This is a genomic window from Actinoallomurus soli (genome assembly GCF_024055715.1).
Classification (GTDB): domain Bacteria; phylum Actinomycetota; class Actinomycetes; order Streptosporangiales; family Streptosporangiaceae; genus Actinoallomurus; species Actinoallomurus soli.
The window spans coordinates 1-104,912 of sequence record NZ_JAMXMV010000023.1 but is presented as its reverse complement, the minus strand read 5'-3'; the positions used below and the strand labels follow the sequence as shown (position 1 = coordinate 104,912).

The 104,912-nt window shown below is 69.5% G+C and carries 84 protein-coding genes, 4 tRNA genes and 2 pseudogenes; 48 read left to right on the top strand and 42 right to left on the bottom strand.

The features are described from left to right. Positions 1 to 70: 70 nt before the first annotated feature. Positions 71 to 745, bottom strand: coding sequence for a DUF2231 domain-containing protein (locus NDW01_RS36085; protein ID WP_252828842.1), 675 nt, complete (start codon positions 743 to 745; stop codon positions 71 to 73). Positions 746 to 949: 204 nt separating this feature from the next. Between NDW01_RS36085 and NDW01_RS36080 the strand changes: the two genes are divergently transcribed. The 4 genes from NDW01_RS36080 to NDW01_RS36065 all read left to right on the top strand — a co-directional run bounded on the left by NDW01_RS36080 (position 950) and on the right by NDW01_RS36065 (position 5,226). Beyond that, on the top strand, positions 950 to 1,630 hold the full coding sequence (locus NDW01_RS36080) for a phosphatase PAP2 family protein (protein WP_252828841.1): 681 nt from the start codon (positions 950 to 952) through the stop codon (positions 1,628 to 1,630). A 10-nt stretch (positions 1,631 to 1,640) separates the two neighbouring features. Then, positions 1,641 to 2,423, top strand: a complete 783-nt coding sequence (locus tag NDW01_RS36075; protein ID WP_252828840.1) for a phosphatase PAP2 family protein — start codon at positions 1,641 to 1,643, stop codon at positions 2,421 to 2,423. A gap of 269 nt (positions 2,424 to 2,692) precedes the next feature. After that, on the top strand, positions 2,693 to 3,667 hold the full coding sequence (locus NDW01_RS36070; RefSeq protein ID WP_252828839.1) for an RCC1 domain-containing protein: 975 nt from the start codon (positions 2,693 to 2,695) through the stop codon (positions 3,665 to 3,667). A 155-nt stretch (positions 3,668 to 3,822) separates the two neighbouring features. Then, positions 3,823 to 5,226 (top strand): peptidase M16 family protein, encoded by a 1,404-nt coding sequence (locus NDW01_RS36065; protein ID WP_252828838.1) that lies wholly within the window; start codon positions 3,823 to 3,825, stop codon positions 5,224 to 5,226. Between the two features lie 59 nt (positions 5,227 to 5,285). Here the strand turns inward: NDW01_RS36065 and NDW01_RS36060 are convergent, their stop codons facing one another. After that, positions 5,286 to 6,176, bottom strand: coding sequence for an alpha/beta fold hydrolase (locus tag NDW01_RS36060; protein ID WP_252828837.1), 891 nt, complete (start codon positions 6,174 to 6,176; stop codon positions 5,286 to 5,288). A gap of 247 nt (positions 6,177 to 6,423) precedes the next feature. On the opposite strand from NDW01_RS36060, the gene NDW01_RS36055 reads away from it, so the two are divergent. Genes NDW01_RS36055 through NDW01_RS36045 form a run of 3 tightly spaced genes read left to right on the top strand, consistent with a single transcriptional unit; the run spans position 6,424 to position 9,064 of the window. Further along, entirely contained in the window at positions 6,424 to 7,257 is an 834-nt protein-coding gene (locus tag NDW01_RS36055) for a CPBP family intramembrane glutamic endopeptidase (RefSeq protein ID WP_252828836.1), read from the top strand. Continuing rightward, positions 7,254 to 8,408 carry a sensor histidine kinase gene (locus NDW01_RS36050; RefSeq protein ID WP_252828835.1) on the top strand — a complete coding sequence of 385 codons (1,155 nt, stop codon included), beginning with the start codon at positions 7,254 to 7,256 and terminating at the stop codon, positions 8,406 to 8,408. The genes NDW01_RS36055 and NDW01_RS36050 overlap by 4 nt, the downstream gene beginning before the upstream one ends. Then, on the top strand, positions 8,405 to 9,064 hold the full coding sequence (locus tag NDW01_RS36045) for a response regulator (RefSeq protein WP_252828834.1): 660 nt from the start codon (positions 8,405 to 8,407) through the stop codon (positions 9,062 to 9,064). The genes NDW01_RS36050 and NDW01_RS36045 overlap by 4 nt, the downstream gene beginning before the upstream one ends. A gap of 86 nt (positions 9,065 to 9,150) precedes the next feature. Here the strand turns inward: NDW01_RS36045 and NDW01_RS36040 are convergent, their stop codons facing one another. The 4 genes from NDW01_RS36040 to NDW01_RS36025 form a co-directional block, all read right to left on the bottom strand. Further along, positions 9,151 to 11,916, bottom strand: a complete 2,766-nt coding sequence (locus NDW01_RS36040; RefSeq protein WP_252828833.1) for an alpha-amylase family glycosyl hydrolase — start codon at positions 11,914 to 11,916, stop codon at positions 9,151 to 9,153. Between the two features lie 393 nt (positions 11,917 to 12,309). Next, positions 12,310 to 13,074 (bottom strand): maleylpyruvate isomerase family mycothiol-dependent enzyme, encoded by a 765-nt coding sequence (locus tag NDW01_RS36035; RefSeq protein WP_252828832.1) that lies wholly within the window; start codon positions 13,072 to 13,074, stop codon positions 12,310 to 12,312. Positions 13,075 to 13,142: 68 nt separating this feature from the next. Further along, complete coding sequence (locus NDW01_RS36030) at positions 13,143 to 13,961, bottom strand: hypothetical protein (protein ID WP_252828831.1); 819 nt, start codon at positions 13,959 to 13,961, stop codon at positions 13,143 to 13,145. A 232-nt stretch (positions 13,962 to 14,193) separates the two neighbouring features. Beyond that, positions 14,194 to 15,069: an alpha/beta hydrolase family esterase gene (locus tag NDW01_RS36025; protein WP_252828830.1), complete on the bottom strand. Its 876-nt coding sequence runs from the start codon at positions 15,067 to 15,069 to the stop codon at positions 14,194 to 14,196. Positions 15,070 to 15,385: 316 nt separating this feature from the next. Between NDW01_RS36025 and NDW01_RS36020 the strand changes: the two genes are divergently transcribed. Further along, complete coding sequence (locus NDW01_RS36020; protein ID WP_252828829.1) at positions 15,386 to 15,760, top strand: SSI family serine proteinase inhibitor; 375 nt, start codon at positions 15,386 to 15,388, stop codon at positions 15,758 to 15,760. A gap of 94 nt (positions 15,761 to 15,854) precedes the next feature. Here the strand turns inward: NDW01_RS36020 and NDW01_RS36015 are convergent, their stop codons facing one another. Next, positions 15,855 to 16,451 (bottom strand): FHA domain-containing protein, encoded by a 597-nt coding sequence (locus NDW01_RS36015; RefSeq protein WP_252828828.1) that lies wholly within the window; start codon positions 16,449 to 16,451, stop codon positions 15,855 to 15,857. 722 nt (positions 16,452 to 17,173) lie between these two features. Here NDW01_RS36015 and NDW01_RS36010 point away from each other — a divergent pair. Beyond that, on the top strand, positions 17,174 to 18,718 hold the full coding sequence (locus NDW01_RS36010) for an MFS transporter (protein ID WP_308211853.1): 1,545 nt from the start codon (positions 17,174 to 17,176) through the stop codon (positions 18,716 to 18,718). Here the strand turns inward: NDW01_RS36010 and NDW01_RS36005 are convergent. From NDW01_RS36005 to NDW01_RS35995, 3 genes are all read right to left on the bottom strand, one after another. After that, a complete protein-coding gene (locus NDW01_RS36005; protein WP_252828826.1) occupies positions 18,667 to 19,260 on the bottom strand; it encodes a hypothetical protein in 594 nt (197 codons plus the stop codon). The genes NDW01_RS36010 and NDW01_RS36005 overlap by 52 nt on opposite strands. 45 nt (positions 19,261 to 19,305) lie before the next feature. Beyond that, positions 19,306 to 21,336, bottom strand: coding sequence for a tetratricopeptide repeat protein (locus NDW01_RS36000; RefSeq protein ID WP_252828825.1), 2,031 nt, complete (start codon positions 21,334 to 21,336; stop codon positions 19,306 to 19,308). An 80-nt stretch (positions 21,337 to 21,416) separates the two neighbouring features. Next, entirely contained in the window at positions 21,417 to 21,587 is a 171-nt protein-coding gene (locus NDW01_RS35995; RefSeq protein WP_252828824.1) for a hypothetical protein, read from the bottom strand. 265 nt (positions 21,588 to 21,852) lie between these two features. Here NDW01_RS35995 and fxsT point away from each other — a divergent pair, with 265 nt between their 5' ends. Beyond that, on the top strand, positions 21,853 to 24,423 hold the full coding sequence (fxsT, locus tag NDW01_RS35990) for an FxSxx-COOH system tetratricopeptide repeat protein (RefSeq protein ID WP_252828823.1): 2,571 nt from the start codon (positions 21,853 to 21,855) through the stop codon (positions 24,421 to 24,423). A 26-nt stretch (positions 24,424 to 24,449) separates the two neighbouring features. Here the strand turns inward: fxsT and NDW01_RS35985 are convergent, their stop codons facing one another. From NDW01_RS35985 to NDW01_RS35975, 3 genes are all read right to left on the bottom strand, one after another. Next, positions 24,450 to 25,793: an HEXXH motif domain-containing protein gene (locus NDW01_RS35985; RefSeq protein WP_252828822.1), complete on the bottom strand. Its 1,344-nt coding sequence runs from the start codon at positions 25,791 to 25,793 to the stop codon at positions 24,450 to 24,452. Then, entirely contained in the window at positions 25,780 to 27,066 is a 1,287-nt protein-coding gene (locus NDW01_RS35980) for an FxsB family cyclophane-forming radical SAM/SPASM peptide maturase (protein WP_406567794.1), read from the bottom strand. The genes NDW01_RS35985 and NDW01_RS35980 overlap by 14 nt, the downstream gene beginning before the upstream one ends. Before the next feature lie 249 nt (positions 27,067 to 27,315). After that, positions 27,316 to 27,600 carry a hypothetical protein gene (locus NDW01_RS35975; RefSeq protein WP_252828821.1) on the bottom strand — a complete coding sequence of 95 codons (285 nt, stop codon included), beginning with the start codon at positions 27,598 to 27,600 and terminating at the stop codon, positions 27,316 to 27,318. 169 nt (positions 27,601 to 27,769) lie between these two features. On the opposite strand from NDW01_RS35975, the gene NDW01_RS35970 reads away from it, so the two are divergent. After that, complete coding sequence (locus NDW01_RS35970) at positions 27,770 to 28,417, top strand: class I SAM-dependent methyltransferase (RefSeq protein WP_252828820.1); 648 nt, start codon at positions 27,770 to 27,772, stop codon at positions 28,415 to 28,417. A 41-nt stretch (positions 28,418 to 28,458) separates the two neighbouring features. Here NDW01_RS35970 and NDW01_RS44555 read toward each other — a convergent pair whose 3' ends face one another. Together NDW01_RS44555 and NDW01_RS35965 are read right to left on the bottom strand one after the other, a co-directional pair. After that, on the bottom strand, positions 28,459 to 28,566 hold the full coding sequence (locus tag NDW01_RS44555; RefSeq protein ID WP_406567793.1) for a DUF397 domain-containing protein: 108 nt from the start codon (positions 28,564 to 28,566) through the stop codon (positions 28,459 to 28,461). A 5-nt stretch (positions 28,567 to 28,571) separates the two neighbouring features. Continuing rightward, positions 28,572 to 29,468 carry a helix-turn-helix domain-containing protein gene (locus NDW01_RS35965; protein ID WP_252828819.1) on the bottom strand — a complete coding sequence of 299 codons (897 nt, stop codon included), beginning with the start codon at positions 29,466 to 29,468 and terminating at the stop codon, positions 28,572 to 28,574. 551 nt (positions 29,469 to 30,019) lie between these two features. Here NDW01_RS35965 and NDW01_RS35960 point away from each other — a divergent pair. Further along, positions 30,020 to 31,378, top strand: a complete 1,359-nt coding sequence (locus NDW01_RS35960; protein WP_252828818.1) for a serine hydrolase domain-containing protein — start codon at positions 30,020 to 30,022, stop codon at positions 31,376 to 31,378. Positions 31,379 to 31,424: 46 nt separating this feature from the next. Here the strand turns inward: NDW01_RS35960 and NDW01_RS35955 are convergent, their stop codons facing one another. The 4 genes from NDW01_RS35955 to NDW01_RS35940 form a co-directional block, all read right to left on the bottom strand. Continuing rightward, the gene (locus NDW01_RS35955; RefSeq protein ID WP_252828817.1) at positions 31,425 to 32,033 is read right to left on the bottom strand and encodes a hypothetical protein; all 609 of its coding nucleotides are present in this window, start codon (positions 32,031 to 32,033) and stop codon (positions 31,425 to 31,427) included. A 105-nt stretch (positions 32,034 to 32,138) separates the two neighbouring features. Then, the gene (locus tag NDW01_RS35950; RefSeq protein ID WP_252828816.1) at positions 32,139 to 32,804 is read right to left on the bottom strand and encodes a response regulator; all 666 of its coding nucleotides are present in this window, start codon (positions 32,802 to 32,804) and stop codon (positions 32,139 to 32,141) included. After that, a complete protein-coding gene (locus tag NDW01_RS35945; RefSeq protein WP_252828815.1) occupies positions 32,801 to 34,000 on the bottom strand; it encodes a sensor histidine kinase in 1,200 nt (399 codons plus the stop codon). The genes NDW01_RS35950 and NDW01_RS35945 overlap by 4 nt, the downstream gene beginning before the upstream one ends. Positions 34,001 to 34,031: 31 nt before the next feature. Further along, entirely contained in the window at positions 34,032 to 34,805 is a 774-nt protein-coding gene (locus tag NDW01_RS35940) for a hypothetical protein (protein ID WP_252828814.1), read from the bottom strand. A 150-nt stretch (positions 34,806 to 34,955) separates the two neighbouring features. Here NDW01_RS35940 and NDW01_RS35935 point away from each other — a divergent pair, with 150 nt between their 5' ends. After that, positions 34,956 to 35,912 (top strand): DUF1152 domain-containing protein, encoded by a 957-nt coding sequence (locus tag NDW01_RS35935; RefSeq protein ID WP_252828813.1) that lies wholly within the window; start codon positions 34,956 to 34,958, stop codon positions 35,910 to 35,912. A 34-nt stretch (positions 35,913 to 35,946) separates the two neighbouring features. Here the strand turns inward: NDW01_RS35935 and NDW01_RS35930 are convergent, their stop codons facing one another. After that, on the bottom strand, positions 35,947 to 36,876 hold the full coding sequence (locus tag NDW01_RS35930; protein ID WP_252828812.1) for an aldo/keto reductase: 930 nt from the start codon (positions 36,874 to 36,876) through the stop codon (positions 35,947 to 35,949). A 184-nt stretch (positions 36,877 to 37,060) separates the two neighbouring features. Between NDW01_RS35930 and NDW01_RS35925 the strand changes: the two genes are divergently transcribed. From NDW01_RS35925 to NDW01_RS35915, 3 genes are all read left to right on the top strand, one after another. Next, on the top strand, positions 37,061 to 37,648 hold the full coding sequence (locus NDW01_RS35925; protein WP_252828811.1) for a TetR family transcriptional regulator: 588 nt from the start codon (positions 37,061 to 37,063) through the stop codon (positions 37,646 to 37,648). A 335-nt stretch (positions 37,649 to 37,983) separates the two neighbouring features. Beyond that, positions 37,984 to 40,356, top strand: a complete 2,373-nt coding sequence (locus tag NDW01_RS35920; RefSeq protein WP_252828810.1) for a WD40/YVTN/BNR-like repeat-containing protein — start codon at positions 37,984 to 37,986, stop codon at positions 40,354 to 40,356. A gap of 187 nt (positions 40,357 to 40,543) precedes the next feature. After that, complete coding sequence (locus tag NDW01_RS35915) at positions 40,544 to 41,749, top strand: cytochrome P450 (RefSeq protein WP_252828809.1); 1,206 nt, start codon at positions 40,544 to 40,546, stop codon at positions 41,747 to 41,749. Between the two features lie 11 nt (positions 41,750 to 41,760). Here the strand turns inward: NDW01_RS35915 and NDW01_RS35910 are convergent, their stop codons facing one another. Next, positions 41,761 to 42,423, bottom strand: a complete 663-nt coding sequence (locus NDW01_RS35910; RefSeq protein ID WP_252828808.1) for a TetR/AcrR family transcriptional regulator — start codon at positions 42,421 to 42,423, stop codon at positions 41,761 to 41,763. A gap of 152 nt (positions 42,424 to 42,575) precedes the next feature. Here NDW01_RS35910 and NDW01_RS35905 point away from each other — a divergent pair, with 152 nt between their 5' ends. The 6 genes from NDW01_RS35905 (at position 42,576) to NDW01_RS44085 (ending at position 47,919) form a co-directional block, all read left to right on the top strand. Then, complete coding sequence (locus NDW01_RS35905) at positions 42,576 to 43,436, top strand: aldo/keto reductase (protein ID WP_252828807.1); 861 nt, start codon at positions 42,576 to 42,578, stop codon at positions 43,434 to 43,436. A gap of 226 nt (positions 43,437 to 43,662) precedes the next feature. Beyond that, the gene (locus tag NDW01_RS35900) at positions 43,663 to 44,673 is read left to right on the top strand and encodes a pentapeptide repeat-containing protein (RefSeq protein WP_252828806.1); all 1,011 of its coding nucleotides are present in this window, start codon (positions 43,663 to 43,665) and stop codon (positions 44,671 to 44,673) included. A gap of 441 nt (positions 44,674 to 45,114) precedes the next feature. Beyond that, positions 45,115 to 45,456: a hypothetical protein gene (locus NDW01_RS35895; protein ID WP_252828805.1), complete on the top strand. Its 342-nt coding sequence runs from the start codon at positions 45,115 to 45,117 to the stop codon at positions 45,454 to 45,456. Positions 45,457 to 45,672: 216 nt separating this feature from the next. Beyond that, positions 45,673 to 46,410, top strand: a complete 738-nt coding sequence (locus NDW01_RS35890) for an SDR family oxidoreductase (protein ID WP_252828804.1) — start codon at positions 45,673 to 45,675, stop codon at positions 46,408 to 46,410. 120 nt (positions 46,411 to 46,530) lie between these two features. Then, positions 46,531 to 47,253 (top strand): serine/threonine-protein kinase, encoded by a 723-nt coding sequence (locus NDW01_RS35885; RefSeq protein WP_252828803.1) that lies wholly within the window; start codon positions 46,531 to 46,533, stop codon positions 47,251 to 47,253. Positions 47,254 to 47,385: 132 nt separating this feature from the next. Further along, complete coding sequence (locus tag NDW01_RS44085; protein WP_252828802.1) at positions 47,386 to 47,919, top strand: WD40 repeat domain-containing protein; 534 nt, start codon at positions 47,386 to 47,388, stop codon at positions 47,917 to 47,919. A 42-nt stretch (positions 47,920 to 47,961) separates the two neighbouring features. Here NDW01_RS44085 and NDW01_RS35875 read toward each other — a convergent pair whose 3' ends face one another. The 4 genes from NDW01_RS35875 to NDW01_RS35860 all read right to left on the bottom strand — a co-directional run bounded on the left by NDW01_RS35875 (position 47,962) and on the right by NDW01_RS35860 (position 51,429). Next, complete coding sequence (locus tag NDW01_RS35875; protein ID WP_252828801.1) at positions 47,962 to 48,552, bottom strand: TetR/AcrR family transcriptional regulator; 591 nt, start codon at positions 48,550 to 48,552, stop codon at positions 47,962 to 47,964. 113 nt (positions 48,553 to 48,665) lie between these two features. Continuing rightward, positions 48,666 to 49,628, bottom strand: a complete 963-nt coding sequence (locus NDW01_RS35870; protein ID WP_252828800.1) for an SDR family NAD(P)-dependent oxidoreductase — start codon at positions 49,626 to 49,628, stop codon at positions 48,666 to 48,668. Between the two features lie 531 nt (positions 49,629 to 50,159). Continuing rightward, complete coding sequence (locus NDW01_RS35865; protein ID WP_252828799.1) at positions 50,160 to 50,915, bottom strand: MBL fold metallo-hydrolase; 756 nt, start codon at positions 50,913 to 50,915, stop codon at positions 50,160 to 50,162. 79 nt (positions 50,916 to 50,994) lie between these two features. Next, the gene (locus NDW01_RS35860) at positions 50,995 to 51,429 is read right to left on the bottom strand and encodes a nuclear transport factor 2 family protein (RefSeq protein WP_252828798.1); all 435 of its coding nucleotides are present in this window, start codon (positions 51,427 to 51,429) and stop codon (positions 50,995 to 50,997) included. Positions 51,430 to 51,516: 87 nt separating this feature from the next. On the opposite strand from NDW01_RS35860, the gene NDW01_RS35855 reads away from it, so the two are divergent. Further along, entirely contained in the window at positions 51,517 to 52,128 is a 612-nt protein-coding gene (locus NDW01_RS35855; protein ID WP_252828797.1) for a TetR/AcrR family transcriptional regulator, read from the top strand. Positions 52,129 to 53,113: 985 nt separating this feature from the next. Here NDW01_RS35855 and NDW01_RS43285 read toward each other — a convergent pair. The 3 genes from NDW01_RS43285 to NDW01_RS35845 all read right to left on the bottom strand — a co-directional run bounded on the left by NDW01_RS43285 (position 53,114) and on the right by NDW01_RS35845 (position 54,860). Continuing rightward, positions 53,114 to 53,245: a hypothetical protein gene (locus tag NDW01_RS43285; protein ID WP_256513940.1), complete on the bottom strand. Its 132-nt coding sequence runs from the start codon at positions 53,243 to 53,245 to the stop codon at positions 53,114 to 53,116. A gap of 197 nt (positions 53,246 to 53,442) precedes the next feature. Beyond that, entirely contained in the window at positions 53,443 to 54,000 is a 558-nt protein-coding gene (locus tag NDW01_RS35850) for a hypothetical protein (protein WP_252828796.1), read from the bottom strand. Between the two features lie 275 nt (positions 54,001 to 54,275). Further along, positions 54,276 to 54,860 carry a hypothetical protein gene (locus NDW01_RS35845; RefSeq protein ID WP_252828795.1) on the bottom strand — a complete coding sequence of 195 codons (585 nt, stop codon included), beginning with the start codon at positions 54,858 to 54,860 and terminating at the stop codon, positions 54,276 to 54,278. 261 nt (positions 54,861 to 55,121) lie between these two features. Here NDW01_RS35845 and NDW01_RS35840 point away from each other — a divergent pair, with 261 nt between their 5' ends. The 8 genes from NDW01_RS35840 to NDW01_RS35805 all read left to right on the top strand — a co-directional run bounded on the left by NDW01_RS35840 (position 55,122) and on the right by NDW01_RS35805 (position 63,799). Beyond that, complete coding sequence (locus NDW01_RS35840; RefSeq protein WP_308211854.1) at positions 55,122 to 55,673, top strand: site-specific integrase; 552 nt, start codon at positions 55,122 to 55,124, stop codon at positions 55,671 to 55,673. Positions 55,674 to 56,185: 512 nt separating this feature from the next. Beyond that, complete coding sequence (gene cseB / locus NDW01_RS35835; protein ID WP_256513939.1) at positions 56,186 to 56,905, top strand: two-component system response regulator CseB; 720 nt, start codon at positions 56,186 to 56,188, stop codon at positions 56,903 to 56,905. Positions 56,906 to 56,987: 82 nt separating this feature from the next. Continuing rightward, positions 56,988 to 58,172: a sensor histidine kinase gene (locus NDW01_RS35830; RefSeq protein WP_252828794.1), complete on the top strand. Its 1,185-nt coding sequence runs from the start codon at positions 56,988 to 56,990 to the stop codon at positions 58,170 to 58,172. 176 nt (positions 58,173 to 58,348) lie between these two features. After that, positions 58,349 to 58,861 (top strand): hypothetical protein, encoded by a 513-nt coding sequence (locus NDW01_RS35825; RefSeq protein WP_252828793.1) that lies wholly within the window; start codon positions 58,349 to 58,351, stop codon positions 58,859 to 58,861. Between the two features lie 29 nt (positions 58,862 to 58,890). Continuing rightward, the gene (locus tag NDW01_RS35820; protein WP_252828792.1) at positions 58,891 to 59,955 is read left to right on the top strand and encodes an efflux RND transporter periplasmic adaptor subunit; all 1,065 of its coding nucleotides are present in this window, start codon (positions 58,891 to 58,893) and stop codon (positions 59,953 to 59,955) included. Next, positions 59,952 to 60,641 carry an ABC transporter ATP-binding protein gene (locus NDW01_RS35815; protein WP_252828791.1) on the top strand — a complete coding sequence of 230 codons (690 nt, stop codon included), beginning with the start codon at positions 59,952 to 59,954 and terminating at the stop codon, positions 60,639 to 60,641. Before NDW01_RS35820 ends, NDW01_RS35815 begins: the two co-directional genes overlap by 4 nt. Further along, complete coding sequence (locus NDW01_RS35810; RefSeq protein ID WP_252828790.1) at positions 60,638 to 61,843, top strand: ABC transporter permease; 1,206 nt, start codon at positions 60,638 to 60,640, stop codon at positions 61,841 to 61,843. The genes NDW01_RS35815 and NDW01_RS35810 overlap by 4 nt, the downstream gene beginning before the upstream one ends. A gap of 315 nt (positions 61,844 to 62,158) precedes the next feature. Next, positions 62,159 to 63,799 (top strand): trypsin-like serine protease, encoded by a 1,641-nt coding sequence (locus tag NDW01_RS35805; RefSeq protein WP_252828789.1) that lies wholly within the window; start codon positions 62,159 to 62,161, stop codon positions 63,797 to 63,799. 288 nt (positions 63,800 to 64,087) lie between these two features. On the opposite strand, the gene NDW01_RS35800 is transcribed toward NDW01_RS35805, so the two are convergent. From NDW01_RS35800 to NDW01_RS35785, 4 genes are all read right to left on the bottom strand, one after another. Further along, positions 64,088 to 64,164 (bottom strand) — tRNA-Phe (locus NDW01_RS35800). Positions 64,165 to 64,188: 24 nt separating this feature from the next. Then, a tRNA-Asp gene (locus NDW01_RS35795) sits at positions 64,189 to 64,263 on the bottom strand. A gap of 38 nt (positions 64,264 to 64,301) precedes the next feature. After that, positions 64,302 to 64,374: transfer RNA gene (locus NDW01_RS35790), tRNA-Glu, on the bottom strand. A gap of 96 nt (positions 64,375 to 64,470) precedes the next feature. After that, positions 64,471 to 66,033 carry a metallophosphoesterase family protein gene (locus NDW01_RS35785; protein WP_252828788.1) on the bottom strand — a complete coding sequence of 521 codons (1,563 nt, stop codon included), beginning with the start codon at positions 66,031 to 66,033 and terminating at the stop codon, positions 64,471 to 64,473. Positions 66,034 to 66,062: 29 nt separating this feature from the next. Here NDW01_RS35785 and NDW01_RS35780 point away from each other — a divergent pair, with 29 nt between their 5' ends. Both NDW01_RS35780 and NDW01_RS35775 read left to right on the top strand, forming a co-directional pair. Then, complete coding sequence (locus tag NDW01_RS35780) at positions 66,063 to 66,404, top strand: metallopeptidase family protein (protein ID WP_252828787.1); 342 nt, start codon at positions 66,063 to 66,065, stop codon at positions 66,402 to 66,404. A gap of 115 nt (positions 66,405 to 66,519) precedes the next feature. Then, positions 66,520 to 67,785: an MFS transporter gene (locus tag NDW01_RS35775; protein ID WP_252828786.1), complete on the top strand. Its 1,266-nt coding sequence runs from the start codon at positions 66,520 to 66,522 to the stop codon at positions 67,783 to 67,785. Positions 67,786 to 67,793: 8 nt separating this feature from the next. On the opposite strand, the gene NDW01_RS35770 is transcribed toward NDW01_RS35775, so the two are convergent. Then, a complete protein-coding gene (locus NDW01_RS35770; RefSeq protein ID WP_252828785.1) occupies positions 67,794 to 68,072 on the bottom strand; it encodes a PspC domain-containing protein in 279 nt (92 codons plus the stop codon). Positions 68,073 to 68,232: 160 nt separating this feature from the next. Between NDW01_RS35770 and NDW01_RS35765 the strand changes: the two genes are divergently transcribed. The 3 genes and pseudogenes from NDW01_RS35765 to NDW01_RS35755 form a co-directional block, all read left to right on the top strand. Continuing rightward, positions 68,233 to 69,384 (top strand): acyl-CoA dehydrogenase family protein, encoded by a 1,152-nt coding sequence (locus tag NDW01_RS35765; RefSeq protein WP_252828784.1) that lies wholly within the window; start codon positions 68,233 to 68,235, stop codon positions 69,382 to 69,384. 672 nt (positions 69,385 to 70,056) lie between these two features. Then, a tRNA-Lys gene (locus NDW01_RS35760) sits at positions 70,057 to 70,132 on the top strand. Positions 70,133 to 70,337: 205 nt separating this feature from the next. Next, positions 70,338 to 70,966 (top strand): annotated as a pseudogene (locus NDW01_RS35755) (ISL3 family transposase); the annotation flags it as partial. Positions 70,967 to 71,045: 79 nt separating this feature from the next. On the opposite strand, the gene NDW01_RS35750 reads toward NDW01_RS35755, so the two are convergent. The 4 genes from NDW01_RS35750 to NDW01_RS35735 form a co-directional block, all read right to left on the bottom strand. Continuing rightward, positions 71,046 to 75,104, bottom strand: a complete 4,059-nt coding sequence (locus NDW01_RS35750) for an Eco57I restriction-modification methylase domain-containing protein (RefSeq protein WP_252828783.1) — start codon at positions 75,102 to 75,104, stop codon at positions 71,046 to 71,048. Continuing rightward, positions 75,104 to 78,010, bottom strand: coding sequence for a DEAD/DEAH box helicase (locus tag NDW01_RS35745; RefSeq protein ID WP_252828782.1), 2,907 nt, complete (start codon positions 78,008 to 78,010; stop codon positions 75,104 to 75,106). The genes NDW01_RS35750 and NDW01_RS35745 overlap by 1 nt, the downstream gene beginning before the upstream one ends. Positions 78,011 to 78,052: 42 nt before the next feature. Beyond that, a complete protein-coding gene (locus NDW01_RS44080; protein ID WP_252828781.1) occupies positions 78,053 to 84,274 on the bottom strand; it encodes a protein kinase domain-containing protein in 6,222 nt (2,073 codons plus the stop codon). A gap of 138 nt (positions 84,275 to 84,412) precedes the next feature. Then, a complete protein-coding gene (locus NDW01_RS35735; RefSeq protein ID WP_252828780.1) occupies positions 84,413 to 86,509 on the bottom strand; it encodes an N-6 DNA methylase in 2,097 nt (698 codons plus the stop codon). A 130-nt stretch (positions 86,510 to 86,639) separates the two neighbouring features. On the opposite strand from NDW01_RS35735, the gene NDW01_RS35730 reads away from it, so the two are divergent. From NDW01_RS35730 to NDW01_RS35705, 6 genes are all read left to right on the top strand, one after another. After that, complete coding sequence (locus NDW01_RS35730; protein ID WP_252828779.1) at positions 86,640 to 87,569, top strand: exonuclease domain-containing protein; 930 nt, start codon at positions 86,640 to 86,642, stop codon at positions 87,567 to 87,569. A 41-nt stretch (positions 87,570 to 87,610) separates the two neighbouring features. Next, the gene (locus tag NDW01_RS35725; RefSeq protein ID WP_252828778.1) at positions 87,611 to 88,087 is read left to right on the top strand and encodes a DUF4352 domain-containing protein; all 477 of its coding nucleotides are present in this window, start codon (positions 87,611 to 87,613) and stop codon (positions 88,085 to 88,087) included. A gap of 511 nt (positions 88,088 to 88,598) precedes the next feature. Continuing rightward, a complete protein-coding gene (locus tag NDW01_RS35720) occupies positions 88,599 to 89,912 on the top strand; it encodes a DUF4365 domain-containing protein (protein WP_256513937.1) in 1,314 nt (437 codons plus the stop codon). Positions 89,913 to 89,920: 8 nt separating this feature from the next. Further along, the gene (locus NDW01_RS35715) at positions 89,921 to 91,357 is read left to right on the top strand and encodes an argonaute/piwi family protein (RefSeq protein WP_252828776.1); all 1,437 of its coding nucleotides are present in this window, start codon (positions 89,921 to 89,923) and stop codon (positions 91,355 to 91,357) included. A gap of 178 nt (positions 91,358 to 91,535) precedes the next feature. Next, positions 91,536 to 91,775: a hypothetical protein gene (locus NDW01_RS35710; protein ID WP_252828775.1), complete on the top strand. Its 240-nt coding sequence runs from the start codon at positions 91,536 to 91,538 to the stop codon at positions 91,773 to 91,775. Positions 91,776 to 92,139: 364 nt separating this feature from the next. After that, complete coding sequence (locus tag NDW01_RS35705) at positions 92,140 to 92,367, top strand: hypothetical protein (protein ID WP_252828774.1); 228 nt, start codon at positions 92,140 to 92,142, stop codon at positions 92,365 to 92,367. A 164-nt stretch (positions 92,368 to 92,531) separates the two neighbouring features. Here NDW01_RS35705 and NDW01_RS35700 read toward each other — a convergent pair whose 3' ends face one another. The 3 genes from NDW01_RS35700 to NDW01_RS35690 form a co-directional block, all read right to left on the bottom strand. After that, positions 92,532 to 92,681 (bottom strand): helix-turn-helix domain-containing protein, encoded by a 150-nt coding sequence (locus tag NDW01_RS35700; protein WP_252828773.1) that lies wholly within the window; start codon positions 92,679 to 92,681, stop codon positions 92,532 to 92,534. Positions 92,682 to 92,876: 195 nt separating this feature from the next. Next, entirely contained in the window at positions 92,877 to 93,833 is a 957-nt protein-coding gene (locus tag NDW01_RS35695) for a phosphotransferase family protein (protein WP_252828772.1), read from the bottom strand. Between the two features lie 26 nt (positions 93,834 to 93,859). Next, positions 93,860 to 95,173, bottom strand: a complete 1,314-nt coding sequence (locus NDW01_RS35690; protein ID WP_252828771.1) for a hypothetical protein — start codon at positions 95,171 to 95,173, stop codon at positions 93,860 to 93,862. Between the two features lie 108 nt (positions 95,174 to 95,281). Between NDW01_RS35690 and NDW01_RS35685 the strand changes: the two genes are divergently transcribed. The 4 genes from NDW01_RS35685 (at position 95,282) to NDW01_RS35670 (ending at position 100,059) form a co-directional block, all read left to right on the top strand. Continuing rightward, entirely contained in the window at positions 95,282 to 97,138 is a 1,857-nt protein-coding gene (locus tag NDW01_RS35685; protein ID WP_252828770.1) for a hypothetical protein, read from the top strand. Next, entirely contained in the window at positions 97,131 to 97,808 is a 678-nt protein-coding gene (locus NDW01_RS35680; protein ID WP_252828769.1) for an SDR family NAD(P)-dependent oxidoreductase, read from the top strand. The genes NDW01_RS35685 and NDW01_RS35680 overlap by 8 nt, the downstream gene beginning before the upstream one ends. Continuing rightward, on the top strand, positions 97,801 to 99,045 hold the full coding sequence (locus NDW01_RS35675; RefSeq protein WP_252828768.1) for an AMP-binding protein: 1,245 nt from the start codon (positions 97,801 to 97,803) through the stop codon (positions 99,043 to 99,045). Before NDW01_RS35680 ends, NDW01_RS35675 begins: the two co-directional genes overlap by 8 nt. 537 nt (positions 99,046 to 99,582) lie before the next feature. Then, a complete protein-coding gene (locus tag NDW01_RS35670; RefSeq protein WP_252828767.1) occupies positions 99,583 to 100,059 on the top strand; it encodes an NUDIX domain-containing protein in 477 nt (158 codons plus the stop codon). Positions 100,060 to 100,118: 59 nt separating this feature from the next. Here the strand turns inward: NDW01_RS35670 and fxlM are convergent, their stop codons facing one another. Then, on the bottom strand, positions 100,119 to 101,375 hold the full coding sequence (fxlM, locus tag NDW01_RS35665) for a methyltransferase, FxLD system (RefSeq protein ID WP_308211852.1): 1,257 nt from the start codon (positions 101,373 to 101,375) through the stop codon (positions 100,119 to 100,121). Between the two features lie 319 nt (positions 101,376 to 101,694). Between fxlM and NDW01_RS35660 the strand changes: the two genes are divergently transcribed. Both NDW01_RS35660 and NDW01_RS35655 read left to right on the top strand, forming a co-directional pair. After that, the gene (locus tag NDW01_RS35660) at positions 101,695 to 103,083 is read left to right on the top strand and encodes an MFS transporter (protein WP_252828765.1); all 1,389 of its coding nucleotides are present in this window, start codon (positions 101,695 to 101,697) and stop codon (positions 103,081 to 103,083) included. Between the two features lie 4 nt (positions 103,084 to 103,087). Further along, positions 103,088 to 104,386 (top strand): MFS transporter, encoded by a 1,299-nt coding sequence (locus tag NDW01_RS35655; protein ID WP_252828764.1) that lies wholly within the window; start codon positions 103,088 to 103,090, stop codon positions 104,384 to 104,386. A 338-nt stretch (positions 104,387 to 104,724) separates the two neighbouring features. Here the strand turns inward: NDW01_RS35655 and NDW01_RS35650 are convergent. Then, positions 104,725 to 104,912: pseudogene (locus tag NDW01_RS35650) on the bottom strand (IS256 family transposase); the annotation flags it as partial.

The window sequence follows — 104,912 nt, the reverse complement described above, 5'->3', positions numbered from 1 at the left end:
GGGGCCCGGCCCCCCACGTCTCTCGCGCGAACGGCGCCGGCGCGGGCCGGAGCGGTCCGCGCCCGTGCGCTCAGTCGCCTCCGTGCCAGGTCATCTCGGCGCCGAGGTGGCCGGTCCGTACGACCCAGATCGCCGAGACGACGGCGGCCACGACGGCGAGGGCGGCCACCACGGTGCCGAGCGCCGGGCCGGCGAGGAAGCCCTCCGTCGTGTACGCGCGGTACCGCGCGAGGATGACGAGGACGACCAGGAGGAGCACGAGGGCGACGACGAGCAGGCGCAGCTGCCCGCCCAGCTCGGCGTGCCGTTCGAGCAGGTTCCCCTCCCCGCCGCCGCCCCGGCGCGGACGACCTCCGCCGGGGCCGTCCGGGCCGCCGGCGCGGCCGATCGCCTTCATCCGCTGCACACGCTCGTCGCGCAGCTTCTCGCCGGCGCCGGCGGTGAGGATGGTCGCCGCCATCGTCACGATGCCGAAGACGTCCGCCGCCAGGCCGTACCGCACCCGCCAGACGGGGCGTACCGCCAGGGCGATGACGACGCCCGCCAGGATGGGGACGAGCACCACCGGGACGTGCAGGAACAGCGCGTGGGCGGGCAGGCCGAAGAGCTTGGACAGCTCGAACGGGGCCACCGCGGCGGCGACCACGAAGGTCGCCGCCAGGAGGAGGATCGAGGGGTCCGAGGGGAAGAACCGCCGTGCGGGCGGCTTTGCCGGGGTGTCGGATTCGGTCAGGGCCGTAGTCATGGACCCAGAAGCTATGAGAGGCGGCCCCGCGATGGCTGAGAGAAGGCTATGAATCCCCTCTGAACGCGCACCGGTCGCGCTCGATCACTCACCCCATGTGTCGCGTCTGCGGCGCAGCGTGGCGATCATGGCGCTACCGTGTCCTGGTCGTGAAATCGCGGTGAACGCCGCGGGGTGCTGGAAGGGCGGGACGTGGCGGGTCGGATGAAGTTCATCGGAGGGGTGCTCCTGCTGGTCGTCCTGGCGGTGCTGGGCCTGGCCGCCAAGACCACCGCGCTGACCGACGCGGACCTCCGCCTCGACGAGCATCTCGTCGCCCTGCGGACCCCGGTCCTGACCGACGTCGCCAAGGCCGCGACGCTGGTCGCGCAGGCCGCGGTCGGCGCCGTGATCGCGGTCGTCGTTCCGGTGATCCTGTGGCTCCTGCGGCGCCGCCGTGACGCGCTGCTGACCGCCTGCCTGATGATCGGCGCGCTCGCGATCGCGTACGTGGTGAAGACCCTGGTCGCCGAGCACCGGCCGCCGCGGCGGCTGTGGGTGATCCCGCCGGACAACGCGATGAGCTTCCCGAGCGGGCACGCCACCGTCGCCGCCGGGGTCGCCCTCATCCTCGGCCTGCTCGTACGCGGACGCCTGCGGCCGCTCGCGACCACCGTCGGAGTGCTGTTCGCGGGCGTCGTGGCGTTCGCCCGCATGTACCTCGGCGTGCACTACCTGCTCGACGTGGTGGGCGGCTGCCTCGCCGCGGTGAGCGCCGCGCTCCTGGTCTCGGGGTTCCTCGACCTGCCGCGCATCCGCAGCGGGTTGGAGGACGTGGGCACTCCCGCCGCCGGCCGGCACCATGCCGGTCGCTCGCCTCGCGTGCCCACCGACCGACCTGGGTAAGGGGTCCGGCATGTGGCTACAAAGGGTGCGGAGGTGGACGTACCGTCGGTTCAGCCCGGATGGGCGTCTCGGCCTGAGACTGACGCTGGCCTGTGCCGCCGTCCTCCTCGTCGCCGTGCCGTTCGTCGTCCTGCTGGCGCTGGTCAACGCGCACTGGGCGCCGTTGCGGCATCTCGACGACACCGCGACGCTCCACACCCACGGCTTCGTCCTTCGGCACCGGGCGCTCGTCGGCCCGCTGCGGGCGACCGCGTACGTCTTCCACCCGTGGGTGTTCCGGATCGTCCTCCTCGCGCTGGCGGCCTGGCTCCTCTACCGGGGCGCGCGGCGGCTCGCCGCCTGGGCGACCACGAACGTGCTGGTGGCCGGGGTGGTGAGCGGGACGCTCAAGGCCGCGGTCGGCCGGACCCGCCCGGTGCTGCCCAGCCCGATCGCGCACGCGGGCGGCGGGTCGTTCCCCTCGGGACACGCGCTGATGACGGTCGTGGGCACCGCAACGCTCGTGCTGGTGTTCCTTCCGCTCCTGCGGCGTGCGTGGCGCGCGGTGGCCTGGGTCGCGGCCGCCGTGCTCAGCGTGGCGTCCGGGCTGTTCCGCGTGCTGCTGGGCGTGCACTACCTCAGCGACGTCCTCGGCGGGTGGATCCTCGGCGTCGCCATCGTCCTGGCCACCACCGCGGCGTTCGAGACCTGGCGGCGCGGCGAGGGCCGGCGCCCGGCGGACCCGATCCGCGAGGGCGCCGAGCCCGAGGCGGAACCGCGGATCACCGGCGACGACCACGCCACCCCCGCCTGACCGCGCCGCGCATCGCGTGCTCACGCCGCTTCTCGCGTGACCTCGGCGCCCCCGCGCTTCTCGCCCGACCTCGGCGTGCTCGCCGCTTGTTTTTCCGGCTGCTGACGGTGCCGTGACCATGATCGGCCGCCTCACCCGGCGGACGCGCGACAGCATGGGAGGCCGACACGTCGGTCCCGCACGCCGTCCGTACGGCTCAGGTCCCGGGAGGTCGGCCGCCCATGTGGCCGAGAACGCGAACTCATCGTCGGCGGCGCGCGGTCGCGTCGGTGACCACCGTGGCCATGCTGGCGTGGGCCGCGCCGGGGGCGGCGCTCGCCGCGTCGCCGCCGCGAGTACGGCCGATGCCGGTTCCGCCGGTCCGGCTGCACGGCATCATCGCGATCTCCGCCGGCGGTGACTTCGCATTGGCGCTGCGTACGGACGGCACGGTCGTCGGCTGGGGTGCCGACCAGTTCGGCCAGTCGAGCTCCCCACGCCGGCTGAAGGGGATCACCGCGATCTCGGCGGGCAGTGACTTCGGCATCGCGCTGCGCACCGACGGCACGGTCGTGGGCTGGGGGAACAACGAGTTCGGCAAGGCGACCCCGCCGCGCTGGCTGACCGGCGTCCGGGCGATCTCCGCCGGCTCCACCTGGGCCCTGGCGGTGCGCTGGGACGGCTCGGTCGTCGGCTGGGGCGCCGATGACTTCCGCGAGGCCGAGCTGACCCGTCGGCTCTCCGGAATCATCCTGGCATCGGCCAGCGACAGCTTCGGCATCGCGCTGCGCTCCGATGGAACGGTGGTGGGCTGGGGCAACGACGAGTTCCGCAAGGCCAGCCCCCCGCGCTGGCTGTCCGGGGTACGGGACCTGTCCACGGGCGGCGTCTTCTCCCTGGCACTCCGGTGGGACGGCAGGCTCTTCGCCTGGGGCGCGGACACGTTCCGCGTGGTCAGCATCGCCAACCGGATCTCCGCGCTGCGGCAGGTCTCCGGTGGCGGTGACTTCGTCGTCGCGCTTCGATGGGACGGCACCGTGCTCGCCTGGGGGCGGGACGAGTTCGGCCAGTCGAGCCCGCCTCCCTGGCTGCGCGGCATCATCCAGATCTCCGCGGGCAACGACTTCGCGTTGGCACTGCGGACTGACGGTGTCGTCATCGAGTGGGGCAACATCGGCGGACCGCCCGCGGCCGGCACGGCGGGCGCGGGCGGTGGGACGGCGGGTGGTGCGGGCGGTGGTGCAGGAGGAGGAGGCGGCGGCTGATGACGGGCGTTGACCATGATCGCGTCGGGCCCTAGCCTTTTCGCGCTATCCAGGAGGGCGCGGTGGGCTGGGACCGGACTGAAGTCGACGGAATACCCGCTTTTTGGACGGCCGGCGATGGCGACCTCACGGCCCACCTCATCTTCCGGGTCGGAATGGCCGACGAACAGCTGGCCGTTCGGGGCATCACCCATCTGATCGAGCATCTCGCGCTGTTCGCGGTCAACGACCGGCCCCATTCCACCAACGGCCAGGTGGACGCGGCCACCACGACGTTCGTCACGAGAGGCGATCCCCAGGAGGTCGCCGAGTTCCTCGCCGGAGTGTGCCGGGCCCTGGGCTCGCTGCCCTTCGACCGGCTGCCGATCGAGAACCACGTCCTCCGCGCCGAGGCGAGCAGCAGAGCCCCCGTCCTGGTCGAACCGCTCCTCGTCTGGCGGTACGGCGCGGCGACCTACGGCGCGCCCGCCTACGAGGAGTTCGGCGTGGGCGGGCACACACCGGACCAGATCGCCGCGTGGGCGCGGCGGTGGTTCACCCGTGACAACGCGGTGCTGGTGTTCACCGGCGGCCCCCCACCGGAATCCCTGCGTCTGGACCTGCCCGCCGGCGAGCGGATTCCGCCGCCGCCCCCGTCATCCGCGCTGCCCACCACGCCCGCGTACTTCTGCGAACCCGAGCAGAAATTCGTCGCGGCCCACGCCGTGGTGGGCCGGTCGGTGGCGGCTCAGGCGTACGCGATGCTGCTCGGCCGGCGACTGCAGAAAAAACTGCGCCGGGAACTCGGAATCAGCTACAGCCCGGACGCGTCGTACGACGTGCGCGACGCGGACGTCGCCCATGTCATGGCGTTCGCCGACGGCCTGCCGGAGAAGCACGCCGAATTGGTGTCCGCCTTCGTCTTCCATTTCCGGCTCACCGCGGAGGAGGCCGCGTCCGGCGAGGAGATCACGGACATCGTGCACCGGCTCCGTACGGCCTATCGCGACTCACCGTCGGGCGGGGCCTACGGCAACGCGTTGCGCGAACTGTTCGGGCTGGAGCCGATCAGCGAGGCCGACCATGAGGCGAACTTGGACGCCGTCGACCCCGAGGCCGTCCTGAAGGTGGGCGCCGAGGCGTTCCAGTCGGCTCTGCTGATGGCGCCGGGCCGGGAGCTTCCGGGAGCCAGGTTCCATCCGGCGCCGTGGGGATCGGACGACGTGGTCGACGGGCGGGTCCTCCGCAGCGCCGACGCGCCGGTCGACACCGAGCGCCTCATCGTCGGCCCGGATGGGGTCAGCCGGGTGCAGGGCTCGCGTCGCGTCACGGTCCGGTTCTCCGAGTGCGAGGCGATGCTCGCCTGGCCGGACGGCGGGCGGCGGCTGATCGGCCGCGACGGCTTCTCCCTGACGGTCGAGCCGACGCTCTGGGCGGGCGGGTCCTCCCTTGCCGCCCTCCTCGACGACGCGGTCCCGGCCGAGCGGATCGTGCCGCGCCCGCAGCGGTCCCCCGACCGCATCCCCAGGCCCACGACGACCCGTTACCAGCGGGTCCGCGCCCGTCTCCTGCGTCCCTGACCGACCGGCGACGGTCCCCTTCCCGCGCCGGGGAAGGGGCCGTGACCCGTCGCGGTCGCTCAGCGCGCGGCCTGGGCGGCGACGCGCTGGATGGCCTGGACGGCGACCTCGGGCTGGTCGAGGTAGATGTAGTGCTCGCTCTTGGTCGCGATGCTGAACTTGCTGCGGGGGGAGAGCGCGAGCCACTTGTGCTCGCCCGCCGTCCAGTCCTGCTCCATGCGCGGGCCGTACTGCGGGAAGGCCGCGAGGTAGGGCTTGCCGTGCTTGATCACCTGGACGGGGATGTTCCCGGCGGAGCGGACCTTGGTGTCGGTGATGACGATCTTCTCGGGGTTCTCGCCCCGGTCCCCCGCGAGGGTCTGCTCGCGCAGCTGGGCCGCCTGGCCCGTGGCGTTCGCGGGAATGTCCCTGGTGATGTCGGCGACCGAGGTCGGGGTGGTGGCGTCCATCAGGACCACGCCCTTGACCCTGTCGCGGTGGTCGGGGGCGTACCTGCCGACGATCATTCCGCCGAGTGAGTGCCCGGCCAGCACGACCGGACGGTGACCGGCGACGTGGTCCAGCACGCCGGTGAGGATCTTTCCGGTGCTGGTGAAGCTCTGCGGGCCGTCCGGCTTGTCGCTGGCGCCTTCGCCGAGGCGGTCGTAGGAGCACACCCGGTCGTCCTTGCTGAGCGTCTTCTGCAGGGCGGCCATCTTGTCCAGCCCGTCGCCGAGTCCGGGCAGCAGGACGATGACCGGCTTGTGCTTGGACAGGGCGCCCGAGCAGGACACGTTCACCGCCTTGCCGTCCACTTGAATCTTCTTCGTCCCGGTGAACGGGTCCTCGGTCCGGTGCGCGGCGAGGGGGCTGCCGGCGGCGGTCGCGTCGGCCTTGCAGCCGGTGAGCCCGATGCCGACGGCGGTGCAGGCCAGGGCGATGACGGCGGAAGTCTTGATCGTGCGCTTCATGGGGTCCTCCGGTGAGCGATTCCGATGCCCGGCGGCCGAAATGTGGTGCCGGGGCGATGTCGAGAACGCTACGGAGCCGGCCACATCGAAGGCGTCACCGTACGGCGGACATTCGCGCGGCCCTTTTGTCCCCCGTACGAGCCACAACGAGTGTCCACGGCGCGGTGACGATTTAGGACCGCTCGAATTCGTAGCGTTCTCGGCGTCACCGCGGCGCTCCGGTCGCGGGTCTCGTACAGGAGTCGTCATGCGTCTGTTGAAGCAGCTCGTGGCCGTCGCGGTGGTCGCCCTCGTCGGCAGTCAGGCCGTGGCCGCGGTCCAGGGGAACGCGTTCCTCACCCTGATCCTCGGTCTCGCGTCGGCCGTGGTCTCGGTGCTGGTGTACGCCTGGGTGGTGCGGTGGTCCGAGCGCCGGGAGCCGGTCGAAGTGGCCAGGACCGGTGCCGTCGCCGCCTTCGGCCGTGGAACGCTCATCGGCGTCGCGATGTTCACGGCCGTCATCCTGAACCTCGTCTTCCTGGGCGACTACCGGACCGACGGCGGGGGCTCGGTGACGGGGGCGCTGGGACTGATCGGCTTCATGGCCGCCGCCGCCGTGACGGAGGAGCTGCTGTTCCGCGGCGTCCTGTTCCGGATCATCGAGGGATGGATCGGCACCTGGATGGCGCTGACGCTGACCGCCCTGCTGTTCGGCATGTCGCACCTGCTCAACAAGGACGCCACCCTGTGGGGCGCGATCGCCATCGCCATCGAGGCCGGCGGCATGCTCGCCGCCGCCTACGCCGCCACCCGCAGCCTGTGGGTGACGATCGGTGTGCACTTCGGCTGGAACTTCGCCGAGTCCGGCATCTTCGGCACCGAGGTCTCCGGCAACGGCGACACGAAGGGGCTGCTGCACGGTGTCACGTCGGGCTCGTCCCTGCTCAGCGGCGGCAAGTTCGGCCCGGAGGCGAGCGTGTACTCGATCGTGTTCGGCGCGCTGCTGACCATCGTCTTCATGTGGCTGGCTCACCGGCGCGGCAACCTGGTCCCTTTCCGGCGCCGTGCCCGGGTCGCCGCGACCGCTACGCTCGCCCAGTGATCGATCTCCGGCGGCTCCCGGACCTGTGGCGGCGGTGTGACGTCACGGTCCGGGATTCCCCGCTCGCGCTGCTGCAGATCCTCCTGACGTATCTGCCGACGTTCCACAATCACGGAACGCAGCTCGGCGGACTGCCGGCCCGTCCCTTCGACGCTCTGACCATCGTCGCGGTCGCCCTCGAGACCCTCCCGCTCGCCGTGCGCCGGCGGTGGCCGGCCGCCTGCCTCATCCTGGTGTCGCTCGGCTTCGTCCTCGACCAGCTCCGCGCCTACCAGACGGTCGCGGCCGCCGGACTGGCGCTCGCGCTGCTGAGCGCGGGCGCCCACCTGGAGCGTCACCGGCGCGTCACCGTGGTCGTCCTCTCCGTGGCGTACGTGCCGCTGGCGGTCGCCCTCGACCGGCTCGGCGGCACCGACGGGCCGAGCGAGTACGTGACGTTCTACCTGGCACTGGTCATCGTCTGGGGCATCGGGTCCTGGCTGCGCGCCACCCGCGCCGCCGAGGCCGAACGCCGCCGCCACGTCGCCGAGGCCACCCGCGCCGCCGAACGCACCCGGATCGCCCGTGAGCTCCACGACGTCGTCACGCACCACGTGACGGCGATGGTCGTCCAGGCCGAGGCGGCGCGCTACCTGACCGCCGCCCCCGATCGGCTCGACGCGACCCTGAGCGCCGTCACCGACACCGGCCGGCGGGCCATCACCGACCTGCGGCACCTGCTCGACCTGCTCAACCCCGACCACGACACCGACGTGAGGACGCCGTCGGCCGGAGACCTCACGACGCTCGTGGAGCAGACGCGCACCGCCGGGCAGCCGGTGGAGTTCACTCAGGAGGGCGAGCCGTCGGAGCCGGCCGGCAGCGCCGAGTTCGTGGCCTACCGGGTCGTGCAGGAGGCACTGACGAACGCCCTCAAGTACGCCCACGGCAGCCGCACCGAGGTCCGCGTGCGCTATGGCGGAAGGGATATCACCGTGGAGGTCTGCACCGACGGTTCCGGCTCGCGGGCCGGCTCTCCCGGCGGGAGCGGCCGGGGCCTGGCCGGGCTCCGCGAACGGGTCGAGGCCCTGGACGGCGAGTTCGACGCGGAGCCGCGGGCGGCCGGCGGCTTCGTCGTGCGGGCGCGCATCCCCGCGGGGAGCCCGTCGTGAGCGCGCCGGTCCGGGTCCTGGTCTGCGACGACCAGGCGCTGATCCGCACGGGATTCTCGACGATCATCGACGCGCAGCCCGACCTCGAGGTGGTGGGCGAGTGCGGGGACGGGCGCGCCGCGGTCGACCTCGCCCGGCGGCTGAACCCGGACATGGTCGTGATGGACGTACGGATGCCGGTGCTCGACGGCATCGAGGCGACCCGCCTGCTCGCCGGGCCCGGCGTGGAGGATCCCATCAAGGTGCTCGTGGTGACGACGTTCAACCTGGACGAGTACGTGTACGAGGCGCTGCGCGCGGGGGCGAGCGGGTTCCTGCTCAAGGACGCCCCGCCGGCGCAGCTGCTGAACGGCATCCGCACCGTCGCGACCGGCGCCGCGTTGCTGGCGCCGGAGGTGACGCGGCAGCTCGTCGGCAGGTACGCCGCGCGGATCCGCCCCTCCGGGGACGGATCGAGCGACGTTCCGCTGACCCCACGGGAACTGGAGGTCCTGCGCCTCATCGCGAACGGCCTGTCCAACAGTGAGATCGCCGCGACCCTGGTGATCAGCCAGGAGACCGTCAAGACGTACGTCTCGCGCATCCTCACCAAGCTCGACCTGCGGGACCGCGTGCAGGCGGTCGTCTACGCCTACCGCAGGGGCCTGGTGACCTGACGCCCCGGCGGATGCGACGGGTGACGACGCCGGCGGATGCGACGGGTGGCGGCCCCCGCCCGTCGTACGGGCGGGGGCCGCCACGGTTAGGAGACCTTCTCCACCGACGGGACGTGGGTCACCTGGTTCCAGGTGAACCGGTACTTCGTGCCGTCCGCCGGGACGCTGAGCTTGAGGTTCTCCCCGCCCGAGGCGCCGCCCGCGCCGTAGTTCTCGGTCCACGAGTCGTTGATCGCGATCTTCCACTCGTAGTCGCCGGCCGGCAGCGTGAAGGTGCCGTGCCACTGGCCGTCGGCCGTGTCGAACGCAAGCCGGGTGGCCGCGCAGGCCGGGTCCCAGTCGCCGCCGCAGCCCGCCTCGCTCTGCAGCGACCCGACGAGCGTCACGTGGTCACGGGCCGGCTTGGGCGCGGCGGTGGTCACGGTGACCGGCGCACCGGTCACCGGCCGCGAGCCGCGCTCGAGGAGGGTGGCGCGATAGCGGACCTGCGTGCCCAGCGGGAGCTTCGACACGTCGTCCGTGACGGTGTACGCCGGGGAGGAGGTGTCCGTGCCCAGGTCCTCCCAGGCCCCGCCGCCCACGCTGCGCTCGAACCGCACCGACTCCGTCGCCCGCTCGGGGCCGACGTCCGCCTGGACGGTGACCGGGTCGATGTTCGTCACGGTCCCGCCGTCCTTCGGGGCGGTCACGGTGACCGCCGGCGCCGGCACGGCCGTCGACCGCTCCCGGCTCCAGCGGGTGTGGCCGGCGTTGTCGAGCACCACCGCGCGGTAGCGCAGCGGGGTGCCGGTCCGGTAGCCGCTCGTGTCGTGGAACACCTGGTACGGGGCGGAGTCGTCGGTGCCGATCGACTGCCACGGGCCGTCGCCGACCTTGACCTGGAACGTGACCTCGTTGAAGGAGGACCCGGCGACGGCCGCGGCGACGTGCATGCGCCCGTGAGACGCCTCCGCCGGCGCGGGCGGGGCGAGCGTGACGGCGGGCGCGGCCTTGGACACGGGGACGCGGCCGTCGGCGAGGTAGACCACCGCGGACAGGGCCGGCACGGTCACCTGCAGCGTCCGGTCGGCCTTGCTGCGCAGCGTCGCCGCGCCGGTGCCGTACACCTTCGTGAACCCGCTGTTCGCCAGGTACGTGGGGACGGCGGCCGACTGCGGCGTGGTGGCGTTGTTCAGCGCGACGACGTACTCCCGCTGCTGCGTCCGGTCCATCCGGGAGAACGCGAAGACGCCCGGCCCGTCCGAGGCGTACCGCACCTGCTCGGCCCCGTTCCGCAGGGCGGGGTGCCGCTTGGTGACCGCCGCGAGGTCGCTGATCGTCCGGTAGAGCGGGTGGTCGGGGTTGAAGTTGTCGACCGCGTGCGTCGAGGTCGTCCCCAGCAGGTCGTCCTGGAGGTACTCCGGCACCTTGCTGGCGAACATCGTCTGCCGGGCGAGCTGGTCCCCGCCCTTGCCCGTGAAGCCCTGCTCGTCGCCGTAGTAGACGACCGGGTTGCCGCGCGAGAAGTACATCAGCTCGTGCGCGAGGCGGTCCCTGGCCAGGAGCTCGGCGTCGCTCGCGCCCGGGTTGTCGCTGGTCAGGAAGTAGCCGATGCGCCCCATGTCGTGGTTGCCGAGGAAGGTCGGCAGCTCGTACACGTTGGAGTCCGCGTCGGTGTACCAGTCGTCGCTGGCAAAGAACCGCGCCAGCGCGGCGTTGCCCTGGCCACGGGACGCGAAGCTGCGGGCGGCGTCCTGGAACGGGAAGTCCAGCACCGCCTGCATCCTGTCGTGCGTCGTGTAGTGCGAGGTGAGGCTCTTGGCCGCGTCGTCGCTGCCGTCGAGCGCCACCTCGCCGAACATGAAGAAGTCCGGCTTGCCGTGCTCCCGCGCGTACTTCACGATGCCCGGCCCGAACGTCTGCCAGAACTCGTCATTGACGTGCTTCATCGTGTCGATGCGGAAGCCGTCGATGCCGAAGTCCCTGATCCACGTCTCGTAGATGTCCATGAACCCGCGGACGACGCGCGGGTTCTCGGTCATCAGGTCGTCGAGCCCGTAGAAGTCGCCGTACTGCGCGTCCTCGCCGGTGAAGGTGGTGTTCCCGCGGTTGTGGTACAGCGTGACGTCGTTGAGCCAGTCCGGCACCTTGAGGTGCTTCTCGCTGGCGTCGAGCACCGGGGTGTACGGGAAGGAGGTGTTCGGGTCGAGCTTCGGGAAGGTCGAGGTGCCCGCGTAGTCCCGGTCGTCGAACGGCTTCCCGTCGGCGGTGCGGTACGGCTTGGCGTCCTTGGACACGTACGCCGTGCGCCCGCCCTCCTTGTAGCCGATGACGTCGGCGGTGTGGTTGGTGATGATGTCGAAGTAGACCTTCATGCCCCGCTGGTGCGCGGCCTTGACCAGCGCGGCCAGGTCGGCGTTCGTGCCGAGGTGCGGGTCGATCTGCGTGAAGTCGGTGATCCAGTAGCCGTGGTACCCGGCGGAGGGACCGTCCTCCAGCTGCACCGCCTTGTTCTTGAAGCTCGGGGTCAGCCAGATCGCGTTGGTCCCGAGCCCCTGGATGTAGTCGAGCTTCGAGGTGATGCCCTTGAGGTCACCGCCGTTGTAGAAGCCCTTGTTCGTGGGGTCGAATCCGCTGACCAGGGGGTCGTTGCCCAGGCCGCCGGTGTCGTTGGCCGGGTCGCCGTTCTTGAAGCGGTCGGCCATCACGAAGTAGAAGTTCTCGTTCGTCACCGGACCGCGGAGCGAGTGCAGCGCGCCGCCCCGGGGACCGGGGGAAACGGGTGCGGCGTTCGCGGGCAGGGCCGTGGACCACGCCGCCACACCGAGTGTGGCCGCGGCGGCGGCGAGGGCGGTTCGTACCGAGTTGCGCATCGTTGCGGGCTCCTGGCTCGGGGGTGCCAAGACCGTAAATCACCGGAACGTCCGGAGGAAAGATCTCACCTGCAGACCAGTCAGCCGCATCTCGCGCTGCCGGACACGCTGAATTCACCCGGGGCTGGAGCTCCGCCGTCCACGAGGCCGAGACGGCCGCTCAGGCGCAGGGCAGAGCGCTCACCCCCGAGGAACGAGCCCTGGCCGGCGACACCGGTGGCAGGCAGGCGGTGTACGGGGCCTTCCAGAACCGCCAGGTGAGGACCTCGGGCCCCGGGTCGCCGCCTTATCCGCAGTTCGTCGGCGAAACGTGGGACACCTATCGGCAGTCGCTGAGGGAGTACGGGTTTCTCTGACACCCTCCGGGCCCGGGGCGGCGTTGCGGGGGCCCGCTCACTGCGTCGCCGTGACGATGCAGCGCCGCAGCTCCTCCACCGCCTCCGGGGCGCCCTCGACCGTCACGCCGCTCGGCTCGCCGGTGGACTCGCGGTTCCAGAGCCGGCGCAGCACGGCCGTCGGCGGACCGCTCACCGTCACGTCGGCCGCCTCATCGCCCTCGCCGTCCTCGACGGTGAACAGCCCCGGCCCCGTCCGTACGCGCCAGGCCGCGCCGTCGGTCCGCACCGTGTACGTCCGGCCCGGCGATCCGGCCAGAATGTCCGTGAAGTAGTCGCTCCACTCGGCGACGCTGTACGCCACGAACACCTTGAGCAGCTCGTCGATGCCGTCGACGGCGAGGTCCGCCGGGACCGGTGCCACCGGCTGCCCGGCCGCGAGCTCGGCGTCGATGCGGTGGACGACCGTCTCCTGCGCCATCCGCCGGGCCCAGAACCCGACGGTCTGGTCCGGGCCGTACCAGGTGCCGGTCGGATCCTCCGGCCGGCGCGCGGCGAACTCCGCACGCAGGTCGGCGTACGTGCGGTCGAGCAGCGCGAGCGGCTCCTCGTCCGCGGAATCCTTCGGCGGCCACTCGTCGGGCTCACCGCCCAGGCGCATGCCGAGGGTCTTGTGCAGGTAGACCTGGCCGACGTGGCGGGCGAGGTCGGCGTTGGTCCAGCCGGGGCAGGTCGGAACCGCCGCCGTCCGGTCGGCCGAGACGACGGCCCGCAGGCGGTCGAAGTCCGACGCGAGACAGGCCAGGAATCGGGAGTTCTCCATGCCGCACAGTCGACCATGTCGGTACGACATCCAGGCCGGTCTTCGGGAGCCGGAGGCGTCGTGGCGGTTCACTCCGGGCGCGGCGTCGCCGTCTGCCGCGCGATGAGGAGCAGGAGCCGGATCACCGCGAGCGCCACCACGGGCAACGCGACGAGGGGCAGCCGCGTCACCAGCGTGAGCCGGGTTCCGCTGAGGTGGCCCAGGGTGCCCAGGGCGTCCCCGGACGCCCGGTCGGTCAGCAGGACCGCCACCGCGGCCACCGAACCGGCGGCACACCCGCCGAACCCGACCCGCGCGTCACGGCTGACGAACCCGCTCAGCACCGCCGCGGCGGCGACGGCCAGCAACGCCATTTCGACGGCCCAGTGCAGCAGCCGGGGCTGCATGACCATCGAACCGGCCGGTGGCGGGTCACCCGGCGAGACGCGCCACGCGTACTCGAACCCGGGCGGATGCGTTCGGCCGCCGATCGACGTACGGACCAGGGGCGGCCGGAGCCGCAACGTGTAACCGGGATATCCGGCGGCCTTCAGCACCGGGCCGACGCTCCCACCGGCGATGTCGAAAACGGGGCGCGGACCGGGCCGGTACGCCCGCACGACCTCCGTACGGGCGAACGTGAAGGCCGAGCCCCGTTCGACGGTCGTCGGCCCGAGGACCTGCCCCCGGAACAGCGCCGCGGCCACCCGCCGGCCCAGGTCCCGCAGCTCGCGGTCCGAGCGCACGCCACCGCCGACCCAGAGATCGGCCCGGCCACTGCCGTCCGCCCGCAGGACGACGGTGACGTGGGCTCCCGGTGCCGGACGCGGCCCCCCGGCTCCGCAACCGACGACGACGAGGAACAGGACCAAGACCGTCCCCGACGCGGCCCACCGTTTCCATCCCATGGCGCCCTCCGCGGCCCGCCCACGGTCCTCAGCATGGCCCGTCCGGGTAGCGGCGAGATCTCGATCCGGCCGCAGCCCGGCAGGACCGCGCCGGTGCCGGTCGGCGGTGGGAGCGGTTCGTGGTGGTGCCGGTCGGTGGTGGGAGCAGTCGGCGGTGGTGCCGGTCGGTGGTGGTGCCGGTTGGTGGTGGGAGCGGTCGGTGGTGGTCTCGGCGGGCGGTGGGAGCGGGCGTTCAGAGCCGCCGGAGGTCCGGGGAGACGAGCAGGGGCCGGGCGAAGCGGCAGATCTCCTCGGCCGCGTCGAACTCCAAGGTGGCCGGCTCGTCCCACTCGGGCGGGGTGGGCGTACCCGGCCAGGTGTGACCGCCGCCGAAGACCGTCCAGGCGACCACCCGTGTTCCGCCGACGCCGCCGTGGACCGTCGTGCGGCTCGACGACTCGGTGGTGTGCGTCTCGCCCGGTCCGGACGGGCACCGGTCGATCGTCCGCCAGTGCTCGGCCGTCTCCCGCAGCGACAGCGTGCGGCCGCGCAGCTCGCCGTTCGGCCCGCGGCGCCGCGAGTGCCCCCCGTCGATCGGGACGATCCGGTCGGCCGTGCCGTGGATCAGCATGGCCGAGACGGCGTGCGTCGGCCGCACGTCCAGTAGGGCGGCGGGCAGCCCGCCCGCGACCGTCGCCAGCACCGCCACCTGGGCGCTCGCCGCCAACGCCAGCCGGTGCCCCATGAACGCGCCGTTGGACATCCCCGCCACCACGACCCGATCGGGAGAGGTGCCGTGGCGTTCGGCCGACCGTTCGATGACCGCGCGGAGGAAGGCGACGTCGTCCACTCCCGCCTGGTCGGCGGCGGTGACGCCCCGGCCGTCCGCCCAGCACCCCCCGATCCCGTCCGGGTAGGCGACCGCCAGGCCCCACTCATCCGCCTGTTCGTCGAACGTGGTCCACTCGCGCATGACGGGACCCCCGGGGTCCGGGCCGTTGCCATGGAGCACGAGTACGAGGGGCGGCTCCCGGCCGTCCACCGTCGCCCGGGGCAATCGGATCGTGAAGTTGCGGTCCCTCCCGCCGATTCTCAGCTCGTCGACGATTTCAGCGTCATCGCCCGCCATGCACGTACTCCCTCGGATCGCGTGGGCCTGCGCGGCCGGACCGCATGGTCCTCCGCGATTCTGCCGGAGGCGGCTCAGCCGAGCGCGGCCGCAGCCGTCTCGCTCCCATCCGACGCGTGCGCTCCCCGGCGGAGGGGCCGATACGCGGAGCAGGCATCGCCCTTTCATGGATTTCAGGGGATTCTTCGAGGTCCGCCCATATGGCCGCCTTCGGTCCATGAAAATCGCGATGAGAGTGGTCGAGGGAAGTAGCGTGAATGAGCACTCGACAGGTCGATCGCGGTGAAAGGAGAAGACCGTGGGGTCTTTTCGGTTGATGACTGCGACGGCGGTGGCCGCAGGCTCGGTCGCGGTCTCGGTGACGGCCGCCCCGACCGCCTCCGCCGCGGCGGACGCGCTCACCCTGAGCCTCTCGTCCCCGTTGATCGGCACCAGGACCGTGACGCTCACCTGCGAGCCGACCGGGGGGACGCACCCCGCCGGCGACGCCGCCTGCCAGGACCTGATCGCGGCGAACGGCGACATCGCGCGTATCCCGCCGTACCAGCTGGGCGGCTGCGGCGGCTACTACGACCCGACCGTCGCATCGGCGGTCGGTCACTGGCGTGGCCTACCCGTGAACTACACGAACACGTTCAGCAACCCGTGCGTCGCGAATATCGTGACGGGCGGCCACGTCTTCCGTTTCTGAATCCCTCGTCCCGTCGTCGCCTCGATTCGCGGGGTCCTTGATTCGGCCGGCCGCGCCCCGCGCGCCGGCGCCGAACGACGAGGCTCGGGGCCGGTCAGCGCCGGCGCCAGAAGTTCCACCGGCCGCGCTTGGGCGGACGCTCCGACCCGGCCGAACCGGCCGGAACGCCGGCGAGGGGGGCGTTGCCGACGTACACCAGACGGAACTTGCCTATCTGCACCTCGTCACCGCTGGACAGCACCGACTCGTCGACGCGCTCGCGGTTGACGTAGGTGCCGTTGAGGCTTCCCGCATCGCGGATCCAGAACCGGCCGTTGTGCCGGAGGAACTCGACGTGCTTGCGGGACACGGTGACGTCGTCGAGGAAGATGTCGCTGTGCGGATGGCGACCCACGGTCGTGGTGTCACGGTCGAGGAGGAACCTGCTCCCGGCGTTGGGCCCTCCTCTGACGAGGAGCAGCGCCGTGTCGGGAGGGAGTGCCTCGACCGGTCCGGGATCGATCGCCGGCCCCTCGTCCTGGTCGGCCTCGACGGCCGCCTGGATCGCGCTCAGCGACATCGTGGACGTCGAGGTGCCCGGTTCGTTCATGATCGGCGGGGCCTCCCCGGTGAGCGGGGCGCCACAACTCGAGCAGAAGCGGGCACCGTCCGGGTTGGTGTGGCCGCACCGCGCGCACTCAGCGTTCGGCATCGCCGGTTCCGCCTCCTATCTATGGTTCGGTCTCCCATGCACCGTACGGCACGGACCTTAGAGATATGACGGTGTGGTCGCGCCTTCCCCAGAGCGGGGACGGACCAGGGAGGCGGCCGCCGTCGGTGATGCCCGTTCCATGACATTCAGAACGACCTTGGACGCACTCCGCGTTCCCCATTTGCAGCACCGGCATGCCACCTCGGTCGATGAGCGGGCCGCCCCCGTCGAGCATGGAGCGATCATGACGCCGTGCGGTCCGTAGCGGTCGCGACCACGGAGCGGGGTGAGCGAGCAGCGCCGAGGCCGGCCGCCCGGTGTCGTGCATATTGCTGTGAAAGGTGCATGTGTTCTCACCAAGAAGGAGGTCGGCGTCGACCGCTATGAATCTCGTGGGATCGGGCGTGAGGCTAGGTCAGGTCATCGGTACGTAAACGTCCTGCGCGTGAACTGTGGAAACGCGTGTGGCGGCGCGATGAGCCCGCACCATCTGGGTACGAGCACTAAGTCTCGACACGTCAGGCCATAGGGCGTTCCCGCTGTTCGGGCGCGAAAGGATGACCCCGGATGCGTTACCCGGCGGAGGTCGGGGCGGCGGGTAATGCCCTTCATCCGAAAACGGAGGTCAGGATCGTCACGTCCGTGTACTTTTAAGTCCCTGCGGACTGGCTGCGACGGTGGCCCGAGACGCGAACAGCGAGACTCGCACCAGATGAATACCGGTGCGGGTCTCAATCGTTTCGACCACCCGGCGTGGTGGCCGCAGTCACAGGGGAAGCGCACAAGTGCCAACTTCGTCCGCCACTGCCGGTTTCCGGCCACCCCTCTCGAGGTGGCGTGGCTCCTCCGGGTGGCGCCGAGAGTTCGGGCTGCTTTGGAGCGGGACGGCGGTGTCCCTTCTCGGGGGAGAGGTCGCCACCATCGCGATGCCGCTTCTCGCGCTGTCGCTTGGCGGCTCCCTGGTCTTCGCGGGCTGGCTCGCCGCGGCCGGCACCCTGCCACAGGTTCTGCTGCACGTCCCCGCCGGAGCGCTGGTCGACCGTCTCGACCGCCGCCGGACCATGCTGGTCGTCCAGGCCGTCCGTGGCACGACGGCCGTCGCCACCGCTCTGCTGCTGGCGTGCGGGCTCATGCCGCGTTCGCTGCTCATCGTCACCGCGGTGGTCAATGGGGCCTGCGTGACCTTTTTCAGCGTGGCCGAGGTGAGCGCCGTGCCGCTCGTCGTGCCCGAGGATCGTTTGGCCAAAGGCATGGGCCGGAACGAGGCGCGCAGTCATGCCGCCGTTCTGCTCGGCCGGCTGATGGGCGGGTTGCTCTTTGGGTTGTGGCGTTTCGTGCCCCTACTGGCGGACTTCGTGGCGTGCCTGGTGTCGTGCGCATTGCTGCGAAAGATGCGCGTGTCGCTGAAAACGCGGGATGACGGGGCACATGACGACCGGATGACCAAAGGTCTGGTCTGGCTGTGGAAGGACCGGTTCCTGCTGTGCACGGTTCTGGTGGCCGCTTCGACCAACCTTCTGTTCCAGGTCGTCATTCTGGTGCTGGTGGCGAGGCTTGAGGGCGGACACCCGGGCCCGACGAATATCGGCGCCGTGTCGGCATTGAATATCGGTGTCGTGCTGGCGGCCTCCGGATGCGGCGGTTTTCTGGGGGCTTTTGTGGCGCCGAGGCTGCTGAAGCGAAGATTCGCGTCAGGATCCGGGCTGTCACGCGCGGTCATCGCCTGCGTCTGGGGTTGGACCGTTCTGCTGCTGATCATCGCCGTCTCGCCCTATCCGCTGTTCTGGTTCATCGCCTGGGGCGGTGTCGGGTTCATCGGCGCGCACATGAACGTCATCCTGACCACATACACGGGTGGGAACACTCCGCACTGGCTGCTGGGCCGGGTGTCCGGCGCGCAACGCTTCATCGTGCTCGGCGCCGTCCCGCTGGGCACGGCCAGCGCCGGACACGCAATCGCGATCATGGGTCCGCAGGCGACGGCGTGGTCCGTCGCCTTCGTCATGATGGCCCTGGCGGCCGTCGTCCTCCTCGTCCGTCTCCGTCCCGCCCTGCTCCTCGGCCGTCTCCGTCCCGCCCCGCGCCGGAGGAACCGTCCGAAGGAGGCGCCCGCGCACCGGGAGCCGGTCGCCGCCCAACAGGGCCCTGCTTCGCCGCACAGCCCTGCTTCGCCGCACAGCCCTGCGGCTCCTCAGCCGGGCCCGGCCCCGGACGATCAGGAGGGGGAGCCCGATCCGCTGGGCTGCCCGGCCGGCGCGCCCGGGTGAGGGCCGGGGGCCTGCGCCCGGCCGTCGGACCGCACGGCCGAGCTCAGCGCGTCCAGGATGCCGTCCACGCGTCTCTCCAGCTCGTCGGGGTCGTCGGTGGTGCTTCCCATGGAGCGGACGTGGCGGTAGGCGTCGGCGAGTGTGGTGCGCAGGCGGTGGATCTCGGCCATGGCGGCAGAGTCCTCGCCGACCATCGTCTGCAGCGTCTTGATGGCCACCTTGGCGTCGATGTACTCGCCCTGAGCCTGGCGCTGGCGCGCCAGCAGCTCGCTCTCGTCGCGCGCGATCTTGTTCCGGTACATGTGCAGGCAGAGGACCACGGTCTGGGTCAGGCGGTACGCGGCGGCGTCGGTGTCCTTGACCGCCCGGCGGAGGCGCCGCTCGCGGTCGGCGCTGCGCTCGGCCTCGCGTTCGTCCCGGATGCGCCGTAGCTCGTGGGCGGCGCGACGGCTCTCGCCGAGGATCTGCCAGCCGGCCCCTAACGCGGCGCCGATGGCCGTGGACGTACCGGTGAATAGGGAGACCCAAGCGGCATCGTTCATGCCGCCAGGATGCGGGATGTGGAAGGGGAGGGACAGTGGCAACAGTCACATTCTGTGCAGGAGCCGGTGCGCCTCCTCCATGAGCCGGTGGGCCTCCACCTCCTGGTGCGGGGGAAGCGGCGGGTCGGTGGCGTCCACGGCGCGTGAGGCCAGCTCGGTGGCGGTCCGGGCGTCTCCTTCGATCAGTCGCACCTGGGCCGCGCGGAAGAGCACCGGACCGCTGTGCCGCTCTCTCCGCAGAACCTTGTCGAGTTCGGCGCTGGCCTCTTCGGCCTCCTCCCGGCGGGCCGAGTCGCGCTGGGAGAGCCGGGCGAGGGCCAGGGCGCGGGCCGCCAGCGCCGACGGGCGCAGGTGTGAGCCGACGCGCTCCAGATCGCGTATCGCCGACTCGGCCTCTCCCATGTCGGCCAGGATCTCTCCCCGGGTCCGCAGCGCCTCGGCTCGGTCGCCGTCGCGCTTGAGGACGCCGCTGAGGACCGCCAACGCGGCCTGCTTCTGCCCGGTGTGCCACAGTGCCCGGGCGAGCTCCGTCTGGATGCGCGGGTCGCCGGGTACGCGGTTCGACGCGGCGCTCAGCTTCTCGACGGCGGCGCCCTGGTCGCCCATGCTCAGCTTGAGCATGCCGACGGCGGCGAGCAGCCACCCGACGTTCTCGGTGAGCCCGAGGGCGGCGAACATGCTCGCCGCCTCGTCGTAACGTTCGGCGGCGTCGCTGAGGCAGCCTTCCTGGAGCGCCACGTTCCCGAGGAACGACAGCGCCTTGGCGCGGGCCCGCAGATCGGTCTCGGGATACGCGCGGAGTGCGTCGGAGGCATGGCGTTCGGCCAGATCGGTCTCGCCGGTCGACAGGGCGATCTCAGCGGCGTGCATGAGCGCCGTCGGCTCGGACCGGCGCGCCGGCCACCGGGCCTTGCCCAGCCGCCAGAGCGCCTGGGCGAGTCCGGGGTGCTGGAGCTCGAACGTCCGGAAGCCGTCGGACCGGGCTCTGATCAGGTGCCGGTCCTCCAGGGCCTTCAGCACAGAGTCGGCCAGAACGATCCGGTAGTGCCCGGCGTCGGCGCCGTGCTGCGGCTCGAGGATGTTCTGCCGCAGCCACTCCAGCAGGATCGCCGGGGGCGGGCCGTGGTCGGCCGCCACGGCCGCCAGGGTGCGCCGGCAGAAGTCGGCCAGGACCCGGTCGAGGTTCGGGGCCAGACGCGGGGAGACGGTGTCGGCTCCGCCGGGCAGGTCGTCCCACAGCCTGCGGCACAGGACCTGCAGGAGGACCGGCTCCACGGCCGGGCTCGCGCCCGGTGACGCGATGGTCTGCAGGTCGTCGACGAGCCACTCGGCCGTCTCACCGTCACACGAGCGTCCTGCCACCGCCATCGGGCCGATCACCGCTTCGAGCGCGCCGCCGCGGTCGAGCGGCCGCAGCAGGAAGGGCGGTGCGGACTCGCCGCCCAGCTCCTTGGCCAGGTGCAGGACGTCGTCCTGGTGCTCCTCGCGGGCCGAGAGGAGCAGATGTGTACGCGGGAGCGCCTCCATCGCCTCGCGCAGTTCCTCGACGAGGCGTAACCGGGGGCGGGGGTCGCTCCTGCGGTAGAGGCGCTCGACCTGGTCGATGGCCACGAGGAAGGGTGTGCGCCGTCGCCGGCGGTCGGTCTCCTGCCGGCGGTGGAGGAACTCGGTGATCGACAGCGGTGAGACGCGGGTGGGCGACTCGTCCGGCCACCAGGACGCCAGGAGGGCGGGCGTGTACGGGTTCCGCTCCGGCAGGGCCGCCATGGGGAACCACTCCGAGCCGTGCGAGATGCGTCCGACCGGCAGGAGGCCGACGGATTTCGCACGCAAGAGGGGAACGACCCCCGCCGAGAGGACCGAGGTCTTTCCGCATCCGGAAGGTCCGAGGAGAATCGTGAGACGCTTGCTCAGCCAGAGCTCCGCGATCTCCTCGGCCTCGGAACTCCTCCCGAAGAACACCGCGTGGTCGTCTTCGGTGAAAGGTCGCTCTCCCACATAGGGACCGTGCTCGGGATCGCTTGATCCGTACGCGGCGTCCATGGCACCGCCGGGGTTCGAACGCCTTTCATCCATGCCGAGCCTTCCTCGCAGGACCTCCAAAGCGTACGTCGGTCAGCGGCCCATGGTGAGGGGTTCCACGGATCCGGTCAGAGTCACACGATCGCGTTGAATCCGGCGACGGCGATGTCGATCTCCTCGTTCCCCTGGGTCAGGAGATCGTTCAGCTCGTCACCGAGCACGGTGGCGTCGAGATCACCGAGCTCGAGCAGGGAGAACTCGGAGAGATCGATGAGAGAGCCCGGGAAATCCAGGTCTTCGCGCATGTGCGCTCACCTCCGCTCGGCGATGACCGCCGACCGACGCTAGGGCCTTCAGTATCGCTGCTTCGCGGCGGTCTGAACATGACCAGTTCGCGCCACTTTTCTTCGGACGCTCATAATCGGAATTTTAGTATGACCAAAGTCTGATCACTTCATCATCGACGGCATCAGGTGGGGAAGCGGCATCAGGAGACGCTCGCCCAGCGATCGATTTCCGGCTTAGGATGTTCGCACTAATTCGGTGAATCAGTGGAGTGGAGGCGCTACCGTGACGGAATCGGCGCTCTCACCGCAGTCGTTGGGGCGTGCCCCTAAAATTTGGGAGAACGTCCCATCGCGTAACAGGAACTTCACCGGCCGCGAGGAGCTGCTCGACAGGCTCCGCGCCAGCATCACCGGTGAGATCACCGCCGTGGTGTCCCGGTTTCAGCCGGGAGCCGAGCCGCACGCCCTTCACGGGCTGGGGGGCGTCGGCAAGACCATGCTGGCGGTGGAGTACGCCCACCGCTATCGGTCCGCCTACGACCTGGTCTGGTGGATTCCGTCCGACCAGCCGGTCCTGGTGCGGTCCTCGCTGGCGGGTCTGGCCCCGCACCTCGGGTTGCCGCCCGCCACCGCGACCGGCATCGAGGACGCGGCCAAGGCGGTGCTCAACGCGCTGCGTCTCGGCGAGCCTTACAGCAACTGGCTGCTCATCTTCGACAACGCGGACGAGCCCGAGGACATCCGTGAGGTGATCCCCTCCGAGGGGCCCGGCCACGTACTGATCACCTCGCGCAACCCACGCTGGGACGCGGAGGCGGAGGCGATCCAGATCGATGTCTTCGCGCGCGAAGAGAGTGTGGAGTTCCTGCTCAAACGCGTCCCGCGCGGGGCCATCACGAAGAAAGAGGCCGCCGAGCTGGCCCACGAGCTGGGTGACCTCCCGCTGGCCCTCGAACAGGCGGGCGCGCTGCAGGCTCAGACGGGCATGCCGGTGGAGCAGTATCTCCAGCAGTTGAAAGAGCGCACCGCCGAGCTGCTGTCGGAGGGAAAACCGACCGAGTATCCGGCGTCGATGACCGCCGCCTGGGGCCTGTCGGTCGCCAGTCTCAAGGGCCGGCTGCCCGAAGCCGAGGAGCTGCTCCGCTGCTGTGCGTTCTTCAGTCCGGAGCCGATTCCGCGTGCGGCCTTCAGCCGAACCTCGGCGGGGATCAGCGACAGGCTGGTCGCGCTGCTGCGGGATCCCATCGAACTCGGCCGGGCCATCGGCGAGCTCAACCGGTTCGCACTGGTCCGCGTCGACCATGCGGCCCGCACTCTCCAGGTTCACCGGCTCATCCAGGCTCTGGTGCGCAGCGAGCTGACCGAGAACGAACGCACCAGATACCGCGCCGACGTCCACCAGCTCCTCTTGGCGGCCACGCCGGAGGCGCCCGATGTGACCGACAACTGGCCGCAGTACGCGGGACTGCTGGCCCACGTCGTCTCGTCCGACGTCGCCATGGAGGCCGACCCGGAACTGCGCACGCTGATCCTGAAGTACGTCCGTTACCTCTACGCCTCCGGTGACTACCGGTCGGCGGCTTTGATCGTCCAAGGACTCGAGAGCAGCTGGGAGAGGAAGGGCGGCGACGACCTGGCGTTGTTCGAGGCGCGCCGCCATCACGCCATCATCGTGCGTGAGCTCGGCCGCTACGCGGAGGCGTACCGGATCAACCAGGAGACGCTCACCCGGATGAACCGGATCGACAGCGACGATCCGAAGTTCCAGGAGTCGCATCTGTCCCTGGTCAACAGCATCGGCGCCGATCTCCGAGCGCGCGGTGACTTCCGCCAGGCCCGCGCGCACGACGATGATTCCCGGCAGCGGCACGAGAAGACATTCGGCCCCGACGACCCGCGTACGCTCCGCGTGCTCTCCAACCTGGCGGTGGACTACGGACTGGTCAGCGACTATCCCCGGTCACGCGAGCTGCACAACCAGGTCTACCAGAAGGTGCTGAGGCAGGGGGGCGCCACGGCGGGGCAGGGCTTCATCGTGTCGTCCTGGGGCGGACTCGCCCGTGCCGTACGGCTGTGCGGGCAGTACCAGATCGCCTGCGACGTGGGGGAGGAGGCGCACGCCCACGGCGTCAAGGAGCTCGGAGCGGACCACCCGTGGGCACTGCGGACCACGAAGGACTTCTCCATCGCCCTGCGGCGCGCCGGGCAGTACGACCGGGCGCTCGAGGTGGCCCGCGACATCGACGCTCGGTACGTCCGGCTGTACGGGCGCGCCCACCCCGACTCCCTGGCCTCGGCGATGTGCCTTGCCAACATCCTGCGGACCGTCGGTCAGATCACGGAGGCCTACGAGCTCGCAGCCGAGACGCTGCGTCTCTACCCCGACATCTACGGCCCGGAGCATCCCTACCACTACGGATGCATGGGGAACCTCGCGATCCTGGAACGCGTCCGCGACAAGAACGTGGAACGCGCCCGGCAGCTCAACGAGACGGCGCTGGAGGGGCTGGAGAAGAAGCTGGAGCGGAATCACCACTACTCCCTCACCGTCGCCGTGAACCTCGCCACGGACCTGGCCGCGCTCGGTGACCTGAAGTCGGCCATCAACCTCGGCCGCGGCACGTTGCGGCGGCTGCGCACGGTGCTGGGAGAGAACCACCCGGCGACCCTCGCCTGCGCCGCCAACCTCTCGGCCGACCTGCAGAAGGACGGCGCCGAGGAGGAGGCGGCCGAGCTCTTCGAGAAGACTCTCGACGGCTACGACGGCCTGCTGATGGGTCCGGACCATCCCGACATCGAGGCCGCGATGGCCCGCCGGCACCTCGACCTCGACTTCGACCCGCCGCCCATCTGATCGGTACGCCCGCGGGCCCCTGGGCCTCAGCGGGCGGGAGCGCCGACCCCGGGAGGTTCGCCGTGCTGCGCCTGCCAGCGCGCCCGGTGCTCCCGGGCGGCGGTCCGCGCGCGGTCGAGTGCGGCCACCGGAACCGGCTCGCGGCACCACCGGCTCAGCGTGCGGCTGGTCTCGGCGACGAACAGCTCACCCTCCTCGGTGAGCCTCCCGCTCGCCCGCAGGACGCGGGCGCCCAGTGCCGCCGCGTCCCGCCAGCGCGAGAACTCGCTGTGTGCGCGGAAGGCGACGTGACCGTCCTCGTGGGCGCGCTGCCGGCGCCAGTAACCGGCCACGCCCAGGTGCGCGTACACGCCGTGCAGCAGTCCGGACGCCGGGCGCGGGTCGTCCCGCCACGGCGCGTAGTAACGACTGCCGTCATCGGGCTCGACCAACGACACGATGTCCGTCAGCGCGCCGAGTTTCGCGTGCTGAATCTCGTGGGCGAAGGCCACGGCCAGCGAGTGGTCGTCCCACGGGTACGAGATGCCGATGCAGCCGAAGCTTTGCAGCGCCGTCGCGCTCGTGTGCTCGTCCGGCCGGGCGAGAAGCGGCGTGGCGACCGAGAGCGCCGCGGCGACCTCTTCGGCGGCCGTCCAGTGGTGGCGTACGAGCAGTCGCCAGGCCCGGCGCAGCGCGGCCTCCCAGGTCTCCAGCTCGGCGGCGTCCACCCGGGACGGGGACACGCCGGCGCCGGCCAGGCGGTACGGGTCGATGTCGTCGAGCAGGAGGCGAAGGGCCATGCCGTGATACTCGGCGTGCAGCCGCCGCAGCCCCTGCCAGCCGGGACCGTCGCGATGCGGATCGAGGGGGACGTCGACCGACGGCGCGGCGCCGGTGTTCCGGCCCGCGGTGGCGACCGTGATCCGCGCGCGGCCGGAGCCGGCGCCCGGCTGCACGATCGCCGTCCCCTCCTGGACGGGGAGGACCGCCCGGCCCAGCGAAGGGAGGACGACCGTGCCCGCCCGGATCGGCACCCGTACGGGACGAGGGTGGCGCGCGTGGACCGCGGCGGAGGCCGCGAGGACCGTCAACCCGTCCGCGTCGGCCGGCCCCATCGTGGCCGTACGGGCCCACGCGCCGGCCGTGGGATAGCGCAGCACCACGTCCACGGCATCGGGTGAACGTTCCTGGATCTCGGCCAGCAGCGCGTAGGCGCGCCGGGCTCGGCGCGCTCGTTCGGGCTCCCCGCTCATGGCCCGATCCCGGACCGCGCGCAGGAGGAGCAGGCGTTTGCTGTACTGGGCGGCCTGGAGATGGCCGATCGCGAACGCGCCGCCGCCCCCGGCCGCGAGTGCGAAGAACACCTTGCCCGGCAGTTCATGACGTCTCATCGGTGCCCCTCCCGGATGCCGTTGTGTCCTTGTTCGCGGCCTCGCGATGCCGGCGCAGGTCGCGGGAGACCGCCTCGCGGATGTGGGAGATGAGGCGGAAGAGGTCTCGGCAGTAGACCGAGGGATTGGCGAAGCCGCTGCCCGCCCGGTACCGGTGGGCGTACAGGCCGCCACCGCACACCTTGTGGATCGGGCAGGCCCGGCAGGTGTCCGAGAGCGCCCGTTCGCCGATCTGCCGTGTCACGACCGACGGCAGCGTCAGCACGGTGCCGAAGTCGTCCCGGTCGATGTGCAGGCCGGTGGCGGCGGCGCCGTCGTACGCCGCCTTGAGCGTGTCGACCTGCTCGATGGATCCGTCGGTCTCCACCACGACGAGGGCCACCGGGGAGAGCCCGACGGCCTCGGTACGGGAGGGCCGGCCGAACAGCAGCCGGATGATCTCGCTGAACAGCCGCACCCGCGTCTCGCGGACCGGGTTGTGCCACCAGCGGTCGAAGACCTGCACCAGCCAGTCCCCGTACGGGGTGGCGAGGTCGTCGGGACGCCTGCCGGGCGGAGGCGTGTCCCAGGTCCCGTGCGGCAGCAGGAAGTCGACGACCGGCGGCTCGAACGACACGAGTGCCTCATAGGTCGCGACCGGGTCGTTGCGCAGGTCGATCGTGCAGAGCAGCCCCGCGAACAGGTCGCGGTACGCGGGCGCGGTGAGCCGCCGCAGTCCCTCCCCGACCTCGCCGTGGCTGCCGCGCCCGTCGGCGTGCCGCCGGTGCAGATCGTGTCCTGCCGCATCGCCGTCCAGGCTCACTCCCACCCGCACGTCGAGCTCGGTGAACAGCCGCAGGAACGTCTCATCGAGCAGGACCCCGTTGGTCTGGACGCGGGCGTCCACGGCGACGCCGGGGCCGCAGGCCGTGCGCACCGAGGTCACCGCGCGGCGCACGAGATCCGGACCGGCCAGCAGCGGCTCGCCGCCGTGCAGGACCAGCTGGACGCGGTCGAGGCCGTGAGCGCGGGTGTGTTCGGCGATGCGGGCGGCCGCGCGGTCGATGACGGCCGGCGTCATGCGCAGCGGCCTGGACCGCCACCCCTGGTCCGCCATCTCGTACATGTAGCAGTAGTCGCAGGCCAGGTTGCAGCGACTGTGGATCTTGAGGACGAACTGGCGGAACGGTACGGGACGCCACCCGTCCCGGCGCAGCGCCTCCAGGTCCGGAACGATGGACCGCTCCGGCCCGCCGGTGAGTTCCCCCGCCCCGGCTCCGACATCGATCGCCACGCCGATCAACTCCCCGGGTAAGTTCGAGCGCGGCACGCGCAAGGAGGCTGGCAATTTGAGAGTAATATCGTCTTATCTTCCGCGCACCTGCTCATCCGTGACGATCTTCGAACTGGCCCGTTCCGGCCGTGCGTAAACACCGCTTCGCGGACGTGCGACGAGAATTGGCCGTTCCGCAATCGATTTACGGTTACCGGCGCCTGCCCGACCCTCTATCGGCAATGTTTCAAATGACGCAGGCGAGCCCGGTCAGGAGTGCCCCGAGAGCCGGTCACCGGGGATGGCCCGGCGTACCGCCGCGAGTGCCTCCGGGGTGCGGGCGGCGGCCCATAGCCATGCGCGGCCATCGTCACGGATGAGCACGTCGGGACCCCAGAACCATCGCATCGGCGGTCCTTGCGGGTCCGCCCACATCGGGTAGTCGGGTATCGCCAGCCGGGTGTAGTGGTGTGCCAGGAGTTCGAGGGCATCCGTGTCGGATTCCCGGTTGTCCTGGTGCCCGTGGTCACCGAGCAGGTATTCGGTCAGCACCATCTCGATCCACGCCAGGGAGAACCGGCCGAGGAATTGCCTTCACGGTTCAGGAGCCCCGCACGAGGCGTCGCTCTGAAAAATGACCGGCGGGTCGGCCGTCCGCAGGTCCTCCATCGGGAGGGGCCACCGGCGGTGGCCGGTGCGCCGTCGTCGGGTGATGATGCGGGACATGACCGATGAGGTGCTGGCCGATCAGGTCGATTACTACCGTCGCCGGGCGAGCGAGTACGACGTGACGGCGTACGGGGACGTCGCGGCGGCTCGTGAGCGCATCGCGCGGCTGGTCGCGCAGATGAGTCCGCGCCGACGAGTGCTGGAGATCGCCTGCGGAACCGGCCTGTGGACGGAGGCGCTCGCGGGCGCGGCCGACGTGGTCGTGGCGATCGACGCGGCACCCGAGGCGGTGGCCATCGCTCGTGACCGGGTGAGGTCGGGGAACGTCACGTTCGAGGTCGCCGACGTGTTCTCGTGGACGACGGACGACCGGTTCGATGCGATCTTCTTCTCGGCCTGGCTCTCCCATGTGCCGACGAGCCGGTTCGAGGAGTTCTGGCGGCTGCTGCGGCGTCTCCTGACGGAGGACGGACGGGTGCTGTTCATCGACGAGCACGTCGATGTCCGGGAGAAGGAGAGCTACGTCCCGGGCGCCGGCGAGATCGTCGAACGGCGGCTGCGCGACGGCGAGACGTACCGGATCGTGAAGAACTTCGTCGACCCCCGTGAGTTGCAGGACCGGCTACGGGACCTGGGATGGGACTGCCGGATTCACCGGGACGGCGACGACTGGATCCGCGGCGAGGCGCGTCCGGTCCAGTAGCTCGGCTGAGCCCTCAGGCGCGGGCCTTCCGCCGGGCGTGGTCAGGCGCCGCGCCGATCATGGTCATCGAGCACCGTCACCTCAACGCACTGGCCACCGTCGTGCCCGCTCCGAGTGCTTTTCTTCCAGTTCAGCGAGGGCGAGTTCATGGATGTCACGTCCCTTCGATCAGGGACCGGATCAGGTCGACCGATGCATCTGCAGACAAGGCGGCGGACCTGACCAAGTCGAACTCCACTCTAAGTACTTCAATCGACTTCCGCTGTTCGATCAGTACGCCTTGGCCTCTAACGGCCTCGGCGTACCCCAAGTCGGGCGCTTCATCGAAGCTGAAGACCGTGAGGCCGCCTGACGGATAGACCGCCGCGTTGTCCGGTAGGACGTGGATGGTGATGTTCGGACGCTCGGCTAGTTCGAGGAGCCGCGCGTACTGGTCCCGCATGATGTCGGGATTGCCGACGATGCGCCGGAGCGCGAACTCGGAGATGACGAAGACCATCCACGGCGGCTCCTCGCGCTGGAGGATCTCCTGGCGGGCGAGCCGGGCGGCGACGAGTTGCTCCAGTTTGTCGTCCGGCTGCCCGGCGCGCAGGACCTCGCGGGCGTACGCCTCGGTCTGGAGGAGGCCGGGAATCATCAGTGGGTCGAAGAGGCGGACGGAGGCCGCGCGGGCTTCGGCGGCGACGTAGTCGCGGAACCAGCTCGGGGTCTGTTCGCGGCGGACGTGCCACCAGAGTTCTTCGAAGTATGCGTCGAGGCCGAAGAGCTCGTCGAAGCCCTTGGACATCTCCGGGGTGGTCGGCCGTTTGGCGGTCTCGATGTGACCGATCATCTGGCCGGTAACCCCGAATCGTGCTCCTAATGCGTCTTGGGAGAGATTGGCCTTTTTCCGGTAATACCGGAGGCGATAGCCGTACTGCGCGATCGCCGATACGCGCGGGTCGAGTTCTCGTTCCCGTCCCATCGATTCGACCTCTCGTGTGGGGGTTTGGATCTGGTGGCAGTGAAGCCGTATCGACGGTAAACGCCGCGTGACACGCTGAGAAAGCAATCCCTTAAGCGACCTGCGAGAGGTAGGAGAAATCGTCGACCGCGGAGGAAGTCTCGTGACCGAATCGCGTTTTCCGTATGAGATATCTCCCCCCGAAAACGGCGGCAAAGCCCTGTTTGAAGGCAACTGGGTCGGTGGTCGTCTTCCCGGCGTGTCCGGCCAGCGGCCACCTCGTCCCTCCTGAGGGGGCAGCCGCCAACGCCACAGGCCATCACGGAGGGGAAATGAGCGTGCAGCGACGCCCGGCTGAGCTCCACTCCACCTGGTCGAATCCGGTGGCCGGAGTCGCGAGATCGCAAGGCCGACCTGAGGGCGTCGGCCTTCGCCGCCATCGTGCGGAGAACCTCCGACATCGGATTCGATGCCGCTTCTGTCCGGATTCTGTTACACAACACGGCCACCTGATCCTCGAGTCGGCGCCAAGTCTCACCTCTCGCTGTTTCACCAGACCGGCGGAGGGGACGACGTCAGCGCATTAGGCGGCATGGACTAAGCCTGAATGGGGGCGATTGCCGCCGCCGACATGGTCAATGCCTGAAGGCGGTCGAGCAATGGGATTTCCGAAGAGCATGGCGATCGTCATGTCCGGTTCGGCCCTCGTCGGCGGTGTCCTCTTCTCCACGGGCGCGTCTCCCCGAGCCGGCGCCGCGGTGGGAGTGGCCGAGGCGGCCGTTCCCGACGACGGTTGTTGCGGGCCCCACGGCGGCCGGTCGAGCACCCGCGACGTCAACCGGAACCAGCACCGGGAACGGCTCGCCACCGACATCCGGAACGGCAACTCCAACATCGGCTACGGCCATGCGCAGCAACAGGGGCACGGTGCGCAGAGTTCCGGCGCCACCTCCTCCGCGGCGTCGGCTCCCGAACCGCCGCCCGCCGCACCGCCGGGTGCCCCGACCGCCGCGATGCGGTCGTACCTGCGGGATCTGGCCGAGAACACCGGGTTCACCGGGTCGGTGCTGGTGGTACGGCGCGGGCGGGTGCTGGCGCGCTTCGCCGCCGGCGAGGCCGACGAGGAACGCCACATTCCCCTCCGGCCGAACACGGTCTTCCGGCTCGCCTCGGTCACCAAGCAGTTCACCGCGATGCTCGTGCTGAAGCTGCGCGACCGCGGGCTGCTCGGCCTGGACGACCCGATCTGCCCGTATCTCGTCCCGGTCTTCATCAACGCCTGCCCGGAGGCGTGGCGGCCCATCACGGTCCGCGAGACCGTCATCCACACCTCGGGCATCCCCGACATCCAGGGACTGCCCGGCTTCTACGACGAGCTCTCGCAACCGACCACGACGCGGAGGCTCATCCAGCGGTTCGTGAACCTGCCGCTGGACTTCCCGCCCGGCACCAGCTGGAAGTACACCAACTCCGGCTTCATCCTGGCCGGGGCGATCATCGAGAGGGTGACGCACCAGCCGTACGGTGCCGTGCTGCGCGACGAGATCACCGGCCCGCTGCACCTCCGGCACACCGGCTACAGCCGAGGAAATCCGCCCCCCGGGTACGCGAAGGGCTACTTCACGGTCGGGTCACCCGCCCCGCCCATCAACGGCTCCCAGGCGTTCGCCGCGACCGGCATCTACTCCACCACCGACGACATCGCCCGCTGGGACCGGTCGTTCGGCGCCCACCTGGTCGCGCCACCCGCCACCGTCGAGGAGGCGCTCACGCCGCAGGCGCCGTGCCCGCCCGGCGGATGCCTCACCCTGCCGTCCAGCGCGTACGCCTTCGGCTGGCTCATCGACCGGCTCGACGGGCACCGGCTCGTGTACCACCCGGGTCTGCTCCAGGGCTACGCCGCGAGCAACATGTACCTGCCCGACGACGACATCGAGGTGGTCGTGCTCAGCAACGTGGAGGACACCGACACCAACGGCATCGCGCGCCACCTCGCCACGCTGGCCCTGGAGTCCTGAGGCGCGTGGCGGGCGGCGCACCGGCATGAGGCGGGGACCGACCGTCTCATCCGACCGGCAGGGGCGCTTCGGCCGGCCGGGTGCCGGCCAGCGCCGCCCTGGCCTTGACCTGGAGCAGGGCCGTACGGGTGAGCATCATGAGCACCGCCATGAAGATCAGGGCGTCGGTGAGCGCGGCCGGGGAGATGGAATGGGCGGCCATCCATTCGCCCAGCTGCCGGCCGAAAACGTGCGCGCTGCCATAGGAGAAGGCGAGGCGTGCGCCGACCACGGCGGTCCACGTCAGTGCGTAGCCGACACCGGCACGGGATTTCGCGCAGCGGCGGCCCTTGGCCACGCCTTCATGGACGCGCATGAAGGCGCCGGCCGATAGCCCGAGCAACAACCCGGCGATCGTTCCGGTGATCTCCAGCAGCAGGCCGTACCCGCTGGTGGAGAGCCGATCGATGAAGAACGGCACGATGGCCGCCGCGCTGATGACCGGCCGGAGGAGGCGGGATCTGGTGACTCTCCGCGTGCCGAGATCGGATTCCAGCACGATGAAGAGTACGGCCAGGTTCAGAATCCATACGCCCATGTCCATCGTTGTGGCCCTTTCAGGTTCGCGGTCCGTTCTGCTGTGGCCACAACTTAGGAATTGGAGCATGCGCCCCACATCGGTCGATGAACCGAGATGGGGTGGAGGCCGGGCGGGGCGTGATCCCTCCAACTGATCTCCACCCGGTCGATGGGCCACCTCCCGGCGGCCGAATCGTGGAGGTCAGACCGAGCGCCCGTCTCCCCGCCGGTTCCCGGCGAGGGTGAGGGCCAGCCGTACGGCGTCGGCGCGCGAGTGCAGGTCGGCCTTGGTGAAGAGATTGTTGATGTGGGTCTTCACGGTCGCTTCGGTGATGTACAGACGCCGGGCGATCTCGCTGTTGCGCAGGCCCTGGCCGATGAGGTCCAGGATCTCCCGTTCGCGCGCGGTCAGCGGCACGGGCGTGTCCGGCTCGGGCGCGGGGGCGCGGGTGGCGAGGGCCAGCAGTCGCGACTGCACGCCGGGGTCGAGGACCGCCTGCCCGGCGTGCGCGCCGCGCACGGCCTGGACGATCCTCGTACGGTCCGCGTCCTTGGTGAGGTAGCCGCGGGCGCCGGCGCGCAGCGCGGCGAGGATCGACTCATCGTCCTCGAACGTGGTCAGCACCACGACCGGCAGACCCGGCCGGGCGGCCAGGATCCGGCCGGTGGCCTCGACCCCGCCCATGACCGGCATGTGCAGGTCCATGAGGACGACCTGCGGGTCGTGCTCGCCGACCGCGGTCACCGCCTCCTCGCCGTTGGCGGCGGTGCCGACGACGGTGATGTCCGGATCGAGGTCGAGCATGACGGCGAGCGCGTCCCGGATCGCGGCCTGGTCGTCGACGACCAGCAGCCGGATGGAGGTCATCGTGGCAACTCCAATCGCACCGTCCAGCCCGGCGCCGGTGGTTCGGCGGGGCCTGCGTACAGCGTGCCACCGAGCAGACTGGCCCGTTCGCGCATCCCGACGAGGCCCATTCCGCTGCCCGTGTGGTTCGGCCGGGCGTCGGGCTCGGCCGTTCCGGTGTCGGTGACGGTGAGCCGGACCAGCCGGTCGGTGTAGGCGAGCAGCAGGTTCACCTCGCCGCCGGGCGCGTGCCGATGCGCGTTGGTGATCGCCTCCTGCGCGGTGCGGATGACGGCCTGGGCGACCTCCACCCGGACCTCGCCGGGCTCACCCTGGATCTCGAATCCGGCCGTGCTCCCGTGCGCGATACGGGCGATGGTCTCCGGAAGCGGCAATGTGTCCTCGCGCAGTGCGTGGATCGCACGGCGGGTCTCCCCGATCCCCGACACCGCCAGGGCTCGTGCTCGCCGTACGGCCTCGTTGGCGTCCCGGTCGCGGCCCCCGGCGTGCAGGGCGTCGGCCATGTCCAGCTGCACGGCGATGCCGGACAAGGCGTGGCCGAGCACGTCGTGGATCTCCCGGGCGATGCGTCCCCGTTCCTCCAGCGCGGCCTCCCGAGCCTCGGACGCGGCCGCGCGCCGGCTCTGCCGGGCGGCGAGATCGGCGGCGGCCAGCGCGTCGGCCCGTTCCCGGCGCGCGAGGCCGATGTAGAGGGGCAGGCCCACGATGAGCGAGAGCCACCACGGCGACTCGTACGACAGGTGCAGCGCGCCGGCCAGCTGGTTCACGGTGGTGGCGAGGGCGGTCCCGGCTCCGACGACGGTGAACGCGACCCGCCGGGAGTCCAGCTTCTCGCCGGCGGTGACGGAGGCGAGAAAGACCAGAGCGGGGGCCGCCGTGTCCTTCGCCAGGGGGAACGCCATCGCGCCCGCGGCCATGAACACCGACACCAGCGTGATCCGCGTCCGGGGCGTCAGGGGACGCCAGGGCAGGACGGACGACGCGAGCCCCGCGGTGATGGTGACCACCACCAGGCTCCAGGTGAGCCAGGGGAGCCGGTCCGGCGGGCGCTCGGCGAGCTGGATCAGGGTGAGCACCGAGAGGGTCCCGATGACGAACGGGCGGATCAGTTCGTCGGCGAACCGCGCCGGGGCCCCCGTCGGCGCGTCGTCGACGGGGACCCCGGCCGGGCGCGTGTCGTCAGGTTCGTCGTCCATCGCCGGACATTGTCCTCTTCATCGGTCACGGTCATCGTTCACGACGGTGCCGGTCGAAGCTCCGCGCCCGGTCGTCGGGGGAGCCGCCGCCGTTCGGCCGCCGCCCGTCGTACGGGGCCGAGTCGGCGTCGTACGGGGCGGAACCGGTGTCGTTCGGGGCGGAGCCGGTGTCGTACGGCCGCCGGATGTCGAGGTCGCGCACGTCCTCGATCAGCGACCCGAGGCCGCCGCGCCGGCGCGGACGGCGTCCCTGGGACCAGTCGGTGCTCTGCACCTTCTGCTGCAACCCGTCCAGCAGGGACGACATCGTGTGCGGTGCGCCGTCGCGCCCCTTCGCCCACACGATCCGGCCGCCGGTGCGCATCGCCTTGGACAGCACGGCCAGCCCCTCCACCACCATGCCGGCGCCCAGTGTCAGCATCAGCCCGCTGCTGCCGGCATGCGCAGCGGTCGGGTCCACCACGCCCAGCACGACGCTGGCGCCGAACCTGACCGCCAGGTTGATCCCCCACAACACCACGGTCGTGACCGTGTAGCGCAGGTAGACGATGCCGTCCCGGTCGAACACGCGGATGCTCGCACCGCGCAGCAGGCCCAGCACCAGGCTGAGCGCGGTGGTGGCGACCAGGAATCCGATGGAGACCGTGGACTGGGACACCTTGGCCAGATCGGTGAGCCCGACCACTGCGAGCACCGCGGGGAGCAGCAGCATGCGCTTGGCCTCGGCCGGCTCGCCGAGCAGGCGGCGGGCCAGGATGTAACCGACCGCACCGATGATCAGGATGATCTCGACGGGACCGCTCACCGATCCCACCTCCTCCGCGGGGACGTCATCTGGACGCCGCCACGTTAGGAAGCCGGCCGCCTCGTCGTCGTGGGTCGGCCGCCGTATCCCGGGTGGACATCCGACTCCACCCGGGACGACCGGACGATCTCCCGCCTAAGGTCGTGCACCATGACCTCGCTGCACGAGCCCCCGATCTTCGCCGCTCTGAAGGATGCCCGACGGGTTCTGGTGGCCGGTGCGGGCGGCGGCTTCGACGTCTATGCGGGGCTCCCGCTGGCGTTCGCGCTGATGGGTCTCGGCAAGTCCGTGCACCTGGCGAACCTGTCCTTCAGCGCGCTCGATCTGATCGACGCGGATGCCTGGTACGAGCCGAATCTCGCCGCGATCACGCCTGCGACGAGGGGACATGACGGGTACTTCCCGGAGCGGACGCTGGCGCGCTGGCTGGCCGCGCAGGGCATGGACGCGACGGTCCACGCCTTTCCCCGGACGGGTGTCCGCCCGCTCCGGGACGCTTACCGGAACCTGATACGACGGCTGGGCATCGACGCGATCGTGCTGGTCGACGGTGGCACCGACATCCTGATGCGCGGGGACGAGGCCGGCGTCGGCACGCCGGAGGAGGACATGACCAGTCTCGCGGCGGTCGCCGGTGTGGACGTGCCCATACGGCTGGTGGCGTGCGTGGGCTTCGGCGTCGACGCGTACCACGGCGTGTGCCACGCTCACGTACTGGAGAATCTGGCGGCTCTCGATCGGGACGGCGCGTACCTGGGCGCGTTGACGATTCCGAGCACCAGTCGGGAGGCGCTGCTGTACGTGGACGCGGTCGCGCACGCGCAGCGGCACACCCCGATGAGGCCCAGCATCGTCAACGGCCAGATCGCCGCGGCCGTCCGCGGTGAGTTCGGTGACGTGCGGTTCACCGATCGCACCCGGGGGAGCGAGCTGTTCGTCAACCCGCTCATGGCGATGTACTTCACCGTCGACCTCGCCGGACTGGCACGTCGGCTCCTCTACCTCGACCGGCTCGCCGACACGGACACCCAGGACGAGGTGCGTGCGGTCATCGAGTGGTTCCGCCGCGGCGTGCGGCGGCGTGAGCGGCGGAGCATTCCGCACTGATGGGTGGCTGCGCCGGCCGCGCTCCCGCCTCCGGCTACCCGATCGGGACGTCGTTGGAGCGGGACTCGACGGCGTCCAGGACGGCGAGGGCGGTGTCGTCGAGGGTGAGTGTGCCGACCGCCGTGTTGGCCTCCAGGTGGGCGGGGTCGGCGGTGCCGGGTATGAGCAGCACGTTCGGGGCGTGGTGCAGCAGCCAGGCGAGGCCGACCTGGGAGGGCGTGACGCCCAGCGACTCGGCCACGGCATGGACGGCCGGTTCCTCGGTGACCTTGGGCAGGCCCGGGAAGGCCCCGCCGAGCGGGAAGAACGGCACCCACGCGATGCCCTCGGCCGCGCACAGCCGCAGCAGGTCCTCGTCGGCGCGGGAGACGAGGCTGTACGCGTTCTGCACGCAGACGATGCCGGCCGGCAGGGCGCGGCGCAGGCCGTCGAGGGTGACGCTGCTCAGGCCGATCGCGCCGATCTTGCCCTCGTCGCGCAGGGCGGTCATGACCGCGAGCTGGTCGTCGAGGTCGACCACCTGGTCGCCCTCGGCACGGAGTCCGGGCCCGGTGTCGAGGCGCCGGAGGTTGACCACCGGGAGCCGGTCGACGCCGAGGCTGCGCAGGTTGTCCTCGACGCTGGCCCGCAGCTGCTCGGGGCGCTGCGCGATCCGCAGCGGCAGGCGCCCGCCCGGGTCGGGGTCGGCGCCGACCTTGGTGACGACCAGAACGCCGTCCTCGGGACGCAGGGCCTCGCGGATCACGGCGTTGGCGAAGCCGAAGCCGTAGAACTCGGCGGTGTCCACGTGATCGACACCCAGCTCGACCGCGCGGCGCATCAGCGCGACGGCCTCGCCGCGGCGGTCACGCAGGCGGTCGAGCTGGGCCGCGCCGTAGCCGACCCGGAACACGGTGCGGCCGGCGAACGAAGCGGTGGCGGTGGTGACGGCGTCTCCGCGAGCGCCCCTGTCTGACGTCTCCATGGCCCCACCCTACGCGTTATGGGTGACAGATATCAATACCTGTCATCCGGTTGACGGGCTGACGGCAGACGGACGACAGGTTTTGACGTCCGTCAGTTCGTTGACCTACGTTCTGCGCTGTGGAGGCACGGGGCGCGACAGTCATGAAGCGGCGGCCTCGTACCGGCTCGACGGGGGAGATCTGATGCGCGGGGAGCCGCTCGACGCGGAGACGATCGTGTCGGCCACCGAGGAGGTGCTGCGCCGGCACGGTCCGGAGAAGACCACGGTGCTCGACGTCGCGCGGCTGCTGGGCGTGAGCCATGGGAGCGTGTACCGGCACTTCCCGTCCAAGGCGGCGCTGCGCGAGGCCGTGATACGGCGCTGGCTCGACCAGGTGCAGGAGACTCTCACCGCGACCGCTCAGGATCGCGACCTGGCCCCCCTCGACCGGCTCCGCGGCCTGCTCACCACCATGTTCGCCATGAAGTGGGCGAAGGCGAAGGAGGACCCGGAGCTGTTCGCGACGTTCCGGGTGCTGGCGGCGGAGCACAGCGCCGTGTCCTCGGCCCACGTCGCCTTCTTGCTCGCGCAGATTCGCGGGATCGTCGCCGACGGCATCGCCGGCGGCGACTTCGCGGCCGGCGACCCCGAGGTGGCCGCGCAGGCCATCTTGCACGCGACCAGCCGCTTCCACGATCCGGCACACGCCGCGGACTGGGACTCCCCTGAGGTCGAAGCCGAGTCCGAGAGCGTCATCTCGCTCATCCTCGACGGCATCCGGGCACGGTGACGGCCACGCCCTCCTCGAGGTCGCTCGATACGCGGCAGAGCCGAGTAGATCCGCGCTGACTCACGCTCGCCCTCGCTGAACGATCCGCCGGACATCGCATCGCATGGCGGTCTTTGTCCAAGATTGATGCCGGATCTCAATATTTGTCCGGTGACGAACGCCTCTGTGATCTTTACCATCGGCCGGGGAACCGAACCACGCCACCCCCGCCAGGAGGCGCAATGACGGCCGACGAACCCGACGAGACCCGACACAGTGCACCGGACCCATCCCCTGAACCCCTCGTTCCTGGACCGCGACACCCCTGGACGACACTGAGACTCCTCCTCTCGGGCGTGCTCGCCCTCGCGATCGCCGCCCTCTTCCTGCACGGGCTCACCGCGGCGAACCACGCGAGCGGCAACGACCGGAGCGAGGCCGCCGAGCGCGTGCACGACGATGCCGACGCCGGAAGGGAAGAAGGCGAAGAGGGAGAGGAGGGGGAGGAAAAGGACGGCGGCCCGACGGCCCCGGCCGAGTACCTCACGCGGAAGTTCACCTCCGGCAAGGACGTCAAGCCGGCCCAGATCAAGCAGGCCCGTACGCAGGCCAGGGCGCTGAAGCAGGGCGGCGGGGCCTGGGCGCAGGTCGGCCCCACCAACGTCGGGGGCCGCGTCACCGACCTCGTCGTGGACCCGAATCACCCCGACACGTTCTACGTGGCGGTGTCGGGCGGTGGCGTGTGGAAGAGCACGGACGCCGGCAAGACCTTCACCTCCGCCTGGCCGGTCGACCAGACGCAGACGATGGGCGCCATCGCGCTCGGCTCCGACGGCACCCTGTGGGCCGGCACCGGTGAGGCGAACCCGTCCGGCGGAGGCCTGACGTTCTTCGGCGACGGCGTCTACCGGTCGACCGACGGCGGCGCGCACTGGAAGCAGTGGGGCCTCACCGACAGCGGCGCGATCGGGAAGATCGTCGTCGATCCGGCCGATCCGAAGCGCGTCTTCGTCGCGGCCGCCGGCAACCTGTCCGGCACGGCCGGTCAGCGTGGCATCTACCGGCTCGACGCCGACGGCAAGAGCTGGCGACTGGTCCTCAAGACGCCGAACAACACGACGGGCGGCATCGACCTGGCGCTCGACCCGACCAACGGCAAGCGCGTCTACGCCGTGTTGTGGGACCACAAGCGCAACAACGGCGCGCGGGTGTACGGCGGCGTCGGTTCCGGCCTCTTCCGCTCCGACGACGGCGGCGACCACTGGAAGCGGCTGGAGAACGTCGTCGGAACCCACCCGGCCGACACCACGGGCACCGGTCTGAAGAGCGACCCGAGCCTCGGCCGGATCGGTGTCGCGGTCGCCCCCGGCGACCCGCGGCGCGTGTACGTGGTCAGCGGCACCCCGTACGGCCCGGACAAGGGCTTCTACGTCTCCACCGACGGCGGCGACACCTTCAAGCCCGGCGGCCGGCCGGGATCCTCCGGCGGCTACCAGTGGTGGTTCGGGCGCCTGTGGGTGGACCCGAAGGACGAGAACCACCTGTTCAGCGCGGACGTCAGCCTGCGCGAGTCCAAGGACGGCGGCGCGACGTGGTCCGACTCGAACGGCGTGCACTCCGACCAGCACGCGATGCAGTGGGACCCGAAGGCGACCGGCCGGATCTACCTCGGCAATGACGGCGGGATCTACCGTTCGGACGACAACGGCGCGAGCGGCTCCTGGGTCCACGCGACGTACGCGCCGTGGAACCAGTCGTACCACCTCGCGGTGGCGGCGGACGACCCGAACCGGCTCGCCTCCGGCCTGCAGGACAACGGCAGCGTCCGTACCTGGACCAACACCGCCGGAGCGTCGGACCTGTCGCAGTGGAACGCCTACGGCGGCGGCGACGGCCACGAAGTCCTGATCGACCCGAGCGATCACAACATCTACTACGAGTGCTCGCAGGTCGGCGTGTGCACGCGGCACGAGGACGGCGACGGTAAGTCGCGCAGCTTCCGTTTCGGGCAGCGGCACTCCGCGCGCATCACGACCGACGCCCCGATCGTGCTCGACCCGAGTAACCCGTCGGTGCTCTACTTCGGCGGCAACGTCCTGGACCGCTCGACCGACCGCGGTGCGACGTTCACCCAGATCAGCCCGCCCGGTGACTACCTGACCGGCCCGGTGCCGCCCGACGAGGACGACAAGGGGCCGTTCTACTCCAACGAGTACGCCACGATCACCTCGATCGCGCCGGCGAAGACGGACGGCAACACGATCTACGTCGGCACCGACACCGGCCGGCTGTGGAAGACGACCGACCTCGGTGCGCACTGGACCGAGTTCACCGGCAAGGGCCTGCCGGTCCGGTGGGTCAACGCGATCGTCGTCGACCCCGCCGACGCCGACCACGTGTACGTCGCCTACTCCGGCTACCGGGAGGGCGACACCGCGGCGAACGTGTGGGAGACCACGAACGGCGGCGACAGCTGGCGGAACATCAGCGGCAAGCTGCCGAACGCACCGGTCGAGATGCTCACCTACGACCAGGTGAGCCGGCAGCTGTACGCGGCGACCGACTACGGCGTCTTCTACGACAAGAACGACAAGAAGAACTGGAAGAGGCTCGGCGGCGGCCTGCCCGACACCCCGGTGTTCGACATCAGGATCACCGGAGATCACCGCACGCTGTACGCGGCGACCTTCGGCCGCAGCGTGTGGAAGATCCCGGTGCCGAACAACTGACCGTCGCGGGGGGACGGGCCCGGCGCCCGTCCCCGCGCCACGGACCGGGGATGAGGCTCCCGCATAACACGGCGAGCCGACGCAGCCAAGCCCCCGGCCGGCCTCAACAAAGTGCCGTTCTCAGCCGGTCGGCCGCTTGTTAGGGTTTGCCCGACCCAGGGCTTCGGCGACAGTGAGGACCGTCCCGATGACTGACCATGGCGAACCCGGCGTCGAGCGGCCTCTTTCGATCGAAGCGCTCCCGGTCGGCGAGGACCGGGACACCGCCTACGCCCGGATTCGCGAGCGAGGACCGGTCACCAGGGTCACCACCGGGGTCGCGGCCGTCTCACGGGACACGGCCGAGTACGTCCTGCGGCATCCGGAGCTCTTCTCCTCCAAGCGGGCCTACGAGAGCGCGGGCAGCCCGGTGCCGATGCTGCCGATCGCGTTCGATCCGCCCGAGCACACCCGCTACCGGCGCCTGCTCCAGCCCCACTTCAGCCCGCGCCGGATCAGGGCGATGGAGCCCGAGATCAGAGCGCTCGCCGCCCGGCTGGTCGGCGAGGTCGCCGACGCGGGCCGCTGCGACTTCGTCTCGAGCATCGCCGTGCCCCTGCCGGCGCAGGTGTTCCTGACGATGTTCGGGCTGCCGCTCGCCGATCGCGATCGCCTGATCGCCTGGAAGGACGCCATCCTCAGCTCGGCTCCCGAGTTCGGGGCCGAGGCCCCCTCCGAGGCCGCCGCCACGGCCGCCCGCGAGCTCTTCGGCTATCTGGTCGAGCACATCGCGGCGCGCCGCACGGAGAGCGGCGGCACCGATCTGCTGGCGGTCCTCCTCGCCGACACCGGTGACGACCGCCTCACCGAGCATGAGCTCCTCGGCATGTGCTTCCAATTCGTCCTCGCGGGGCTCGACACCGTGACCGACGCCCTCTCGAACGCCTTCGCGATCCTGGCCACCCGGCCGGACCTACGGCGGCAGCTCGTCGACGACCCGGGCATCGTCCCCGACGCGATCGAGGAGCTCCTGCGCATCGACGGCCCGATCCTGACCCTTCCCCGCGTGGCCGTCGAGGACGTGCACCTGGACGGCCACCGGGTCACCGCGGGTTCCGCCGTCCATGTCGCCGTCGCGGTCGCCGACCGAGACCCCGCGGAGCATCCCGAGCCCGACACGATCGACTTCCACCGCCGCCAGCCCCATCTGGCCTTCGGCATCGGCCCGCACTTCTGCCTCGGGGCTCATCTCGCGCGGCTGGAGATGAAGACGGTCCTGGAGGAATGGCACCGCCGCATCCCGACCTACGAACTCGCCGAGGGAGTACGCCCGGCGGCCCTCTGGCCGGCCGGACTGGTCGGCGTCGCCGGCCTTCCCCTCGTCTATCCGACGGAGCCGCGACGGCAGGCGTAGGCGGGGTCCTGTCAGCGGCTTCGGCGGTCCGCCGTCGCCTCCTGGGAGGCGGGATCCCCCGCGGTGCCGTCGCCCCGCGGGCGGAGTGCGTCGACGACGAGATCGAGTAGCCGGCCGGCCTCCTCGGGAGTGCCGCTGGCGGCGGTGGAGAGGAAAACACCGAGCAGCAGGCCCGCGACGTCGTCGGGACGGACGTCCGCGCGCAGCAGGCCCGCTTCGGCGCCGCACGCGAGGATCGGCGTGATCGCGGTGATGACGCGCTCTCGGGTGGAGGGCGAGATGCGCCCTGGCGCGGAGCCCGCTCGCAGCGCGCCGAGCATGGCGTGCTTGGTCTCCCAGAACGTGGCGTAGCGGTCCATCCACGCTCTCAGCGCGACGTCGGGGGGGAACCGGCCGAGCAGCACGGAGGCGCTCGCCGTGACGTCGTCGAGCTCGGCCGCGTGGACCGCTTCGATGAGCGCCTCGCGCGTGGGGAAGTGCCGGTAGAGAGTGCCGGTGCCGACCCCGGCCTGGGAGGCGATGGCCTCCAGCGCGACCTGGCCGCCGGGAGCGGCGGCGAACGCGGCCCGTGCGGCCGTGATGAGTTTCTCGCGGTTACGCCGTGCGTCAGCGCGCGCCGGCCGTCCTGCCGCGCCGGGCCGTTGACCGGTGGGCGCCGGTTCGGGCTGACTCAAAGCGGAGATCCTCCGTTAACGCTACGGTGGACTAAGCGGAGGCCCTCCGTTTCGTCCGTCACTGACGAGAGCAGGATCCCATGACATCACGGAGCGATTCACCGGCAGAGCCGGCGCGCGAAGGCCGCGGACGCCCCGGCGGCCCCGGGCGGATGGCCGGACGCACCGTCGCGCGCATCGGCTACGGCGCGATGCAGCTACGGCACCTGCGACACGACCCCGACGCGGCCGTCGCGCTCCTGCGCCGCGCCGTGGAACTCGGCGTCGATCACCTGGACACCGCCCACTTCTACGGCGACGGCTTCGTCAACGAGCTCATCCGCGCGGCGATCGGTCCCGGTGACGGCGTCACGGTCGTCAGCAAGGTCGGTGCCGAACCCGACCCGGGCGGTCCCCACCCGCTGCGCCTCGCGCAGCGGCCGGAAGAGCTCGCCGCCGGCGTCGATGCCAACCTCACCGGCCTCGGCCTCGACCAGATCCCGGTCGTCAACCTGCGCCGCCCCGGTGCCAACCCTCCCATTCCCGTCGGGGCGGACCAGGTCGTGGACCTCGACGACCAGCTCGCGGCGATGATCGCACTACGCGAGGAAGGCAAAATCGGCGCGATCGGGCTGAGCACCGTGACCCTGGACGAGCTGCGCCGCGCGCTCCCGGCCGGCATCGCCTGCGTGCAGAACGCCTACAGCCTCGTCTCCCGCGGCGACGAGGACATGCTGCGACTGTGCGCCGAGGCGGGCATCGCATGGGTTCCCTACTTTCCCCTCGGCGGCGAACTGCCCGGCTCCCCGAAGGTGACGGACGAGCCGGCCGTTCTCGCCGCCGCTGGATCCCTCCGCTGCACCCCGGCGCAGGTCGGCCTCGCCTGGCTGCTCCACCGCGCACCGAACGTCCTGCCGATCCCCGGCACCGCCGGTCAGGAACACCTCGAAGAGAACATCGCAGCCGGTGCGCTCACCATCGACGCGGCCACCCTCGCCACGCTCGACGCCATCCCTTCTCGCACACCCGCTTAGCGGCCCAGGTGTGGGGTCTCCTGCCGGTGGCCCCTGCTCCGTACGGCCGAGCCGCCCTCGTCATCCTCCACGCGCGCGATCTCCCTCCCGCGCCTGAAGGCATGTACACCCCTGTCGGTGCAGGGCATCCTGGACGCGCTGGAGTTCGTCGGTGATGAACTCCCGCAAACGGTGTCGCGCCGAAGACGGGAAAATGTCGGAGCAGCGGCGCGGAGAGGATGACCGGGTGCGGGCGTTCGACAGACGGTTCGCCAGGGCGACGAGGCGGCTTGGACACGCCGAGACCGCGGTGCGGCTGGCCGGGGTTCACGCGCTGGCCGGCCTGGCCGACGATTGGGAGGAGGGCCGGCAGACCTGCATCGACGAGCTGTGCGCCTACCTGCGGACGCCGTACGAACCTTCCCCGGAGGCCGGCCCTCCGGCCGCCGAACAGTTGGCGTTCGGCGGCAGCCAGGAGGTGCACCACACCGTCATCTCGATCATCGCCGCGCACCTTCGCGACAACGCCCGGGTCTCCTGGCGAGGCCATGACTTCAACTTCACCGGTGCCCGCTTCGACGGAGGCGACTTCAGCGGCGCGGAGTTCGCCAGCGGCACCGTCGACTTCCGCGACGCCGTGTTCTCCGGCGGCACCCTCGACTTCACCGGCACCGTGTTCTCGGGAGCCACCGTCGACTTCACCGGCGCCAGGTTCTCCGGCGCCTCCCTCGACTTCACGGGAGCGACCTTCTCGGGCGGCCCCGTCCACTTCGTCTCCGCGGTGTTCTCCGGCGGCACCGTCCACTTCGGCGACGCGACGTTCTCCGGTGCCACCAACTACTTCATCAACGCGGTGTTCTCCGGCGCCTCCCTCGACTTCACCGGCGTGACGTGCTCCGGCGGCGCCCTCGACTTCGCCGGCGCGGAGTTCTCCGCCGGCTCCGTCCACTTCACCGGCGCGGCGCTCTCCGGCGGCGTCCTCGGCTTCAACGGTGCGGAGTTCTCCGGCACCACCGCCCACTTCAACGACGCGACGTTCTCCGGCGGCACGCTCGACTTCACCGACACGACTCTGTCCGGCGGCACCCTTCACTTCACCGACGCGAAGTTCTGCGGCACCACCGTCGTCTTCACCGGTGCCAAGTTCTCCGGCGGCACCGTCGACTTCAGCGACGCGACGTTCTCCGGCCGCCGGGGCGGCCTCGGTAAGGACATCGCCACGGATCCGCCCGCGGGGCTCCTGCTGCCTCCCGCATAGCCCGCGAGCAGGGGCGGCCGCGTCGCGTCCGGGCCGGTGCGCACCCAGGGGACGGAGCCGCTGCCGGCCGCCGTCGGCGATGCGATGGACCAGGTGACCGCGCGGCCGGATCGGCGACCCGGAGGGAGATCGCGGACGTCGTGCTGTTCCTGGTCGAGGACCGCAGCAGCTACGTGAACGGGACCGTGGTGGGCGTCCACGGAGGGCAGCGCGGTCTGCTGCCCGGCTGAAACCCCGAGGTGAGCAGCGAGGCGCCCATGCGGCCGGAGTCTCGGCGTGGTCCCCGTCGGGGGACCATGAGGCGCCGGCCACCGCGAATGCACCGACCGGATGCCGCCCTTTGGCCGCTGCGTGGAAAACAGCGATCATGCGGAGTAAACCATTTTGTGTATAGCCACGTCTTACTACCTGAAGGCTACGGAGGCTTTGGAAGGAGCCCAAATGCTCAAGCGAGTGATCGCGACCGGAATGACCGCAGCGGGTGTCGCAGCCTTGTCGGCGGGGATGCTTGCTTCCCCGGCGCACGCGGACGTCGAGTGCACCCCCGATACATTCTTCGTTCTGCACGCCTCGAGCACCAACGGCGGCGCGCCGCTGAGCGAGTGCCTCGAGGGACACGACGTCACGTACGGCATGGGATTCGCCGTCGACCTCATCCGGGCCGGGAACAACAGCGGCTATCTCGTCCGGGCGAGTGACGGCAAGCACGTGCGCTTCGGTAACTACCAGGAACTGTACTTCGGCCCGGCCGGAGTGGTGTTCCAGGAAATCCACTTCAACTGAGAATAACGTGGCGGCGCTCCGCGAACTCCCGCCGCCACGTACCTTTTTCTGTCGCTTATTCGAAGCCTCATGGTCACTGTACGGGCTTCCTGATAACGGCACGGGTGCGCCCATTTTTGTAAGCAGGTGTCCCTCTCCCTTACCGGACCTCACCGTGCGCCCCATCGGCGGCTGCACCGTGATCGCCTGGCGCCGCGGTCTGATACACGTTGAACCATGACGGATCTGATTGACCTGACCGGCCGGACGGTGATCGTCACGGGCGCGTCGTCCGGGATCGGCGAGGCCACCGCGCGGCTGCTGCACGCCGCCGGGGCGTATCCGGTACTGGCCGCGCGCCGGGCGGACCGGCTGGCCGCGTTGAGCGAGGAACTCGACGGGGCGCTGGCGGTGCCCACCGACGTGACCGACGCCACGCAGGTGCGCGACCTGGTCGCAGCCGCACTGGACCGGCACGGGCGGATCGACGGCTTGGTGAACAACGCCGGCGCCAGCATCGCGGGACCGATCGCCGACATCGATGTCGCCGAGTACCGCAAGATCCTCGACCTCAACGTGGCCAGCCTGGTCGCCGTCACCCAGGCGGTGCTGCCGGCCATGCGGGAGCGGGGCTTCGGGCGGATCGTGAACGTCAGCTCGGGCACCACCCGCCGGGTCGCGACCGGGGTGGGGGCGTACGCGGCGACCAAGTCGGCGGTGAACATGATCAGCTCGGTGTTGCGAGAAGAACTCGCCGCGGACGGAATCGCGGTGTCGCTGCTGCTGCCCTCGGTGACCGCGACCGAGTTCGGCAACGGCATCTTCAAGGACGGCGTGCCACCCCGGCCGGGCATGGTGGTTCACCGGCCGGAGTACGCGGCCGGCGTTGTGCTGCGGCTGCTGCGCACCGGCGAGGACACCTTCGACATCCCGCACGGCCCCGAGCAGCCCGACATCCTCCGCGTATCTGAATAAGGGGTCACGCGGACGGTCGAGGCTCCCATCCCAGAGCGAGGACAGGCAGGGACTCAGTGATCGGCTCGCGGCTGCGGCAGTGCCGACTCGGCGTAATGTCCGGTTCGCTATGTTCGTTCAATGCACGGTCAACCCGGGGAAATCCTTGCCGGCCGCTACCGGATCCTCGGGCTCATCGGGCGCGGCGGCATGGGCCGCGTGTGGCGCGCGTACGACGCCGAGCTCGATCGTGAGGTCGCCGTCAAGGAGCTGCGGCTGCCCGACGAGATCGATGACGCCGACCGGCGCGAGTGGTACGCCCGGGCCGCCCGCGAGGCGCGCGCCGCCGCCCGCCTGCACCACCCCGGCATCGTGGCCCTGCACGACCGGGTGATCGATGTCGGCCGTCCGTGGCTGGTCATGGAGCTGGTCCCGGGGCGGTCGCTGGACCAGGTGCTGCGTACGGACGGGCCGCTGCCCGTACGGCGGGTCGCGGACATCGGCCGTCAGATGCTGGACGCGCTCGCCGCCGCGCACGCCGCCGGCATCGTGCACCGCGACGTCAAGCCGCCGAACGTGCTGCTGGACGGCGACCGCGCGGTCCTCACCGACTTCGGCATCGCCGTGCTGGAGGGCGACGCCACGCTGACGAAGTCCGGCGTCCAGCTCGGCACCCCGGCGTACATGTCACCGGAACAGGTCCGCGGCCACGCCGCCACGCCGCGGTCGGACCTGTGGGCGCTCGGCGCCACCCTGTACGCCGCGGTCGAGGGCCGCCCCCGTTCCAGGGGCCGACACACGGCGCGGTCTTCGTCGCCATCGCCACCGAAGACCCACCGCCGCCGACCCGCGCGGGCCCCCTGACGGACGTCCTCACCGGCCTCCTCAGCAAGGACCCCGACGCCCGGCCCACCCCGGAGGCCGTCCGCGCCCTCCTCGTCCAGCAGGCCGCGCCACCGCCCGCCACTCCTCCCGAGTCCGCGCCCGGTCCGTACGGTGGCCGACCTCCGGCCGACCCCCGGCCCGCCGGCCGACCGCGTGCTCGACACCGACTCGGCCGGGGTGTGGGACGTGGCGTTCAGCCCGGACGGCAGGACACTCGCCAGCGCCGACAACGGCGACGCCGTCCGGCTGTGGGACACCGCCGCGGGACGGCAGACCGCCGTGCTGTCCCGAGGCACCGGCGACCCCCAGAAGTCCCGGCACGTCGTGGCGTTCAGCCCGGACGGGACGACCGTGGCCGGTGCCGGCGCCAAGGTCGACGTCGCGACCTGGGACGTCGCCACGCACAAGCCCGCCGTACGCTTCGCCGGCGGCACGAGTGGCAAGGTCGCGTTCAGCCCCGACGGCCGTTACCTGGCCGCCTGCGACGAGGAGAACGGCCCGACCGTCACGGTCTGGGACGCGCGAACCGCCAAGGAGGTCCACACGTTCGGCTCGACGACCGGCTTCTCAGTGGCGTTCAGTCCGGACGGCACGATGCTGGCCGGTGGTGGTTCGGACGGCCGCATCCACCTGTGGCGGCTGTGACGCATCACTCCGACTCGCCGGCCACAGTGAGGCGGTCATGACTCACGCCATGGCAGGCATGGAGCTGCCGGCGATCACCCGCCAGACGGCCTCGAATGCGACGCGACTGTGGGACTCGGCTTGGTCGGGCTCGCGGATCATGGTGTCGATGGCCGCGTTGGCCATGGCGTCGGTCAAGGTCAGCAGGAAGCCGAGGGGCGCGTCCTGCATCGGTCCGTTGGCGCGGCTGCGTTCCAGGAGATCGGCGATACCGCGGAAGGCGGCGCTCACGGTCTGATGGCTCTGCTCGGTGATGTCGTCTGACATCTGGAGTTGGGCGAGCGCGCGTCGCTTGTCCGGGGCTGTCGTGGCCCAGTGCACCCATTGCGACCACATACGGTGGACCTGCTCGCGCGGAGCGGCCTCGACGGGAAGCCCGGCGAGCGCTGTCGTCGCCATCTCGGTCTTCAGGACCACGTAGAGCTCGTTCAGCAGCGCTGCCTTGGTGTCGAAGTAGACGAACAGCGAGCCGTTGGAGACGCCCGCCCCCTTGGCGATCGCTGCTGTCGGGGCCCCGAGGCCCTGGGCGGCGATCACTCGGGTCGCCGCCGACAGGATCGCGTTGCGGCGGTCCTGACTGCGTGGTCTGGCCATGGCCTCACTCTATAAAAGAGTGACCAGTCAGCTGTTCGACACTTGGCGGCTGGGGGGCGGGGCCGCTCTCCTCGTCACCGGTCCGCGCGCGGCAATGATCGGTGACGAGAGGCTTACCCGAGCGTGGTCCTTGGCTGGTGCTCGGGGGTGGTGCCCGGGATCTGGGCGAGCAGGGCACGGGTCTCAGCGACCACGCGCTCGCCGAAATCGGCATCGCGTACCTGGGCGGAGCCGAGCATGGGCTTGCCCTTCTCGTCGTAGTACACGCCGGTGCGGTCCGAAGTGTCGGTCAGCACCTCGGTGATCAGCCGGGCGGCGCGCGTAGGGGTGCTCCAGTACTTGATGAGGGGCGCCAGGGGCGCGAGTACGTAGGCGGCCAGGAAGCGGAGTGCGGGGTTGGCGTCGCGGCCGAGGCCGGTGCCGGGGGTGAAGCCGGGTTCGACCGCGTTGAAGCGCAGCCGTGGGATCTCGCGGGCGAAGGTGAGCACGGTGGCGAGGTTGCACTGCTTGGAAGTCGCGTAGGCGTCGAATCCGGGCTTGGTCGAGCCGCCGGGCTGCCACTCGCCGCGGGCGCAGGCCTCGGCGGAGATGTAGCGCGCGCCGCGATAGCCGGAGACTCTGGCGGGCTTGCGTTCCGGGTCTTCCGCGCCCGAGCACGTGAAGACGACGTTCGCCCCATCGGGAAGGTGCGGGATCAGCAGGTCCGTCAGGGTGAACGGCCCCAGGTGGTTGGTCGTGAAGGCGAGGTCCCATCCCTGCGCGTTCTGACGGGCGCCCAAGGGGAAGATGCCCGCGTTGTTGAGCAGCCCCGCGATCGGCAGATCGAGCGCGATGATCTCGGCGGCGGCACGCCGCACGCTTGGGATGTCGGAGAAGTCGCAGACGACGGATATCGCGTGGCCTCGGGGGCGTGCGTTGATCTCGGCTTCGACCTCTTTGAGCTTGTTCGGGTCGCGGCCCACCAGCACGACGGTGCCGTGCTGGGCGAGGTTGAAGGCGGTGCGGCGCCCGATGCCGGAGGTCGGTCCCGTGATGATCCACGCCGTGGGCGTGAGGCGATGATCAGTGGTGTTCATATCGATTCCTTGCCCGAGGTGGAGGACTGGTCCGGCCCGGTCTGAGGCAAGGGCCTCACTGTCAGCCCGGAAACCTCGGCCGGATGGACTCTCAATCTATAAAAGAGTGTCTAGTCAGTCAAAGCTCGACGTATACAGCCCTCTGGCTACAGAGCCTGGCTGGGGCTGTCGGCACTGCGGTGTGTGGCGTCTTCTTAGGCGAGCCGACGATCGCGCCGAGCGCCGCCATCGCGATGAGGATGAGGAGGAGGCCACCGCATCCGGTCCCAACCACCTTCAGACCGGCATCGTTCTTGCGGGGCCGTGGCGCGGGGGCCTGCCATTGCGGTGAGTGCCGTATCGCTGTCGTGGAGGCTTTCCGGCCCGGCGGTGCTGAGGGTGGGCACGGCCATGATGAGGTTGTGCGTGTGCCGGGTCCGGAGGTAATCGGCCTCCGCGCAGGCCCCGTAGGGGTAGAAGCGATTCTCTGGTGAGTAGGGCCTGAAGTGCGGTCCGCGGTCTCGGCGGCCTCGCCGGGACCGCAAACGTGGGTCAGGGGGCGATAGTCAGTGGTTCGCCAGGGTTGATGACTTTGACCGGGACGTCGGGGACGAGGCGACGGACCGCGTCGACGAAGAGGGCGGGGTTCTTGTCGCTCTTGAGGAAGAGCGCGTCCCCTATCGTGCCGCCGGTGAAGGCGTAGTGCTGCGGGATCGCGATCTTAGGTCGAAGGGTGGCGGTGAGCTCGGCGGCCTCTTCGGCGTTCATGACGACCTGTTTGGCTCGCGGTATCCGGATGTGCAGGCCGTTGACGGGGAGCAGTGCCACATCGAGCGGACCGTAGCGGTCTGTGAGGGTGTGCAACTCCGGGACGAGCAGCGTGTCCCCGGCGAAGTAGGCGCTGCGCCCACCGCCGCTGATCACGTAGGTGACCTCGTATACGCCGTGCTTGCCTGGCGCTGCGGAGATGGTCAGATCGCCGACCCGCGCGGACTGCCAGGGCTCGAGCGCGCGGACGTCGCTGAATCCTGCCTTGCGGGCTTTCTCGACGACCGGTCCGGCGACCAGTAGGGGCACGTCCTTGCGGGGATAGCGGCTGAAGGCGTCAAGGTCGCAGTGGTCGTAGTGCTCGTGGCTGATCACGACCGCGTCGAGATGCGGCAGCGTCTCCGGCTGCAGGGCGATCGGTTCGCCCGGGTGGTAGAAGGTGCGTTGAGAGAACCAGGGATCGGTCAGCACCGTCAGGCCGCCGATCTGGACCAGGTGGCAGCTGTGGGTGATCCGGGTGACGACGAGCGGCTCGGTCATGGCGTTTGTCCCATCGGGCGGGTGGTGGATATCGAGGAATCACGTTGGTCGCGGTGACGTGCGATGGTGCGCTCCACGGCTAGCGCTCGCCCGTGTGCGTCAGATGGAGGCCGCCGAGCGGCGTGCGCTGCGCCAGGATGACTCGCCGGCTGATCCGCCAGGTGCTGTCCTCGCCTCGCAGGGTGTCGAGGTGCGTCACGCTTGCGACGGACCCGTCGGCCATGATGATGAGACCCTTGGACTGCGCGGTGACCAGGTCGTCCTCCTGGCCGGTGATCACGATGTTCGTGACGTGATGCGCGATGGGGTTGCCCGCGCCGAGCTTCAGGGCGCCGTTCCTGATGGACTCGACGCCCTCGAACGTCCCCGCTCCCACGTCGCTGAGGTCGTAGACGACCTTGGGCGTGAAGATCTCTTCGAGCCGGTGCAGCTCGCCTCGGTCGAAGATGTGTCCGGTCAGGGCCAGGGTCCGGCCGATCGCCTGGCGGTCTTCCACGGACAGTTCGCGTGCCATTCGGATCTCCGTTCGTTTTGGTACGGCGTACCAGAAAGTACTTGATCCCTCATGGGACGGCAACCGGTCGCGGGTATGCTTGCGGGCATGACCTCCTCCCGGCCCCTCGTCGAACGCAAGCAGCGCCAGGCGCGCCAGCGCATCATCGAGGCCGCTCAGGAGCTGTTCCGAGAGCACGGTTTCGACGGCGTTTCGGTCGGCGACATCGCCGAACGCGCCGAAGTCGGACGCACCACGTTCTTCCGCCACTTCCGCGACAAACAGGAGGTCGTGTTCGCCCGGGAGCAGGAGCTGCTCGACATGGTCGCCGCGGCCGGCCAAGCAGACGACGCGCTTCCCCCGCGCAGCGTGACCGAGGGCGTCGCACAGCTCGGCCCGGTTCTGCTCGCCCTGTGCGCCCAGGCGACCGCCGACCCCGCGGGCTACACGCGCCACTTCGCGTTGATCGAGCAGCACCCGGAACTGCGCGACCGCGACGCCGTGAAGATGCAGCAGTTCGGGGACAAGCTGAGCGAACTGCTCATCCGACGCGGAGCCGACGAGGCCACCGCCGTCCTCGCCGGCCAGATCGCCCTGGCCTGCTTCCAGACCGCCAAGCGCCTCGGCAACAACCCGCTCACCCTGGTGGACGACACCCGCACCGCAATCAACCGAGCCCTGACCCTCGGGGCCGGCGCCACCGATACAGCGACCCTTTGAACCTGGCGCTCGGCTCTCGGGTGGTGCGCTAGCCTCCGTCGTTCTCGGTGCTCGTGGTGGCCCGTGGATCGGCGACTGGGCGGACATCGTGGAGGTCTATCAAGCCTTCAGCACGGCCCCGGAACCACGGCCTCCGGCCGGGTTGGTCTGGCTGCGCGACTGGGGATGTGCGATCTGGTCGCTGGTCGACTGCCGGGACCCGGCCGGGCCAATGTGGGCGTGGGATCCGAATGGTTGTTGTTTGGAACACGCTCTCTTCCCGCAGCAAATGACCCTCGCCGGCTGGCTCACCAAGTCACTCGACGGCACGCTTGAGATCCCGTGCTGGAGTGGCAGCCGTCATTAGAGAACGTGTCGAGGTGAACCCTGGAAACCGTTGTCTTCTCGCGTGGCCTACCGACGCCGTCTGACTGCTCGAAGCGGCGAGTCGGGGGTGCGGAGGCGGAGCCCCTGCATCGGGGGTTCCAGGGGGTCGCTCCCCTGGGAGAACACAAAGCCCCCGGCGAAGTCGATCGAAGATCGACGAGCACCAGGGGGTGAGTGGGCGGGGGCGGGGCCGAACCGCCGACCTTCCGCTTTTCAGGAGTGACATCACCCCGGTTCAGGCTGCGTCTGCCGTGGTCAGACGGTGGTCGACGGGTGCCCGTGTGAGCCTATGGAAGCCGACGTTGTCGTCAGGTCGCATGCAGGTTCGCCATGCGTCGGGCTCGCCGCGGGACCCCGTGAGCGGAGGAGTGGAACCTTGAGTGCATGGCCTTCCAGACATCGCAACCGGGCGCGCCTGCCTGTCCATCGAAGCGGAAGCGACGTTCGAAACTGGCGGACCTGCTCGATGTCGAGTTCGAACGTTGCCTCGCTCCGCTGGTGGTGCGATGGCTGTACGTCAGCTCCTTGACGTTGATCACTGCGGTGACGCTGTTCGGGCTCCTCATGTCATGGGTTGGCGAGCTGGGCCGGCTGGGGCTTCTGGATGGGCGTACCGATCTCAGTCGCTGGCGGACTCGTCGGCGTCGTCCTCGGCCTGGGCCAGGAGCTTGTTCGGGTCCAGCCCCGAGTGCCGGGCCAACGCCTTCACGAGGGTGAGAGTCTGGCTGGTGGTGTCCACGATGGCGGTCATGTCCTCGTCGTTCGACTGGCCGGACCTACCTGCACCGAGTCGGTCACCCCCGCCATCGGCATCGATCCTGCCGACGACCGGTCCCTGATCGCCCGACTGTCCGCACGCCTGCGGGCACTGGAGACGTGGGTTCGCCTCACCCCTGTCTGACCCTTTCCTGCTCTTTCCACTGCGTGATCCGCGGCTGATTCCCGTGCTCAGACTCCAAGGACGGTGAACGCGGTCAACGTTCCGTTCATCCGGGTCACGCCCTGGGGGGTTGCGCAGTCCGCTGGGTTGAAGGCGATGGTGGGCACGGCGGCGACTGTGCTTCCGGCGAATTTGCCGGCGGTGGTGGTGCTGGAGAGGGTGAAGACCGGAACCCCATTCACGATTTTCATCGTCGCGGTGCCGCTCTGGGTGCTGGTCTGACGGTTGGCCCAGGTGATGATCGTGGTGAATTTTGCGGAGGCGCCGCTGGTGCAGCTGCCCGATCCTGAGCCGGAGAGGGTGGCGGTGGCGTTGCCGTTCACGGCCGGGTCTCCCGTGACCGGCGGGGACACACATCCCGCAAGCGCTCCGGTCCCAGACAGAGTGAAGCTGCGATCGGTGATGGTCAGCCCCGGGCGGAGGTTAAAGCTGTAGGTGCCGGTGTTGCAGGTGACCAGGCTGGTAGCGGCCCGGGCCGATTGCGGGCTGGCCATGACGGCCGCCGTCATCAGGGTGGCTGCCGCTGCTGACATGACGATGCGGGGCCGTGTTTTCGTAGTCTTCACTGTTGCGTCCGTTCTGCGTAGGGGGCCCTCCGGAAGGACCCGTAGCTAGTCGCCGAGATCTGAACTCCCAGACAGCGGCCTGCGGCCGTAGCGTAGTTGACTGAATACACTCCGCAATAGACCTCTGTGTGAAAAAACGGCTACGGTGCGCCGCGAGCTGGGAAAAGGGCCAGCACCCGGCCCAGTGACGGTCCGGCGGGCACTGCACTAAGCCCGGGAACTCTTCAGTCGGACCGCACGGCGATCTTCGATCTGGCGGGGCTGCATCTGTTAGGTCAGACGGATCCGATCGTGAAAGTGCCCACCGCGCCGGTGTAGCTGTTCAGACCGCTCGTGAGGCACTCGGCGCTCATCTCGACCGCCGAGCGGGTGCTCCGGCCGTTGGCGCGGGCGGTCTGGCCCTTGAACTCCCGTTCACTCACCCGACCACCGTCGAAGCTCCACGTGGCCGCCTCAAACCGGAAGTTCGTCTGCGCGATGGTCGATGTGGTGCCGTCATTCCAGCTGATGTGGAGCTTGCCGGAGCCGACCGCGAACTGGTTGGCACAGGTGCCGGTGCCGGATCCGCTAAGGCTGAATCTTCCGCCGGTGCGGTTCGGGTTCCGAAGCGATGTGCAGGCGCTGAGGTCGCCGGTGGCCTGGACCTGGATTGGATGCTGCTGGAACATGACACTCGGGTTGAAGTGGGCGTGGAGGCTGCCTCCTCGGCAGGTGATCGCGTTGTCCGCTGCGCGTGCTTGGTCTTTCGGGGCCAGGCCCGTACTGGCCGTTGTCGTTGTGGCATGCGCGGGGGCCGTTCCCAGCGTGGTGACGAGCGTGAGTGTGCTGGCGAGGAGGGTGGTCCTGAGGGAGATGCGCATCCTGAGCTACTTCGCGTAACAACAGTCCATGACCGCGAACGACCGTCCAGCGCAAAGACGGGCGATACGAGGCCAAGGTGTTCGTCCTCACGACGGCGGGCACCTTCAAGCGACTCAGCGTGTACGGCAAGAGCCGTGAGGAGTGCCACGCCAAGTACGTCAAGCTAAAGCCCCAGGCCGACGAGGGCATCCCGGTCGCGTCCGAGAGCTGGACGGTCGAGCAGTACCCGCACCGTCCTCGACGCCGCGTACGACGAGCGGCTGTACGCCCTTTACGTCCTGGCGCTCTGCCTGGGCCTTCGGCGCGGGGAGCTCTTCGGCATGCGCTGGTCGGACGTTGACCTCGACGCCGGCACCCTCGAAGTCGTCCACGCGCTCCAGCGGGTCGGGGGAGAACTGCGGTTCGTCCGGCCGAAGTCGGACGACTCCCAGCGGACCATCCCCCTGCCCACGATCTGCGTCGACGCTCTCCTACTGCACAAGGACCGGCAGAAGGCCGAGCGGGCGGACGCCTGGCCGAACTGGCAGGACAACGACGTCGTCTTCCCCTCCCGGCTCGGTACACCCCTGGAGCCGGACAACCTCCGGCGAAGCCTGGGACGGATCAGGAAGGCGGCCGGCCTCGGTGATGTCCGGTTCCACGACATCCGGCACACCTGCGTCTCACTCCTGCTCGACCTCGGCGTCCCGCCGCACATCGTCCGCGACATCGTCGGCCACAGCGACATCGAGGTCACGATGACGATCTACGCCCACGCAGCGCTCGACGAGAAACGCAAGGCACTGCGGAAGCTGGGGGACGCCCTCGGCTAGTCCGATTCCGAGAGACGCGCTTCGGTCTGACCGAAGCGCGTCTCTTTGTCATAGTGATCTAGCCGCCTGGCTGACCGAGAGAGGGAGCGATGGAGGTTTCTGTACGTTTCGAATGGGATCTCGTTGGCTCTGTCCAGGTTGACGCCGCCATGAAGCCCGTCTTCCCGGCGCTTCACCACGTCCCCGGGCTGTATGGGGAGTACCCCCGAAGATAGGTGCAGCCAGCGCGACCTATACGGGCTGGTCGACGACTACGGCGAACGACTTGCCGGCATTCCGGATTTCGACCCCCTCCCTGCCAGACTGGTGTGATACACGGGACGATCGATTCCTTCAAGTGCATAAACAGGTCGAGAACGGGATCTTCTTGTTCCCAGGTCGCATAGGGCGGCCGAGTTCTCGGCCCGCGCGGCCGGCCCTGGTGGCTCCGTATCACGCGCAGTCACGCAGTTGCGGTGGTTCTGTATCGTCTCCGTCGCAACGATGCGTCATGTCCCGGGGAGATTTCGGTTTTGGATGTCGGTAGCGGTTCGTCGGCTCCGGTCACGGTGCTGCTCGTCGAGGACGATGAGGTGATCAGGAAGACCGTCGCGATGGCGCTGGAGCGCTACGGCTATCGGATGAGTGTGGCGGGCGATGGCCTCACGGGCCTGGAATCGTACCGGGAGCAGCGGCACGATCTCCTTTTGCTGGACGTGATGCTGCCGGTCCTGGACGGTATCGGGCTGTGCCGGAAGGTCAGGGAGTGGAGCCAGGTCCCGATCCTGATGATGTCCGCGCGCGGTGACGGGCTGGACGTCGTGGCGGGGTTGGAGGCGGGAGCCGACGACTACGTCGTCAAGCCCGTGGACACCTCCGTGCTGGTGGCCAGGATGCGTTCCCTGTTGCGCCGGGCCGCATTCCGGCCGGCTTCCGGGAATCCCCCGGAGCCCGCTCCCGGCGCGGCCTCCGACCTGGTCTTCGGGGATCTGACGATCGATCCGGGAGGTCTGGAGGTGCGCCGGGCCGGTGAGCCGGTGGCCCTGGCGCCCACCGAGTTGCGCCTGCTACTGGCGTTCGCGGCGAACCCGGGGATCGTGCTGGACCGGCGAACACTGCTGCGCGACGTCTGGGACTACGGGTGGGACGGTGACAGCCGCGTCGTCGACCTGTGCGTACAGCGGCTGCGCAAGAAGATCGGCGCCGAGCGGATCGAAACGGTCCGCGGCTTCGGCTACAAGCTGCGGCGCTGACGTGGGAAACGCCATTGTCCGATGGACACGTAGCCTGCTGAACTGGCGATCGCTCCGCTGGAAGATCGCTGCGCTGGCGGCCGTGGCGTCCTGTGCGGTCGCGCTGGCCGTTGGCCTACTGGTCCACAAGACCACGCTCGGATGGTTGATGAACCAGGGCAGGTCACAGGCTTACGTCGCAATGCAGGAGGACGTGGCCACCTACCTGAGTACGGGCGTCGCACCGGACAGCTATACCCCGCAGCAGATCCCGCCCGTCCTGATCGAGCAGGTGGACAGATCGGGAGGGTTCACCACCTGGTACGACGACCGGCGACCGGACAGCCCCTGGATGTGGGCGGCGCAGCCGGTCGACGGCCGGGTGCTGTTCGTGCAGATCGATATGGGCACCGCGATGCGCAGCCTGCAGGCCCTCGATCGGCATGTCGTGGAGGCCTCACTGGCCGTACTGGCGGTTGTCGTGCCCCTGGCGGCGCTGGCCGCCGAGCTGCCCAACCGGCGGCTGAGACGGGTCGCCCGGACCGCACGGCGCATCGCGGACGGCGATCTGGACGCCCGGGCGATGAGGGGTGGCCGTCGCGGCCGGGATGGCGACGAGATCACCGAGATCTCGGTGGCCGTCGACGCGATGGCGGGCGCGCTGCAGGAACGACTGCTCAGCGAGCAGCGGTTCACCGCCGATGTGGCCCACGAGCTGCGGACTCCGCTGATGGGCCTGGTCACCTCCACCGAGCTGCTTCCCGCCGGCGAGGCCACCGAGCTCGTACGCGACCGGGTGCGGGCCCTGCGGTCGCTGGTCGAAGACCTGCTGGAGATCACCCGGATCGACGCGGGCGTGGAGCAGGCCGATCTCGCTTCGGTGCCGTTGGACCAGGTCGTCGAGGAGTCCGTACACCGGACGGAAGTGCGGGCCCGGCTGACGGTGACCGGCGCCCCGGTCGCCTACACCGATCCGCGCCGGCTCAACCGGATCATCGCCAACCTGGTCATCAACGCGCACCGCCACGGGCGCCCTCCGGTCGAGGTCACCGTCAGCGGCACGACGATCGTCGTACGCGACCACGGCCCCGGGTTCCCCGAGGCGCTGCTGGTGGACGGGCCACAACGGTTCCGCACCGGCGCGGCCGAACGCGGCCGGGGCCACGGCCTGGGCCTGACCATCGCCAGCGGGCATGCGCGAGTGATCGGCGGCCGTCTGACGTTCGGCAACGCACCGGACGGTGGCGCGATCGCCAGGCTTCACCTGCCGGCCGGCGACCGGACCTGAGGGCCGGAACCTCATCGACGCCCCAGGCTCTGCAGCCGCGGGCTCGTCGCCCGCAGGCTGATACATGCCTGATACACGTCCGAGCGGCCGGGGATACGCGACCGCGACGGCATGGACACCCGCGCCCGGCATGGTGGCGTGCGCCACCGCACGTCACAGCAACCGAAGGGAACACCATGCCCAGCACATTCCACGCCCCTCGTGCTCGTGTCGCACTCGCGGCCGTCGCCTGCCTCGCGAGCCTGCTGGCCGGTTGCGGGAAAGGTGGCGATCCGAGTGCCGCGGCGGGCGGCTCAGCGGCTCCCGCGTCGAGTGCCGGTTCCGCCGGCACGCTGGACCAGCAGTACAGCGCCTGGCAGGTCAAGTTCCGGTCGTGCCTGAGCGACAAGGGCTTCGAGCTTCCGAAGGAGCCCGGGAAGATCGACTTCGGTGACCGGCAGGACGCGTACAAGGTCGCGGAGGATGCCTGTCTCAAGCAGATCGGCCAGCCGCCGACGGCCCGTGCCAAGCAGAACACGTCCAGCAAGCAGATGCAGGACAAGCAGATGCAGGAGAAGAATCTCCGAATGGCCCGGTGTTTCCGCGACCGCGGATACGACGTCAAGGACCCCAAGCCGGAAGAGCCCCTGGTGATGCCGGAGAACGTGGCCGTCAAGCAGCAGGACCTCGACGCGTGCACGAAGGCATGACGCATTCCGAACAGCCGGGAGTCGCTCCGGTGCCGCAACGGCGCGGCCGAGCCTGGGTCTGGTCGATGGCGGTGGCCGTCGCCGTCGCCGTCGCCGCGTCGGTCGTCGTGCGGTCCGGAGGCGGTGCCGCGCAGGAGGCCGAGCACAAGCGTGTGCCGAACACCGCTCTCGTAGAACGCAGGACGCTCCGAGAGACCGTCACCGCGCCCGGATCGCTGGGCTACAGCCGGGCCGGCGAGCTCAGTGCAGGCCGCGCCGGCATCATCACCCGTCTCCCGCGTGCGGGCAGCCAGGTGAAGCTCGGCGGGGCCCTCTACTCCGTCGACAACCGGCCCGTGCAGCTGTTGCGGGGACACACCCCGATGTGGCGGACGCTGACGAGCGGCATGTCCGACGGGCCGGACGTGCGGCAGCTGGAGCAGAGCCTCGCCACGCTCGGCTACTTCACCGGTGCGCCCGACGCTCACTTCAACTGGACGACGAATGCCGCGATCCGGCGATGGCAGGACGCCTGCAAGGTGAAGGAGACCGGGACGATCCCGCTCGGACAGATCGTCTTCGCCCCCGACGATGTGCGCGTCGCGCAGACCGTGGCACACCTCGGCGACCGGGTCGCAGCGGGCACAGCCGTGCTGAAACTGTCGAGCCTCCGCAAGGTCGTTTCCGCCCAGCTCAAGAGCGCGAACCAGGCCGTGGCCAAGGTGGGCGGCGACGTGACCGTCGATTTGCCCTCTGGCAAGACGACGACCGGCACCATCTCCAGGGTCGGCGTGCCCGAGCAGGTCGACCAGAACAGCGGGAAGACCGTCGTCGTTCCGGTGACGATCACTCTCGACCACCCGTCGGACGCGGGCTCCCTGCAAGAGGCCTCGGTGCTGGTCGATTTCCCGACCGCCAGCCGCAAGAACGTCCTGACGGTGCCGGTCTCGGCTCTCATCGCCCTGCCGGGCAGCGGGTACGGCGTGGAGGTGGTCCGGGACGCCGCCACGACCGAGACGATCAAGGTCGAGCCCGGACTGTTCGCCGGCGGCTTCGTGGAAGTGACCGGCGACCGACTCACCGCGGGCCAGAAAGTCGTGGTACCGACACTATGAATGATTCCGTCATCGAACTCGACCGCGTAGTCCGCGACCACGGCAACCCACCCGTTCGAGCCGTCGACCACGTCTCGTTGTCGGTCGCACCAGGCGAGTTCGCCGCCATCGTCGGCCCCAGCGGCTCGGGCAAGTCCAGCCTGCTCAACATCATCGGCACACTGGACCGCCCGACGAGCGGACGCGCGCGCGTCGACGGCCGCGACGTCGGCGCGATGAGCGACGCGGCACTGTCGGCGCTGCGCGCGTACCGCATCGGGTTCGTCTTCCAGCAGTTCCACCTCGCACTCGGGGTCAGTGCGGTCGACAACGTCCCGGACGGTCTCCTCTACACCGGAACGCCCCGTGCCGAACGGCGGCGCAGGGCCGTGGCGAGCCTTACCCGCGTCGGCCTGGCGGGCCGCCTCCACCACAAGCCCGACCAGCTGTCCGGCGGCGAACGCCAGCGCGTCGCCATCGCCCGGGCGATCGTGTCCGACCCGGCGCTGTTGCTGGCGGACGAACCCACCGGCAACCTCGACCAGCGCTCCGGTGCGGGTGTGATGGAACTGCTGCAGGAGCTCAACGAGATGGGCACCACCGTCATGATGATCACGCATGACGTACGGCTCGCCGAACGGATACCGAGGCGGATCAGCATGCGCGACGGCCAGATCGTCGCCGACGACCGAGAAGTGACGGTATGAGCCACGGCGAGCGGACCCACGCGCGCCGGTCGCGTCTGCTCTACCCCGACGTGTACCGCGTGGGCGCGGCGGGGCTGAGAGCACGTCCCACCCGGGTCATCCTGTCCGCACTCGGCATCGCGATCGGTATCGCGGCGATGATCGCCGTCGTGGGCATCTCCACCTCGAGCCGGGCCAGGCTCAACGACCAACTCGCCGCGCTCGGCACGAACCTGCTGACCACCCAGCCGGGTACGTCCATCGACGGCCAGGACACCACCCTGCCGGCCGACTCCCCGGGGAAGGTCGGGCTGATCGGCAAGGTCACCAAAGTCGGGGCGGTCGCCACTCTGCGGAGCGTGGACGTGTACCGGAGCCGGCTCATCGACCCGAACAACACCAGCGGCATCGATGTGCGAGCCGCCGACCTCGATCTTCTCGGCCTCCTGGGCGGCCGGCTACGGGAGGGAACCTGGCTCACCAAGGTGACCGCGAACTACCCCACCGTCGTACTCGGCGGCATCGCCGCCGACCGGCTCGGCATCGTGAGTCCGGGGAGCCAGATCTGGCTCGGCGACACCCAGTTCACGGTCATCGGCATTCTCGGCGCCCTTCCCCTCGCGCCGGACCTGGACAGCTCCGCGCTCATCGGCGAGGCGTACGCCACGGCGCGGTTCGACTGGGACGGCAAGCCGACCACCCTCTACGAACGCTCGGCCGACGCGGACGTCGGGGCGGTACGCGACCTCCTGCCACGTACCGTTAACCCGGAGAACCCCGAAAACGTGGACGTCTCGCGACCCTCCGACGCCCTGGCGGCCAAGAACGCCGCGGACCTCACGTTCACCGGCCTGCTCGTCGGACTGGGCTCCGTCGCGCTGCTCGTCGGAGGCATCGGCGTCGCCAACACGATGGTCATCTCCGTACTCGAACGCCGCCACGAGATCGGGCTACGGCGCTCCCTCGGCGCCACGCGGGGACACATCCGGATCCAGTTCCTCGCCGAGGCGCTGTTGCTGTCCGCGCTCGGCGGCGTGGTCGGAGCGGCCGTCGGGTTCGGAGCCGTCGCGGTGTTCGCCAGGGTGAACGGCTGGCCCATCGCGGTACCGCCCGCCATATTCGCCGCCGGCATCGGCGCGACGCTCCTGATCGGGGCGGTCGCCGGCCTCTACCCGGCCATCCGGGCGGCGAGAACCCCTCCGACGGCGTCGCTGAACGCGTAACCGCATCGGGAGCGCGATCCGTTCAGCGCCGGCGAGGGCCTGCCGGGACCAACACGTACGCCGTGCAGCGTGGCCGGTCGGCTGCACACGCGTCGACCCCGCGGGACCGGGGTGGGTACGTCTCGTCGTCCGGGTCTGGTCAGATGCCGCCGTGCCGTCGCCACCGTCGACCTGGATTCCTGATGTCGAGCTGCCGATACAGGGTCGATACACGCCCAAGCGGTCACTGAAACAGCGTCGCGGCGGACCGGACACCTCCGGCGTTCAAAGTGGCTCCGGCATGCGAATCGCGCGTGCGAGTCCCTGGAGGTCTTCATGCACCTTTCCCGACCCCGGCGGTCGGCCGGCACTGCCGTAGCGGCTCTGGCCGCCGCTGCCCTGGCGCTGACCGCGCCCCTGATGGCCGCCTTTCCGGCGCAGGCCATCGTCGGTGGTACCGAGTCGACCCGGGCTTACTCGTTCATGGGCTCGTTCCAGCCGTCCTTTCCCCGGCCACCGCGCGCGGATGGACACGGCTGTGGGGTGGAGGTCCTCGCACCGCGGTGGGTACTGACCGCCAGCCACTGCGCCGGCAGGAACCCGACCGGGGCGAAGGTGGGGGTTCCGCGAGGATGGAAGGTCCGGGTCGGGTCACTGGACACCACGTCCGGAGGCGAGGTCGCCCAGGTCGACCACTACTACCGGCTGGCGACCAACCGCGATGAGGGGGGTTTCTGGGGCAGGGACCTCGCGTTGATGCACCTGCGGACCCCAGTGCGGGCCAAGCCCGTGCGGATCGCCTCGACCACGCCAGCGGACAACACGCCCGTCCGTATCATCGGCTGGGGAATGACCTGCGACGACAGCGACAATCCGGCGTGTTTCCCCACGCGGCTGCGGGAGGCCGACACCGTGGTACAGCCGATCTCGACGTGTCCGTCGGCCGCGCCCAGCGGAGAGTTGTGCATCGGTAGCCGCGACGGCAGCGTCGCGGCGAGCAACATGGACTCCGGCGGCCCTGCGCTGGTCCGCGAAGGCGGCCGGTGGGCGGTGGCCGGCGTGGTCAGCGGCCCCGGCGGCGACAATGCGCCAACGCTGTTCACCGATGTCACCAGGCACGCCGACTGGATCAACGGCATCATCACCGGCACCAACGTGCCCCCCGATGACCAGATCCCGAACGTGGAAGGCGCGGTGGATCTGAACGACTGTACGGGCTCAGTAGTCCGCACCTCCGCCTCCCGGCCGAAAGACCCGGCGCTGATGCTGACCAACGGTCACTGCGTGCAAGGACAGCCGCCCGCACCCGGAACCGCACTAGTGGACCAGCCCGCCGACCGCGAGGTGCCCATCGCCGACCCCCAGGGCTACCCCCAGACCACCGCCCGCGCGAACCGGCTGGTGTACGCGACGATGACCGGCACCGACATCGCGCTCTACCGCCTGGACAAGACCTACGCGCAGTTGAGGGCCGCGGGCGCGAAAGTCTTCCAACTCACGTCCACCCCCGTGCGCGCAGGCGACAAGCTGACCATGGCCTACACCAGCATCCGCTTGAACTGCACCGCCGAGGCCGTGGTCACACACCTGCGGGAGGGCGGCTACCAGCAGGACGACTCGATCCGGTACGCGACCAGCGAGGACTGCGCCCCCTGGCACGGCACATCCGGGTCGGCGCTGCTGGCGCCCGACGGCAACACGGTCGTGGGAATCCACAACACCCACAACGATGCCGGTGAGCAGTGCACCGACAACAACCCCTGCGAGGTGGGCACGGACGGGGCCGTGACCTCAGTGCAGGGCCGTGCCTATGGTCAGCAGGTTCACATGATCGCGGCCTGTCTGACCAAGGGGTCGCAGCTGGACCTGTCTCGCCAAGGCTGCACCCTCACCCGTGCCAGGCCACGCCCTGACCACCGTACCGGCGACTCCGGTGACCACGACCGGCACAGCGGTCCTGGTGCTCACAACCGCTGATCCGACCAACACCACCGGCGGGCACCGTTCTAGCACGGCGGCTGTGGTGATGGCCGACCAGCGCCGGTCTCACTGCTGGGCGTGGCTGGAGCGATCGGGGCCGGCGCTGAAGTGATCCGGCGAGCTGCAAGGTGACCGCCATGTCGGGAGTATCGCAGGCTGGTCGGGTGAGAGATCAGATGTCGTGCCGACCGTCTGCTGAAAGCGGACGGTCGGCTCGCAATGCGGTTACCGTCACGAAAAAGCCCCGAGACGTAGCGTCTCGGGGCTGTTTCTGCAGGTCACGTGTGGTGGGCAGGGGCGGGGTCGAACCGCCGACCTTCCGCTTTTCAGGCGGACGCTCGTACCGACTGAGCTACCTGCCCGCACGGCGCCGAACGGCGCCTCAGCGGTCCTGACGGGATTTGAACCCGCGGCCTCCACCTTGACAGGGTGGCGAGCACTCCTAGCTGCTCCACAGGACCTTGCTGTCTTGCTTTGTAGTACCCCCGGAAGGATACCGTGCCCCCAACGGGATTCGAACCCGCGCTGCCGCCTTGAAAGGGCGGAGTCCTAGGCCGCTAGACGATGGGGACTCCGACGGCCTGGGCCGCCGTTGCCCTTGGCGCCTGCCGTCGGGGACTCCGTCAGCATAGGGGACAACCGCCCCAACCACCAAAGTGATTCCCTCCCTAACGCGGACGGCCCGCCTGGGACGGCCGGGAGGCCGAAGGTGAGGGGCTGGGCGTGAGGGGCGTCCCGGAGGGCGTCTGTGCTGGTGGCGGGCTTATCGGGCGGTCCGGTTTGGGTTCCAGGGTGCGCTCGATCTGGGCGGAGGTGAGACCTAGACCACCCAGTTGGATGTCGTCCCAGCCCTGGAGCCGGTGGCTGGCCTGGTTGAAGTACAGGACCGACATCTCGATCGGGGTGGGCTGTTCGTGTTCGAGGCCGCGCATGCCGGCACCGCCGGTCGAGCCCTGGACGAACAGCCGGGTGCCGCCGGGCAGGAGCCGCGTCGACCGCCGGTGGAGGTGGCCGGACAGGATGAGCGGCGCGGTGCCGTCGAACGCCGCGCCTTCGGCCGGGTCGTGGGCGAGCACGAGGTCGGGCTTGCGGCCGAGGGCGCGGAGCCTCTGCACGGCGGTCTGCCCGTAGGCGAGCATCTGCGGGCCGTTGACGTCGTCGTCGCGGGTCGTCTTGTCGGGGGTGAACCGCGGGTCGGGGGTGCCGAAGATCCGCAGGCCGCCGACGTCGGCGATGCGGTCGTCGAGGACGACGGCGTTCTTCTGGCGGCGTACGGCCTTCTCGATCTCAGGGGAGTCGTGGTTGCCCTTGATGAAGACGTACGGGACCTTGAGCTTGCCGATGCTGTTCGCGAACTTGTCCTCGGCCTTGGTCCCGTGGTCCGTCAGGTCGCCGGTGTCGATGATGACCTGGATGTGGAACTGGTCGACGACCTGGCGGATGACGTTCCAGGCGACCGGGTTGAGGTGGATGTCGGAGACGTGCAGGACGCGGATGGTGGTGGGGTCGGGCTCGTACGTCGGGAGGGTGGACGTCACGTCGTACAGGCGGGACAGGTTGCCGACGAGCCGGGCCAGTTGCTCCCGGTACGCCCCGATGCGCGACACGATCGTCTTGGCGTCGCCGACGACCTGGGGGGCGCTGGCGAGGATGCCGGTGAAGCGGGGTTCGGCGATCGACTCGGGGTTGAACGTCAGGCCGCCGATCAGGCCGACGACGAGCAGTCCGCTGAGCGCGCTGACGGTCGTCCACACCGTACGGCGCCAGCTGCGGAAGATGAGGAACCCCGCGAGGGCGGCGCAGACGAGGGCGGCGGCGGCCGCCTTGACCGCCATGATGACGAACGCGTGCCGTACGTCCCCGCCGATCGTGTCGGAGAGGCGGTCGAAGGCGGAGGGGTCCTCGATGAGCTCGCGGGCGCGGTCGGGCCGGAGCCGGGTGACCTGCGCCTCGATCCGTACGGGACCCGCGTGGCTGTCCAGGCGGAGGGTGCCCAGCGGCGGGATGTCGATCACGGTGCCGCCGGAGGTCGACGGGCGGAGGGCGAAGTTCACGTCGGCGGGTCCGATGTCGGTCCGGGCGTGCCCGCCGGCCAGGAGGCCGATCCAGCCGCCGATGAGGCCGATCGCGATGACGGCCGTGACGCGTCCGGTGAGGCGTACCCGGGGGCGCGCGAGGAGCCGCCGTGGTTCGTTCCATGCTCGGGTCAACACGTTGGTACGTATGCTCACGACGGCAAGGATCCACGCACAATGACGACGTGATCGAGGTAACGCGGGAAGAGTTCGAGGATCTGGTCGCCGAGGCGCTCGACACGATCCCGCCCGACCTGACCGCTCTGATGCGGAACGTCGTGGTGCTGGTCGAGGACGAAGCGCCGGAACGCGGGCTTCTCGGGCTGTACGAGGGCGTACCGCTGACCGAGCGCGGCGACACGTACGCGGGCTACCTTCCCGACCGCGTCACGCTCTACCGGCGGCCGTTGCAGAGGATCTGCCGTACCCGCGATGACCTGGTGAAAGAGGTGCGTACGACAGTGGTGCACGAGATCGCCCATCACTTCGGGATCGACGACGACCGATTGCACGAGCTCGGCTGGTGATCCCGATTGCGCACGTTGGGTCACCTGAACTGAACACAGCGTGAGATACTGTCCGGCAGACCGACCGGCCGCTTGGCAAGGCGGCCGGACGACGTTCACCGGCAGGGGAGCGCGCGTGGGAAGACATCGGCGGCCCTTCGATCGCCAGGTCACCTATCACGAGGTTTTCGGCGTCGGTGAGTTCCGCTCGATCTGGCTGGCCCAGACCCTCTCGTACATCGGCGACCAGCTCGCCCAGATCGCCCTCGCGGTACTCGTCTACAACAACACCCACTCGGCGTTGCGCACCGCCGTCGCGTACGCCCTGACCTACCTACCGTCGATCATGGGCGGGCCGGTGCTCTCGGTGCTGGCCGACCTGCTCCCGCGCCGCCGCGTCATGATCGTGTGCGACGTAGCCCGTACGGGCATCGTGGCGCTGATGGCGCTGCACCACCTGCCCTTCGCGGTGCTGTGCTTCCTGATCTTTTGGACCGTTCTCCTGGGCGCCCCGTTCACCGCCGCGCGCGCCGCGCTGCTGACGGAGGTGCTGCCCGGCGACCTGTACGTCGTCGGTTCGGCGATCAACAACATCACGCATCAGTTCACCCAGGTGCTGGGCTTCCTGGTGGGCGGCGCGGTGATCTTCGCGGTGGGCGCGCATCAGGCGCTCGCGGTCGACGCGGCGACGTTCGCGATCTCCGCGCTCATCCTGATGGCCGGCGTACGGGCGCGGCCGGCGCCGCGTCCGGAGAGCCGCGAGCGTCCGTCGCTGTGGGCGATCACGCGGGACGGCGCGCGGCTGGTGTTCCGGGACCGTACGCTGCGGCCCCTGGTGTGCTTCGCGTGGCTGTGCGGGTTCTACGTGCTGCCGGAGGGGCTCGCCGCGCCGTACGCGAAGACGTTCGGCGCGGGTCCGGTGTTCGTCGGGCTGCTGATGTCCGCGATGCCGTGCGGGATGGTGCTCGGCTCGCTGGCGTACAGCCGGTTCGTCCGCCCCGACGACCGGCTGCGGTTCATGGGCTGGATGGCGATGCTGTCGTGCGCGCCGCTGCTGGGGACGGCCCTGCGGCCGCCGCTGTGGGCCGTGATCGTGCTGCTGGCGCTGTCCGGGGTGGGCAGCGCCTACCAGCTGGCCGCGAACGCCGCGTACGTCGCCGCGGTGCCGCCGGACGGGCGCGGTCAGGCGTTCGGGCTGGCGCAGTCGGGGATCCTCGCCAGCCAGGGCATCGGCATCCTCGTCGGCGGGGCGCTGGCCCAGGTGCTGGGTCCCGAGCCCGTTGTCGCCCTGGCGGGGATCGCCGGCCTGTCGGCCGCCACGATGCTCGCGATGTCGTGGACGCGGATCAGAGGCGAGGTGATCGCGTCGAACCAGGAGCGCGCGATGAGCGCCGCCGCCTGATCCGGCGACTATCCGACGCCCTTGGTCTGCTTGTTGATCAGGTCCTGGGCGATCGACGTCTCCTTGCCCTCCTCCGGGATGATCAGCGTGCCGGCGACGTACAGCAGGATGCCGGCGCCGCTGGTGAGGAGGGTCAGGACGGCGAGCACGATCCGGACGATCGTCGGGTCGACGCCGAAGTACGCGGCGGCGCCGGAGCAGACGCCCGTGATCATGCGCCCGTCGCGGGTGCGGGTGAGGCGACGCGGAGCGTCGGCGGGACCGGGGTGAGCGGTGTTCTCGTTCATGCTTCGATGGTGCCTGCGGACGCGCCCGTCAGCCATGGGGGCTTGCCCTGATACGTCCCTGAGAGCCCCCTGACCGCCGAATGGGCACGCCGACGTACGCTGATGCCTGCGGGGCGCCCCCCTCCGCTCTGTCGGCGTCCGCGAGCCCCTGGGAGGACCGATGGATCTGCTGCGTGTGGACGACCAGCTCACCGACGAGGAGCGCCTGGTCCGCGACACCGCACGGCGGTACGCCGCCGATCGGATCGAGCCGTACGTCGCCGATTGGTTCGAAGACGGCGTCTTCCCGGCGGCCGAGCTCGCGCCCGAGCTCGGGGAGCTGGGGTTCCTCGGGATGCACCTGTCGGGGTACGGCTGCCCGGGGGCGGGCGCGGTCGCGTACGGGGTCGCCTGCCGCGAGCTGGAGGCCGCCGACTCCGGGCTGCGCAGCTTCGTGTCCGTGCAGGGGTCGCTGGCCATGTCCGCGATCCACAAGTACGGCTCGGAGGAGCAGAAGCAGGAGTGGCTGCCCCGCATGGCCGCGGGCCGCGCCATCGGCTGCTTCGGCCTGACCGAGCCCGACCACGGCTCCGACCCGGCGAACATGCGCACCCGCGCCAAGCGCGAGGGCTCCGACTGGATCCTGAACGGCGCCAAGATGTGGATCACGAACGGCTCGATCGCCGACGTCGCCGTCGTGTGGGCCCGTACGGACGACGGCATCCGCGGGTTCCTCGTGCCGCGCGGTACGCCGGGGTTCACCACCCGGGACGTGCACAAGAAGCTGTCGCTGCGCGCGTCCGTCACCTCGGAGCTCAGCCTCGAGGACGTGCGCCTGCCGGAGGACGCGATGCTGCCCGGCGTCAAGGGCCTCAGGGGGCCGCTCGGCTGCCTGTCGGAGGCGCGGTACGGCATCATCTGGGGCGCGATCGGCGCCGGGCGTTCCTGCTACGAGACGGCCGTCGACTACGCCCGTACGCGCGAGCAGTTCGGCCGCCCGATCGGCGGGTTCCAGCTCACCCAGGAGAAGCTCGCCTGGATGGAGGTGGCCCTCGGCCAGGCCGGGCTGGTCGCCCTGCACATCGGGCGGCTGAAGGAGGCCGGGAAGGTCACGCCGCAGCAGGTGTCGTTCGGCAAGCTCGCCAACGTACGGGCCGCGCTCGACGTCGCCCGTCAGGCCCGGTCCGTCCTCGGAGCGAACGGCGTCACACTGGAGTACCCGGTGATCCGGCACATGACGAACCTCGAGTCCGTGCTGACGTACGAGGGCACCCAGGAGGTCCACACGCTGGTCCTCGGCGAGGCGATCACCGGCCTGTCCGCCTACCGCTGACCGGCCCACCCCTGCCCGTCCGCCTTGCCCGGCCTGGCCGCCTGCCACCGGCCTGGCCGCTGCGGTCGGCCGGTTCGCCGCGGCCGCTACCGCTTGGCCGCCTGTCGCCGACCGGTACGCCCGGCCGCCAAAGGTCCGGCAAATTGCGGCATATGGCCTGATCAGGGGAACGTGACTCCAGGTTTCGCGTGTACTCGCGCACGGGAATGTCTGCCCTGGCGATGTGCAGAGCTGGATCCGATCGACCGGGAAACCGCTGCTTCAAGGGAGGTCGGACCGTGACGATGCCCCGCTCGCGCAAGGCGGTTCAGGGCGTCGCCGGGCGCGCCGATCTCCCCGTTTCGAGGCTTCCAGGCCGCCTGACCGCGTTCCCGTGGGTGCACGCCTCGGCGTCCGCTCCCACCGGCGGGTGACGCGGGCAGGCTTCGGCGACCGCCCTTCGGGCTGTTCGCCGAGGAGCGGCGTGCGCACGGCTTCGCGGCCGAGCCGTCGCACGCGCTTCCGGGCGGCGAGGCCCCTTCGAGGAGTACATCGCGTCTCCGGCCGGACCCGGTCGAACCCGGCCGGCCCGTGCGGGTCGGGACGGCCGAGCGCCGCGGCCTGCGGTGCCCTCAACCCGCTGGTATTCGGCGCGCGGGGTGTACGGTACCTCCGGTACGCTCAGGTGTCAGCGGGGCGTTAGCTCAATTGGCAGAGCTGTGGACTTTTAATCCATAGGTTCTGGGTTCGAGTCCCAGGCGCCCTACCACTCACCTGGCCGCCGACCTGCGGTTTCTCCGGTCCGGTGGATCTTGTAGTGATCGTTTCGGGGCCGTGGGTGCTCCGTGGGTGCTCGTTTGTTCCGATCTTGTGCAGGGCAGCCATCCGGGGGCGTGCGCCCTGTTGCATAACTATCCAACGTGGCGGTGTTGGGCCGTCTGCGGGCTCATCGCAATCGAGGGTGTAGGTGGTGCCTGAATCCGCCTGCCGCCAGCAGCGACCGGCATGCCCCTGACCTGACCGCATTCTGCCGCTTCGAGGAACTCGGATTGGAGGCGGTCGGGCAGCGGCTGAAACCGGGCCGGGCGATGGTCGAGTGCCGCGTCGCCGAGCCCCACCGCGATCCGTGGTCCGCAGGGGCGGCGCGGAGGGGCGCCGCGGGGCACGGTGGCGCGCCGTCTCGCCCACGAGTCGTTCGGGAACCGGCCCACGGCCCTGCTGGTCCGGGTACGCCGCTACCGGTGCGGCGGATGCGGGCGGGTCTGGCGGCAGAACACCGCGAAGGCCGCACCGCTGAAGGCGAAGCTGTAACGCTGGGGTTGTGGTAGGCGCTGGAGAGCATCGTGATCGACCACCTCACCGCCGACCGCGTCGTCGGCCAGGCTCGGGGCGTCGTGGCACACCAGCAACAGTGCGCTCCTGGCTGAGGGCGGCGGGTGTTTATCGGTGGCCCTGGCCGGTTCAACGGCGTGCGGGTAATCGGCGGCACGTCTGGCGTCACATCAGGCTCGACGACAAGCACATCAGCGCCATCGACCTCACTCTCGCATGCAACAAGGCCGGCCCCGCCCGGCTGCTGTACATGGTCGAAGAGCGCTCCAGGCCGCCTCAAGGACTGGCGAGACGGCGTCGCGGTGGTCGGTCCTTCCCGTTCGCACTTCCGCTACCTACTGGCTGCCCCGTTACCCGTGCCGAGGCCCGTTCCCCGGTGGCGGGGTGAGCGTGGACGTGTAGTTCTCGCCGTCCACCAGCGGCTTATCGAGATCAACGCCAGCGGCGGCCATCCGGTCGTACTCAGCGAGCACGAGATCCTTCGTCCGGTAGGTCCCGTACTTGGCCTCGTCTTTCCGCTTGACGATCGGGAACGTATCCATGATGTAGTCAACATCGTCGCGGCTGATGCCGTATAGGTGGAAGAAAAAAGCGTCCAGCTCCGCGCGGATGACAGCGCGCCGCTCCTCATCCCACTGGAACGGAGTGCCTTTTTCGCCAAGGTCACGCGCAAACCCGGATATGTCGCTCGCAGTATATATAAGCTCCAGGACGCGGCGCCTCAAGAAATGGGTATGAGTTGAGATCATGTCCGGGCTTGGTGCGGGCAGTTGTTGCCAGATAAATTTCGCCATGCTCACGCCGCCAACCTTTTGGCGACTCACGTAATCGAACGCCATCGATGATTGTGCAGCATATAGTCCGGCAAGTAGGGCTGATGGTCTTTGAGAGAACATTAGGGGGATCTTGTGTCCTACGGCCGACCGTGGAATTATGACGGGCACTGCTGTGCGCTCGTTTGTGGCGCTTGTTACGTCGCACCAGCCATAGAGCCATTCTCTAGTCCACTGTGCGGAGGAGAGTTTCTTGGTAACTTCGGTCTCTGTCACCCAGTGCATGGGGAAGGGTGTCCTGTGGGCATCATTCAATTCCGCTGTAGTCAAGTACCGTGGTTGGCTCGTCCTTTTGGCGGCCGTTGCGCTCTTGACTACGTCCGCTGCCCGATGATTGTAAAGGTCGACCATCTTTGCTTCGTAGAGTGGGAGCATGACTTTAGAGGGGGAATAAAAAGTATTTCCCCTTAGGTTCCAGCCCTCCTCTTCCAGCTCATTGGCGGAATGAAAGAATCCCGCATCGTGTGACATATTAAAGAGTCCTTGCGTGAAGGATAGGCACCAAGCATTCCCTTCTGGGGAGCGTTCTTTCACTAGGACTGGCATTCGCTCGTATATTGCGAGAGTTATTTCGGCATCGCGGCGGGAGCGGAAGATGGGGCAAGTGCCAGTGTTTGGGTTGAGAAGAGTAATTTCCTCCGGGCTGAGGGTGAACGACTTGCCCGCGTCGTCCAACTCGGTGGGGTCGTGGAGGAAGAAGCCAAACTTTGCGGCTTCTCCTCGCTGACCTGGCCCAGTGAGAGAGAGGACGCAGAACTTCTGTCGGGAGTCCACGGCAGGGAAGAGGCCGGAGCGGTTCTCGAAGTCGTACAGGGCGGCGATCAAGCCTTGCTGTACCAGGTCCTTGAAGAAGAATTGGGTCCTCGCATCGGTGGCGATACCTGTGGGGACGATGATCCCAACGCGACCGCGTGGGCTGGTGAGGACGCGGTCGGTTTCCGCGAACACCGCGTATTTGTTGATGTTGCCCTGGCCGGTGAGTGGAACGCGGCCAGATCTGCGCAGGAAGTGGCTCTCTGCGTGGATGAATCGCTTCGCTGAAGTGTATTGAGTATAAATTGGCAGCGTATCCGGGGAATCCTGGAGAGCGGCGATCAGCTTCTTGCGGGCGTCAGCTTTGGAGACCCTTGCGATGGAAGGCAAACGCTGCTCGAAGAACTCCTGCTCCTTGAGTTCGACGCTGTCCCAGGGCGGGTTGCCGAGGACGCAGGAGAAGCCGCCCGCCCAGCCGGTGGCGCTGTTGACCGCGGCCGTCTGGCCGGAGTCCGGGACGGTGAAGACCTCGGGGAACTCCAGATGCCAGTGGAAGAAGCGGTACTGGTCGCGAAGCCGGACGATCTCGTCGTGCGTGGCGGCCGGGATGCCCTCGGCGTCCGGGTCCTCGAGAGCGAGAAAGATCTTCTGGGTGACGGCTCGAGGCGAATCCTTGGTCTTAAGCCACATGAACGCAGCGCACCAGGCGTCCGCGACGTGCAGGGCACGGATGTACTCGGCGGACTTCTCCCATGCCTCGTACGCCTCGGCTTGGCGCTTGACGGCGCGGAGACTGTCGGAGGGGGCAGTGGTAATGCGGCGCAGGCCGTCCGCAAACGCGGTGTTGGTGACTTTGACCGCGTCCTCGTCGCCGTCGAACAGGGTGTGCTGCCCGCTGCGCTCGTCGGTGTTGAGCTTCTCAAGGATCTTGGCCTGCTTCTTGTCGTCGCCCTCCGTGGCGATGAAGGCCTCGTCCGGAATGCCGCCCTTCAGCAGGGCCGGAGTGGCTCCGATCAGCGCGTTGCCGTGCTTGATGTGGGCGTCGAGGAAGCCAAGTGGTTTGCCGGGTTCCATGGCCTCGAGCCACAACGAGACCTTGGCCAGTTCCACGGCCATTGGGTTAAGGTCCACGCCATACACGCAGCGAGCGATGACCTCGTGCAACGCGCGGCGCACTGAGTCCGACGTTGGTTCGGGATTACGCTCGCGGACTGCGGCGACGCGTTTGGCGATGCGGCGGGCGGCGGCCACGAGGAAGTGGCCGGAGCCGCAGGCCGGGTCGCAGACGGTTAGGGAGAGCAGCTCCGAAACGATCGCTTCCGCCGAGTCCGGCTCACCGGCCTCCGCTGCCTTTTCCTCGCCGCGCTTCTCGGCATCGTCGATGACTGGATCGAGCGTCGCGTCCAGCAGGCAGTCGATCAGGGACGACGGCGTGTAGTACGAACCGGTCGTCTTACGGGAGTTGCCGGCGAGTTCGACCAGCTCGAAGGTGCGGTCGACGGCGCTGTGCCTGGGATCGAGCTCCAGCAGCGATTCGTAGATGGAACCGAGTTCCTCAGCGTCCAGGTGTTTGTAGTCGACGGTCCGCCAGCGGTGAGTCGCTGGATCGCGGACCTGGGAGAGGTGGCGGACGGCGGTGAGCAGATACTCGTTCGAGAGGGACAGGCCGCGCAGCGGAGCATCGGCGTCGGTGTCGGAGAACAGGCCGCCGAGACCGGGCAGGCCGAGTTCGGGGCGTCCGTTCTCGTTGCCGAGCGCGTTTAGCACGATCTTTAGGGCCTGATAGAGGTCACCGTGGGCGGTGCCGCGTCGTCGGCGGGCGTGTCCGCGCAGCCGGTCTGACGAGAAGTACTTCGAGTACCGCTCGCGCGTCTGGTCGGAGGCCTCGGGCGAGTGGAGGACGTCGCGGTCTTCGGCGACGAATAGGAACAGCAGCCGGTAGACGAGACGCAGCAGCGCCTTGTGCATGGCCTGCGTGTCGATGTTCTCTCGAAGCTCGGTGTTGGCGGGGTGCTTCAGGAAGCCCGTCCCGAGCGTGGTGATGGCGTCCTGGACACCCTTGCGGAGTTGGTCCAGGGCTCGGGCGCCAGACGCGATCGCGTCTGTCCGCCACTTTTCAAGCCAGCATGAAGAAGGCGGCGCGCCGTCGTCGACAGCGAAGCGGGAGGCGTGCAGGAGGCGGTACAGCAGCACAAACTCGCTGAACAGCTCCCCATCGAAGATGGCCTCAAGGTCGAATTCGACGTAGGCGGCGGTGGCGAGGGCGCTGGAGTCGCGCAGCAACCTGAGCTGGCGTCCGTTCGTCAGCATTGCCCACAGGTGGGCTTCGGTGCGGTTCAGGCACTCCTGGACGAGCGACTGCGGCGGGACGGTCCCGGGGCCGCCGGGGCGGGAGTCGAGTCGGGTGTTCCAGGCGGCCAGGTGGATCGGGACGTGCGTCCACAGGTGGCTAATCGCGAACGTCTTACCATCGCCGTTTGCCTCGATGCCGGACGCGCCGAGGGCCGTGAGGCGGCCGAAGCTCAGTTCGGCGAACAGCGGCTCCAGCCACTGCCGGATCGCGAGGCCGGTGGGGTCGGCGGGGGTCTCTGCCTCCGGCGCGACGGGCAGCTTGTCGCGCAGTTCCTTCCACACGGACTTGAGGTAGTCCCAGTGGCGTTCGGCCTCGTCGCGGACGGAACGGGCGCCGAAGATGTCATAGTCGGCGGGCCTGGAGCCCTGGACGTCCTTCCCCTCGGAAATGCGTACGAGCATGTCTGCAGGGAGGAGGCCACCGATGGTGTGGACGGCCGAAAAGATCTGTGTGCGGGCGGTGGCGGACATCAGGCGGCTCCTCCGGAGACGGTGCCGGACACCGGCAGGTACACGTAAGCGCCGAGGATGTCGGCGGGCTTCTGCGCCTTCACGTCCACGCCTCGGATGATTTCGCCAGCGGCGCTGCGGACGCGGCGGTGCGAGTCGCGGAGTTCGGTCGCGAGCCGGTCGCCGTACTCACTGAGATATTCCGTGGCGTCGGGCAGAGCGTCCAGGACCCGTTTCATCGTCCGTTCTCCGAAGGTGGGGTCGGTGTTCTCATCGGCGGTGGCGTGTAGCAGGCGCGCGGCTTCCTCGGCGGACAGCCACGTCGCGTCGGCGGGGAAACCCTGGAAAGCGAGGAGCCGGGCGTCCTCGGCGACGAGCTGCCGTTCGCCCACGCGCGACGGAAGCGTCAGGTGGAACCGGTAGCGAACGAGCAGCAGCGTCGTCCGAGTGGTAACCGCTCTCGTGCGGATGACACCGCAGCGGCGGGCCGGGCGGGGGCCGTCGGTCTGAGAATCGAGGGCGGAGTTGAGGAGGTGGCCGGCGAGCGCGCCGACGACCGGATCCGTACGGACGAGCGCCGCCTCGCCGCGCGAAACCGCCGACACGTTGCGGAACGGGACCTGCTTGCCGTTCTCGATGATCCCGCCGCCCAGCATCGGCGCCAGCACATCGCGGAGCCCGACGGGGCTGCCGCTCAGGTCCGCGCCGAAGTCGCCGAGGGCCTCCCCGCCCTCGTACAGGACGCCGTCGAGGGCGGAGAGGGCGTGGCGGACGAAGTCGCGGATCTCGCCAGCGTCGCCGAGCGCGTCCCGGGTGGCGTCGACCTCACGCTTGACCTCCTCGAGGCGGATAGCGTTGTGCGCGAACCGGGAGCGGGACGCCTTCTCACGCTCGACGGTGGAGTTCCACTCCTGTTCCAGCTCGGCGGCCTTCTGGTTGACGGACGAGATGTCCTCGGCGCCGAACAGGGCCTCCTGCTCGCCGCGCTGGCTGCGCATAAGCAGCCACTCGACGATCGCGTCCGTCACCCCCGAGGACGCCTCATCGGGCACGGAGACGGAGATGCCGAGGTCATCGCGGATCCGGCGGTGCTTGCGAATGAGGACTTCCAGGACCTTGCCGTCGATGCCGTTGTCGCTGCCGTAGATAGTGATGACTTTGACTTCGTCGCGCCTCTGGCCGTAGCGGTCGACGCGTCCTTCGCGCTGGTCGTGGCGGGTCGGGTTCCACGCCAGGTCGTAATGAACAACCGCGTCGAAATGATGTTGTAGGTTGACGCCTTCAGACAGGCAGTCGGTGGCGACGAGAACGCGGCGGGTGTCCGGGTCGTCGGCCGTTTCGTCGGCGAGGTCTTCGATGCGCTGGAGACGCTGCTGTGGGGACAGGGTGCCCGTCACGGCCCGGACGACGGTCTTCTTACCGAGCTTGCCGTCGAGGTGGTCGCGGACGTACTCGGCGGTCGGGATGTAGCGGCAGAAGACGATCGGGTGGTAGCCCTCCTTGAGCAGCGCCTTCAGGTGCTTGATCAAGGCCTTCAGTTTCAGATCTCGGTCCGGGCCCTCGAGTTCGGCGGCACGGTCGGCCAGCGCGGCGAGTCTCGCCCCCGCCACACCGATCTCCGGGTCTGTCTCGGCACCGGGCGCGACGTCCAGGCCCTCCAGCGCATCGTTGTCCGCGGAGTCGCGGGTCAGCGGCGCGCCCAACTCGTCGGCCTCCTCCGCTGTGGCGGCGGACGCGGCGGCTGAACGGGTCCGCAGGGTCTGCGCGGCGGCGCGCGGCGACGACACCAGCGACCGCAGCAGCGCGATGGCCGACCACCAGGCGATCCGGGCCTCCCGCCTGCCCTGCTCTCCCGCGACGGTGACCCGCTCGCTCGCGTAGCCGATCGCGTCCTCCAGCAGCGACCGGTATGCAGGGGACAGCTTGTAGGTCTCGTCCTTGAAGAACCGGTCGGCGGGGAACTCGGTCTCCTCGTCGAGGTACTTGCGGATGTCGGCACGGCGACGCTGGACGAAATGCAGGGCGAGGCGAGCACGGTCGGGACCGCTGTTCATGTCCAGGTCGCCGAACTCGGGCTTCAGCAGGGCGAGGAGGTTGCGGAACGAGCTCTCCTTGCCGCTGTGCGGCGTCGCGGTCACCAGCAGCAAGTGCCGGTCCTTGTCCTCGGCGATGCGCTGGAGCAACTCGTAACGGCGCTGGCTCTGCTGCGAGGTGCTGTCGTCGGCGGCGACGCAGGTGTGGGCTTCGTCCACGATGACCAGGTCCGGGCAGCGGCGGACGAAGTCGTCGCGGTGCCGGTACGACTTGATGAAGTCCGTCGACACGATCACGTTGGGGTGCTTGTCGAACAGGGACTGGCCCATGTCCAGGTCCCGTTCGAGCCGGGTGACCGTGGAGGACAGGACGAGCTCGGCGTCGATGCCGAACTTGGCGCGCAGCTCGTCCTGCCACTGCTCGGCGAGTGCCGGCGAGCACAATACCGCGAGGCCCTTCGCCTCCCCCTGCGCCAGCAGTTCGCTCGCGATCAGACCGGCCTCGACGGTCTTGCCGATGCCGACGTCATCGGAGATCAGCATCCGGACCGTCTTCTGCCGCAACGCCATCATCAGCGGGACGAGCTGGTACGCACGCGGCTCCACCGCGATCCCAGCCAACGATCGGAACGGTCCCGCGCCCGACCGGAACCCGATGCGCAGCGCAGTCCTCAGCAGGCCCGCCGCGCGCGCGTCGCCGAGGTCCTGTGGCGACGGCGCCTCGAATTTGGTTTCCCGCACGTCTTCGAACGCTGGGAATACCGCCGCGATGTCGTCATCGGCGCCGCCGAGTGGGCGCAGCACCAGCATGTCCGGCTCGCTCTCGGGCAGCACGACCCATTCGCGGTCGCGGACCGAGACCAGGGAACCGGGGGTGTAGGCCGTTGTCGTCAAGGGGTCCTCGCGTCGTGGTGCTCGTCGGATTTCGTATGCGTATCAGGCGGTGGAGGAAGCGCCGAAGTAGCTCGGTGTCTCGGCGACGATGGCGTCCCAGTCGGCGTCGTAGGGGAAGCGGACCACGTCCCAGCCCTGCTGATCCAGCCGCTGTTCCGCCTGGCGGTCGCGCTCCTTGATGTTGTCGTGTTCGTGAACGGGGCCGTCCACGAACACCGCGACTGGCACTCCCGGCAACCGGTACACGAAGTCGGGGCGGGCCTGCGCGTCGGGAACGTAGGTCTGCGCCTCATCGGGCATCCGCAGGCCGCGTTCCTTCAGCCAGGCGACGAACCGGCGTTCGAGCGGACTCTCGGACTGGTCGGACAGGCGCGCGAGCTGCTCGGTTCGGGACTCGCCGCGTCCGGTCGCGACGGTCTTCGCGTGGGCCAGGCGCAGCAGGATGTCCTTGATGGCGTGCCGGTCGATCAAGGCGTGGTCGAGCTGGTTGCCGTAGGTGAGCAGGCAGTCGTAGCAGCCGCGGGCGCATGGCCGGTCCGGGTGCGGGCCGCCGAGGTCGTTGCCACGCTCGTCGAAGTGGCAGATGTCCAGGGCCGCCTTCGCGGCCTTCGCCAGCGCGCCGGACGTCGACTGCATCAGCCGCAGCACGCCGGCGCCGCCCTCGGCGGCCTCGGTGAACAGCATACGGTCGCGGGGCCCCTCGTCGGGCGGCAGCAGCTCGCTCGACAGCTCGGAATCCTCCAGCTCGAACGCCGCCTCGATCCCGCGCTCCAGCGCATACATCAGCGACAGCGCGACCGGCTCTTCCAGCGGCTCGGCCAGCTGGGCGACCAGGATGTTGCGGCGGTCCTCCACGTACGGGATGACACGCTTCTTACGCCGCTTCTCGTTGCCGCTCGCGTCCACGACCGGCATCTCGCTGGAGTCGCCGGACGCATCCGACGCGGCCTTCTCGGTCATCCACTCGCCGGTCGCGGGGTCGAGCCAGAAACCGTCCGGCTCACCTTCCTTGGCGCGCAGCCGGCCCAGGTTGGTGATCCGGACCGTCGCCGAGTCGCCGAAGGCCAGAGTGGCGATGTGCCCGTCGTCGTCGGTGACCAGGGCATCCTGGCGGCCCGAGCGTTCGCCATGGTCGTTGAACCGGTAGGACGTCACCAGCCGGAAACCCGCCCGGCGGCGTTCCTCCTCGTCGGAGGAGATCCGCGCGCGGGCCTTGGTGTAGACGGTGTGCATCTGCAGCAGCCCGTACTTGGCCTCGGGCAGCGGCTCCTTGCACATCTGGCAGAGGTCCGCGCGGTCGGTCGAGTCGTGGTGGTAGCCGCAGCTCGCGCAGCGGCGGGCCTCGGACGTGACCACATCGCCCGTCCCGCCCGGCGGGAGCTGGATGCGGGTCACCTGGTAGCGAGCGCCCTCGTGGTAGATCAGCGCGCCTGGCCCGAACTCACGGATTGCCAGGAACCGGGGGCGCTGCAGGTAGTCGCCGTCACGGAAACGGCGGTCCTGCATGTTGATGTAGGCGGCCAGCGGGAGCCGTGGGAATGAGTAGCCGGGCAGGAAACCCTCGCTCGCCAGGTAGCGGTGCGGGCTGAAGTCCGACAGGACCGATCGGCTTTCCGCCGACTGATTCTTCAGCAGGTCAAGCTGGGTTTCCGCTTCCCGACGGCGGCCGACGGCGATCTTGTTGTCGCGGTCGGAGAGGGTGGTGTCCAGGACGCGGCGGTTCTGTTCCGCTTGATCCACCAGCGCCGCCTTGAACAGTTGCCGCCAGCGGTCGAAGGCCCGGTCGAAACGCTCGGGAGCGGTGCGGACCGTTTCCTCGATCCAGTTGTCGTCCCACCAGACGGTGGCTGCGAAGTCGGCCAGGAGCCCGCCGAGCACCTGCTTCGCGGCCCTCACGGCACGCTTCTGTGCGGCCTCGCTATGGATCGTCTGAACGACAGTGTCGTGCAGGGGGAGGGGCGGGTCAGGTCGGCGGGAGTCCTCGTCGTAGGCGATGTCGATGATCGCGGGGATGTTGTTGTGCAGTTCCAGGCCCGTCTCGGCGAGCCAGATCGCCTGGATGTGTGACCGGACGAGATCCTCGTTCGCCAGGTCGAGGCGCGGCGGCGCGACCGCGCCGGCCACCATCCGCGCCGAACGGCGGAAGTAGTACTGGTCATGACTGTTGCCGGTCGCGCAGTAGGTGGTGACGAGCGCCGGCTGCCCGGACCGTCCTGCGCGTCCGCTGCGCTGGGCGTAATTCGCGGGTGTCGGCGGCACGTTGCGCATCATCACCGTGTTGAGGTCGCGGATGTCCACACCCAGCTCCATCGTGGGTGAGCAGTACAGCAGCTTCAGCTTTGCCTCGCTGAACGCTTCCTCGCGCTTGCGGCGCTCCTCCGGGTCGACCTGGGCGGTGTGTTCACGGGCGATGAGGCCGCCGAGTTCGGCGGCGGTGTTGCGGTACAGGTCCCGGAAGAAGACGTTGACACGGGGACCATCGCCGCTGGCGTAGGTGCGAGTGAGAGGGTCGTGGGCGCCCATCTCGCCTGTACCGGCGCGCCACACCAGGCATGCCGCAGAGACGCGATAGCCGGTGATCGCCTGACCGGTGGGGCGGCGGCCGCGCCTGGTCCACCCGGGCGTCACCGAGACCTCCTTGACCAGGTTCGCCTTGGTCAGGACCTGGAGCAGCTGCTCGATGAGCAGCTGGGCGTCGTCGACCGACAGGTCGTTGAAATGCACGCGCCGCAGGTACTTGCCGAACTTGTTGAGCCCGGACAGGAACAGGCCCGAACGGTCGAGGCCGGGGCGGGCCTTCTGCGGGTAGGCCGTGCCGACCTTGGGCTCGTCGCTCTTCGACAGGACCCACGGGTCGACGAGCCGCTCCTCGCTGGCACGACGCAGACTGTCGAAGTCGTCCCGGAAATACTGCACATCGATGGCGAGGGAACGGCGCATTTCGTCCAGTAGCGCACGCATAATTTCTGCACGGCTGCCCGGCGCGGCGTCGCGCAACACCCGATGGGTCTTCTCCCAGCGGTCTTCCTTGCTGGCCACCCAGTCGAGATCCTCGTAGTCGATCCGCAGCAGGCCCGTCTGCTCCAGGTTGGGCATGGTGACGCGCCAGCCGCGCTCCAGGTCGAGATAGAGACGGAAGGCGACGACGTCTCGAAGTGTCCGAGCCGCGTTGCGGGCCATTGACGGGGGCAGGTCCGAGGAGCCGGTGTAGTCGGCGACGTCCAGGCCGAGGGCGCCGACGACCCTGGACGCCAGATCCTCGTGGCTGATGCCTTCGTCACCTGCCTCCACCGCCGCCCGGTACAGCGCCCCACGAAGCTGGGTGATCTGCACGAAGTCGTTGAAGTGGCCGGCCTGCAGCGAGGCGTCCTGCCGGTTGTCGACGAACGTGAGCAGCTTGCGTGCCTCGGGAAGCAGCGCATTCTCCGGCACCGCCCGCAGGAAACGGATGATCGACGAGGACACTAGCGATGTCGCCGACGAGCGTCCCTCCTGGTCGAGCGTTGCCAGCTTGGCGAAATCCTTGCCGCGGACCTGCTCGTAGCTCACTCCACAGTGCAGGCAGAACCGGAACGGCGCCGGAATGAACGCGGCCTCCAGCTCCCCTTGGCCCTCAGCACCATAGGGATCGACGCGGACCGGGATGGGAAGCTTCGACCGGTAGTTGGCGCGTACGACCTCCTGCCCAGTGTCGTCGACCTCCAGCCACGACTCCGGCAGGCGACGGCCGTCGATCGCCTCCTCGGTGGTACGCGGCCACGGCCGGCCCGAATCGACGTACAGGTAGCCGTCGCCCTCACGGCCGCCCGAGGCCGCAGTGTCACGGCGCGGCTCGTAGCGGACCATGCCGTCCTTGTCGCTACGCCACACGGTCAGGTACTCCTGGCCGCACTCGCGACAGAACGCCAATGGCAGCAGGATCTTGCCGTCCGAACCGGGTTGGATGAGCTGGTAGTCGCGGGTGAGCTGCCGGATCGCCGGGTCCTCTAGGGTGACGTATACGGTGTCGCCTTTGGACAGGAACTGGTGCAGCCGGAATGCGAACAGCGGGCGCTCGGTCACCGCGTGCCGGGCCTCCGAACCGGCCTCCAGCGTGCGGCGGATCGCCTCAGCGCATACATCCTCAGGAACTCCGGACTTGTGCGCGAGATCGGCGGCGGCTTCCTCGATCTTCGAGGGCTTCTGGCGGACGAGACGTCCCGTCGGGTCCTTCGCGAGACCGAACCGCGTCTCGATCCAGCGGGCCAGCGGGTCCCTAACCAGGTCGTCGTACGCGCGCGGGGCGGCTGGCGCCCGCAACCGCTCAGCCGGGACCGTCTCCGGCGCCTCCTCGGTCGCACGGACCAGCGTCTCGCCGATGACGTTGTCCGTGTCGACCTCGACCCCGAAGAGGGTGGTCGCCACGCGAGCGACCGCCTTCCTCTGGTCATCGAAAGTGCCCTCGCTCGACATTGTCGCCGACGTGCCGATGCACTGCAGGTGCTCCGCCTGGCACGCCTCGCGCACCCGACGAATGAGTAGCGCGACGTCCGCGCCCTGGCGTCCCCGGTAGGTGTGCAACTCGTCGAAGACAAGGAACTCCAGGCCCTTCGCCATCCGGATCAGCGAACTGCGATCCTTTGGGCGGGTGAGCATCAGCTCGAGCATCACGTAGTTGGTCAGCAGGATGTCCGGCGGATTGTCGCGAATCTCCTTACGGCGCTCATCGTCCTCCTGCCCGGTGTAGCGGGCGAAGGTGACAGGCTCGTTACCCTTGCCATAGCCGTCCCGCAGGTACTTCTTCAGCTCATTGACCTGGCTGTTGACCAGAGCGTTCATCGGGTAGACGATGATCGCCCGGACGCGTTTCTCCGACGTCGTCTCGCGCTCGCGCAGCACTTGGTCGACGATGGGCACGATGTAGGACAGGGACTTGCCGGAGCCGGTGCCGGTCGTCAGGACATAGGACTGCTTGCGCTTGGCGGCCTCAATCGCCTCAAGCTGGTGGCGGTGCAGGGTGAGCGGGCGCCCGTCGCATTTCGTGCCCTTTCGGGTCTTGTCCGCCTGGAAGATGCGAGCGCACTCCTCGTGGAGGAGCTTGCCGCTCAGCTCCGAGACGGTGCCACCCGACGCGAAGAACGGATTGAGCGACACCCACGGGTCCGGCCACTGGGACTTGGCGTCGAGATCGGACTCGACGAACGCGGCGATGCGGTCGTCGCGGATGATCGTCCCGCCCTCGGTGAACTCCCGGTAGTCCTTGATGAGCTGCCGATGCAGCCCGAACACGTCCATCACCGAACCCGCCACGCGCGGCTTCTCCACCACCGGAGCCGGTTCGGGCACGGGCGCCTCATCAGTCGACGCGAGATAGCGGACCGGGTCATAAGACTCCCAGTCCTGGACCACCGACTCGCCCTTGGCGAAGGGAAGAAGCGCCTCGCGGACCGCCACCGCATCGGCCGGCCGGTCCTCCGGCTGCTTGTTGAGGAGACGCTCCACCAGCCGGGCCATGTCCTCAGGGACGTCCGAACGCAGCAGCCGCAGCGGAGCCGGCTCCTCCGTCCTGTGCTTCTGCCCCAGTTCGAGCGCGTTCTCGCTCACGAACGGCGGGGCACCTGTCAGCAGCTCGTACAGCATGCAGCCGAGCGCGTAAAGATCGGCGGCCTGAGTCACCGCCGCGTTGAGGAACTGCTCAGGGGCCATATACCGAGCGGTGCCGACCGTAACCCCGGTGCTCGTCACCCTGCCGGCCTCGGCATCGTCGATGATCCGGCCCATGCCGAAATCGAGGACCTTGACCTGCCCCCCGGGAAGCAGCATCACGTTCGCGGGCTTGAGATCACGGTGCACGATCCCCGCCCGGTGCGCGGCCGACAAACCGTCCGCGATCTGTGCGCCGAGGGCGGCCACCCAGGCCACCGGAAGCTGGGCATGCTCACCTGTCAGTACGCGCAAGGTGTGGCCTTTGAGGAGCTCCATGGCGATGAACGGCAGGCCGTCGCCCTCGTCGAGGCCACCGGCGATAATGCGCGGAAGATTCGGGTGCTCGTTGAGGCGCTGCATGATGCGGATTTCGCGCTCGAACCGCTGAACGGCCTTCGAATCGGCTCGCGAGTCGATCAGTGCACCCGTGCGGCCACGCAGGATCACCTTCACAGCGACCTCGCGGTCCTGGTCGTCACCGTCCGCCTGGAGGTCAACGGCGCGGTGGACCTCGCCCATGTTGCCCTTACCGAGAGGGCCTGTCACACGGAACCGGTTCGCGATGCTATCCACAGTCACAGCCACACCTCATCTTCCCGCCCGTCTATTCGGAGACGCGGGGCCTCTGATATCGGTTGGCCACCACAGGCCATTAACGCGCGCACACCACTTCTTGAGCTGATCGTCGAGCCCCGCATACCGACGAACCCTCGGTCCTCATGGCAACTCGGCTCCATGGGGAAGCAGCGCGCCGCTGCTGAGGGTCGTGGCCACGAGGTCCGCTGTCTCATCCGCGCACGCCGCGGCGTTCCGCGCGCTGGTCCGAAGTTTGTGAATCTTCCGGAAAACGTGGCCGTAAGCGGTTTGCCCATCAAGCGGGAGCAGCGGGATACGCAGCCGGGACGCCACGAGTTGGAATGTGGATGAGCCGGTCGTCGCCTGGCTGACGTTGTCGGGTGCGCTCACGAACCCGGCGAGGAACCACGGATCGAGACGTCTGGGATCCGGCCGGAGCAAGATCACGCCGTTGCCGAGCAGGCATCCGGCATCGTCCTCACCCGCCACGCGGGTCGCGACGCCCTGCGGACCGACGTTCTGGGTGAGCAGGACGTCCCCCGCCTCGATGACGAACGGGTCGGCCAGGTGCAACTCGCGTGCGTCGCCGCTGGCGCGGATCCCGTCGATCAGGTCGCGCGCCCGGAGGATGGGACGATTCGCAAGGTCGGTAGGCGCGGTACCGGCTGAGAGGGACCGCACTCCCTTATGGACGGCGAGCGCGCCGCCGCGGGCCAGGTCGGCGACCGTGGCGCTGCGCCAGCTGCGGCTGGTCTCCCCGGCCGAGGTCAGTGGTCCGATCTCGCTCGCCGCCGCCAGAGCGGCCACGTCCGCTTTGAGGCGCTCGGCGAGCTCGGTCACGTTGCGCAGGGCCGCGTCCGGGCTGATCACTGGTGCCGTGCGGACGTGTCGTGCCGGCGAGAGATCGACGAGCTCGTCCAGGAGGTCGATCGCCGGTACCGCCCGGGCGGTACCGGGTATCTCGGTGAACTCGGTCGGCGCGGTGAACGCCTTCCACGTGCTGAGGATCGTCTCGTGGAGCCTGTTCTTGTCCGGTGTCTCGCCTTGGGCGGCCGGCTGGTCCGTCGAGACGTGCTCGTTGGAGGCGTCCATCAGGAGGACCAGATCCCGGCCGGGGCGGCTCGCTTCGGGGCGCCGGAGTATCCACAGGTGAAGCCCGATGTGGTGGGGCACCGCGAGGCCCGGCGGGAGGGCGATGACTGCGCAGAGCGCTCCCTGCCGAAGCAGCTCAGCCCGGATGCGGCGGCCGGAGGATCGTGACGCGGTCGCCGGTGGAAGCAGCAGCACGGCGTGGCCGCCCTCGGTAAGGTGCGCCAGGGCGTGCTGGACCCAGGCGAGTTCCGGCTCCGAGCGCGGTGGCACGCCGTACGCCCAGCGCGTGTCGAGTGCCAGTTCGTCATGCCCCCACTCGCGGTCGCCGTACGGCGGGTTGCACACCACGGCGTCCACCCGAAGGCCGGGAAAGGCGTCGTCGCGCAGGCTGTCCCCAGACCTGACATCCACAGAGGCTTTAGCCGGCCCTTCGGCCAGCCGGGCCCTGGCCTGAGCCGCAGTGACGAGACGGTATTCCTGGCCGTGTATCCGTGCGCCTGGCTTGAGGGCAGCCGCCGTCGCGGCGAGGAGGCGTCCACCTCCGCAGGCCGGGTCGAGAACGCTGTGGACACGCGGGCCTCCGGACGTTGCCAACCCGGCCATCAGGTCGGCGAGCGCCTCCGGCGTCGGATGGGTCCCGCGGATGCCGATCGGCGCTTCGCCATGTTCCTCGAGCACGTCGAAGACGGCGAGAGGGCCTTCCTGGCGAATCACGTTCGCCGCCGATCGCAGAAGCGCCGCGGAGATGCCCGCAGGGCTCAATTCGTCGGTACCAGAGTCGGATGACACCGCTTCGGCATGCAGCGCGAGCAGCTCCTCGTCGTCCAGCGTCGCGATCCCGGCGCGTTTCTTGTCACCCAGCCCGGCGACGTGCGCCGTGAACAGGGCTACGGCCTCGGCCTCGCGCGGCACACGTCCGCGCAGGTGGGTTCGCAAGTCGTCTTTTGACGAACGCGTGGGCAGGCGGCCCCGGGCGTCGAGCCACACCTCGACCTGCCGCCGGTCGTAGCTGGGGCTGGCCTCCGTCCCCCCACTGGGCTGCGGAAAGTCGGCGTGGCGCCGGCGCCAGTTGCTCACGGTCGCCCGTGTCACACCGGCGAGCCGAGAGATCTCGGCGGCGGTCAACTGCTCGCTCTGCGATGCCATCGGAACTTCCTCGTCAGCTTTCTGAAGCACCGCCACTGTACACCATCCAATACAGCAGAGCCATTTGACAGTGCTTTCACGTCATGCTCTCATGGTCATGCTTTCAACGACTCAGTGTGAGGAGCGACGGATGACGAGTTGGGTGGCGATCGACTTCGAGACGGCGAACGCTGTGCGGGCAAGCCCGTGCTCGGTCGGACTGGTCAAGGTGAAGGAAGGGCAGATTGTCGAGGAGTGGTCATCGTTGATCAAGCCGCCGCCCGGCTACGACCACTTCGACGCCTTCAACGTGCGCATTCACGGCATCACGGCGAACCACGTCAGGGACGCCCCCAGCTGGCCGGATACGCTGCAGCGCATCGCCCAGTTCGCCGGCGACGTACCTTTCGTGGCGCACAACGCGGCCTTCGACATCGGAGTTCTCGCCGATGCCTGCAGGGCGAGCGGCCTCCCCGTTCCAGACCTCCGGTTCGCCTGCACGTACGTGATCGCGCGACGAGTCTGGACCGGCCTGCTCTCGTACAAGCTCCCAGTCCTCGCCGACGCCCTGGGCATCGAACTGCCCCGCCACCATGACGCCGGCGACGACGCGCGCACAGCGGCCCAGGTGATGCTGGCCGCGCAGGAACAGCAGAGAACGGCCACCCTGGACGAGCTCCTTACGGTCCACAGGATCCAGATGGGCTCCTCCCGCGGCGGCGTCCGCCAGGGATGCAGATACCGGGGAGCCGCGGCGCGCAGGCCGTTTCCGGACGCCAATCCCGACGCCGACCCGGACAACCCGTTCTTCGGGCTCACCGTCTGCTTCACCGGATCACTGCCGGGCCTGACCCGGAACACCGCCGCCGAACGGATCGCCGCCCTCGGAGCCCGGACCGTCCCCGACGTCACCAAGTCCGTCGACCTACTGGTGGTCGCCGGTATCAGGCCCCACCAACTCGCCCCCGGGACGACGAAGACCGGCAAGCTCGCCAAAGCCGAACGGCTCCGCGAGTCGGGTCACGACATCACGGTCATCGACGCCGAAGAGTTCTACGAACTGCTCGCAGTGGCCGTGTGACGCGCCACGCAGCATACGCCCCCGCGATCAAGGAGGATTCCATGCGAAAGATCATCATCAGCCTCGGTGCGGTCGCCATCCTCACCACCGGCTGCAACCTCGACCAGGACCCGGTCACCGTCCAGTCGGCCGACCCCGGCAAGCCGGCGGGCAAGAGCGGCAGCGCGACCCGGAAAATGACGTTCCCGATCAAGCTCACCGCCAGGTGGGCACACGCCGACAAAAGCATCCTGAGCGACGGCAGCGCCCTGTCCTGCGTCAAGGTCACCGTCACCAACCAGACCAAGAAGCAACTCGATGTCAACCCGCTGTACTTCTCGATCACCGACACCCGGAACACCAAGCACGACAGCAGCTCCGCCCTCGGCCGGTACGAGGGACAGATCGACACGACGAGCCTCGCCCCAGGCGAAAAGGCAACAGGCATGGTCTGCGCGAAAGGCAACTTCCGACCCAAGGTCATCGCGATGACCAATCCGCTCTTCTCCGAGGCGGCGCGAGCCCAGGTCGCCTCCTGAGAGCCGGTCGTCAACACCGCCCAGCGCCGGGTGATCAACGTTCGTGAGCGGCGACCCCACCTGTAGTCCTCATGCGTCGTTGGCGCGTTCGCCTTGATGACGATCTTCAGTTACGTAGCGTGATGCCGTCTCTCTGTCGGACGCACTCTTCTGCCGAAAAGCGGTCGTTGGGATTTCGAGGTCCTGACACATAAAGGTCGAAGGCGTTGACCATCGTAGACTCGGCCAACTGATCGACCCCCACTAGTTGAGCGGATGGTGTCAGGTGCACTCTGTTCGCGAGTGTTAGCACCACATCGGCCGTCAACGACGCTACTGAGCCGCCAGCGCCTGGCTGCCAAGCCGGAATTGTCGGTGGGTCAGCCTATGTTGAATATAGCTCGGGGCACAGCTTGACAGCGAGCGAAGGATTAACGCATGACGTGGGGTACGGACGTACGGTGGCGTTGGCCTACCGGATTCAACCGGGCTGCGGCGCACGCGCCTGCGCCGGTGTCGGGGCCGTGATCGGATGCCTAAGCGTAGCGTCCAGCAGCGTGCTGGATACCGGGGCGAGGCATTCGTTGACAAGGCTGTCTCCGACGCCGGTCACGTGTGGAACGACACCCGACGCGACTTTGCGATCGACGGCCAGATCGAGTTCGTGGACACCGACCGTGAAGTCACCGGGGTCGCCGTAGTAGCCCAAGTGAAGGCCACAGAGGTCGGATTCCCGGGTGAGACAGCGACGGGGTTCAAGTTCTCCTGCAAGGCCGACCACGTCGACTACTGGCTTCGACTGGGTCGACCGGTCGTGCTGATCTGCGTGGACCTCCGTGTCCAACAGGCGTGGTGGAAGCGCGTCGACACCTGGTTCGCCGACCCCGAGCGCAAGGCGCGGTGCGTGGTCCAGTTCGATAAGAGCGCAGACCGCTTCGACCCTGACGCCTTTAGCCAGCTATCGGGCCTGGGTGTGCCTGTCGGGGAGCCGCTGCCGCGGCTCGAGCGCAGCGAGCAGCTCGTCTCGAACCTGCTCGCTGTCGAAGGGTTCGCCCCCTTTGTCTACGAGGCGTCGACGCCATGCCGCGACCGCGGCGATGCCTGGGAGCGAATGCGTTCGAACGGCAACAAGTTCGAGGGCGGCTTCCATCTGGCCGCCGGGCGGATCCTCTCGCTGTGCCGCCTGGACGAGGGTCCGCTGGCAGTGCTGTGTGACGGTCCGGTGACTTCCGTTCCGACCGAGACCTGGTCGAACACCGAGGACTCTGACCTACAACGGATTTTCGTGTCCCTGTTGAATTTCACCCTGCGCTCGGCCCACCATCGCGACCTTGTATGGCACTCTAAAAAGAAGGTCGTTTACATGCAGGCGCCGCCAGACCGCTCCAATCGGAGGATCAAGGGCCGCTATCGGGGCAGCCGCGGGCGCAGCTTTTTCACTCCGTACTTTGGCAAGGACGACGAAACAAAGATCAGCTTTTGTCGTCACTACGCCGCCAGCCTGTATTTCCGCCGCTGGGGCGAGCAGTGGTTCCTGGAGATCAATCCCACCTACCACTTCACTATCGACGGCCGACGCGACTCGCTGTACGACGCTGAGTACGTAAGGAAGATCAAGCGTATGGAGCGCAACAACGCCGTCTACCAGCTCGTGCGCGCCTGGGCCGACTATCTGCAAGGCGAGGACAATCTGTTCAGCAGCCGGGATGAGCGCATCCGGTTCGGCCAGCTCCTGGAGCTGGATTGCGATGCCGCGATCGACGATACGGCCTGGGTTCCGCAAGAGCCCGCTCCGAAGCCGAGCGTAAACGGGCTGGCCGAGGGCCTGTGGGAGCTGCCGCGATGAGAGCACACGTGCTACACGAGCCGGAGCTGGAGTTCCGCGCCGGAAACCGACACATCGACCCCCGCTACGGCCTCAGCGTATTCGGCCCGGCCGACGCCGACTCCCCGACCGCACCGCACCAGATCCCAGTCGCTCTGGTCGGTCCCGCTCAGGCGGTCGATGGCATCCAAAGCTGGCTGCAGCGATGCCAGAATCGGATCGAGGCCAAGGACACAAAATCCGGGCAGGAGAACCTGCACCAGCCCTTTCCCGGCTTTAGCGTCGACTCCCAGTTCGGCGCTGAGCTCGTCTTCGACAGCGCCCTTGTCCGAGAGATCCCCGAACGTCAGCTGCGCCGTCTAGCTCGCGCCGACGTCGCCTCCGCCACCGCCGATGCGGTCGAGATCTACGCCGAGGCCGCCCGGTCGTTGGCCGAAACCGGGCGCTGCCGGGTCGTGATCTGCGCCCGTCCCGACGAGCTCAACGACTGTGAAGACCGCCCGTCGCCGGTGGCAAGCGCGCCCGACGAGGAGGAGCAGGAAGATCGTGAGGCAGGAGGCGACTTTCACGACCTGCTCAAAGCCAGAATGCTTACGCTGTCGGCGCCACTGCAGCTGATGCGCAAGGAGACCTGGACCGGGATCCCGGCGAGGACCGGTGGGCAGGTCACCCGGCCCCTACAGGACGAGGCCACCAGGGCCTGGAACCTGCACACGGCCTTGTACTACAAGGCCGGCGGGACACCTTGGCGCATGCAGCGCCACAGCACAGACCTGGCCACCTGCTACGTCGGAGTCAGCTTCTACCGCTCCGCGAATGGGCAGGAGTTGCACACCGCTGTTGCCCAGATCTTCAATGAGCGCGGCGACGGAGTTGTCGTACGCGGCGGCACCGCGCAGATCTCCAAGAGCGACCGCCAGCCCCACCTGGCGCTCTCCGACGCCCGGCGGCTACTGCTGGACGCGCTAAGCGAATACCGCAACAACCACGGCCACCAGCCAGCGCGCATCGTTGTCCACAAAACCTCGAACTTCACTCCCAGCGAGATCGACGGCTTCCACGAAGCCGCCGACGAACGCGACATCGACCAGGTCGACATGCTGTGGATCCAGCGGCGCGGCGCCCCGCACCTTTACCGCACCGGGCAACTCCCGCCGTTGCGCGGCACTACGGTCCAATTGGATGCACGCTCACTATTGCTGTACACCCGCGGCTCGGTGCCGTACTTCCGCACCTACCCCGGTATGTACGTTCCCCAGCCGCTACTGATCCGGCTCGCATCACGGGGTACCGATCTGCTGCTCGCTGGCACCGACATACTCGCCCTGTCCAAGATGAACTGGAACAATGCCCAGCTAGACGAACGTGACCCGCTCACCTTGCGTACCGCCTACCGGGTCGGTTCCATCCTCAAGCAGGTGCCGCCTGACGCCCGAATCGCCACCCGCTATGCCTATTACATGTAGGGCTGCATGCCGACCGGGGGGCGCCTTACCTGCGAGTTCCCGTATCGTGTCGGCATGCCGGGCGATGACAGCGTGATCGGGGACGACCGGCTCGCCGACGGGATGGCCCTGTCCTTGCGGCTGCGGCACGATTTCACGGTGACCGACGCCGACCCTTTCACTCGGCCCGGGGAACCGCGTGCTCCACGCCGATCAGCCGGCCACGTTCCACATCGAGCTCTGGCCGCCCGGGTCGAAGCAGGCGAAGACCAAGAAGATCCGGTTCCAGTTCTGGGCGCCTCGTGAGGGTGACGAGGTCGACGTGTGGACGTGCCGGTGCGACCGGCCCGTCGGCGAGTCAACGGGTGCTCCTGGTCATTGGGAGCGGACGATCCCGGTCGTGTGGGAACGGCCCAAGACCCGGAAGCTGGGTCTCTAAGGTCGCCTGCTGATGCTGTGCATGCGGTGCCGTGCAGCGTCGGCAGCCGGGAGCTCATGAGTCCGTTCTCTTTGGCGCCGCTCGACACTCTCTGCGATGCGCTCCGGCCAGTCGTAAAGGATTTGGCGGAGCCGGGCGATCTGTGTATCCGTCAGCGGCGGATCATTCGCGGCATTCCCGAACCCAGCCTGGAATGCTTCGTCGGGCGTCCGATAAAGCCGATGTGGTCTGACCATGTAAATCTCCAAGAACGTCTATTGCTCCAGCGTCTCGGCCAAGCTCCTGCTGTCCCAACGCTTCCGCGGAGGATCTACCTTGAGCTGGTTATACCTTGCCGACGGACGGTCCGGTCGACTCCGGCTGGATGGGTGACGAGCTCGACGAGAGTCTCGACGTTGACCAGGGCGAGGGCGTCCTCGAGCCGGGCGTAGTAGCCGTATCCGAGGAGGAAGCCGTTCCAGGTCGCGCGGATGACCGGCTGGGGCCCGTGGCCACGGTCGATCGTGATGACCTCCGGGCGGCGGCCGGCCCCGTCGGCGAATACGGCAAGAAGGCTTCTACCTGCGGTGATGCCTTCCAGGAGGGGCCTTAGCCGGGTTGCAACGGCTGTTCTTCATGTCAGGAGGCTCGCCGCTTGGGCGGCCGCGCATGGAGCTGAGCGACGCCTGTCGTCGCCGCCTCGGCGGTCTTCTTTCTGCGCGGCGCGGCGGCCGGGCCCACGTCCTCGGGCTGCTGCTCGAACTGCCGGATGATTTGCTAGAGGTGCGCGTCGGTGAAGCGGTACGCGCCGCCTATGAAGGTGAAGGGGATACGGCGCTTTCGTGCCTGCTCCTTGAGCCATGACGGCTTGCAGCGGAGCTTCTCCGCGGCCTCGTCGGGTGTGTGCAGCAGCGGGGTGGTGCTCATGGTCGGCTCCTGGGCGTGGTAGCCGGAGGCGGGTTAGCGGACGCGGCGGATAGGGCCGCCTGGCTCCCGGCTTCAGCCGGTGTACTGCGCGGCACGGCAGCTGGCAGCGTACTGCTCGAGCTCGGGCAGGACCTGATCCCGCAGCCGGGCGGCGCGCTGCTTGTGCTCGTCCAGCTTGGCCTGCGTGGCGCCCTCCTATCTCCAGGTGGTGCGGTGCGCCGTCCAGGCGATCGCCGCGCGAGCGGCTCGTCCCTGGTGGCTGCGCAGGTGAGGAACTCCCGGCGGCGCTGGCTGACGTGAGCTGCGGGCCCAGTAGCCGGCGAACGCCGCGGCGTAGCTGGTGATGATGGCCGGGTCGGTGTCCCGCCAGGCCGGTACGTCGGCGAGCGCGGCTTCGGCCGCGGCGGGCGTGTGCCCGGCCAGGATCAGGTGCGGGACGAGGTCGACGACATCGAGCCAGGCAGCCCCGCGGGCCGGTTGCGCCCAGTCGATCAAGAACACCCTGCCCTCCGGGTCGAGGAGAAGGTTGGAGGCGTTCACGTCGCCGTGGACCAGCGTGTCCCCGGCGGCCGCCGTAAGCCAGGCGGTCTCGAGCGCGGCCAGGTCGTCCAGGTGCCGCCGGGTCCACTCGTCCAAGTCGGGGGGCGGCGTGGCCGCCAGGGTTCCCCAGCCGTGCACGAAGTCGGCGAGGTCGATCTCGGCGGCGGGTGCATCGACGGGGCAGGGGGTCAGGACGTCGGCCAGGCCGGCGATCGTGACCACCACCCCAGGAACGTCCGGGGAGCCGGGTGACAGGTCGGCGTGCCGGGCGTCGACGTCGTCCAGGACGAGGACGACCCAGTCGGCGATCTGGCCGTCCCAGTGGAGCCGGGGCGCGGGCGCGGCCGCCGGAAGCGCCCGGGTGGCCGCGGCCTCGTCGCGATACTTCCCGGCGAGCGGGTGCGCGGCGGGGATGCCCTTGGCAAAGACGCGGCGGCCGTCGGCGAGTTGAATTCGGGCGGCTAGGCCGGGTGTGAAGCCGCCGCCCTGGACGTGGGCGGTGGTGATGTCGCCGAGCAGCTCGGCCAGGCCCTCGCGGAGCGGGGCGGGCAACTCCCCCCAGCGTGGGCGTACGGCTGTAGCGGCCGGCTGTACGGATTGGGGCGTGGTCACGGGCCGATGGTAACCACGCCGCGTGATCAACTCCGGTGATTTCGGTGAGGGCTGTCCGGAAGCAGGTCGTGGGGGAGGGGAGCCAGTTCGCGGCGGATGCGGGCCGAGGCGACCGTCGTCAGCTCTGTGCGGATCCGTCCGAGGGTCTGCGCGGCGGCGTCCCGGTGGCCGCGGCGGTACTGGACGCGGGCGAGCCGCGTGGCGATCAGCGCGCGGGTGCGGCGTTCGATGGGTCGGCGGGTGTTCACGGAGGCGGCGAGGTGTCGTTCGGCTTCGGGCAGGTCGCCGAGGCTCGCCAGGAGGGTGCCGGTCTGGTGCTCGAAGGATTCGCGGCGGTAGCCGCCGTACCAGGCATCCTCGGGGAGGGAGTCGGCGCGCTCGAGGTCGCGTTCGGCTCGGGTGAGGATCTGGCGCGCGTCGCGGCCGTCGGCTGCGGCGGCCAGCGCCTCGGCATGCGCCCCGGTGATCCAGGCGCGGGTACGTGTCGGGCAGCCGCGCCGGATCTCGGACACCGCGGCCTCGGCCAGGTCGACAGCGCGGTGCGGGTGACCGAGCTCGATCGCCTGAATCGCCATCGAGCGCAGCGCGGTCGCGCGCAGCAGAGGGTCGCCGGCCTCTTCGGCCAGGCGCACGGACTCGATGTAGTACTTCTGACCGAGGCCGTTCGCGCCGGCGTCGGCCGCCATCCACCCGGCGAGGTAGGTCAGTTCGGAGGCGGCGCGGAACAGGTCCGGGCGGGCCCGGCCGGTGGTGCCGCGCAGCAGCGGGCCGATCTCGCCGGCGAGGTACCCGGCGATCGCGGCGCGGGCGTTGCCGCCGCCGTACAGGTCATCCATATCAGCCAGGTGCCTGGTGGTGGCCCGGATCCGGGCGACGTCGGCCGCGCCGGCGCGGCGACCGGGCCCGGAGCGGGACAGGATGCGGTGCGGGTCGGTCGGCATCGTGAGGGCGGCCAGGCTGTAGAGGCCGGTGGCCAGTGCAGTTCGGCGGTCCATGTCACTCCTTGCCAGCCGCATCAGCCACGCCACGGGGTCACCTTGCCACGGGTCCGCGCGAATGTCGGTCATCGCCGGGGCATCCCAGCCAAGATCCTCGGCCGTCAGTTCCGGACTGCTGAGGGCCCGCGCGAAGGCCTCGACGGTGATCGGGATGGCCTCGTCGCGGGGGACGACGCCGGCGATCCAGTGCGCGATCGCACCAGCACCGTAGGTCAGAGGGAGGTCGTTCTCAGCCCCGACCGCGTTGATGGCCTCGGCCGCGGCGGCCAGGGTCCATCCGGCCTGGTCGATCGCCGCTCGTAACGCGGGGTTCTGGATGGGGCGGCTTCGCTGACGCGCCATGCCGCCAGCATGCCCACCGATTGCATTGCCTTCAATACGTTCCGACCTTCCGCCCGGACCCGCGGCGCTCTTCACTGACCCCCAAGACCCCCGAGTCAGGGAGCGCTCATGATCCTCACCAGCACTTACCGCGATCAGACCAGCCTCAGCCGGGACCTGCTCGCGGCGTTCTCCGCCCTCGACCACGCCACCACCGCCGGCCTGTCGCCCGACGCGCTGGCCGGCGCGCTCGACCGGCTGCTGCGCCGGCTGGCCGTCCTGGCCGCCCTGCACGGCAGCGACGTGCCCGCCCAGTTCCTGTCCGCCCTGGCCGACGTCGACGCCGGCAGCGTCGACCCCGTCGACCTGGCCGCGGCCTACCTCGAACACGGCACCGGCACGATTTCGGGCGAGGCGAGCGAGATCCAGCAGGAGCTCGTCCACTTCTCCCGCATCGTCGACATCGGCCAGCTCGGCCTGCAGGCCGGCGTCGACGAGCACGCGCTGCGCCGGCTACGCGGCTCCGATCGGCTCCCGGACTCGCTGAAGGTCCTGTCGGAGCTGGTCATCGTGACCCGGGCCCGGCTGACCCAGCGAGGCCGCCTGCTGCCGACGCCGTGGCTGCGGCCCGACCCCGCCGCCGAGACCGACACCGGCGACGTGACCATCGCCGCGCCGCCGGCGACCCCGGACTACTGGATGGCGGTGCGCTGTGCCCGGCGCCGCCTGCGCCGGCAGTTCCGCTATGAGCTGTCCGCGCTCCTGGAGTACCTGACCCCGGTCGAGGCCGCGCTCGCCCTGTGGGCGCACGCGCACGAGCAGCAGCTGCCCACAGGCGTCGACTTCCTGGTCGTCCAGGCCGACCCGTGCGGCGTCACCGCGGCCTCCTGGACCTACCAGCCCGGCGCCCGGCCCGAGACCAACGACGTCATCGGCCACGTCGCCCGGCAGCTCCCGGCCATCACCACCCTGACGACCGGACGCAGCACCGTCGTTCCGATGGGCCAGGGCGCCTACCGCATCACCGCAAACGCGTTCGCCGCCGCCACCGTGACCGACCAGACCAGCAACGCCACGGCCGCGACCCTGACCGCGCCACCGGAAACCGGCGCCGTCACGCATCAGGCCATGGCCGAGGAGGCCCGCCTCCTGCTCTCCCGCTACACCGGCCCGGAGCTGGTCAGCATGGAGGCCGGCCACATCCACCTGGACCGGGACCTCGACGTCGACCAGGACACCGGCGTGGCCATCGGCGCCGCGCTGATGGAACTGCTCGCTCCCCGGCAGACCCGGCCGCCGGTGCTCACGCCGATGATGGACGACGATCACGTCCTGGTCCGGCTCGCCCCGACCGCCTACCGCCAGTTCCTGCGGCAGACGTTCGGCGGCGCGCCGATGCACCTGATCTGTGAGTCCTCACCGATCATCCGCGCCATCGTCGTCGCGCTCTATCAGCGGCTGCGGAACTCCAAGCTCGGCAACCGGTTCGACCGCCGCGGCGGCAACCTGTTCCTGCCGCTGCCCGACGGCAGCCACTGCGAACTGTTCGAGGGCATCGACGGTACGCCGATCACCGGTTGCGTGTTCTTCGAGACCGCGCTGCTGACGTACCGCACCGCCCCCGCACGGTTCGACCGGTACTTCGCCGAGCGGTACGGCCTCAGGGTCGGGGTGCACGAGCAGGCCGCGCAGATTCTGTCCGGTGACCAGCCGCACGATGAGAAGGTCGCCGAGCTCGGCGAGTACTACCGGCGGTTCGCCGACGTCACGGACCCGCACCGGCCCGACCCGCACATCACCGCGCTCGTGGCCGACGTGCTCGACCACGCCGCGCCGGTCACCGCGCACCTCAACGTCCTAGAGGACTACTACGAGGTCCAGCAGAGCCGCGTCCGCCAGCTCCTGAAGCTGCTCGGTCTGCCGCTGCGGATGGTGACCGTGCACTTCAACGCCGCCACCGGCCGCGTGGTGGTCTGCGATGAATGACCATGTGCTGGTGCTCACCGGCGGCACCGGGACGGTCGGCGAGCATCTGCTCGCCGCGCTGGCTCCGGTGTGGCCCGGTCGCCTGTGCGCGGTCGGCCGGGCCTGCCCGGCCCGGCTACCCGCCGGGCACGACTTCCTGTCCTGTGACCTGGCCGACCCGGCTGCCACCACGGCGGCCGCCGAACACCTCGCCGACGGGTCCGCGATCACCGCGCTGGTGTGCGCGGCCGGCGTCGACTCCCGCGCCACCCTGGACGACCTCACTCCGGACGCGTTCACCGCGTGCATGCAGGTGAACTGCCTGGCCCACCTGCAACTGCTGCGCGCCGCCAGCTGGCCGCTGCAGCGGCCGCTGCCCGTCGTGCTCGTCTCCAGCGACGTGGTCGGCGCCCCGGCACCCGGCACGCTCGTCTACGCCGCGGCCAAAGCCGCCGCCGAGGAAGCCTTCCGCCACGCCGCGATCGAAGCGACCGCACCGGGGATCGCGCTGCTGACCGTGCGGCTCCCCGACATCGGCGTGCCGATGCGCGCGGCCGTCCCCGGCTCGCCACCGCCACCCCGGACCGCCGGCCAACGCCCGAACGAAGCCCTGGCGGCGGCCGTCGCGGCCATCACCCAGTTCATCACCCAAAAGCACGCCGCCCGCACCGAGGAGGTCTGGCATGCCTGACTGGACGATCTCCACCACCGGCACCGACCCGGCACCCGCCCGGGTCATCGCCGAGGAGACTCACCTGCCCCTGACCCGTCCGACCCACGCTCCGAGCACCTACCTGATGCACGGATCCGACCAGGCCCGGATCGCCGCGGCCGCGCAGACCGCGCTGCAGGCCGGCCATCGCCTCGTCCTGCTCCCCGGCCCGCCGCAGACCGGCGCCCTGCCCGACGGCATCGCCGTGCGGATTGGCGAGCGGCGAGTCCGCGTCGACGAGCACACCGGCGGGGATGTCCGCGGCGGCTGGGAGGTGGCGATGTTCACCTCCGGCAGCACCGGGACCCCGCGTGGGTACGGGTTCACCAGCCCGCAGCTGGAGCAGGTCACCGCCTGGTACGAGCAGATCTACCAGGTCAGCAAGGACAGCATCCTTGTCACCGCGCTTCCGGCCGCCTACAACTTCACCTTCGTCGCCGGCGTTCTCCTCGCCGCCCGGCTCGGCGCCCGCCTGCACCTCAGCCGATCCCTTCCACGGGTCCTGCACGACGCCAAGCAGCTGGCGAGTGCGGCGGATCGGCTCGTCGTCCTGGCCAACCCCGTCATCCTCGACCAGGCTCAAGCGGCTGGCCCGCTGCCGCGTCACGTCCTGGTCGACTCCGGCGGCGCACCGCTCAGCACCACCGCGGTCATGGAATACCGCAACCACGGCGTCGACCTCCGCGAGGGCTACGGCCTCACCGAGACCGCGAGCCTCACCCACTTCGACACCGATGCCGGAATCCCCTCAGTCGGAACGGTCGGTTTCGGGATGCCCGGCGTGCGCACCGTCATCGACACCGTTGGCGGTGGACCCGTCGTCGAGGTCGCCAGCCCGGCCATCGGCGTACCTCTCGATCCTGCCGAGTCTGCGCCCGGAGGGCGGCTGCGCACAACCGACCTCGGCCGCCTCGATGATCGCGGCCGGCTGCGGCTGCTCGGCCGCATCGGCGACGAGCAGATCGGTGGTCTGTGGCCCCGAGACACCCTCGACGTCCTCGGGCCGTTCCTGCGCCGGCGCTGCGCGCTCGTCCGCCATCACACCGGCCGGGCGACAATCCGCCTGCTCGCCGAGGCCAGCGCCGAGTACACCACCGCGATCCAGTGCCGCGCCGCCGATGCTCTGGGCGTATCACCCGACGACGTCTTCGTGACCAGCCAGGGCCCAACGCCCCTCCTGCACTCGGTCAAGCTCACACGAAGCCAGCCGCGCTGACCGGCCTACGGGGGTATCGACAGCCACCTCGCGCAGCAACGGGAGCCAAGGTCATATCTGGTTATGGCATGCGGTCGGGACTGAATCGAAAATCGGTTCAGTCCCGACCGCACGCGCGCTGCTGGCTGCCGAAGACGCCCTGGGCCGAGATGGCGAACCGCAGCCCGCCTACTCACTGCTCATGGGACCGGCCGCCGGGATCGTAGACTCCCACACCGCCAGAACGCTCACCGAAATCGGAGACCTGCCCGGCACCGAGCAGCCTTCACCTCCTGGGATCCGGTCGCCTTCCCGCGCGTTCACCTGCTGATCCACATGGACCTCGGAGACTGTCTCGCCGTCCAAGCTCGCGCCGACGAGGCCGTAGCAGCCTGGAGCCGGGCACTCGATCTGGCCGAGGGAATGGCCTCAGCCCGAATCAGAACCGCGTTGGCGTCCATCCGGCCCACCCTCACCGTTTACCGGCGCCGTGGTGTTCCCGGCGGGGCCCTTTTGGAGGAGCGGATCCGGCAAGCAGCCATCTGAGAGGATCGACCCGTGACCGACACCGCCCTGCCCCCGGCGCTCGACTCCCACACCCTGCTCGTCGCCGCCGTCATCGTGCACGACACCGCAGCGGGCCGGGTGCTGCTGATCCAGCGCGGACCCGAAGCCAAGTTCGCTGCCGGGCATTGGGACCTGCCTGTCGGTAAAGCCGACAAAGGCGAGGTCATCACCACGACCGCCGCCCGGGAGCTGAAGGAGGAGACCGGCCTGGTCGTGGAGCCGGCCGAGCTGAAGGTCGCAGGGATCATCCACGGCGCGTGGGGTGTCGAGGCCCCCAACGGCTTCTTGACCGTCGTCTTCGTCGCCAACACCTGGACCGGCGAGCCAGTGAACGCCGAGCCGCACAAGCATTCACAGGTGACGTGGTTCCCCGTCGAGCAGGTGCCCTCACAGTTCGTACGCACGACGCGCGAGGCACTGATGAACTACCTCCACGGCGGACCGATGGTGTCCACCGACGGCTTCTAACGTCCCCACGGCGTTCAGGACGCCAGTGCGCGTGCGCGAGGAGACCTCCTTTGAGTTGATCACGTTGACCGCTGCTCCGTAGCGGGCCAGGAGATCGCGACCAGTCCGTGGGCCTTCTCCATGACCGCGACGCCGTCCGGCAGGTCGAGTTCGTCGCTGCCGGTGGGCCAGAACGCGAACGTGGGGGCCGGCCCGCGCCGGGCCTGGCGGTCCCACGCCCGGATTCGCTCGACCATCACCGCCGCGGCGACCTCTGCGTGGCAGCCGTAGGCGCGTGCTCCGAACTCCGAGCCGGTGCCACCGGCGGCCGGGCGTACGGCGAGGTAGGCGAGCGAGTCGTCGCGTACAGCCCCGAAGGGGAACCACCGGCCGGTGCTAAGAGCCAACACGTCATTCTCGGCCGTGATCCGGCAGAAGCCGGGCAGGAAGCAGGCGAACCACAGGTGCAGGTCGGCGAACGAGACGCCGTGGCCGATCGTGGCGCCGGACCATACCTCTGCGGGCTCGGTCGCCAGGACACCGTCCAGCTGGTGCGGGTTCTCCGGTGCTCCCTCGTCGAAACGGAGCTCGACGCGGCGACCTTGAGCATCGGTCAACGGAAGCGCCGATTCGTGACGCGCGCCGGCGCCCTGCATCGCGACGAACCCCGCCACCTCGGCGGAGGTACTCACCAGGTGACCCGCCTCGCAGCGGAAAGCGATGGCACGGGTGATGCCGTTCATCCGCAGCGGTACGACGAGCCGCCCGCCATCGGTGAGTTGCTTCCACCAGGCCGGGGGGATGTCCCAGGCGCCGACCGTGACGATGACCGCGTCGAAGGGAGCGAACTCGGGGGCTCCCTGCTCGGCGTCGGCCAGCGTCACCGTGACCCGGCCGCCGTACCCGGTGGCGTCCAGCAGGAAGCTGGCGCGGTCGGTCACCTCCGCGTCAATGTCGACCGTGACGACGCGCCCCTCCGGGCCGACCACCTCGGCCAGCAGCGCGGCGTTGTAGCCGCCCGATCCCACCTCGAGCACGCTCATGCCCGGCCGAAGCTCGGCCTGCTCGATCATGCGGGCCTGGATGAACGGCGCGCTGACCGAGGAGATCGCGGCCCCGTTCTCACTCGTCTTGGTCACCACCGCCTGATAGGCGTCGTACGCGGCCTCCAGGGTCGTGCCAGCCGGAACGAACTGCTCACGCGGCACCGTACGGAAGGCGTACTCCACCCGTGGGGAGGTGATCTTGCCGTCCGTGAGGAGCTGGTCCGTCATGGCGTCGCGGAGAGCACGCGCAACGCTTGCGGTTGGGGTTCGGTGGCTGTCGGTCGTCGTCACCGGCGTCACCCTAATCCGAGGGACCGGCCCACCGGGGGCAGCACCGCGCTGTTCGCATGAACCCGTCGCGGGCTGCGCGAGGCCATTCCGCCGGCATCGCCGATCAGGTGCGGCCGTGGCGGCCGATACGTGTCGGACCACCCGATCATGCGCCCCGCCGCGTAGTGTCCCCGCCCGACACGGTTCCCCCGGGGAGGCAGATGATGATCACGCCGACGCGAACATTCTGGGAGTTAGCGCTTCGAAGCTGCAGGAGCGGCAGTAGTCGCCGCACGCAGGGCTCTACCCCCGGTTCGCCCGTAGTCCGAGCGCCGGCGACATGAGCAGACGTGGCCTGCTTAAACGACTCGCCACATCCGACCAGGCCAAAGAACATCTTCACCGGATCAGCGCGCCGCTTCGCGGTGACCGGCGCTTCCGTCGCTACTTCATCGCTGGCCAGATCAATGCCGCGGGGACGACGATGGAGGTCGGTGCCCTGGCGTTCGTGGTGTTGGGCACCGGGGCCGGTGCACCGGGGATCGCGATGGTGCTGCTGGCCAACATGGTCGCCGGCATCGTGATCAGCCCGCTGGGCGGGGTGGTCGCCGACCGGCTGCCCCGCGCGTTGATCATCGCGGTAGTCGAGTGCGTGATCGGCTTGATCACCGTCGCCGAGACCATTCTCATTGCCACCGGGCGCGCGGCGGTGTGGAACCTGGCGGCGCTTGCCGCGGCGAATTCGGCCGCCGCGTCGTTCTCCGAACCCGCCCGCGTGGGGCTGATCCCGGCCATCGCCCCGGCCGAGCAGCTGCAGGAGGCCAACGCGCTGGTTCAACTGTCGCGCCACGTCATCCGAACCGTCGGACCGGCCATCGGCGGCACGATCGTCGCCACCGCCGGGCCCGCCTACGGTGTCGGCCTCAACGCGGTCTCGTTCTTCGCCTCCGCCGCGCTGATCGCCACGATCAGCGCCCCCCGTGCCGCTCGCCGAGCCTTGAGTTTGCGGGCGGACCTGGTGGAAGGCTGGTCGGCGGTCCGATCCCGGCCGTGGATCTGGGCCAGCTTGATTGGTGCTGCGGTCATGGTCCCCGGCTGGCACGTCGGCTACGGGATTCTGGGTCCGCCGTGGGCGAAAGCGCATCTGGGCGGGGCCTGGGCATGGGGCCTGATCGCCTTCAGCCTGGGCTGCGGTATGGCCCTGGGCGCGGTCGTATCGCTGCTGTGGCGGCCGACGCGCGCCGGATGGGCCAACTGCCTCGGCTGCGCCGCGCTCGCCCTCCCCGATCCCGTGATGGCCGCCGGCGCGCCACTGCCGGTAGTGATGGGCGCGGTCGCCGTGGCCGCCGGTGGCCTCAGCGTCGCCTCGATCGCCTGGCAGACCGCGATCCAGCAGCACATCCCCACCGTCCAGCAGGGCCGCGTCGCAGCCTACGCCGGGATCACCGAGATCTGCCTGGCACCCGCCGGGTACCTGCTGGTCGCCCCCGTCACCAGCGCGATCGGCGTACGCGCCACCCTCACGGGGTGCGGGGCTCTGCTCGCCGTCGCCAACTTGGTGCCGTTGCTGAGCCGCGACGTTCGCCGGCTGAGACTCCACCCGCCCGGCCCCCACAGCGCCGAGGAGATCAGCTCGCTCACTCAGCGAGGGGCGGAAGACTCCGCAGACCAGGTCGAGACACCGGCCGGCGCGGCTGCGGGGCGGCTCGCCGAACCACCGGCACGATAAAGCGATGCGGCGCTTGCGCGGACACGTCGCCGAAATGGCGGCCCCGCTGACGAACCGGCAGTTCCGCGTCTTCTTCGCAGCGCAGGTGATCTCATCGGCCGGGGGAGCTGTCGCACCCATCACCCTCGCCTTCGCCATCTTGCAGCTGGGCGGCCAGGGCACGGGCATCGCCGTTGTCTTGGGGGTTGAGTTCAGCGTCTACATAGCGCTGCTCCCGGTCGGCGGCGTCATCGCCGACCGCATGCCTGGCAAACCGCTGCTGATCGCTTCCCAGGTCGTCCTCGCCTTCTTCCAGTTGGCCGAGGCCACCTTGATCCTGTCCGGCGTGGCGACGGTGTGGTCGCTGGCCGCGGTCTCCGGCGGAGGCGCTGCAGGAGCGGCACTGTTCACCCCGGTCGGGCGGCGTCTGCTCGCCCAACTACTGCCTGGGGCAGCACTCGCCCGCGCGAACGCACTCACCCAGGCCACCAAGCACGGGATCGCCGCCCTCGGGCCTGTGGCCGGCGGCGTGCTCATCGTCACGATCGGCGCGGGCTGGGGCATCTTGTGGGACTGCCTCACCTACATCGCCGCCGCCGTCTTGTTCACGCGCCTCCCCACCGTACGGACAACGGGGGAGCAGAACCCGGGCCGACCGGCCGGCGTACGTCTCGCTGAGCTCAGCGACGGCATGCACGCGATCACCAGCAGAACCTGGCTGTGGACCACGGCCCTCGCCGACTGCGTCACCGGCGGCGCATTCGCCGCCGCCATGCTGATCGGCCCGCTGTACGCGCGCGAGCATCTGCACGGCGCCCTCAGCTGGGGAACCATCACCGGCACGCTCGCCGCCGCGACCTCGATCGGCAGCATCATCGCCGCCCGATGGCCAAGCCACCGGCCCGGCATCCTCATGAGCCTTGGTACCGCGTTCACCGCGGCCGGGTTCGCCGCGATGGGCGCCGACCTGCCCCTGCCCGCCATCGTGGCGGGCACCCTACTGGCCGGCCTCGCCTTCGGGCCCGCCCAGGTCGCACGGGTGACCGCACTGCAACAGCACATCCCGGTCAACCAACTCGGACGAGTGGCCGCCTACCAGGAACTCGCCACCGTACTACCCACCCCGATCGTCTACACCGCCGCGGGCACCGCCGCGGACACACTCGGCTCCCGAACCGTCCTTGCGGTCTGCGCCGCCCTCATCGCCGGGCCTGCGCTCCTACCACTGATGGTCCCAAGCGTCCGCCACCTCACCACCGGGACCGCGCCCGGTGGCCGAGGCACTGCCAGGACACACTCGCCGGAAGCACGCGAACGTCGTTGATCTTCATGTGACGGCTCTCGGTGCAGGCTGATGAAGAACGATCCGGTGCGGGCCGTTTCGGCACCGACCATCATCCCGTTGTGACTTACCTTGGCGGCCCTGTCACTCTGCGTTGGGACCTATACGCCGATACGTGCACGTTTAGGTGGTATCAGGACGGCCCGACGAACCGGACCAGGTGTGAACCTGCACGTCCGGTGGCTCGTAGAGGAGGTCGTCGGCGACGATCCATACCCGCGATACCTCCAGACTTGGTGAGACACCCACTACGCCAGCCTCACCACACAGGTGTCCCTCCGGGTCTGTCCAGTTAACGGTGTAACTCGGTTTTGCGGGGTCTAGTTGCGGGCTGCGGCCAGGCGGCCTTCGAAGGTGATCTCGAAGGCGTTCAGGGCTGCTTTCCAGCGTTGGGTCCACCTCTTGCGGCCTTTGCCGGTCGGGTCCAGGCTCATCAGCGCCATGTAGACGCACTTGAGAGCAGCGGCCTCGGTCGGGAAGTGGCCGCGGGCCCGAACGGCCTTACGGA

Excerpts from the sequence above, each read along its gene's own strand:
- NDW01_RS36085 (WP_252828842.1), bottom strand. The coding sequence starts at position 745 with ATGACTACGGCCCTGACCGAATCCGACACCCCGGCAAAGCCGCCCGCA.
- NDW01_RS36080 (WP_252828841.1), top strand. The coding sequence starts at position 950 with ATGAAGTTCATCGGAGGGGTGCTCCTGCTGGTCGTCCTGGCGGTGCTG.
- NDW01_RS36075 (WP_252828840.1), top strand. The coding sequence starts at position 1,641 with ATGTGGCTACAAAGGGTGCGGAGGTGGACGTACCGTCGGTTCAGCCCG.
- NDW01_RS36065 (WP_252828838.1), top strand. The coding sequence starts at position 3,823 with ATGGCCGACGAACAGCTGGCCGTTCGGGGCATCACCCATCTGATCGAG.
- NDW01_RS36060 (WP_252828837.1), bottom strand. The coding sequence starts at position 6,176 with ATGAAGCGCACGATCAAGACTTCCGCCGTCATCGCCCTGGCCTGCACC.
- NDW01_RS36055 (WP_252828836.1), top strand. The coding sequence starts at position 6,424 with ATGCGTCTGTTGAAGCAGCTCGTGGCCGTCGCGGTGGTCGCCCTCGTC.
- NDW01_RS36040 (WP_252828833.1), bottom strand. The coding sequence starts at position 11,916 with ATGCGCAACTCGGTACGAACCGCCCTCGCCGCCGCCGCGGCCACACTC.
- NDW01_RS36035 (WP_252828832.1), bottom strand. The coding sequence starts at position 13,074 with ATGGAGAACTCCCGATTCCTGGCCTGTCTCGCGTCGGACTTCGACCGC.
- NDW01_RS36030 (WP_252828831.1), bottom strand. The coding sequence starts at position 13,961 with ATGGGATGGAAACGGTGGGCCGCGTCGGGGACGGTCTTGGTCCTGTTC.
- NDW01_RS36025 (WP_252828830.1), bottom strand. The coding sequence starts at position 15,069 with ATGGCGGGCGATGACGCTGAAATCGTCGACGAGCTGAGAATCGGCGGG.
- NDW01_RS36020 (WP_252828829.1), top strand. The coding sequence starts at position 15,386 with ATGACTGCGACGGCGGTGGCCGCAGGCTCGGTCGCGGTCTCGGTGACG.
- NDW01_RS36015 (WP_252828828.1), bottom strand. The coding sequence starts at position 16,451 with ATGCCGAACGCTGAGTGCGCGCGGTGCGGCCACACCAACCCGGACGGT.
- NDW01_RS36005 (WP_252828826.1), bottom strand. The coding sequence starts at position 19,260 with ATGAACGATGCCGCTTGGGTCTCCCTATTCACCGGTACGTCCACGGCC.
- NDW01_RS36000 (WP_252828825.1), bottom strand. The coding sequence starts at position 21,336 with ATGGATGAAAGGCGTTCGAACCCCGGCGGTGCCATGGACGCCGCGTAC.
- NDW01_RS35995 (WP_252828824.1), bottom strand. The coding sequence starts at position 21,587 with ATGCGCGAAGACCTGGATTTCCCGGGCTCTCTCATCGATCTCTCCGAG.
- NDW01_RS35985 (WP_252828822.1), bottom strand. The coding sequence starts at position 25,793 with ATGAGACGTCATGAACTGCCGGGCAAGGTGTTCTTCGCACTCGCGGCC.
- NDW01_RS35975 (WP_252828821.1), bottom strand. The coding sequence starts at position 27,600 with ATGGTGCTGACCGAATACCTGCTCGGTGACCACGGGCACCAGGACAAC.
- NDW01_RS35970 (WP_252828820.1), top strand. The coding sequence starts at position 27,770 with ATGACCGATGAGGTGCTGGCCGATCAGGTCGATTACTACCGTCGCCGG.
- NDW01_RS44555 (WP_406567793.1), bottom strand. The coding sequence starts at position 28,566 with ATGAACTCGCCCTCGCTGAACTGGAAGAAAAGCACTCGGAGCGGGCAC.
- NDW01_RS35960 (WP_252828818.1), top strand. The coding sequence starts at position 30,020 with ATGGGATTTCCGAAGAGCATGGCGATCGTCATGTCCGGTTCGGCCCTC.
- NDW01_RS35950 (WP_252828816.1), bottom strand. The coding sequence starts at position 32,804 with ATGACCTCCATCCGGCTGCTGGTCGTCGACGACCAGGCCGCGATCCGG.
- NDW01_RS35945 (WP_252828815.1), bottom strand. The coding sequence starts at position 34,000 with ATGGACGACGAACCTGACGACACGCGCCCGGCCGGGGTCCCCGTCGAC.
- NDW01_RS35935 (WP_252828813.1), top strand. The coding sequence starts at position 34,956 with ATGACCTCGCTGCACGAGCCCCCGATCTTCGCCGCTCTGAAGGATGCC.
- NDW01_RS35930 (WP_252828812.1), bottom strand. The coding sequence starts at position 36,876 with ATGGAGACGTCAGACAGGGGCGCTCGCGGAGACGCCGTCACCACCGCC.
- NDW01_RS35925 (WP_252828811.1), top strand. The coding sequence starts at position 37,061 with ATGCGCGGGGAGCCGCTCGACGCGGAGACGATCGTGTCGGCCACCGAG.
- NDW01_RS35915 (WP_252828809.1), top strand. The coding sequence starts at position 40,544 with ATGACTGACCATGGCGAACCCGGCGTCGAGCGGCCTCTTTCGATCGAA.
- NDW01_RS35905 (WP_252828807.1), top strand. The coding sequence starts at position 42,576 with ATGGCCGGACGCACCGTCGCGCGCATCGGCTACGGCGCGATGCAGCTA.
- NDW01_RS35895 (WP_252828805.1), top strand. The coding sequence starts at position 45,115 with ATGCTCAAGCGAGTGATCGCGACCGGAATGACCGCAGCGGGTGTCGCA.
- NDW01_RS35890 (WP_252828804.1), top strand. The coding sequence starts at position 45,673 with ATGACGGATCTGATTGACCTGACCGGCCGGACGGTGATCGTCACGGGC.
- NDW01_RS35885 (WP_252828803.1), top strand. The coding sequence starts at position 46,531 with ATGCACGGTCAACCCGGGGAAATCCTTGCCGGCCGCTACCGGATCCTC.
- NDW01_RS35875 (WP_252828801.1), bottom strand. The coding sequence starts at position 48,552 with ATGGCCAGACCACGCAGTCAGGACCGCCGCAACGCGATCCTGTCGGCG.
- NDW01_RS35870 (WP_252828800.1), bottom strand. The coding sequence starts at position 49,628 with ATGAACACCACTGATCATCGCCTCACGCCCACGGCGTGGATCATCACG.
- NDW01_RS35865 (WP_252828799.1), bottom strand. The coding sequence starts at position 50,915 with ATGACCGAGCCGCTCGTCGTCACCCGGATCACCCACAGCTGCCACCTG.
- NDW01_RS35860 (WP_252828798.1), bottom strand. The coding sequence starts at position 51,429 with ATGGCACGCGAACTGTCCGTGGAAGACCGCCAGGCGATCGGCCGGACC.
- NDW01_RS35855 (WP_252828797.1), top strand. The coding sequence starts at position 51,517 with ATGACCTCCTCCCGGCCCCTCGTCGAACGCAAGCAGCGCCAGGCGCGC.
- NDW01_RS43285 (WP_256513940.1), bottom strand. The coding sequence starts at position 53,245 with ATGACCGCCATCGTGGACACCACCAGCCAGACTCTCACCCTCGTGAAG.
- NDW01_RS35845 (WP_252828795.1), bottom strand. The coding sequence starts at position 54,860 with ATGCGCATCTCCCTCAGGACCACCCTCCTCGCCAGCACACTCACGCTC.
- NDW01_RS35825 (WP_252828793.1), top strand. The coding sequence starts at position 58,349 with ATGCCCAGCACATTCCACGCCCCTCGTGCTCGTGTCGCACTCGCGGCC.
- NDW01_RS35815 (WP_252828791.1), top strand. The coding sequence starts at position 59,952 with ATGAATGATTCCGTCATCGAACTCGACCGCGTAGTCCGCGACCACGGC.
- NDW01_RS35810 (WP_252828790.1), top strand. The coding sequence starts at position 60,638 with ATGAGCCACGGCGAGCGGACCCACGCGCGCCGGTCGCGTCTGCTCTAC.
- NDW01_RS35805 (WP_252828789.1), top strand. The coding sequence starts at position 62,159 with ATGCACCTTTCCCGACCCCGGCGGTCGGCCGGCACTGCCGTAGCGGCT.
- NDW01_RS35770 (WP_252828785.1), bottom strand. The coding sequence starts at position 68,072 with ATGAACGAGAACACCGCTCACCCCGGTCCCGCCGACGCTCCGCGTCGC.
- NDW01_RS35765 (WP_252828784.1), top strand. The coding sequence starts at position 68,233 with ATGGATCTGCTGCGTGTGGACGACCAGCTCACCGACGAGGAGCGCCTG.
- NDW01_RS35750 (WP_252828783.1), bottom strand. The coding sequence starts at position 75,104 with ATGTCCGCCACCGCCCGCACACAGATCTTTTCGGCCGTCCACACCATC.
- NDW01_RS35735 (WP_252828780.1), bottom strand. The coding sequence starts at position 86,509 with ATGGCATCGCAGAGCGAGCAGTTGACCGCCGCCGAGATCTCTCGGCTC.
- NDW01_RS35730 (WP_252828779.1), top strand. The coding sequence starts at position 86,640 with ATGACGAGTTGGGTGGCGATCGACTTCGAGACGGCGAACGCTGTGCGG.
- NDW01_RS35725 (WP_252828778.1), top strand. The coding sequence starts at position 87,611 with ATGCGAAAGATCATCATCAGCCTCGGTGCGGTCGCCATCCTCACCACC.
- NDW01_RS35720 (WP_256513937.1), top strand. The coding sequence starts at position 88,599 with ATGCCTAAGCGTAGCGTCCAGCAGCGTGCTGGATACCGGGGCGAGGCA.
- NDW01_RS35705 (WP_252828774.1), top strand. The coding sequence starts at position 92,140 with ATGGGTGACGAGCTCGACGAGAGTCTCGACGTTGACCAGGGCGAGGGC.
- NDW01_RS35700 (WP_252828773.1), bottom strand. The coding sequence starts at position 92,681 with ATGAGCACCACCCCGCTGCTGCACACACCCGACGAGGCCGCGGAGAAG.
- NDW01_RS35690 (WP_252828771.1), bottom strand. The coding sequence starts at position 95,173 with ATGGCGCGTCAGCGAAGCCGCCCCATCCAGAACCCCGCGTTACGAGCG.
- NDW01_RS35685 (WP_252828770.1), top strand. The coding sequence starts at position 95,282 with ATGATCCTCACCAGCACTTACCGCGATCAGACCAGCCTCAGCCGGGAC.
- NDW01_RS35680 (WP_252828769.1), top strand. The coding sequence starts at position 97,131 with ATGAATGACCATGTGCTGGTGCTCACCGGCGGCACCGGGACGGTCGGC.
- NDW01_RS35675 (WP_252828768.1), top strand. The coding sequence starts at position 97,801 with ATGCCTGACTGGACGATCTCCACCACCGGCACCGACCCGGCACCCGCC.
- NDW01_RS35660 (WP_252828765.1), top strand. The coding sequence starts at position 101,695 with ATGAGCAGACGTGGCCTGCTTAAACGACTCGCCACATCCGACCAGGCC.
- NDW01_RS35655 (WP_252828764.1), top strand. The coding sequence starts at position 103,088 with ATGCGGCGCTTGCGCGGACACGTCGCCGAAATGGCGGCCCCGCTGACG.